Genomic DNA, 115,343 nt, shown 5'->3' with positions numbered 1-115,343 from the left:
AACGCGAGCGCTGGATCTCCGTTTCCGGCGCCACGCGCATCGAGACCGACGGTGCGGCCGCGCGCGAACTCGCAGCACGACTGGCCGACCGCTACTGGGACCTCGACGATCCCACCCGCGCAAAGGATCTCGCGGAGATCCTCGCCGACGACTGGGTGCGGATCGTCATCCGGCCGGACAAGATCCGGCGACTGAGCTTCTGAGCGGGGCCTTCGACTCGGCGACCGCCGGGCCGCGGCTCATCGCAGCTGATCGAGCAACCGCAACCAGACCTCGCTGATGGTCGGGTACGACGGAACCGCATGCCATAGCCGCGAGAGCGGGACCTCGCCGACGATGGCGACCGTCGCCGAATGGACGAGTTCCGCGGTCTGCGGCCCCACGAAGGTCGCCCCGACGAGGATGTCGCGGCTCGCATCGACGACGAGACAGGCGTGACCCGAGTACTCGGGATCGGTCAGGTAGGACCCCGCCACGGAGATGTCCCCGTCGGCGATCCGTACATCGATGCCGGCGTCCTTCGCCTGCTTCGCGGTCAGCCCGACAGATGCGATCTCCGGCCGGGTGAACACCACCTGCGGTACGGCACCGTGGTCGGAGCTCGCGACGTACCGCGGACCGTCGAGGTCCCGGTTCTCGGCACGTGCGGCGATCACGTCCCCCGCCACCCGCGCCTGATACTTACCCATGTGTGTCAACGCATTACGACCGTTGACATCTCCCACCGCGTACAGCCACGGGTGGTCGGCCACCGTCAGATGGTCATCGGCGCGCAGCGGGCCGCCCGCCTCGAGTCCCACCGACTCCAGACCGAGATCCCGCGTCGCGGGCGAGCGTCCCGCCGCCACCAGGATCTCGTCGACGACGAGCTCACCTGCGCCGTCACCGTCGAGCCGGACGGTGGCGGGGCCGCCGTGGATGCGTCCGTAGCCGGTGTCGGCGGCGCCGGGCCGGTCGACCGACTCGATCGTCGTCCCGAACCGGATGTCGACGCCGCGGGCAGTCAGCGAGTCAGCGATCCGCTCTGAGACGAACGACTCCATCTTGGGCAGCAACCGGTCACCGCGGATGGCCATGACGACCTCCGCACCGAGGTCGAGCAACCAGGTCACCGCTTCGCACGCCACGACGCCACCGCCGACGACGAGAATCCGATCCGGCACCTCGACGAGATTCGTCGCGTCGCGGGAGGTCCACGGGTGCGCCTCGGCCAGACCCGGTGTCGGCGGGATCGACGCCGTGCTCCCCGTCGCCACCACGACCGCCTCACGCGCCGTCACCACCGTGTCGCCGACAGTCACCTGCCGCTCACCCGACAACCGCCCATGCCCGCGGATCACCGTCATCCCGGCACCTTCGGCCCATTTCACCTGCCCGGAGTCGTCGTGGGTCGCCCCGGGCCCGTCCCGTCGGTCGTTCACTGTGTCGCGCCACGCCAGGAGGGCGTCGGCGTCCGGACGATCGCCGCTCACCCGTTCACGCGCACCCGCCAGGGCACGGGCTTCCTCGAGCGCGGACCCCGGACCCAACAACGCCTTGCTCGGCATGCATGCCCAGTACGAGCACTCACCCCCCATGAGCTCGTGCTCGATGACGACAGCAGTTCGATCGCTGCCCCGTATCGCATAGTCGGCGACATTCTCGCCCACCGGACCGCCACCGATCACGACGACGTCGAAGGTTGCATCCATGGGTTCAGCGTAGGTCGGATTCGAAACCGGGTAGGTGAGTGCACAGATTGCCTCGAGGCTCCAACCGGCTCGAGGGACATGATCCACTCTCTCGCAGCGTATTTCAGATTGCAGCGGGCGCCGCATCGAGTCCGGGGCAGTCTGATCCGCTCAGCGGCTTACAATGCCCCCGGACTCGTCGTACCCCCCGCTCCCCTAGGACACCCGAAGCTTGCGGAGGACAGCACCTCCCGCTCCCTGAGGAGGCCCGGAGCTTGCGGAGGACAGCACCTCCCGCTCCCTGAGGAGGCCCGGAGCTTGCGGAGGGCCGTCACGAAGGGTCTCCAGCAGCATCGACCAGCGGTTCTCCGATTTCGCCCACGGCGGAGGCGGCTGACGAATGGACGATCCGGTGACAGGATGGAGCGCGTGACTGCATCGAATACCGACCTCAGCTCCGGACTCGACCTCGAGTGGGTCGACGATTCCGTCCGCGTTCAGGACGACCTGTTCGCTCACGTCAACGGCAAGTGGCTCGAGTCGCACGTCATCCCCGACGACCGTTCCGTCGACGGCGCCTTCCACGTGCTGCGCGACAACTCCGAGGAGAACGTGCGCGACATCATCACCGACTGCGCTTCGTCGAACCCGGAAAGCGGTTCCGACGAGCAGAAGATCGGCGACCTGTACGCGTCGTTCATGGACACCGACCACATCGAGGCCCTCGGGATCGGCCCGATCACCGGCGAACTGGAGAAGATCGCGGCCATCGACTCGCTCGAGGCGCTCGCCCGGCGGATCGGACGGTTGCAGCGCCACGGCACCGGTGGCCTGTTCGGTTACTACGTCGACACGGATGCGAAGCAGTCCGACCGATACCTCGTGCACCTGACGCAGTCCGGTCTCGGACTTCCCGACGAGTCCTACTACCGGGAGGACAAGCACGCCGAGACCAGGACGGCGTATGTCGCGCACGTCGAGCGCATGTTCGCGCTCGCCGGCTTCGACGACGCCGCCGCCCGGGCCGCGACGGTCCTCGACCTCGAGACGGCTATCGCCGCTCAGCACTGGGATGTGGTCCGACGCCGCGATGCCGAGCTCACCTACAACCTCATGTCCCTCGACGAGTTGAGCACCACCGCAGACGGTTTCCCGTTTTCGGAGTGGTTCGGCGGCCTGGGCACGAGCGGTGACGCGACCTTCGCCGAGGTCGTCGTCGCGCAGCCGTCGTTCCTGTCGGGCGTCGCCGGCCTCCTCACGGATCGCCCCCTGGACGAGTGGAAGACCTGGCTGACCTGGCGGCTCGTGCATTCGGCCGCGTCGTACCTGTCCGCACCGTTCGTCGACGAGAACTTCGACTTCTACGGCCGCATCCTGACCGGCGCGGAGGCCAACCGCGACCGGTGGAAGCGGGGCGTCGGGTTCGTCGAGGCCGCGATGGGATTCGCGGTCGGCAAACTCTATGTGGCCAAGCACTTCCCGCCCGAGGCCAAGGCACGGATGGACGAGCTGATCGCCAACCTGGTCGAGGCCTACCGCCGCAACATCTCCGACCTGCCGTGGATGACCCCGGAGACCCGGGAGAAGGCGCTGGTCAAGCTCGGCAAGTTCACCCCCAAGATCGGCTATCCGGCCAAGTGGCGCGACTACAGTTCGTTGAGCGTCGATCGCGGCGACCTCATCGGGAACGTCGCCCGGTCCGCGTCGTTCGAGCAGGACCGCGAGTTCGCCAAGATCGGCTCACCGGTCGACCACGACGAATGGTTCATGACGCCGCAGACGGTCAACGCCTACTACAACCCCGGCATGAACGAGATCGTGTTCCCCGCCGCGATCCTGCAGCCACCGTTCTTCGACCCCGACGCCGACGACGCGGTCAACTACGGCGGCATCGGCGCGGTCATCGGTCACGAGATCGGGCACGGATTCGACGATCAGGGCGCGAAGTACGACGGCGACGGCAACCTCGTCGACTGGTGGACCGACACCGACCGGACCGAGTTCTCCTCGCGGACACGCAAACTCATCGACCAGTACGGTGAGTTCACCCCGACCGGACTCGATCCCGAGCACAAGGTCAACGGCGACTTCACCATCGGTGAGAACATCGGTGACCTCGGCGGGTTGTCGATCGGACTCGTCGCGTACCAGATCGCGAACGAGGCGAGCGGGGCCCAACCGCCGATCATCGACGGCCTGACCGGAACACAGCGCGTGTTCTACAGCTGGGCGCAGATCTGGCGGACCAAGACCCGAGATGCCGAAGCCATCCGACGCCTCTCGATCGACCCGCATTCGCCGCCGGAGTTCCGGTGCAACGGCGTCGTCCGCAACATGGACGCGTTCTACGAGGCCTTCGACGTCAAGCCCGGGGACTCGCTGTACCTGGACCCCGCCGAACGCGTGCGGATCTGGTGAACGACGTGCCCGGCGGACCCGATCCGCGCGACGAGGGTCCGCCGGGTACGGCCGCATCACTGGGTCTGGTGCGGGGACGCGAACTCACGGTCGCTCTGCTGCGACCGATCGGAGCCGCCGTCGTCCTGCTCGCCGGATACTTCCTGCTGCCCATCGACAAAGAGAGCGATCTGAACTATCTCGGGCTCGTCGTCGGGGCCGCGTTGCTGATCGCGTTCTGTGTCTGGGAGGTCCGCAAGTTCGCCGGTTCCGACCGGCCCGTCGCGACCGCGATGGAGATGCTGGTGGCGCTGGCCGGGTTCTACATCGTCGCATTCGCGACGACGTATTTCCTGTTCTCCGAATACGATCCCGGCAGTTTCAACGAGTCGCTCACCCGGGTCGACGCGCTGTACTTCTGCCTCACCGTGTTCACCACGACGGGTTTCGGCGACATCGCGCCGGATTCGCAGGGTGCGCGCGTCGCGGTGTCGATCCAGATGGCGAGCACCCTGCTGCTCCTCGGTCTGGGCGTGCGCTTCCTCAACCTGCTGGTGAACCAGCGACGCCAGGCCACCGGACGGTGACCTGGCGTCGCTACTGGCTCAGTCTCAGTAGTCGTCGTCCCCGTAGACGATCATGCCGCGGATGTTGTTGCCCGCCAGCATGTCGTCGTAGGCCTCGTTGATCTGGTCGAGTCGGTAGGTGTTGGTCACCAGGCCGTCGAGGTTGAGCTTGCCGGCCCGATACTCGTTCAGGAGCGCCGGAACCTGGGTGCGGGGGCTCGCACCGCCGAAGATGGCGCCCTGCACGCGCTTCTGCATGAGGGTGAGATCGAAGAGGTTCATCTGGGCGTCCATGGACGCGAAGTTGCCCATGCCCACGACGACGACCTGTCCCGCCTTGCCGGTGAGAGCCAGAGCCGGGGCGATCATCGACCCGTCGATCTCACCCACCGTGAGGATGGTCGTGTTGGCCATCTTGCCCCAGGTGATGTCACCGATCGCCTCGAGCGCCGCCTCCATCGACGGGAACGTGTGTGTCGCACCCAGCTTTTCGGCCATCTGCAACTTGAACGGCACCGGATCGACGGCGATGACGTTGCGCGCACCGGCCGCCGCGGCACCCTGCACCGAGTTGATACCGACACCACCGATGCCCACGACCACCACGGTGTCACCGGCATGCGTGCCGCCGATCTCGACGGCCGAACCCCAGCCGGTCGCCACACCGCAACCGAGCAGCGCAGCCGTCTGGAGGGGGATGTCGTCCTCGATCTTGACCAGCGACGCCTGATTGACCGTGATGTACGGGGCGAAGGTGCCGAGCATGCACATCTGCACCAGTGGCACCCCGTCGTGGGTGTACGCGCGGTTCGTGTCGTCTGCGATGGACAGGCCGGTCAGGAGCCGCGCGCCCTCGTCGCAGATGTTCTGCTGACCGCGTGAGCACGGCTCGCACGTGCCGCACGCGGGGATGAAGGCGGTGACGACGTGGTCACCCTCCTTGAGGCGGGTGACACCCGGGCCCACCTTGGTGACGATGCCGGCGCCCTCGTGTCCGCCGAGCACCGGCATGGGTGCCGGGCTGTCGCCGGTCCGCAGGTGGTGATCCGAGTGACACAGACCCGAGCTGACGAGTTTGACCTGGACTTCGCCCGCGACCGGATCACCGAGCTCGAACTCCTCGATCTTCCACTCTTCGCCCGGATTGCGCAGAACTGCACCTTTGGTCTTCATTCGTGCTCCTCGCTCGTGCTACCCCGAATCGGGGCGTCAGATATCGCCGTCTGCTTATGCGACGTAGATCACATGGTGGTCCACCGATGACACCTTCGCAGGCGTTTCACGCAATCCATGGCACAGGATTGGGGGTGACGTTCCAGCCGAGGATTTCGTGGCGGGCGCGACCGCTGTCCCGGCGGCCGGGAACCGCTGCACAGTCGACGGCGAAAGACGCACAGTCGACGAACGAGGCGCACCGTCGACGACGGGTCCGAAGCGACGACGGCGCCGGACGGTCGGCATCACACCGCAAAGTACCTCGGCGACAACAGAGTTGGCCGATCTCATGTCTGCGGATCGAGGAACGGGTTAGCGTCGGGGTATTCCACTTCCGAAGTGTCTGGCTGGTGATCTCATGACTCTCATCGAACACAAAGCGGAGGGCCGGCAGGACTTCTCGTCATTGCGACAAGGCGGTCTCAACTGGGACTCGTTTCCGTTGCGGCTCTTCGTGAAAGGCAATGCCCGGTTCTGGGACCCGGTCGCCATCGACTTCGCGCAGGACGCTCAGGACTGGGCCGAGCTCACCGACGAGCAGCGGCGGAGTGCCACCTATCTGGTGAGTCAGTTCATCGCCGGCGAGGAGGCGGTCACCCAGGACATCCAGCCGTTCATGAAGGCGATGGCGACCGAGGGACGCTTCGGTGACGAGATGTACCTGTCCCAGTTCTGCTTCGAGGAGGCCAAGCACACCCAGGTGTTCCGGCGATGGATGGACGCCGTCGGCCTCACCGGCGACCTCCAGAACTTCGTCAGCGCGAATCCGTACTACCACCAGCTGTTCTACGAGGAGCTGCCGGCGTCCCTGCACATCCTCGACCACGACCCGTCGCCACGGAACCAGATCCGCGCCAGCGTCACCTACAACCACGTGATCGAGGGCAGCCTGGCACTCACCGGTTACCACGCGTGGCAGAAGGTCTGCACCCAGCACGGGATCTTCCCCGGGATGCAGAAGCTGATCCGGTTCATCGGCGACGACGAGCGCCGGCACATGGCGTGGGGAACCTTCACGTGCCGCCGGCACGTGGCCGCCGATGACTCGCTCTGGGACGCCGTCGGCGAACGCATGAACGAGCTGCTGCCGCTCGCCCTGGGCATGATCGAGTGGGTCAACCAGCAGTTCGAGGTCCAACCCTTCGGCCTCGACAACGACGAGTTCCTGGCCTATGCCGCCGACCGCGCCCAGCGCCGGCTGTCGGCCATCGAGTCCGCCCGGGGCCGCCCGGTCACCGAGATCGACCTCGACTACTCCCCCGAGGTCCTCGAAGACCAGTTCGGCGAGGACGACGCCATCCGCCTGCAGATGTGACAGTCCCTCCGCCCACCGCTGGTCGAGCCCCCCACCGCTGGTTGAGCCGGCACCGAGCGCAGCCGCCGGGCCGAGCAAGCGACGAAGGAGCGCGTCGAGGTCGAGGCGCCGAGTCGAAGCCACAAGGCGACCCGCACGCCGGCCGGACCGTCAGCGCAGATCAAGGTCGATGACGTCCCGGCTGCGGGATTCCACGAGCCGTCGGTCGTGGCTCACCAGCAGCAGCCCTGCCCCGTCGGCGACGAGGTCGTCGAGCAGCGCCGTCACCGAGCGCGTCGCCATGGGGTCCAGCATCGCGGTCGGTTCGTCGCACAGCACGATCCGCGGCCCCTGCACCACGAGCCGCCCGATGCATGCCCGCTGCAACTGGCCGTCGCTCACCTGCGCGGGGTAACGGTCGAGCAGCGAACTGTCGAGACCGACCCGGGTTGCCACCGACTCGATGTCGCAGGTACGTCCGGCAATTGTCGCGGGTTCGGCGACGATCCGGCGCAGTGTCCAGCGCGGATTGGTGACCAGGCGCGGATGCTGGGCCAGCAGACCGACATCCCCGGGCCGCCGGCGGTCCCCGCGCCACTCGACCGTCCCGCCCGCGGGGGCGGTGAGACCCGCGAGGATGCGCAGCAGCGTCGTCTTGCCGCTCCCCGATCGTCCGACGACCCCGGTCACCGCCCCGGGTCCGACGGCGACGTCGAGGCCGTCGAACACGACCGTGTCATCGAAGTGAGCGCTCAACCCCGTACCGACGAGGAGCTCGCCGGTGTTCACGACGCAGCCTCGAAGAATCCGGCGACATAGGCGTCGTCGGAGTCCGCGATCTGATCGAGCCGGCGCTGCTCGACAATCCGCCCCGCACGCATGACGGCCACCGAATCGCACCCGAGCCGCATCGTCTCGACGTCGTGTGTGATGACCAGGACCGCAGCGCCTTCCCGAGCGGCGGAGGCGAGGAGTTCCCAGACGGAGGCGGCGAGCTCCGAGTCGAGCGCCGAGGTCGGCTCGTCGGCGACGATCATGTCCGGGTTTCCGGCCAGCGCCACCGCGATTGCGGCGCGCTGTGCCATACCGCCGGACAGTTCGTGGGGATACGACCGGAGTGCATCGGGGTCGAGGTGTACGCGCCGGCACAACTCGACGGCATCGGACGTGCCGCCCAGGACGCCGATGACCTCGTCGAGCTGGGCGCCGATCGTGCGCACCGGAGTGAAGGATGTCGCGGCGGACTGCGGGACGAACCCGATGCGGTGCCCACGCAACCTGCGCCAGCGCGGGTCGTCGACCAGCGCGTCGTCGCGGAACTGCTCGTCGTCGATCCGCAGACTTCCGCTCGCGGTCGACCCGGGAGGCAGGAGTCCGGTCAGCACGGAGGCGATCATCGATTTTCCGCAACCGGACTCGCCCACGAGCGCGGTCATCGATCCGGCGGGTACCTCGAGGGTCACCGCGTCGAGGACCCGCACCAACGACCGGCGCCAGCGGTCACGGATGGCGATGTCGACGGTGATGTTCTCGACCGCGATACTCATCGCCACACCCCGCCGGCCGGCGGCAGGGTGGCCCTGCGCAGAGTCGACGCCGCGGCCGCGCACGCCAGCGCGGTGACCATCAGTGCGACTCCTGGCACCACCAGCGTCCACCACGCACCGGTCAGGACGTCGCCGCGTGCCTGTCCGAGAAGGGTGCCCAGACTCGCGGCATCGGGTGAGAGGCCGACGCCCAGGAACGACAGGGTCGTCTCATGCCACACCGCGTGCGGCAGCAGCACGGTCATCGCCACCAGCACCTGACCGCTGACGGCCGGGAGGAGGTGCCGGGTGGCCACGAATGTCCGCGACGCCCCGGCAAGCCGCGACGCCTCCACCCATCCGGCAGAGGTGACCTCGAGCAGTTCGGCCCGCACGACGCGAGCCACCGCAGGCCAATGCGTCAACGCGATGGAGGCGATGATCGCGACCGGCTCACCCCGCCACATCGCCGCGATGACCACGCCCACCACGAGGTGCGGAAGTGCGTTGACGCCGTCGACGACCCGCATCACGATCGCGTCGACCCAACCGCCCGCGGTGACCGAACCGATGCCGATCATCAGTCCGAGCGCAGTCGCGAGAACCGCGCAGGCAGCTGCGATCAGCAACGAGATGCGCAGCCCCTCCGCTGTTCTGACCCCGAGGTCGTACCCCGAGTGGTCGGTGCCGAGCAGCGACTCGCCACCGGGAGCCTGGAGGGACCTCGCGAAATCGGCGGTCTGTTCACCGGCGATCAGCGGCCAGCCGACTGCGACGAGGACCATCACCGCGATCACGATCCAGGGGGCGAGGAACCGTAGTCGGAACGCGAACTCGGCGCGGCGGCCCGATGCGGAATGCTGATGCGCCGCCAATGCCGTCATGCGACCATGCCGATCCGTGGGTCCACCCACACCGCGGCCGCATCGGAGAGCGCGGAGCCGAGCAGTACGAGCAGAGCTGATCCCACCGCCAACGCGGCAAGTAACGAGAAATCGAGCGCGACAGCGGAATCCACGAGTGACTGCGCCAGACCCGGCCAGCCGAACACCGTTTCGACGATGGCCGCCCCGGCGATCAATTCCGGCAGGCGAGTGCCGAGGAGTGCCAGCGTCGGCAGCACCGACACCGGAACAACGTGGCCTCGCAGCAGTGCCCAGCCACTGACACCGCGCGCGCGAGCGCCGTTCACGGCGTCGGATGCCGCGGCGTCGACGACCGCGGATCTCATGGTGAGCAGCAACCACGGGATCATCGACAACGTCAGCGCGACGTACGGCAGGACCGCGTGGGTCAGCAGACCGTCGAGCGAATAGTCGTCGCCGGGACGACGGGCGCCCGAGGTGGGCAACCACCCCAGACCTACCGCGAACACGCTGACCAGGACGAGCGACACCACGAAGGGCGGGGTCGCGGCGAGGAGTGCGGCCGTTGCCGTGCACGCGCGATCGAGGATTCCGCCCCGGCGCATCCCGATGACAGCCCCGCCCAGGACAGCGATCACCGCCGCCGACACGAGCGCCGCGAGTGACATCCCGAGCGTGAACGGCCAGCGCTCGGCGATGACGTCGGCGACAGGTTGACCTCGTGTCGACGACCAGCCCAGATCGCCGTGCAGCAGTGCGCCCCACCAGTTCCACCACGCCTGCAGCCAGTGCTGGTCGAGGTCGTAGGCGGCCGTGACCGCGTCGCGCTGAGACTGGGTAGCGGACTGGTAGTTGTCACCGAGATGGGCGGTCAGGGGGTCGAAGGGCGACGCCGCGGCGATGGCGAAGATGCCCAGCGACACCAGGATTGCCGTGGGAACCATCAGCGCGACACGACGCGCCAGCAGCCGGCCGACAGCCCGCACCCGCGAGCGGCGACGCGATGGCCTCTCGCCCAGCGGTTTCCCGGGTGTCTTCGCCACATCCGGGCGTCGGGCTCCGGCCGCTGCGGTTACACCCGTCCCCAGCAGCGCCGCATCCCGTGTGCCTGACCGTGTCATGAGGTTCCGCTCGGGCGGGGCCCACCCGACGGGGTCACCCCTGCTGACGCCACGACGGCATGTTCCACCACGGCCCCCACGAGACGCCGTGCGAGTGCGGTTCGAGAATCGGGGCGTCATGCTGCCAGCCCGCGCTTCGCGATGCGTACGTGTGGTGCAGGAAGGCCAGGAAGACATACGACGGCTGCTGCTCGTAGATCTGCTGGATCCGCTTGTACCGGGCATCGTTCTCGGGGCCGGGCGCACTCTCGCGTGCCTCGTCGAGCAGCGCGTCGAGTCCAGGCGCGGTGAAGTTGCCCGGGTTGGAGTACGGCGAGGAATCGGGCACGCGGGTGTGCAGGGTGTCGTACACCTGGGAGTCGATGCTGTACGGCGTCGCCCCGCCACCGAGCAACACACCGGCGGAGGTCATCTTCGTCTCGATCTCGTCCCACGACGTTCCCCGGGTCAGGACTTCGACCCCGATGGCCTTCATCTGCGCCGCGAACGCCACCGCGAGGTCGCGCCGCAGCGTGTCCTCGGCGTTGTAGAGCAGCGGGAACGACGCACGATCGGCGCCTCGGGCGCGGACGCCGTCGTCGCCGATGCGCCATCCCGCGGCATCGAGGGCCGCCGCAGCCGCGTCGGTGTCGAACGGGAACTGCGCGCCCTGGTCGTAGACCTCCTCACCGTAGACCGACGCGATCGGCGTGCTGGCCGCTTCTCCTTTGCCGATCAGGACGTCGTCGACGACGGCGCGCCGGTCCACACCCAGGTTCATCGCCCGTCGTGCGGCGGGGTCGGCGGTGAACGCGTTGGCGCTGGGCAACGAGACACCGCGCCAGTCAGCGGATTTCACCGCGACGACGTCGATACCGTCGCGGCCGGCCAGGCTCTCGGCCGCTCGGGGTGGCAGATTGGCGCCGTCGATCTCGCCGGTGGTGATGCGCTGTGCCCGTGTGTTGTCATCGGGCACATGGGAATACACCAGGCGTGTCACCGACGGCTGCTCACCCCAGTAGCCCTCACGCGCCACAAGGACGGCCTGATCGGGTTCGAGCGAGTCCAGTACGTAGGCGCCCGTACCGACCGGTGCCGTGTTCAGCGCCCACTCGGCGGCAGGCTTCGCTTCCACCTTCTCCGAGGGCACGATCCCGAGGAGCAGATACGGCGACGGGTCGGCCTCGGTGTTCATCCGCACCGTGACGGCCTGCGGCCCATCTGCTTCGATCGCGACGATCGGGGCGAAATCGGTCGAGATGTCGGACGCGACCTGCGGATCGACGACCGCGCCGTACGTCGCCACGACGTCGGCGGAGTCGAACGCGGTGCCATCGGAGAACGTCACACCCGATCGCAGCGGTACCCGCCAGGTGCGCGGCCCGACTCGTTCGGGCTCCGACTCGGCGAGCGATGCCACGAGATCGGGCACCCGGTCGTCACCGTCGGCCGCCGGGCTCAGCAAACCGTCGTAGATCGGCGAGACGCCGAGTTGTCCATACCCGAGCATGGGGTTGAAGTCGCCGAGGTCCTGACCTTCGCCGAGGACGATCTGATCTGTCGCCGTTGTCCCATCCGACGAGGAACAGCCGGCGAGCGCGGCGGTCGCGATCAGCGCGGCCGCGCCTGCGATGGCGATCCCGCGGATCGTGGACGTCGTTCTCCCAACACCTGTGTGCACAGACATATGTTCTCCCAGACACACGTTTGCCGCCACCCGACAGGGCGGTGAACGATCGGCGTACAACTATTGCTATGTCGCCGGAACCATCAGGAGGCCCGATGACCGATTTCGACGCAAATTCCTGGGCCGCGCGGTTCATGCTGCTCAGCGACCCGAACCGGCTCCGTCTCGTCGCCGAGATGCACGCGCGCCCGGGTTCTACGGTCGCCGAACTGGCCTCCCGCATCGGCGTCACCGAGAACGCCGCGTCGCAGTCGATCCGCAAGCTGCGCGACCAGGGGTGGGTCCGCTCGGAGAAATCCGGACGGGCGGTCCACTACGAGGTCGTCGGCGACGCGATCGTGCACCGCATCCTGCACGACATCATCGGGGTCGGGCATCTGACCTCAGCGGATCGGCCGGATCACGCCCACCCGGTGACAACGGATTAGAACACGTTCTAGTCTGGTCGACGTGGATGTCACCTTCGATGCGACCAAACGGGAACTGACGACCGACCAGGGCACGCTGCGCTATCACGAGGCCGGTGACGCCGACGCGCCGCCGTTGATCCTGTTGCACGGGTCCGGCCCCGGCGTGACCGGCTGGCGCAACTACCGCGGGAACCTCGGACACTTCGCACAGACGCACCATTGTTTCGTTCTCGAGTTCCCCGGCTTCGGCGTCAGCGACGCCGTCGAAGGCCACCCGGTGCTGACCGCCGGCGGTTCGGTCATCCGGTTCATGGACGCGCTCGGCATCGACAAGGCCGCGATGATCGGCAACTCGATGGGCGGCGTCGTCGGCGCCAACCTGGCGATCAAGAAGCCCGAGCGCGTCGAGAAGCTCGTGACCATCGGCGGCGTCGGCCCGAATGTGTTCAGCCCCAGCCCCAGTGAGGGCCTCCGACTCCTGCAGGAGTTCACCGACGCCCCGGACAAGGACAAACTCGTCCGCTGGCTCACCTCGATGGTCTTCGACCGCGCCCTGGTCACCGAGGAACTGATCGCCGAGCGCTGGGAGGCCGCCATCAATCCCGACGCGCAGAAGACGGCGCAGATGATGTACGGCTCGGCCGCATTCGAGATGCAGCAGCAGTTCATGGCCGCGTCCGACAACCCGCCGTACTGGGCGTCGATGCACAAGGTCGCCTGCCCGACGCTGCTGACCTGGGGCCGCGACGACCGCGTCAGCCCACCCGACATGGCGATGGTCCCGATGCGCCTGATCCCCGACGCCGAGCTGCACATCTTCCCGAGGTGCGGGCACTGGGTGATGATCGAGGCCAAGGCTGCGTTCGAGGCGACGGTGGGAGCCTTCCTCGCCCGATGACCGCTTGTGGTCGAGTCGCGCCGCCGGGCGTCGTCACCCCCGCGACCACAACAGGTACCCGACCGCAATGGCGAACACGCCAGGACCCAGACACACCAGGTGATCGCGGGTCACCGCCTCGTCGAGGTCGGCTTCGGAGAATCCGGCACGCACGGCGTGCTCGCGCAGGATGAGGCCGGAACGATCGGTGGGTATCGGGATCACAAACACTTGGACGCGTCCGGCGCCCGAACGGTTCCATCCCCCGCTCCCTACTAATCCGAAAGAACGACCTAACTCCTGTTCCCTGAGGTGCGAGGAGCGAAAGCGACGAGCCACGAAGGGCTCGGTGAGACGAACTGCGACGACCCTTCGTGGCTCGCTTCGCTCGCACCTCAGGGAGCAGGGGTTGCGCTCGCACATCAGACCAGGGATCAACGCTCGTTAATTCCGTTGCGCCCCAGCGCACGACGCTGGCATAGTTCCCGTTCGGCACGAGGACCAGCAGACCGGAGCGGGGTACCGCAAAGTGTTTCTGCGCGTCGGAATCCTCGTCCGCCTTCAGATGGCAAGGGATACATCCCGAGCAGGTTCGAGTCCTGACACGGCACCGCTCCCGGGAGCACGGGCCGGGCCGGTCTTGTGGTCGTCGTCCGAGTCGTCCGCGACTCCGCGGCGAACCCCACCGGCTGGTCCACCCGCGAGCGGTGTCGCCATCCGAACCCACACCCGACCCGACAAGCATTGCGACGCAACGGAAGGAGGATCGCCATGCTGTTCCACAACCGAATCACCGTCCCGCCGGGCCACACCGTGCTGGCCTACCGGGGTACCGCCGTCCAGGCGCTGCCCGCCGGCCGCCACCGTGTGCGCAAGCCTGACGCCACGTTCGACGTCGACCTGCGCGAGCGACTGATCCCCGTCGCGCCGCAGGAGATACTGACCGCCGACTCCATGTCGGTTCGTGTCTCGATGACGTTGCGTGCCTGCGTGATCGACGCGGCGGCCTTCGTCGAGCGGTCTGCCGACCCGATCGGCGCGGTCTACCTGGCCGCGCAGGTCGCGCTGCGCGAGGTCTGCGCCGGCGTGGGTTCGGACGACCTCATCCGTCGCGGCGACACCGTCGACGTCACGCCGATCCGCGCCGCGGCTGCCGAGGTAGCCGGCACCGTCGGTCTGGAGGTTCTCGAGGTCGTCTGTCGCGACGTCATCGTCCCGGCCGAGGTCCGCACCGCGGCCCTCGAGGTGATCACGGCGAAGACCCGCGGTCAGGCCAAGCTCGAGGCGGCACGCGCGGAGACCGCCGCGCTGCGCGCGCTGGCCAACGCGGGCCGGTTGCTCGATGCCCACCCGGCACTGGCCCAGCTGCGCCTCGTCGAGTCGGTGCCGTATGGCGCCCGCGTCGTCCTCAGCGTCGGCGGTGCCGAGGTGGCGACCGAGGACTGAGCCTTCCCGCGGTCCCGTCTCCGTCCCGCTGATCGGATCAGATCAGCGGGATGGAAATGGCCACGCGGGAACGGTTTTGGCACAACAAAGCCCCGGCCGGAACGAATCCGGCCGGGGCCCTTGTTGTCTGCTGGTCACCCAGCGAAATCCCTACTTCGCAGCGAGGTTTTCGTTGGTCAGCTTGGTGACACCCTGCTCGGCCTTCTCGACCAGCGAGGCCGGCGGCTCGAAGTGCTTGCCGTACTTGCCCGCGAGTTCCTTGGCACGCGCGACGAAGCCGGGCACGCCACCCTCGTAACCGTTGATGTACTGGATGACACCACCGGTCCAGGCGGGGAAGCCGATGCCGAAGATAGAACCGATGTTGGCGTCCTCGACCGAGGTGAGCACACCTTCGTCGAAACACTTGACGGTCTCGAGGGACTCGGCGAAGAGCATGCGCTCCTTCATGTCCTCGAGCGGGATCTCCGTGGTGCCCGACTTGAAGTGCTCACGCAGACCCGGCCAGAGCTGGGTGCGCTTGCCGTTCTCGTCGTAGTCGTAGAAGCCCTTGCCGTCCTTCTTGGCGGTGCGGCCGTTCTCGACCATCCAGTCGACGACCGCGTTCGAGCCGTGCTGCGGAAATTCCTTGCCCTCGGCCTTGGCCGCTGCCTCGGTCTCCTTGCGGATCTTCTGCGGCAGGGTCAGGGTCAGCTCGTCCATGAGCTGCAGCGGCGCGGCCGGGTAGCCGGCCTGGGTGCCCGCATGCTCGATGAACGCCGGCTCGACGCCCTCGCCGACGGCCGCGATGGCCTCGTTGACGAAGGTGCCGATGACGCGGCTGGTGAAGAAGCCACGGCTGTCGTTGACGACGATCGGGGTCTTGCGGATCGCCAGCGTGTAGTCGATGACCTTGGCCAGCACGGCATCCGAGGTCTTCTCACCCTTGATGATCTCGACCAGCGGCATCTTGTCGACCGGCGAGAAGAAGTGGATTCCGATGAAGTCCTCGGAACGCTTCACACCCTCGGCGAGGATGGTGATCGGCAGCGTCGAGGTGTTGGAACCCAGGACGGCGTCGGGCTCGACGATGTCCTCGATCTCCTGGAACACCTTGTGCTTGACCTCGACCGACTCGAAGGCGGCCTCGATAACGAGGTCGACGCCCTTGAAGTCGGCGGCATCGACGGTCGGGTGGATACGGGCGAGCAGCGCGTCGCTCTTCTCCTGGGTGGTCTTGCCCTTGGCGAGAGCCTTCTCCTCGAGCTTCTCCGAGTAGCCCTTGCCACGCTTGGCGGCGTCGAGGTCGATGTCCTTGAGGACGACCTCGATGCCGGCCTTCGCCGACACGTAAGCGATTGCCGCGCCCATCATTCCGGCGCCGATGACGCCGACCTTCTTGGCGGTGAACTTGTCGTAACCCTCGGGGCGCGAGCCGCCGCCGTTGATGTGCTGCAGGTCGAAGAAGAACGCCTTGATCATGTTCTGCGCGACCTGGCCGGTGACCAGCGAGACGAAGTAGCGGGTCTCGATGATGTCGGCGGTGTCGACGTCGACGTAGGCGCCCTCGACCGCGGCGGCCAGGATGGCGCGCGGAGCCGGCATGTTGGCGCCCTTGATCTGCTTGCGCAGCAATGCCGGCAGAGCCGGGAGGTTCGCGGCGAACGCCGGGTTGGTGGGGGCACCGCCCGGGATCTTGTAACCCTTGACGTCGAACGGCTGCTGAGCCTCGGGGTTCTCCTTGATCCATGCCTTCGCGGCGGGGATCAGTTCCTCGATGGAGCCGACGACCTCGTTGACCAGGCCGGTCTCCTTGGCCTTGGTCGGGTTGAAGCGCTGGCCCTGGAGCAGAACACCCATGAGGGCGTTCTGGATACCGAGCAGACGGACGGTACGCACGACGCCACCGCCGCCGGGCAGCAGGCCGAGGGTCGCCTCGGGCAGGCCGATCTGAACACCCTTGACGTCCGCGGCGATGCGGTAGTGGGTGTGCAGCGCGATCTCCAGGCCGCCGCCGAGTGCGGCACCGTTGATGGCCGCGACGACCGGCTTGCCCAGGGTCTCGAGACGACGCAGCACCTTCTTCATGGCGTTGGTGGTCTCGGTGATCTGCGTGGCGATCTCCTCCTTGGAGACACCGCTGCGATCGCTCGTCATGTCCTTGAGGTCGCCGCCGGCGAAGAAGGTCTTCTTCGCGGAGGTGAGGACGACACCGGTGATGTCGTCCTTCTCGGCCTCCAGGCGATCGACGGTCGCGGCCATCGACTCCTGGTACAGCGCGTTCATCGTGTTGGCGCCCTGGTTGGGGTCGTCCATGGTCAGGATGACGACGCCATCGGCGTCCTTCTCCCAGTTGATCATGTTGTCACTCATGGTGATTCGCAGAGTTCTTTCTCGTGAAGTGGTCATCGCTGCCCCCTGAGGAGCGAGCGAAGCGACGCGCCCCGCCGCCCCCTGAGGAGCGAGCGAAGCGAGCCTCGAAGGGTCAGAGACGCTCGATGACGGTCGCGACGCCCATGCCGCCACCGATGCAGAGGGTGATCAGGCCGTAGCGGCCGCCGGTGCGCTCGAGCTCGTCGAGGCAGGTGCCGTAGATCATCGCGCCGGTTGCACCGAGCGGGTGACCCATGGCGATCGCGCCACCGTTCACGTTGACCTTCTCGTGCGGGATCTTCAGATCCTTCATCCACTTCATGACGACCGAGGCGAAGGCTTCGTTCAGCTCGAACACGTCGATGTCGTCGACCGTCAGGCCGGCCTTCTTCAGAGCCAGCTCGGTGGCCGGAGTCGGGCCGGTGAGCATGATGGTGGGCTCGCTGCCGATCTCGGCGAAGGACACTACGCGGGCGCGCGGGGTCAGACCGTTGCGCTTGCCCGCCTCCTCGCTGCCGACGAGCACGAGGCCCGAACCGTCGACGATGCCGGAGCTGTTGCCGCCAGTGTGGACGTGGTTGATCTTCTCGACGCTCGGGTACTTCTGCAGTGCCACGTCGTCGAAGCCGGCCATGTCGGCCAGGGCGGCGAAGGCGGCCTTCAGCTTGCCGAGGCTCTCGACGGTGCTGCCGGGACGACGGTGCTCGTCGTGATCGAGGACGGTGACGCCGTTGATGTCCTTGACCGGAACCACGGACTTGGTGAAGTAGCCGCTGTTCCATGCCTTTTCGGCACGAGCCTGCGACTCGGCCGCGTAGGCGTCGACATCCTCGCGCGAGAAGCCCTCGATGGTGGCGATCAGGTCGGCACCGATGCCCTGCGGGACGATGTAGTGGTCGTATGCAGTGGCCGGGTCGGTGAACAGCGCACCGCCGTCGCTACCCATCGGGACGCGCGACATCGACTCGACGCCACCGGCCAGAACCAGGTCGTCGAAGCCGGAGGCGACCTTGGCCGAGGCCAGGTTGACGGCCTCCAGACCCGAGGCGCAGAAGCGGTTGATCTGGGTTCCCGGGACGGTCTCGGGGAGACCGCTGTTGAGGGCGGCGGTGCGCGAGATGACCGCGCCCTGCTCGCCGACCGGGGAGACGACACCGAGGATGACGTCGTTGACGTCGGCCGGATCGAGGCCGCCGTGACGCGACAGGACCTCGTTGATGAGACCGGAGACCAGGTCGACCGGCTTCACGCTGTGCAGCGAACCGCCGCGCTGCTTGCCACGAGGCGTACGGATCGCCTCGTAGATGAATGCTTGATCAGGCACGAAAGTGTTCCTTTCACACGAACCACTGGTTGGTTACCCACCGAGGCTAACGCGGAATAACTAGTTTGGCTATACCCGGTGGTCAAGAGGTCTGGCGTTCTGTCGAATGTGCGCTATGGTCTGTTCACCATGCCTGACCGCAAACCCGCCACCCGCACCAGGGGCGCCGACCGCAAACGACAGCTCGTCGACTCCGCGGCCGCGCTCTTCCTCCAGCGTGGGTATGCGCAGGTCTCGCTGGCCGACATCGCGCGCTCGGCGGGGGTCACCGCGCCGTCGGTGTACCGGCATTTCGACGACAAGCAGTCGCTGCTGGCCGCGGCGGTCCTGGCCGGCGTCGACGATCTCGAGTCCTGCACCGACCGGGCGCTCGCCGACGGCGTCGACGCGAACTCGCTGATCTCGACGGTCTGCGACCTGGCCGTCCAGCGTCCCCAAGCGGCATCGCTGTGGCGATGGACCAGCAACTACCTCACCACCGAACAGAACAAACTGGTGGCAGTCCGCACCCGCGAGGTGATCGGCCACTGGGCGTCGGCGCTCGCCGCCCGGCGCACGGATCTGACCGACCGTGAGGCCGTGCAGTTGGCGTGGGCGGTATTGAGCGTCAGCGGCAGCCTCACCGTGCACCACACCCGCATGTCCGGGGCGCGTGCACGTGACGAGATCGAGAAGCTCATCCGCCGAATTCTCGCCCTGAGCCCCGCTGCGGCACCGCCGTTCGCGACGTCGCCGACGGTCACCTCCGTGCCCGGTTCGCGGCGTGACGAGATCCTCGACGCCGCAGCCGAGTTGTTCGCCGACCGCGGCTACACCGATGTCGGCGTCGACGAGATCGGCGGCGCCGTCGGCATCGCGGGTCCCAGTGTCTACAAACATTTCCCGTCGAAGCTGGCCATCCTCGTCGCCATCGGACAGCGTAGCGGCGCGCGCCTGGAGGCGGGGGTGATGGCGGCCTACGGCGCCACCTCGGACCCCGCGAAATTGCTTGCCTCGCTCGTCGATTCGTATGTCGACGTGATCACCAGCACCCCGGATCTGTCGGTGAGCTTCAACAACTCCCCCGCGCTCGCCGGACAAGCGAGCGCCACCGATCTCGTCGACGTGCAGCGACGTTATGTGGCGCGCTGGGTGGATCTGCTCATGCAAGTCGATCCGGAGATCAAGCGCGATCAAGGCGCGGTCGCCGTGCACGCGGCGCTCTCGATCGTCAACGACGCCGTGCGCATGCGACGCGGCTCGAAGAGTCCGCAGTTCGCCGCGCGGATGGCGTACCTCATGAAGGGCGTGCTCGCGCTCTGATCCGCGCCGACGCGGAGTGCGCTGATTCGTGCCGCGGCTCAGATGAACCGACGCTGTCCACGTTGTTACGTCCGGCACGAGAGAGGGGGCACGATGTCGGTAGCTGTGGATGACGGTTCCGGATCCAAGCGCGCGCAGATTTTGACCGTGGCGACAGAACACTTCGGCACAGTCGGTTACGAACACACGAAGTGGGCATCGATCGCCGACGAGGTCGGCATCGGACAGACCGCGCTCTACCACTATTTCGAGTCGAAGGCACACTGTCTTCTGACCATCATGCGCATCCAGCTCGCCGATTCGATCGAGCGATTCCGAGCAGGGACCGCCGGTATTCCTGACCCGGTTGAAGCCTTCGGCTCAGCAGTTGCGTCATCGCTGCGCGGGGAAACCGTCGACGTGCTGCAGCGACGAATAGTCCAGAACCAGATTGTCATCCTGGGTACTCCTCGCCGGTCGGACGGAGAAGAGGCCGAACGCGTCCGGTCGCGCGAACTGGTCGCCGAGATCGAGAGCAACTGGGCACACCTGATCAAGCGTGGAATGGACGCCGGCGATTTCGTCGACGGGGACGCCATGCTCCAGGCGCGTCTCGTACTGGGCGTCCTGGGGAGTGTGTGGCGCTGGTACCGCCCGGGTGGCCCGTTGTCTCTCAACGACGTGATCCGCACGGTATCGGACGCGACGATGCGGATGCTCTCCGCGCGTTAGACCGACCCTGCCGGACCGGTCTGCCCGCTATGCTGAGCCGACGCCGGAGATGGGACTCGGATCGGATGAACGACGCCTCGGAAGCGCGGGACCGCCCCCGCTACACTCGCGACGAACTGGTCGCCGAACTCGGACTGTCCGCTGATTTCGCCGAGAAAGCTTGGAATGCATTCGGTTTCGTGCGTCAACCGTCCTCGGACAAGGTTTTCTCCGATCGCGACCTCGCCGCGCTCCGGATGTTCGCATCCTCTTCGGCGGCGATGCCGGAGACCAGCCAGATCGCGATGGCCCGGGCAATCGGACAGACGATGTCCCGACTCGCGGAGTGGGAGGCCGACCTGCTGCGTGACATCGTCGACGACCCCGCGGTGCCGTGGGACTTCGACCAGATGAGCCTCGCGCTCGGCCAGATCCAGCAACTCATCTGGCGTCGGCACATGGCGCAGGCGATCGAGCGTCACACCGATCACTCCGACGACGAGGAGATCGACCTGATCGTCGGATTCGCCGACATCGTTGGTTACACAAGCCTTTCCCGGCGTATCGATCTGAATGACCTGGAGTCCCTGCTCGGTTCGTTCGAGGACGACACCTTCGACGTGGTCGTGGATCATGGTGGTCGCGTCATCAAGACGCTCGGCGACGCGGTGATGTTCACCTTCGACGACGCACCCGCCGCCGCGAGTGCCGCGCTCGAGATCCATCAGCTCTCCACGGACGACAGTCTTCCGCCGTTGCGTGTCGGCATGGCGCGCGGCTCCGTCCTCGCCCGGCTCGGAGACGTCTTCGGCGAGCCGGTGAACATCGCCTCACGCCTCGCCGGATCCGCCCGTCCCGGAACCACACTCATCGACGACGCGATCGCCGATCAGCTCGGCGGTGATGACCGCTTCTACCTCAAATCGATACCGACACTGCGCGTTCGGGGGTACAAACACCTCAAGGCCCGTGTCCTCGAAGCACACCACAACGGTCCGCTGAGCGACTGACCCACTGGCGAACCTCATTTCGACCGATGGACTTCGATCGAAGTCCATCGGTCGAGTTGAGGTTCGCCGGTCAGAGCGACTCATGGCTGTGGATGGTGGCGAGCTGTGTGCGCCCTGCCCGACTATCGTCTCCGTCGAACATTTATGGTGGTTCGCGAAGTCAAAGGGGGAATTTTGTCTGACTTGATCGTCGATCCAGCGGCTGTCGGGGCGTCAGCGACGGAGATCTCGAGATGCGCGTCTCGTCTGATGGCGTTGGAACTCACCTCGCATGCCGGACTGGACGGTACGACGGCTACCTTCAGCCAGTTGGCCGGACAGTTCCGCGGGGCTTCGAGCGATATGTCCGCGGTGGCGGCGGGTGCGGACGAACGGATCGCATCCGCGCTGGCCAATGTGTCCGGCACGGTTTCCTCGTTCTCCGAACTGGTGCTCGGTGCCAAAGACACCACCGTCGAGACCGATCAGGCGAGTGCGAGCACGATCAAGGACGCCACGGCGTATCCCGCACGGCAAGGACAGCAGACCGACCACGTGGTCCCGCTCAGCGTTCTGCTGTCGGTCCAATAGGTCGTGCCGCCCAGCTATGACGACGTCATGTCCTGGAACCCCGAGGTCATGACGTCGATCGCGAATGGGATCACTCGACTGCAGGCACATCTGGAGGTCGAGGCACCAAAGGCCGGAGATCCCGTCATCAACCTGACCCGCGCACAGTGGACGGGGGTCGCGCGTGGGCCCGCCGACGATCGCGCGGAGGGGATCACACGATGGATTCGCGGTGTTGCCGACGAGTTCGGTGATCTGGCTTCCGTACTCACGAACGGACAGAGCAACATCCGCGACGCGATGAAGGCTCTCGAGACCCGAACCAGCCTTGCCGACTCCGACGGCTACGTCCTCGACCGCGGAAGCCGCGAGTACACAGTCAACTTCGACGCCGGTCGCGCACCCGAGGGTGCCGAGTACGACGCGGGACGAGCCTACGAACACCACGCCGCGCTGATCGGTCTCGGCACCGCGGCCGATAACGCGGTCACCGCGACCCGAGACGCGATCAATTCCGCACTCGGTGAACTCGGCGGCATGACACCCGCTGCGAACGCGGTCAACCGCGGGATCGTCGATGCGAGTCTCGCGGCCAGTGACGCCGCCGCGGTGCGCAATGGCACGGCAACTCTGGAGCAGCGGGGGCGCTTCCTTCGCGCAATGAACCTGACCCCGGAGCAATTGGAAAAGTTGAAAACCGGGCAGCCCACAGACGTCGATCCTTCAAGACTGGAGTACCTCAAGAACGCGTTGGGGCTCCCTGCAGGAAGCTCGCTTGCGGGGCCCGCGGTCACCACCGCACTTGGCGCCCTCGAACAACGCGGCCAGGATATCCGCTACGCCTACGACACCGATCGCCCCGGCGGACGCCATTCAGCGGGACGCGCGGGATTGACCCCGGATGACCTCTCTCGTCTCAACAAGATCGGCACCAATCTCTATCGCGGTTCCTTGGTCGGAGGCGTGGTGGTCACGGCGTTCGACGAATGGAGCAAGTACGAACGCGGTGAACAGGATGGCGGAGACGCGGTCGCCTCGGGCGTTGGTGCGGTGGGCGGCGGCGTGCTCGGCGGCATGGCCGCGGGGGCAGCTATAGGATCGTTCGCTGGTCCGATTGGCACAGCAGTTGGAGCAGGGATCGGCGCTGCGATCGGCAGTAATCTCGGTTCCAAAACCGGCAAGTGGGTGAAAGGGATTTTCGACTGATGATGGCCAGCAGAAAGGCGGTCAGGGTCGGGCGACCTCGTCATCGATCCAGGCGGCTTCCAACCAACTACTACACCGCGTATGTCACTTCCCGCCTCCAGAACGTGCTGGTATGCCTGCCGGCATCCCTCGCATTTGTTCTCGGTCTGCTCACCGGAGGAGCTCTGTCGTGACAAGAGCAAGCACGTGATCGCTGCAATCGAGTACGCGATCGTGAATCTCGGCAGCACGGCGACGCTTCGCGCTTCGACGCCGGCGCTGGATTTCTCGCCGGCACCGGCCTGGTATGACATGGACACCGAGACCGCTCACGAAGCTAGCGCAAGTCGAGTCCTCCTACGTTCGGAGAGTCCGGTTCCAGAGTTCGTCTCGAACGTGGTGGTCCAATACTTCGACCTGGGCCCCATTGACGTCCTTCGGTTGGACACACTCGATACCACGCTGGACATCGCAGCACTGGAGAACGCTACAGTGCTGAACCACAGTGCGCACCGAGACGGCTATCTCTGTGTGGACGACGGAAACTACACAGCCAAGGGTCGCGAGTTGCGCCTTCGCCGATCGCAGTTGGCCTACCGCGGATCGGATGGGCACTCGATGCTGTCCCTGTTCACCGGTACCGTCCCGATCGCCGATTGGGACCGGGTAATCAGCGAGATCACCGAGATGGAGGACCGTTGGCTGCGGACGACGACAACAACAAGTGGCGGGAACTGAGGACCTACTTCAGTGGGAGGTTCTCGATGTTCGTCACCTACCCGATCCTCTGTTTCATACTTGGATTGGTCCTGGCCTACTTCACCAGCACGTCCTGACCACGGCGCCGAGAGCTACCGGTGAACCTCACGCCGACTCTTCGACTTCGATCGCAGTCCAGCGGTCGAGCCCTGTGTCGGAGTTCGTGTTCGGCGCGACGATGACGCGGCGCGCATCGTCAAGTCGCAGGGAGCAGTATGTAATCGAATCACGACGTCAGAAGCCGAGGTCCCTCGAACAAGTCGACAGATCGGCACCCGCACATGCAGGGAAGACCACGGCCCCGTCACCTCGCAAAGTCGCTTCCGCGTGGGCTCGACTACTGGTTCGGCGGCGTCAGGACCTACACCCGCCACTTCTTGGCGGTCCTGCCATCTGCTTCGATGTTCGGTGTCGGACTGTTCGCTGGCATCAGCATATTCACGTGACAGGCGGCCGAATAGGCGGTCGTCAACCGCGGCGGAACCGTCCGCGCGGCATGACGATCGGTAGCGGCCTCGGATCAAGCGAAAGCTAACTGATGAAAGGACCATCCGCCCGATGAGTCGTCGCTACGAGCGACGGCATAGGCACGCAGAAGGTCGAGAGCCGGCAGAGGCGTTCTCAGCACGCCTTTCACAGTCCGCGTCGGACGCGACCAGCTACCTCATCAACGCTGCGATCTGCCTTCCGTCGGGGATCGTAATCTTTGCCCGTATGTTCTGTGGCCACGCGATAGCCGGTTGAGGGGCCGAGCCCCAACCCGCCAGACCTCAACTCGACCGACAGACCTCGATCGAAGTCTGCCGGTCGAATTGAGGTCTGGCGGTCACAGCGAACCCGGGCCCACGGCGCTGATCCGCACCTCACTCGCCTTGACCACCAGGTAGACGGCGAGGCCCGCGACGAGTCCCAGGTCGGCGACCGCCGGCCAGGTGACCTCCGCTGCGACGATCTGCGCGCCCACCTCCGCCGTCACCACGGCGTGGTCACCCCGGGGCGCGACGTCACGGACGGTCGCGGCCAGCGTCGTACGCGGACTGCCATGCGGCGCTTCGAGATAGACGGCGACGGCGCGCGGCGAGAACGTGGCCGCTGCCCCGGCCCCCGGTGAGGGTCCATCGACCTCGACACCGCCGACGACCCGATTGCCGGAGGCGTCGACGACGGCGTCGCCCGCGTCCATGCGTCCCACGAACAGGTTGAGCCCGGACAGCGACGCCGCGAAACGACTGGTGGGTCGTGCCAGAACCGCACGCGTCGGACCGGATTCGACGACGCGACCGTCCTCGAGGACCAGGATGTCGTCGGCCAACCCGAGAGCGTCCACCGAGTCGTGGGTGACCATGATCGTCGTGCGGTCCCGATCGGCGAGAAGTGTGCGCAACAGCGCCCGCAATCGGCTCGCGACGTCGACGTCCAGGGCCCGAAACGGTTCATCCAGCAGCAGGATTCGGGGCTGCGCCGCCAGCGCTCGGGCGATAGCAACCCGCTGCGACTGGCCGCCGGAGAGCTGGTGCGGTTTACGGTCGGCGAGGTCGGTGACCTCCGTTGCCGTCAGCCAGCGTTCCACTCGTGCCCTGATCTCCGACCTCGAGAGACGCTGCGCCGAGGGCGCGAACGCCACGTTGTCGGCGACCGTCAGATGTGGGAACAGCCGCGCGTCCTGTGACAGTAATGCGATTCCGCGCCGGCTGGGCGGCACGAAGGTCGTCGCGTCACAGAACACCCTGTCGCCGAGCACTATCCGGGACCGATCGTCGCCGCGCACCAGTCCGGCGATCGCGCGCAGCATCGTCGACTTGCCGGCGCCGTTGGGCCCGACGACCGCGGTGGTCGCGCCCGCGGCGAACCGGTGCTCGACCCGCAACGCGGGCACCTCGAGGTCGATGATCACCTCCAGATCCGCGCCGGTCACAAACCACCCCCGACGCGCGAACGGCGGCTGTGCACTCCGACGACCACGATCAGGGATACGACAACCAGGATGAGCGACAACGGGATCGCGGCCTGTGGGTCGTCGATGGCCGACACATAGATCGCAAGTGGCGCGGTCTGGGTCACCCCGGGCGCGTTGCCGGCGAACGTGATCGTCGCACCGAACTCGCCCAGCGCCCGCGCGAACGCGAGCACGAGACCCGCGAACAGAGACGGCAGGACCAACGGGAGCGTGACCCGCCAGAGCGTCCGAGTCGGCCCCGCACCCAGGGTCGCGGCGACCTCCTCGTATCGCGTCCCGACGACGCGCACCGCGCCCTCGACGCTGATCACGAGGAAGGGCAGTGCGACGAAACTCTGCGCCAGTACCACCGCCGTTGTCGTGAAAGCGATGTCGATGCCGGCCGCATGCAGATGTTCACCGACGACCCCGAGCCGGCCGAAGGTGTACAGCAGGGCAAGACCACCGACCACGGGCGGTAAGACCAAGGGCAACAACACGAGTGCGCGGAGCACCCGGATCACCGGACCGTCGTATCGCGCGAACACCAGTGCCATCGGCACCCCGACCATCAGGCAGATGGCGGTGCTGCACGCGGCGGTGATCAGTGACAACCGCAGCGCGTCGAGCGACGAGGGCGACGAGATCTGGTCGACGAAGGTGCCCCACGGCGAACGGAAGAGCAGCGCCAGCGGAGGTAGCACGATCAACACGACGCCGATCAGTGCCAAGCCGTACGTCCAACCGGGCAACCCCGCCGGGTCCCGTCGGGAACGAAGGACCGTGCTCAAGGCGCCCCGAACCCGGCGTCGCGCAGGAAGCGCTGACCGTCCGCGCCCAGGACGAGGTCGACGAACTGCGTGGCGAGTTCGCCATCCCCGGCGCCGGCGAGCGCCGCGATCGGATAGGAGTTGACCACGGCGGCGAATGCCGGATCGGTCACGGTGGCCACCCTGTCGCCGGCTCCGCGCGCGTCGGTCACATACACCACGCCCGCATCCGCTTGGCCGGTCGTCACCTTGGTCAGCACCGCGCTCACCGACTGTTCCTCCGAGGCGGCGTCGATGGTGACACCGGTGTTGCGCTCGACGGTCTCGGTCGCGGCGCCGCACGGTTGAGCCGACTGGCAGATGACCGTCGTGACGTCAGGCTTGTTCAGATCGGAGAATGACCGGATCCCGCGGGGATTGCCCGGCGCCGTGACGATCACGAGTGTGTTGGTGGCGAAGACCGCCGGGTCGACGGCGAGATCACCCAGCTTGCGCATGTTCTTCTCGTCGGCGCTCGCGAACACATCGGCCGGCGCCCCCTGCTGGATCTGGTTGGCCAGCGTCGACGATCCGTCGAACGAGAGTCGTACCGTGACGCCGTCGTGCTGTGCCTCGAACTCATCGGCGATCGCCGTGAACGTCGTCTTCAGCGACGCCGCCGCCGAGATGTCGAGGGTCGAGGCCGCAGACCCGCCGGCATCTGAGCCACCGGACGAGGACCCTGCCACGATCAGCAGTCCGGCCGCGGCGACCGCGACGATGGACCTCCTCATCTGGCCTCCCTGTTGGTCTCGACGATCACCGTCGTCGCCTTGACGACGGCCGTGGCCACGACGCCGGGCCGTAGATCGAGTTCGTGAACTGCGTCCGCACTCATCAACGACGTCACCTCGAACGGACCGCATTGCAGGGTCACCTGAGCCATCACCGCGTCCGTGCGGACATCGGTGACGAGACCGGTGAACCGATTACGCGCCGAGCGTCCGACCGATGCCCAGTCGTCCGGTGCCACCGCGCGCTCGCGGGCCAGCGCGGCGAGCCGTGCGCCATCAACGGTGGCGACCGGTCCGCCATCGGACTGTTCCAAGACGCCGGTGGCCACCCACCGTCGAACCGTGTCGTCACTGACGCCGAGCAGAGTGGCTGCGTCTTTGATCCGAATAGCGGTCACGACGACATCTTATCCGCATATGCGGAGATATCGGTCTCCGGCATCCGCAGGCACGGATCTCAAAAAGGTTGACTTCAACTCAACTTGAAGTCTTACGCTCGGTTTCGGTCCGACCGTCGGATTCGCAGCCCCGCAACCGATGAATTCGGTGCGGGCAGACGGTCTGACTTCGAGTACGAGATCGCCACACCCCGAACATGCCCTGAATTGTTCCCTGACGTCACCCGCGCGCCACGTAATTCGGTCGCGGCTGTCACACCCCCTCTATACCGTGGAGAAACATGAGCTCAGTCACAGTTCCCACCACCGCGCCGGGAGAAGTCGCGACGGCCGATGTCGCCATCGAGGCCATCGACCTCGTAAAACGCTTCGGCGATTTCACGGCGGTCGACGGCGTCAGTTTCACCGTGCCGCGGGGTTCCGTGCTCGGCCTGCTGGGCCCCAACGGCGCCGGCAAGACCACCACTGTCCGAATGATGACCACCCTGTCGCCGCCCACGAGCGGGACAGCCCGCATCGCCGGCTACGACGTCCGGGAACAGCCCGGGATGGTCCGCCAGAACATGGGCCTCACCGGCCAGGCGGCCACGGTCGACGAGATCCTGACCGGCCGCGAGAACCTCCGCATGATCGGCGGTCTGTACGGCATCGGACGCAAGACCCTCGCGCGTCGATCGGAGGAACTCCTCGAGCAGTTCTCCCTCTCAGAGGCCGGTGACAAACAGGTCAAGTCCTATTCCGGCGGAATGCGCCGCCGACTCGACCTCGCGGTCAGCCTGCTGGCCACGCCACCGGTGCTCTTCCTCGACGAGCCGACCACCGGCCTCGACCCGCGCAGCCGTTCCGAACTCTGGGACGTCCTGCGCGATCTGGTCGCCGACGGAACCACGTTGCTGCTCACCACGCAGTATCTGGAGGAGGCCGACCAACTCGCCGACGACATCGTCGTCATCGACAAGGGCACCATCATCGCGCACGGCACGTCACTGCAGCTCAAGGAGCAGGCCGGTTCGGCCAGCCTGGTGCTGACCGTCTCGCACGCCGACGACCTGACGACCGCCGAGTCGCTGTTGCGCAAGAACGGGGCGGAGGTGTTCGTCGACGTGGCGGCCCGCCGGCTCACGACAGCCGCAGCCGGCCTGGGCGACCTGCCCCGCGTCGCCGCCTGGTTCGACGAGAGTGGCATCTCCGTCGACGACTTCGGACTCTCCCGGCCGAGCCTCGACGACGTCTTCCTCTCCCTCACCGGCCACCGCGCCGAGGAGTCGAGCAACACCGACGACACCGACAACACCACCGACGAGGAGCGTTCCTGATGACCACCACGGCACAGACCCACGCTGTGGTCGCGGACAAGCCGCGGATCCACCCCACCACGATCTGGCAACAGGCGTGGATCATGGTGAAGCGCAACATGATCCACACCAAACGGATGCCGGAGATGCTCTCCGACGTGACCATTCAGCCGATCATGTTCGTGCTGCTGTTCGCGTACGTGTTCGGCGCGTCGATCCAGACCGACTCGGCGTCGTACAAGGAGTTCCTGCTCCCGGGCATCATGGGTCAGACGATCGTGTTCACCGCGTTCATCGTGTCCACGGGCATCACCGCCGACCTTGAGAAGGGCATCATCGACCGGTTCCGGTCACTGCCCATCCAACGGTCGTCGGTGTTGATCGGACGCAGTATCGCCAGCCTGCTCCACAGTTCGATCGGCATCGTCGTCATGGCCGTGACCGGCCTGGCCATCGGCTGGCGGATCCGGGGCTCGTTCGGTGAGGCGGTCCTCGCATTCGCGCTGCTCCTGCTCTTCGGCTTCGCGATGATCTGGTTCGGCATCCTCATCGGTTCGTGGCTGCGGACGGTCGAGGCCGTCAACGGCTTCATGTTCTCGGTCCTGTTCCCGATCACGTTCCTGTCGAACGCGTTCGTCCCGACCGAGCCGATGCCCACCTGGCTCCGGACGATCGCCGAATGGAACCCGATGTCGTCACTGGTCCAGGCATTGCGTGTGCTGTGGGGTAACGGCCCGGCATTCGGTCCGGATGCGGCTCTCCCGCTGCAATATCCGGTCCTCGCCACCCTGATCTGGACGGTCGCGCTGACGCTCATCTTCGCGCCGTTCGCGCTGCGCGCCTACAACAAGCGAACCTCGGATTAGACCACCACCCGACCGAGGTTCGTCGACGCGACCCGCTCAGGCAGTCAACGTGATTGCTTGCAGCGGGTCGCTGTATATCGCGTCGAGAGACACCGCGCCGGCGGCCTGCTGCTGCACGGTCGCTCCCGAATGTGACACGCGCACATCCCGTTTGCTCACGATCGAGGTCTTGCGCACGGCCTTCGCGACCGTCGGCAGGCCGGCCGCGTAATCGGTGAACGCCTGTCCGCCGAGGATGATGTGATCGGGATTGAAGATGTCGGCGATCAGCCCGACCGTACGTCCGAGCACCTCCGCCCGCTCTTCGAGCAGACGACGTGCCGTGAGGTCACCGCTGCGGGCCAGGGCGTGGACATCTTCCACATCGGCTACCGAGAGGCCGAGTGCGCGTGCAGCTTCCACGACACCGGTGTCGCTCACCGCGGGCTCCAGGCGCCCCGTCCGGTTCGGGTCGAGCAACGTGGTCGATCCGGTCGGGAAGTGACCGATCACCGGCGGTCCCGCGGTCGGCGTGTGCACGGTCCCGCCGACGCTGAACGCGATGCCGAGCATCTCGCGCGCGTAGAAGTACAGGAAGCTCGACTGCTGGTCGTCGGGGTTGAGCACGAGTTCGGCGGCTGCCATGGCCTCGACGTGGGACGCAACCGACACCGGCAGTCCGACGGCCTCGGCGATCGTCCGGCCGACCTGTGCGCCCTCCCAGCCGAGCCGGGGATGGTCGACGATCCCGCCGTCGGCCACGCGCCCACCGAGCGCGACACCGACCCACAGCACCCGCCGGCCCGTCCAGCGCTCGGCGAAACGCCGTGCGCTGACACCGATGGCGGTGAGTGCTTCTTCCGGTGAATCGGCATGCGGGGTAGGGATCTGGATGGCCCCGACGACGCGATGCAGCAGGTCATGGGTGGTGATCGCGGTGACCTTGTATCCGATGTGGATACCGAGGGTGAGGAACTCGGAGATGTTGACCTCGAAGGGCAACCGCGGCCGCCCGATGGCGCCCGAGGGCGCAAGGTCGGCCCGTTCGCGGATCAATCCCGCCTTCAACAGCGCACTGACCTGGCGATTGACCGTGGAGATGCTGAGCCCGGTGCGCTCGGCCGCATCGTCGCGGAACAGCGGGCCGGACAACCGGGCGGCCCGGAGGACGAGCGCCGCGGGTTTGGTCGACAACTCCAGGCGCGGCGTTGCGACGTGCACCCGCTGGTCCCCCTTCACTGGTCCGCGTCGGTCGGCGACCGGACCCGGGGTCCGAGTCGGCGGTACGGAAGTCAACGGTACGGGCTGGCGCGTGCCCTGAGGAGCACGACGCACCGCGCGGGTGACCGGCTGACGCCGGACAGGAGAGGCGGGGGCGTTGCGCAAAGTACGGGTGGAGAGTTCGGGCAGTGTGGCGGTCATGATCGTCCTCGTCGAAAGACCCCGCGCATCGCGGGGCGGAAGCCGGAAGCTGGTGCTCTGAGAAGAGACTCGAGAAGCGACGCCCCGGGGAGGAGATTGACTCGGCGGGGGTCGGTCAGCGCATTCGACGACTACAACAGAGAACGCGTGCAAGCGGCAGACGACAGCCCAGCGCGGTGGTCACGTAGGTGACCTCCGTGAGCCTGTGGTCGGCACTTGTCATGCGGATCAAGCTAGCAACGCGGCCCCGTACCGGCAAGCCCGTCCCACCCCTGGTCACGGGCACCGACGACCGGTCGCACACGCGTCCACCGGCGAGAATAGGCCCGTGGCGCGACGCGGACAGGGGTTGCACTCAGCCTGATCCGAACTCGTCCGGCGTCCGGTCACTCGACCTGCGAACCGATGGAGAAGCGGACCGTGGTCGGCTTGGCCACTCGGGTCGAGCCTGTCGGTGCACCCCGGTAAATTGTGAGCATGACCACAACCAGCCCCGCGGCTGAGTCCAGCGTCGCGACCGACACCGAGTTTCTCGAGGTCAGCGAGCCGTTCCGCCGCGAGATCATCGCGCACTGCTACCGGATGACGGGGTCCCACCACGACGCCGAGGATCTAGCCCAGGAGACCTTCCTCCGCGCATGGAAGGGCTACGGGAAGTTCGACCATCGGGCGTCCGTGCGCACGTGGTTGCACAAGATCGCTACCAACACGTGTCTGACCGCTCTGCAGAGTTCACAACGACGCCCCCTCCCCTCCGGCCTCGGTGGCGACGCCTTCGACCCGACCGACGACCTGCTGCAGAACCACGAGGTGCCCTGGCTCGAGCCGTATGCCGGCACGGCCGACGAGATCGCGCCCGGCGACGACGCGGACCCCGCGTACGTGGTCGGCGCCCGCGAGTCGGTACGGCTGGCGTTCATCGCGGCACTGCAGCATCTACCCGAACGGCAGCGCGCAGTCCTCGTCCTCCGCGACGTGCTGCAGTGGCGCGCCGCCGAGGTCGCCGACACCATCGGTGTCACCACCGCCACCGTGAACAGTTTGCTGCAGCGGGCCCGCGAGCAGGTCAAGACCGCACACCCGCAGCAGGATTCGGTCGGAGTCGACGCCGCGACGACACTCGACGACGCCGCCAAGCGCGAGCTGCTGGCCCGCTACGTGTCGGCCTTCGAACGCTACGACGTCGACGCGATGGTGGAGCTCTTCACCGACAAGGCGATCTGGGAGATGCCGCCCTTCACCGGCTGGTACCAGGGCGCAGAGAGCATCGGAACCCTCATCCGTTGCAACTGTCCGGCCGAGAAGGCGGGCGATCAGATCATGCTGCCCACGACAGCCAACGGGCAGCCGGCCTACGGGCTGTACATGCGCGAACCGGACGGCGTCCACCGACCGTTCCAGCTCCAGGTGCTCGAGATCGACCCGCAGACAGCCAAGGTCAGCCATGTCGTCGCCTTCTTCAGCGACGACATGGAGAGCGATTTCGCACGCTTCGGTCTGCCGGCGACCCCGTACGACGCACCGGCACGCACGTCGCCGAGCCCCTGGCACTGAGACCGTCCGGTTCGCGCGGCGCCGATCAGTCGTCAGCGGTCTTCGGGATCTGCGAGGGGTCCATCCACACGATCTCCCAGGCATGACCGTCCGGGTCACAGAAACTGCGGCAGTACATGAAGCCCAGGTCCTCGGCTGCGCGGAGTTCCCGGCCGCCGCAACCGAGTGCCGCTTCGGCGAGCCGGTCGGCGTGTGCGCGGCTGTCAGCGGAAATGGCCAGCAACGACTCGCGGCCCTGCAGTGGGTCGGCGACTGCGGTGGCCGCGTAGCCGGCGAATCGTCGTCGCTGCATGAGCACGACCATCGCCGAGTCGTTGATCATCATGCACGCGCTCCCGGCATCGCAGAAGATCTCGTCGAAGTGGAAGCCGAGCGATCCGAAGAACCGACGAGACCGCGCGACGTCTACGACGGGCAGGTTGACGAACAGCATCGGCGTCACGGGCGCACTCCAGACATCTCGGGGTCGCTGATACTGACCGGCCCGACGCCTCGAACTCATCGAAGCCGACATAGGGTGCAGGAATGGGTGTGATCTATCTGGTTCGTCATGGTCAGGCGAACGCATTGGCGTATGGCATCGCCGACGCCACCGACGATCTGAGCAACGGACCCGGCGGTCTCACCACGGCCGGGGCCACACAGGCCGCGCTGTCCGGTGGATTCCTCGCCGGGCAGATCGGCACCTTCACCGCAGCCGCCAGTGGCGACCTCCCGCGCCAGCAGCAGACGCTGAGCGGCGTGCTGGGGGCTTTCGACACCGGTCGACCTCAGCCGCACGTCGACCCGGGGTGGAACGAGTACTCACTGCCCGCACTGGTCGGCGAGGCCACGCCGGAGATGTATCGCGACGGCCGCAGCTACCAGGAACAGCTCGACAAGGGGCTCGCGGCCTGGATAGCGGCCGGCGAGCACGACGCAGCTCCTGGCCTCGACGGCGGCCCCGCCGAGAGCTACCCCCAGTTCAAGGCGCGCGTCTCCGACGCGGCCGCCCGCGCCACCGAGCTCGCCGGGTCGGGTCAGACGGTGCTCGTGGTGTCCTCGGCCGGCACCATCACCCAGTGGATCGCCCAGTTGTGGGGCATCCCCGACGAGACCTGGCCGGCGATGGCCCGCACGATGGTCAACGCGTCGATCAGCAAACTGATCGTCGGACGCAGCGGCGTCTCGGTGGTGTCGTTCAACGAGCACGGTCACCTGTCGGACCGCGACGGCGGGATCGCGACCTTCCGGTGACCCTTCGAGGCTCGCTCCGCTCACACCTCAGGGAGCAGTGCGGCTCAAAACCTACGCCCGGTGCAGGTTCTCGCCGGGTCGGGTGATGACAACGTTCGGAAGCACCGCGTACCGCGACAGCTGGGTGATCGAGTGGGCGATCACCGCGATGTCGTCGGCCGTGATCATCTCGTCGGCAGGAATGCGGTCTTTGAGCCAGTCGGTCATGTCGGTGTTGACGTAGCCCGGTGCGATCGTCGTCGCGCTGACCCCGCTGCGTGACTCCTCGAGATTGAACGTCTCGCACAACGAGATGAGCGCCGCCTTGGTGGCACCGTAGGCGGACAGCTCCGGCTCCGGATAGACGCCGGTGATCGACGCCACGGCAATGACTTTCGCGGCCCCATGGGCCTCTGCGGTGGCGCGCAGGGCGGGCAGCGCGGACTGAAGGAGGATGTAGGGAGCGCGGACATTCACTTCATACAGCCGGTCGAATCGCTTCACCGGGAGGTCGGCGATCGCCCCCTTCGAGCCCATCCCGGCGTTGACGATCAGCGCGTCGAACCGCCCGAATGCCTCCGCATGAGCCGTACCGAGCGCGCTGATGGCGTCGGCGTCGGTCATGTCGGCGGGGACGACCTCCACCCGCCCGGCGCCACGCTCGAGAAGCTCGGCCGCCTTCTTCTCCAACGCTTCTCGACCACGGGCACTGATGGTCAGGTCCCAGCCGTCGGCGGCGAACCGGTCGGCGATGGCCGCACCGATCCCCCTCGACGCCCCGGTCACCAGCGCAGAACGATTGTTGTCCGATTCACTCATTGCCTACCCCCTTCGGTGCGCGCACCGCGCGACTGTGTTCTGTTGACGCCGTTGCTCGATCAGCTGATGTGGCCTAGGCCGTCGGCGATGAACGCCGCCGTCGCCTCGGCAGCCTTTTCGGCGCCGTCGCCCGACGACGCCCCCGAGAGTGCGCGGTAGGTGATCCCCTCGGCGATCACGCCGAGCTTCAGGTTCGCCAACCCCAGGTAGAAGTCCCAGTCACCCAGGTCGACACCCGTTGCGGTCGAATACTTCTGAGCGATCTCGTCGACCGACGCATAACGGTCACTGGTCCAGGCCGCGGAGAAGCCGAGAACCTGGTCGAAGGCGCCGGTGCGGTAGACGCACATCAGCGCGACATCGGTGAGCGGATCTCCGAGGGTCGACATCTCCCAGTCGACGACCGCCGCGATCCGGGCCGGGTCGTCGGCGTCGATGATCGTGTTGTCGACCCGGAAGTCACCGTGCACCACCGACTCTCGCGCCTGCTTCGGAACTCGCGCGGCGAGCGCGTCGACGAGACGCTCGACGTCGGGGAGTTCACGCGTCTTCACGTGCCCCCACTGCCGCGCCCACAGTTTCACCTGGCGGGCGGCGAAACCCGCGGGCCGACCGAACTCGCCAAGCCCGACCTCGCGATAGTCCACCGCGTGCAGGTCGGCCAACGTCTGCACCAAGGCGTCGAGATTGCGGGCGACCTCGTCGTCTGAGTAGGCGTCGAGGTCTTCCGCGGTCCGGACGACGCGGCCGTCCACGAACTCCACCACGGTGCACGGCGCACCAATGACCGAGCCGTCGGCGTCGAAAGCGACGGTCCGCGCAACCGGGACCGACGTCGACTGCAGCGCACTGGTGACCGCCCATTCACGGCCCATGTCGTGAGCCGACGGCGTCAGTCCGCCGGTCGGCGGTCGGCGCGCCACCCACGTGGTCACGCCGTCGGTGACCGTGTAGGTGAGATTGGACTTGCCGCCGCTGATGAGGTCGATGGTCAGCTCACCTGCGGGCTCGACTCCGTTGTCGATCAGCAACCGGCGCAGGCGATCCTGGTCGAGTGCTGCGTCCGTGGCGGTCATCGGGCACCCGCCGATGCCTTCGCCTCGAGCGCCTGCTGGGCCTTCTTCGCACGCCCGACGGCGCGACGGGCGATCGCCCACCGGTGGACCTCGGACGGGCCGTCGTAGATGCGGAACGGCCGGAGTTCCTGCGACAGGCGGGCCAGCGGGAGGTCGGCGGACACACCGAGCCCGCCACACATCTGGATGCTGCGATCGGCGATCCGCGAATACGCCTCGGCAGCAAAGGTCTTCGCGATCGATGTCTCGTCCGACGCGTGGTTGCCCAGATCGAGCTCGTGGCAGGCCTTCAGCAGCAACGCGCGAGTCGCGGCGAGGTCGATCTCGTTGTCGGCGACGAGTTGTTGGATCATGCCCAGATCTCCGAGGCGGCCACCGAATCCCTCACGGCGTGAGACATAGTCGACGGCGACGTCCTGGCAGCGCTTCGCCGAGCCGAGCCAGCGCATCACGTGGGTCATCCGAGCCGGCCCGAGCCGGACCTGGGCGTAGCGATAACCCTCGTTCACCTCGCCGAGGATGTCCTCGTCGGGAACGAAGAGGTCGGTGAAGGTCACCTCGCAGTGACCGCCGATCATCGCCTTGTCGATCGTGTTGATGTGGCGCCCGACAGTCAACCCGGGCGCATCGGCGGGCGCGAGGAACATGGTGGCCCCGCCGCGGTCACCGGGCGCACCCGAGGTCCGCGCCATGATGATGAAGAAGCCCGCACCGTCGGCGCCGGTGATGAAGTGCTTGTCGCCGTTGATCTTCCAGCCGCCGTCCACACGGACGGCCTCCGTGCGCAGCGCGTTGGGATCCGAACCGGCGCCCGGAGCCGGTTCGGTCATCGCGAACGCCGAACGGACATCTCCGGCGGCCAGCGGGGCGAGGTACTTCTGCCGCTGATCCTCGCTCGCGATGTGCGCGAGCATGTGCACATTGCCCTCGTCTGGCGCGCCGATGTGCAGCGCGATCGGACCGAACGTGGAATACCCGGCCGCCTCGAACACCGGCGCGCGGTCGCACATGTTGAGACCGAGTCCGCCGTACTCGACCGGGGCATGCGGGCCGAAGACCCCTGCCTCCTTGGCCTTGGCGTTCATCTCGCGACGGATGTCGTCACCACCGGCCGCCGTGATGTCACCGGCCGCCTCGTCCTCGATGGGCAGGACGTAATCGCGGACGAAGGCCTCGGTCTTCGCGACGACGTCGAGCACGTCGTCGTCGTGCCGCAGGTCTATGGGCATGGTGACTCCTTAACGCATGAGCAGGGTGGGGATCCCCGAACACCGACCGATCGATCGCTCGGCGTTGCATACCTTGCCAGGCGATACCCGCCGGGTCAAGCGGCCCAGCAGACGGCGCCCTGCGCGACGGCCGTCAGGGTGTGCGATACCCGACCAGCGCGCGGGCCATCTGGAGATTGCGCGCGATGAGTTCGTCCGGACCCAGCAGACCGTCGAGCTTGAACCAGGTGGACACCCCGACGCACATGGTGGCCACGGCACGCGCCGCATCTTTCGGGTACTCGGTGGTGAACTCACCCGTTTCGACGCCCGCGAAGACGATCACGTCGACCATCCGCTGCTGGCGGTCCCGGTGTCCGATGTAGGTGGGCCGGTAGTTGTCGTCGAGGCTGCGGATCTCGGTGGAACCGACGAACGCCTGCTCGCGGCGATACATGTGGAACCGCAGAAGCGACTCGACGACGGCGTCGAACTGCCGAATCGGCTCGGGACCTGCCTCGACGATCGCGGCCTCCGAGCGTGCCAGGAGGTCGGTCATCGTGCGTTCGAGGAGCCCCTGCAGCAACGACTGCTTCGACGGGTAGTGGTGATAGAGCCCTGGCACCGACAAATTGGCCCGCGCGGCGATCTCCCGGACCGAGGTCCCGTGGTAGCCCTGTTCGGCGAACGCCGCCAGCGCCGCCGCCAACGGGACCGGCAGTTCGGGCTCGCCGTAATCCCGCCAGCCGCCCAGTGGCCGCGTCGCCGGACGGATGTCTGCTTCGCCGGTTCCGCCACTCATGCCATCAAACATATCCCGACATGCGGACCTACTCCGCATCGCCGGTGCGACGCGAGAGACTCTTCTCGAGCATCTCGGCGGGTGAGACGAGCAGCGCGATGCTCAGATCCACCACGTCGGCCTTGCCGAGTTCGACCTCACCCTCGAGCCACGCCGCGAGCAACCGGCTGAGTCCGCCGACCTGGTAGTGCGCAACGCCGACCGCTGCCGCCGGCCCGACGTGGACGTCGAGAATGGCCGACGTGCTCTGCAGGGTGAGGCCGGCGAACAACGTCGTCGACTCCATGCGCTTGGCCGCGATGACCGGACTCAGAAGCGCCTGCGAGAACAGCAGCCTGCCTTTGCGGCGGTCCGCGTCGATGACGTCGACGATCGCCGACACCGCACCGGCGACCTTCGCACGCATGCTGGCCCCCTCGGAGAAGGCTGCCAGACTGGCTTGCGCGATCTCTTCGATGACCTCGTCGTACATGACGCCGACCAGCTGATCGACGGATTCGAAGCTCTCGTAGAAGTACCGGGCGGTGAGTCCGGCCTGCCGGCACACGCCGCGCACGGTCACCGCGCCCACGTCATCGGCGCCGAGCAGATCCAGTCCTGCATCGATGAGGGCGGATCGACGCCGCGCGACCCGGGTGTCGCCGCCCTCGCCGCCATAGGCCCGAAGCGTGCCGGCCGCGTCGGAGTCCGCACCGGAACGGCTGTCCGGGGTCGATGGTGCTCGTCCCATGATTCCTATCTTGACACCCCGGTAAGTTAGGTGTGTCATAAAACGGGAAACAGACGTTTCCAGAATTCGAGCAGGAGGGGTGTTCGATGGCAACGGAGCCTATCACCAGTGGAAGTTCGGCACTGTCAGCACAACCGGTGACGGATGTGACCGCCGAAGTGCAGGAGTTTCTCACCGCGGAGCGCCCCGACACCGAGTTCCTCCCCTCCTCCGCCCGTATGTCCCGCGCAGAGCTCGATGCACTCCCCACCAGCGACCTCGACCCGCTCGGCATCGGTGTGATCGCGGGCGCGGCGAACGTGATCATGCAGCTCAGCCTCCCCGCGGTCGGTTACGGCGTGTACGAGAGCCGCGTCGACTCGGGAAACCTGTTCAAGCATCCGATGAAGCGCGGCCGCACCACGTTGAGCTACCTCGCCGTCGCCGGACTCGGTAGCGCCAAAGACCGGAAGGCCTACCGCAAGGCCATCGGCAAGGCCCATGCGCAGGTCCGTTCGACCGCCAACAGCCCGGTGAAGTACAACGCCTTTGATCCGAAGCTGCAGTTGTGGGTCGCCGCGTGTCTGTACCGAGGCACCGAGGACGTCCATCGCATCTTCGGCGGGGTCACCGAGGTGACCGACGAGCGCTATCAGGCCGGCGCCGTTCTGGGCACGACGCTGCAGGTCCCCCGCGAGATGTGGCCCGCCACCCGCGAGGACTTCGAGACCTACTGGAACGACACGGTCGAGACGCTCGAGATCGACGACACCATCCGCGAGTACCTGATGTCGATCGCGCGCGCCGAGTTCCTCGGCCCGGTGATCTCGCGGCTCTTCGGCTGGCATTTCGAGATCATGGCCATCGGCTTCCTGCCGGAGAACTTCCGCCGCAAGATGCGCGTCCAGCTCTCGCCGTGGCAGGAGCTGTACTTCGACAAGCACAACGCGGTCCTGCGCGCGATCATCACGCGGGCCCCGCGGTGGGTGCGCGGCTTTCCGTTCAACGTCCTGCTCGCCGACGTCCGGTGGCGCATGCGCACCGGGCGGCCGCTGGTCTGACCCTTCGCGACGCACCCTCCGCAAGCTTCGGGCGCTGCTCAGGGAGCAGTGGGTCTCTCTCTCGAACAGACGCCAGACGGCCTACATCCGGCGCAGCGCCTCGCGGTCGAGGTCGGCGACGTCGGTGTGCCCGGACAGTCCGAGGGTGAGGTCGAGTTCGGCGATGATGTCGGCGACCGCGTCGCGGGCACCGTCGGCTCCCGCGAGCGCCAGGCCGTACATGTGCGGTCGTCCGATGCAGGCGGCGTCGGCCCCGAGGGCGAGCGCCTTGAACACGTCGGAACCGGTGTAGATCCCGGAGTCGACGAGGACCTTGATGCGACCGTCGACGACCGGCGCGATGGCGTCGAGGGCGTCGATCGTGCTGATCGCGCCGTCGACCTGCCGACCGCCGTGGTTGGAGACGATGATGCCGTCCACCCCGGCGTCCACGGCACGACGCGCATCGTCGGGGTGCAGCACGCCCTTCAGCACGATCGGAAGAGCGGTGCGGGCGCGCAGGCCGGCAAGATCGTCCCAGTTCAGCGACGGTCGCGAGTAGATGTCGAGGAAGGTCTGCACCGCGGCACGCGGTTGCGGCGACCGCAGGTTCTGCAGGAACCGGCCCGGGGCGTTGCGGGTGATGGAGAAGAGGGTGGCGATCGCGCCGAGGGAGATCTCCGGACGTTCGTCAGCAGCGCCACGTAGCCGTTCGGCGACGATGTCGACGAACCTGCGGTCGGACGTGTACTGGGCGATGCCCTCACCCTGCGCGAACGGCAGCGAACCCAGGTTCAGGTCCTGCGGCCGCCACCCGAGCATCGTCGTGTCCAGGGTGACGACGACGGCCTCGGCGCGGATGGCCGCCGCGCGCTCCAGGAGGCTGTCGACGAGGTCGTCGTCGGTGGACCAGTACAGCTGGAACCAGCGCGGCGCCCCGGCGCTCGTGTCGTCCATCGCGGCCGCGACGTCCTCCATCGAGACGCTCGCCTGATTCGACAAGATGTAGGGGACACCGAGTTCCGCGGCCGCACGCCCGATGAGGGCGTCGGCGTCGGGCGCGGCGAGCGAACCGGCGCCGACCGGCGCGAACAGCACCGGCGCCGTGATGCGGCGACCGAACAATTCGACCTCGAGGTTGCGCTGCGAGACATCCCGCAGGATGCGCGGCACGATCGCCCAGCGGTCGAGTGCCGCGCGGTTGGCGGCCATGGTGCGTCCCTCACCGGCACCACCGCCGATGTACGCCCACGCACGCGCCGACATCGCACGTCTCGCACGTCGCTCGAGCTCGGCGAAATCCGTTGGTACACGCGGCTTTCGCCGGTGCACCCCGGCGGTGTAGATGTCGTTCTGCCGTGCACGCCCATATCCCGCGGTCATGGGTGGTGATGGTAGTGCCGCCATCGGGGCGTCCGGCCGGTATTGCCGGGGCGCGCCGCTCAGCGTGTGGCGACGGCAGTGGCGCCCGCCGCGGCGACGGTCACGGCCGCGACCGACGGCCACGCGCCGATCTTCTTCGCCAGCGGGTGCGAGCCGCCGAACGCCGCCAGGTAACCGGCCAGCAGACCGCCCGCGACCGCGGGGCCCTTCGTCGACGCCCACCGGCGAGTGCACCAGGCGCCGGCTGCGCCGAGCACCACACCACCGAGTTCGCGTCGCCCGCTGTAGCGCGCGACCGCGAAACCACCGACGAGACCGACTGCCACCACGGGCACCGTTGCATCCACAGCCATGCGACTCAGGCTACGTCTGGGTTCCCGAAACCGTTCACAGCCACCTGCCAGCCGATCTCCAGGCTGACGGTGGCGGAGGCGTCGACTCTGGACAGGAATCATCTGAGGAGGACCCATGACCGCAGTACTGGACAAACCACCGGCGCCGTCGCCGTCCGATCCCGCCGCCCCGGCGCACCGACGACGCGTCGCCGCCCGGCCATGGTGGGGACGGCTCGGCCTCGTCGGACTCCTGGCCGTCACCGCGGTGCTCTACCTGTGGAACCTGTCCGCAAGCGGGTACGCCAACACCTTCTACGCCGCTGCGGCGCAGGCCGGATCACAGAGTTGGAAGGCCTGGTTCTTCGGTGCACTCGACGCATCGAACTTCATCACCGTCGACAAGCCGCCGGCCTCACTGTGGGTGAGCGGACTCAGCGTCCGCATCTTCGGGATGAACTCGTGGGCCGTTCTGGCGCCCCAGGCGCTGATGGGCGTGGCCGCGGTCGGGCTCCTGTACGCGACGATGCGTCGGACGATCCGCGACCCCCAACTGGGTGCCGCGGCCGGCCTGATCGCCGGCGCCGTGCTGGCCTTCACCCCGGCGGCCGCGTTGATGTTCCGTTTCAACAACCCGGACGCACTGCTGGTGTTGCTGATGGTCGCCGCGGCGTACGCGCTGACCCGGGCTGTCGCCACCAACTCGGGTCGGTGGCTCGCCCTGGTCGGCGTCGCCCTGGGATTCGCCTTTCTCACCAAGATGCTGCAGGGCCTGCTGATCCTGCCGTTCTTCGGGCTCGCCTACCTGCTGTTCGCGAAGACCGGGTGGCGCAAACGAATCGCCCACCTCATCGGTGCGACCGCCGCATTGCTCGTCTCCGCGTTGTGGTTCCCGATGGTCACGATGCTCGTGCCGGAATCGGCACGTCCTTATATCGGTGGTTCGACGGACAACACGTTCATGGACCTCGTCCTCGGCTACAACGGCGTCGGCCGCATCAGTGGTGCCTCCGGCGGCGGCGGAGGAGGCGGCGGTCAGGCCGGCGGGTCCTTCGGCGGGTCCACCGGGCTGGACCGACTCTTCGGTTCCGAGATGGGCAACGAGATCTCCTGGTTGCTTCCGACCGCACTCATCGCGCTGTTCTTCGCCGGCTACCTGGTGGTGTGCAGCTTCCCGGTCTTCCGCTTCGAACACCGTCTGGCACGCACGGAATCCGCAGCCGTGCTCTCGTGGGGCGGCTGGCTGCTGGTCACCGGCATGATCTTCTCCTTCATGAGCGGGACGATCCACCCGTACTACACGGTGGCACTGGCGCCGGCGATCGGCGCAGTCATCGGACTCGGCGGCGTGCTCGCTTGGCGTCGACGCAACCGCTGGGCGGCCAGGATCGCCCTGGCGGCGATGGTCGGTGCAGCCGCGGCGTGGTCGATTGTCCTGTTGAACCGCAACGACTTCGGCCCGACCTGGTGTCGTTGGCTGATCGGCGTGGTCGCCTCGATCTCGGTGGTGGCCCTCCTCATCGGTGCTGCACGCGGGTGGCGACGTGCGGTTGCCGCGGCACTCATCGCGGGTTCGCTCGCCGGATTCGGCGGGACGGCAGCGTTCTCGATCGCAACCGCGGCGACCCCCCACAACGGCTCGATCCCGACCGCGGTGTCGACCTCGATCGATGGCGGCGGAATGGGCGGCCCCGGCGGTGGCATGGGCAGTGGCCCCGGGGGTCGGGCGGACGGCGGACAGCCCGGTGCCCAGCCGGCCGGCGCCCGCCCGGGCCAACAGGGAAACCCGCCCTCCGCCATGCAGGGCGGCAGCGGAATGACGGGCGGCCCGGGTGGCGACACCGCGTCGAACGCCGAACTCGTTGCCGCGCTGAGGGCAACCACGACAACGTGGGCGGCCGCGACCAACGGGTCGCAATCCGCCGCCGAGATCGAGATCGCCACTGGCACCTCCGTCATGGCGATCGGTGGATGGAGCGGGGACCCGGCCCCCACGCTCGAGCAGTTCATCGCCTACGTCAAGGACGGCAAGATCGCCTATTACCTCGGCAACGACGGCGGCGGTCCGGGCGGCAACTCGGAGATCGCCGAGTGGGTCGCCGCCAACTACACGGCCACAACCATCGGAGGAACGACGGTCTACCAGCTCTTCTGACGTCTCGACACGGTCCTGCCCGTTCCCGACCTTCGGGGGCGGGCAGGACACATGGGCAACCGATCGACGGTGGTTCGGCGTTTCCTGTGCGGCAAACCCCAGGCGCGACGCCGCGGCGTGGCCGACGCCCACATGTCGCCGTCACCCATCCGCTCGCAATCGCGGCTCCGAAGACGGGGTAACCGACCGCTCCCCCGGACTTTCGAAGGGCTCCGTCATGACACCGACCGCCGAGATGACCGACTCGTCGGCGCCGCCTGCACAGTCGGCATCCCCGGCTCCCGATCTGCACCCGATCACCGCCTCGACGACGGATCTCGAACTCGTCGAAGAGGTGCTGGCGGCGCACTTTCGTCGCCACGCCACCACCTTGCAGCAGGTCGGCGGGGAATTGACGCCGGCGATCGATGTCCTCTCGGCGCGGATCGGCGGAGGTAAACGCCTGCGCGCGTCGTTCTGCCTCTGGGGCGCCCGAGGCGCCGCCGGTGGTCGGAGCGTCGCGGGCATCGTCGAGATGGCGGCCGCCATCGAACTGTTCCATCTCGCCGCCCTCGTGCACGACGACGTGATGGACGACAGCGACGTCCGGCGCGGCCTGCCCACCGTGCATCGGCACTTCGCCGACGATCATCTGTGCGGCCGACGCCGTGGGGACGCCGAGCGCCATGGCACCGCCGTCGCGATCCTCGTCGGCGACATGTGCCTGTCCTGGTCCGACGACCTCGCCGCTGCCGCGGTGGACGACGTGTCCGCGGACATCCGACGCGCGGTCCGCGACACCTGGTCGGTGATGCGCGACGAGGCCTACGCGGGCCAGTACCTGGACATGCTGAGTCAGACCGAGGACACCACCGACGCCGATCGCACGGCACGGGTCCTGCGCTACAAGAGTGCGCGGTACACGATCGGTCAGCCGCTGCGTCTGGGCGGCACGCTCGCGGGTGCCCCGTCGGCGCTTCTCGAGGCATACGATCGGATCGGCATCACCGCCGGCGAGGCCTTCCAGCTCCGCGACGACATCCTGGGCGTCTTCGGCGACGAGAAGGTCACCGGCAAACCCGCCATCGACGACCTACGGGAAGGCAAGCGCACGATGCTCATCGCGGCGGCCGAGGAATCGGCGGGACGGATGGAGCGCCGCGTGCTCGCCGACGGTCTTGGCAATCCGGACCTCGACGCCGACGGTGCCGCGCGGATGCGTGAGGTCCTGTACTCCACCGGCGCCGTCGAACGAGTGGAACAGCGTATCGCCGACCTGCACGCGGAAGCGCTCGGCATCGTCGACGCCGCTCCGATGGACCCGGCGAGCCGGCACGCACTGACCGCCCTCATCGAACGTTGCGTGTGGCGGCGCGCATGACCGCTCCCGCCGGGCCGACGGTCGAACTCCGCGTCTGGGGTGTCGACCGCGTGCTACCGGCGCTCGGCCGGATGTCGTCGGGTCGACGGGTGCTGCGCCGTACTCCCGGTCTGCGTTTCGCCAAACTGCTGGGCACCGGCACCGCACGCACGTTCACCCTCGAGAGCGCCGACCTGAGACACTGGGCCGCGTTGACGGTATGGCACGACGCCGACGCTGCTTCGGCCGCAAGCGATTCCGTCGTGTTCCGCCGATGGCGAGAGTCCAGCACGGAGGAACTCCGGATCACCATGCGACCACTCCGGTCGAAGGGCCGTTGGTCGCGCGTCGACCCGTTCGAGACGGTGCGATCGTCGACCGACCACGACGCGTCCGGACCGGATTGGGCGGGCCCGGTCGCCGCGTTGACCCGGGCACGCCTCCGGCCCACGAAGATGGCATCGTTCTGGCGTGCCGTCCCGCCGGTGGCGACCGAACTCGCCGGGGCACAGGGCAATCGATTGGCCCTCGGCGTCGGCGAACTCCCGCTCGGGGTGCAGGGCACGTTCTCGATCTGGAATTCGGCGCAGGACCTCACCGGCTTCGCCTACCGCTCCCCCGCACATCTGTCGGCGGTTCGGCGGACCGCACCGTCGCGCTGGTATGCCGAGGAATTGTTCGCCCGTTTCGCCGTCACCGAGGTCGTCGGCACATATGAGGGGAGACCGGCGTGAGTCTCCTGGACGGCTCCACTTCGCACCGATCGGACCAATCGTCGCGATCGCGGCGTACCGACGGCACCGCGCCCTGGAACCGCGGCCTGGTCACCCTGGCGTGGATCCTGCTGGCGGCGACGATCGGCGTCCAGATCGCGTTTCCGCTGACCGGTGGCGGCACCCTGCCGCTGACCGTCGCGAGCGTGCTGCTCCTGGCGTCGGCCTCGCTCGTCCACGTTGCCGCAACCCGCGGCGCCGCCGCCGCGGTCGCCCTCGCGGTGGTGGCCGGTGGTGGCGGGCTGATCGCCGAATCCGTCGGTGTGAGCACCGGGTTCCCGTTCGGCACATACGAGTACACCGACGGGCTGGGACTGAAGGTCCTCGGCGTCCCGGTCCTGGTCCCGCTGGCCTGGATCATGATGTCGTGGCCCGCGCTGGTCGTGACCCGACGACTCGTCCGTGCGATGGGCATCGCCGGACGGTGGGTTGGGCCCGCCACCGCCGTCGTGGGTGCTTATGCACTCACGGCGTGGGATGTGTTCCTCGATCCGCAGATGGTCGACCAGGGCAACTGGGTGTGGCGGTACCCGACGCCGTCGCTGCCCGGGGTCGCCGACATCCCGCTGACGAATTTCGCGGGCTGGCTGCTGGTCTCGTTTCTCATCGTCGGCATGCTCGACCTCCTCATCCGCCGCGACGATCCCGACGCGACCGGGTCTTCCGGGATGGACGCCGTGCCCGTCACCGCGTACCTGTGGACCTACTTCTCCTCGGTGATGGCGCACGCGGTGTTCTTCGGCCGTCCGTCCGTCGCCCTCACAGGGGGTCTCCTCATGGGTGTCATCGCCATCCCGCTGCTCGTCGTCGAGATCAGGGGTCGCCGTGCGGGTGTCTGACCTGCTGCGGCCGCTGGTCGCGACGGGAACCGCTATGTCGCTGGCGTCGCTGGCCCTGACCCTCGACAACGCCCGCCGGGTCCGTCGGCCCGGTCTCGCCGACATCCCGGCGCCGGAACCACTGTCGGTTCTCATCCCGATGCGCGACGAGGCGCACAACGCCGAACGCTGCCTACTGGCCGTCCTCGAGGCGGCGGATCGCTGGCCAGGACCGGCCCGGATCCACGTGCTCGACGACGGCTCGGCGGATGGAACCGACGCCGTGCTCGCCCGCCTGGCCTCGATGGACGACCGGGTTCGTGTCCACCCCGGCTCGGCGCCTCCTCCCGGGTGGCTCGGAAAGACCTGGGCCTGCGCCCAACTCGCGGAGAAGGCGTTCCCCGGCGGGGTCCACGTCTTCCTCGACGCCGACGTCGTGGTCGAGCCCCACGCGTTCACCTCATCGTTCGCCTTGCTCCGCAACGCCGGACTCGATCTGGTGAGCCCGTACCCCCGGCAGGTCGCGGTCGGCGCGGGCGAGCGACTGGTGCAACCGCTGCTGCAGTGGTCCTGGCTGAGCACCCTGCCCCTCGGTCTCGCCGAGCGCTCACCGCGCGAATCTCTCACCGCCGCAAACGGTCAGTTCCTGGTCGTCGATGCCGCGATGTACCGTCGTGCCGGCGGTCACGAGGCGGTGCACGACGTGGTCCTCGAGGACATCGCCCTGTTGCGCGCCGTCAAGGCGGCCGGCGGTCGCGGCGTCGTGGCCGAGGGAAGCGACGTCGCCACCTGCCGTATGTACCGCGGCTGGGACGAGGTCCGCGCGGGTTACCGCAAGTCGCTGTGGTCGGCCTTCGGGTCTCCGGGCGGGACGCTGGGCGTCACCGGTCTGCTGTGCCTGATGTACGTACTCCCCGCGGCAGCAGCACTGTTCGGCTCCCGGACGGGTCTCGTCGGATACCTGGCCGGGGTGGCCTCACGGGTGGTGTCCGCACGCTGCACCGGCGGACGCGGATGGCCGGACGCCTTCGCCCATCCGCTCTCCATCCTCGTCTTCACCGGTCTCGCAGTCGATTCGACGCTGGCCCGACAGCGCGGCGACCTGCACTGGAAGGGACGCCCCATCGAGGTCCGTCGATGACGCGGGTCGTGGTGATCGGCGCGGGCGTCGGCGGACTCTCCGTCGCGATGCGCCTCGCCGCGACCGGTCACGATGTCACCGTTCTCGAGCAATTCGACGATGTCGGCGGCAAACTCGGGGTCATCGAGCACGACGGGTTCATCTTCGACACCGGGCCGTCGCTCGTCACGATGCCGCACGTCTTCGAAGAACTCTTCGACGCCACGGGCGCGTCGATCCACGACCACCTGACCCTCGAACGGCTCCCCGTCGCCGCGCGCTACCGCTTCCCGGACGGCACCGAACTGGACATGCCCGGAACGCTCGACGACATCCCCGCTGCCCTCGACGCCGCACTGGGGCGTGGGCGAGGCGCTCAGTGGTCATCGTTTCTGGAACGCGCACAACGTGTCTGGGACGTCACGCACGAACCCTTCCTGGAATCGCCGATGAGCATCCGCACGATGATCGGCGGGATCGCCACGCCGACGGATGTGCGGACTGTCGCGCCATGGAGAACGCTGCGTGGACTCGGCGAGGATTACCTCGACGACCCGCGCCTGCGGATGCTGCTGGACCGCTACGCGACCTACACCGGTTCCGACCCGCGCCGCGCGCCGGCGGCGCTCGCGTCCGTGCCGTGGTCCGAGCAGGCATTCGGATCATGGTATGTACGAGGCGGATTGGGCCGCATCGCCACCGCGATGCACGACCGTCTCATCGAACTCGGCGGGCGGGTCGAGCTCGGTGTCGAGGTCGACCGGATCTCCGTGGACCACACCGGTCGGGCCGATGGCGTGGTGCTGTCCGACGGAAGCCGGCGCCCAGCCGATCTGGTCGTCGCGAACGCCGACGCCCAGCAGGTCTACGACCGTCTCGTACCGCGTCGCGCCGCGCGTCGGCCCGCGGCGCTGCTGCGACGGACGACGCCGTCGCTGTCCGGGTTCGTCCTCCTCCTCGCCCTCGACCATCCGCCCGCTGCGCCGCACCACCAGGTGCTGTTCGCCGAGGACTACGACGAGGAGTTCGACGCGGTCTTCGGATTCCGCGGCTCACCGCGTCCGGTCGCTCGACCGACCGTGTACATCTCGGCTCCCGCCGATCCCGAGATCGTGCCCGCCCCGAGAACCGGCGCGTGGTTCGTGCTGGTGAACGCACCCCGCCACGACCCCGAGCACGGCGTCGACTGGGACGCCAAGGGCTTGGCGGACTCTTACGCCGACCAGATTCTCGAGGTGATGGCCGATCGTGGACTCGACGTGACCGGCCACGTGCGCCACCGTCTGATCGTCTCGCCCGCCGACCTCGAACGTCGGACCAGGACACCGGGCGGCTCCATCTACGGGTCGTCGTCGAATGGACCCCGCTCGGCGTTCCTCCGGCCGTCGAACACCTCCCCGGTGCCGGGCCTCTACCTCGTCGGCGGATCGTCGCATCCCGGCGGCGGTCTGCCGCTCGTGGTCATGTCGGCGAAGATCGTGGCGGAGCTGATCGGTCCGGCCGTGAGTCACTGACCGATGGGCCTTGCTCATCGGAGCCTTTAGCGCGGATCGATACGGAACACGGCGCATCGGCCCGCCGCGGCAGCAAAGGCTTCCGGGGTCACGTCGTCGACGACTCCCGCGTCCTTCATCATCTTCGGGCCGTCGGTGCCCGCCAGCTCCGGCCAGGCGCGTAGCACCGGAACGGCCTGATCGGCCGAGAGTTCGACGAGGCGGACATCGCTCATCTCCCCTCCCACCGACAGCTGGGCACGTCCCTCGGCCGCACGGACGTTGCGTGCCCAGTCCGCCCCGGGAAATCCCTCGAGCAGGTAGCGCTCGCCCGTACGGTGATCGAGCACCTGCCTCAACCATCGCCACGATGCGATCAGCGAGTCGTGGGACCTCGAAGCGTCAGATCAGACCCGGTCGCGATAGCTGTACGCATGTCCACCCAGCGACGCCGTCACGACCGCCACCGGAACACGGGAGGCCTGGAGGTTCCGGCGCTCTTCGGGGGTCAGGTGCTGACGAGACCACGTCCATCGCGGGCCGCGCCACCACGCATTCGTCCGTGCCTTCTCCATGTCACCGGTACCTTTCGCGCCGCTCGCTGTGAGCCCTGTCACGCGACCGTACCCGGATGATCTGCGTTCCAAACCTTCCGGCGCAGGTCAGCGTGTCGCGACCGGCATCGGCCCCACCGACCGGTCGCCGCGGAGCTTCTTCCGGATGAGTTCGGCGCTGATCAGGCACATCGGCAGGCCGATGCCGGGACGCGTGCTCGACCCGGCGTAGAAGAGGCCGTCGACCTTGCGTGACCGGTTCGTCGAGCGCAGAAACGCGCTCTGCCGCAGCGTGTGCGCCGGGCCGAGGGCTCCGCCGCACCACGAGTTGACCGAGTCGACGAAGTCCGCGGGGCCGATGGTGCGGCGGACGACGACACGATCGGCGAGGTCGGGAACACCTGCCCACTGTCCGATCATCGCAATGGCCCGGTCGGTCACCTTCTCGATGTCGGGGTCGCCGCCGCCGTCCACGCCGCCGCGGCCGAGACCCGGGTCGGGCGGGACGGGCACCAGGATGAAGAGGTTCTCCGAGTCCGACGGCGCGACCGACGGGTCGGTGGCCGACGGCTTGCACACATAGAGCGACGCCGGGTCCGGTACGCGCGTGGGACTCTCGAAGATGGCGTCGAAGTTGGTCTTCCAGTCCTCGGTGAAGAACAGGGAGTGATGCGCCAACTCGGGAATCTCACCGCGTACGCCGAGGAGTGCGAGCACCGCCCCCGGGCCGGAGGTGGCGCGGTCCCAGTACCGTTCGGGGAAGGTCTGGAGTTCCCGGGGCAGCAACCGAGTCTCGAGATGGTGCAGATCGGTGGCACCGATCACGATGTCCGCGACCAGTTCTCGCGGTGTGCCGTCGGCTCCTTCGACGCGGACGCCGGCCACCTCGGCGCGACGACGCGACGGCGTGGACCGCTTCCCAGCGCGTTCCCGCGTGAGGATGGCGGTCGCGGCCGTGCCGGTGGAGATGCGTACGCCCCGTTCCCGCGCAACCCGCTCCAGCGCGTCGACCAGGGTGGTGAAGCCGCCGTTGGGGTACCGCACACCGTCGGCGAGGTCGAGCCAGCTCATCAGGTGATACATCGCAGGGGTGCGCTCGGGCGAGGAACCGAGGAACACCGCCGGATACCCGAGGACCTGGCGGAGCCGGCGGTCGGTGAAGCGGGCCGCGATGTAGGACTGCAGCGAGGTCGTCAGCAGCGTGACAAGCGTTTTCGCGTGCCGCAACACCGGCAGGCCGAGGAAGGCACGTGGCGAGTCGAAGCTGGTGTACAGGAACCGTTCCACGGCAAGGTCATACGCTTGCCTGCCGGTGCGCAGATAGTCGTCGAGTGCGGCTCCCGCGCCGGGCTCGATCTCGTCGAAGAGCGCACGGTTCCGGTCCTGGTCACCGAACACGTCGATCGGCTTCTCGTCGGACCCGTTGTCGTCGAAGAACACTCGGTAACCGGGGTCGAGGCGGACGAGATCGAGCTGCTCGGCGGTCGACGTCCCGAGCATCTCGAAGAAATGGTCGAACACCTCCGGCATCAACCACCACGACGGACCGGTGTCGAAGCGGAACCCGTCGCGATCCCAGGTACCGGCCCGACCACCGAGGTCGTCGTTCTTCTCCACGAGTTCGACGTCGTGCCCGTCGTGGGCGAGGAGGGCGGCGGTGGCCAGGCCGGCGACTCCGCCACCGATGACGACGACGCGTCGGGACTCGCTCATACGTTGCTCTTCCTTCTGTTCAGACCGGCGGCGTCGGCACGTGCGGGTCGCGGCATACCGCGGCGGGCGACGGCGGCCGCCGCGATCTTCGCCTTCCCGGCGTTCGGGACGCGGACGCGGGTACGGCGGGCCTCGGTGGCCGACGACTCGCGAAGGCGGGCCGTCAGCTCGGCGAACAGGTCGTGCGCGGTGCACACCGCGACGCGGCTGCTCGCCGGCAGGTGCGGGATGGCGGCCGCAGCGGCGGTCAGGTCGAGGTCGATGTCGTCCAGCCAGAGCGACCAGGCGGAGTCCGCCGGATCGTCGGGATCGAGGCCGACCAGGTAGCGCCGCCCCAGCCCGTCGCTGTCCTCGCCGAAGTCGCGGAGGAAGTTGATCTTCTGGAAGGCCGCGCCCAGCCGTTGGGCGCCGGGTGCGAGGTGGTCGTACTGGGCGGCGGATTTCGGCTCGTCGGCGAGGAACGCCCGCAGGCACATCAGACCGACCACCTCGGCCGAGCCGTAGATGTAGGTGGCCAGCGACTCGAAGTCGTGCTGGACCTGGGTCAGATCGCTGCGCATCGAGTCGAAGAACGGGCCGACCAGATCAAGATCGATGCCGACCCGGCGGGCGGTCTGCGCGAAGGCGTGGACGATGAGGTTGCTGCTCGACCCGGTGACGAGCGCGACGCTGGTCTGCTCCTCGAGCTGGTCGAGTTCATTGCTGCGGTCAACGAGCCCCTGCTCCGGGCGCGGGGCGTCGACGATCTCGTCGGCCACCCGCACGAGCGCGTAGATGTTCTGGACGTCGCGCCGAATCCGCGGCGTGAGCAGACGCGAAGCGAGTCCGAACGAACTCGAGTACGACCTGATCACCATCGCCGCACAGGCTTCCGCGACCTCGTCGTATCGCCGGTGCGGTGGGATCACCTGAGTGTGACCGGGAATGTGCATCATCCGACCGCTCCTCGACCTGGTGACTGAACGCCAATTGCCTGACGTCATGAATTCGACGCCCGGGACATCACCGGATGGGTGTCGTAGACCGAACCGGGGTCGTCGGTCGGCAGCTGCCGCACCTGCTCGACGAACCACGGACTGACCGCCCACGGGGTGTTCGCGACGAGCGACCACACGTCGGCGACGTCGGCCCAGGCGTGCTCGGCGACCTCATCGGGATCCGGTCGAAGTGTTCCCAGCGGACGTGCGACGAACACCGGGCAGATCTCGTTCTCCACGATGCCGCTCGCGTCGACCGCCCGGTACCGGAAGTCCGGCAGGATGCAGCGGACATCGGCCACCTCGATACCGAGCTCGCGCCGGGCATACCGGTGCACGGCGTCGACGACGTCCTCGCCGGGGCGCGGATGACCGCAGAACGAGTTGGTCCACACCCCGGGCCAGCTGCGCTTGGACAACGCCCGGCGTGTCATGAGGATGCGGCCGTCGACGACGAGATGGCACGAAAAGGCGAAGTGCAGCGGGGTGTCCGGTCCGTGCACCCCCTCGCGGTCGGCGGTGCCGCACGGGCGGCCGTCGGCGTCGGCGAGAACCACCGAGTCGTTCGTCATCGACATTTCCTCATCGCATCGAGATCGGGCGAGCTGCTCTTCGCACCATTGTTCGTCACCGGAGCGCGAACCGGATGGGAGCCGCCCGCGACGAGAACTCATCCGAGCCGTCGGGTCTGCCTCCGCACCGCGATCCCCAACTGGACCGTCCCGATCAACGCCAGTGCCGCGCCGATTGCCGCGATGAATAGAGCCAGGCCGGACGCGACGGCTGAGCTCAGTCCCGAGCACCACCACGAACCCGCACTCACAGTGGCGACGACCGCCAGTATCACCCGCGACGGCCGCTCCCACACGGTGACCGTCCCTGGCCCCTTCATGCCCACCGCCTGGGCCGTGGCGCGGGTGATCTCGAGGATGAGGGTGAGCACCGCGATCGTCGCGCCGAGCCATGGCGGTGCACCCACGACCACCACGATGCCGACGAGCATCACGTCCGAGAACCGGTCCGCCACCGAGTCGTTGATACGCCCCCACCGCGAGGCCGTTCCGGTCTGGGCCGCGATGGCACCATCGATCCCGTCGAGGAGCGCCGCCAGGACGATGACGAGTGCGGCGAGCAGCGGCCACCAGTCGCCGAGAATGGTCAGGCACAGCGCGATCGCGGTGGCGATGACTCCGAGAGCTGTCACGGTGTTCGGCGTGAGGCCCAGTCGGGCCAACGGTCGCGCGCAGGCGTGGCTGACGAGCACCCAGTTCCGGACCCAGAAACTCGCGCGCGGATCGAGCCCTCCGTGGAGCTTCGACCACGAGTCGAGTGCCTCGTCCCGGGCGCTCGTCGTCCGCTCCGCACCCGACGCCGCCGTGAGGCTCCGGCCCGCTCGCTCAGGCTCCGCGGACACGTCCCCTCCTCTGCTTCTCGATCGCCTGCCCGAACGCCCATCCGATGATGACGATGACGTGCGCGACGTACAGCCACAAACCGACCGCGACCACCCCGCCGATCACCCGGAGACCCCCGTACGGGATCCCGACATCGATCGGCAGGGACAGGAACAGCAGGAAGCCCTGGGTGAATCCGGCGATGAACGACGCGGTGCCGAGAGCGCTGGCCGCCGCCACCCCGAGTGATGGCTCACCGGGCGTCACCTTCCAGTACACCCAGGTCAGGGCCACCGTGACCAGCATCCACACGACGATGAACTCGACCACGATCCGGACCACGAGGTCGCCGAAACCACCCGTTCCGCCTCCCTCGGGCGCAAACGTCGTGAGTGTGCCCGCGACGCCGACGACCACATACGCCAGTGGCGGCACGACGACCACCAATCCCAGCACCCAGATCCGAGACCGCCATCCCGTGAACCGGTCCTCGCGCGGATACAACGTCATACACGCGCGGCGAAGACCCTCGCCGTAGAACGACGCCGGGAACAGCAACACCAGTGCGCCCATCAGCGTCAGTCCGGTACCGACCGCGACGGCCTCGTCGAACACGCCACGGCCGCCCATGGCCGGTGGGATGAGGACGCGCAGCTCCGCCAGGGACTCCTCGGCGGACGGGCCGCGGAGCCAGGTCGTCGACCAGATCCCCAGCAGCGCCCACGGCACGACGGCGATCGCCGCGAAGTAGGTGAGGGTGGCAGCAGCCGCGGCGAGGTCGCCGCGGCCCAGTACATGGCGCACATCGGTCACCAACGCACGCACGTCGAACGTCGTCGTCTGCTCGCGGATCGTGGTGTCGCGAGTCACCGTCGGGGCCGATCGGCGCGGTGTCACCCCTCCGGGATACCCGAAACACCCCACTCGCGCCGCAGCAGTGTCCGATCTGAGTCCTCGGTGACTCCAGCGTGATCACACTGTCGCCTCCACCGCTGTCCTGCACCCGTCCGGCTGCCGGGGGAACCCGGGTGACGACACCGGTCACCGACGAGCGCCCCGCACATGCTCGGAATGCGTGTCAGATCGACGCGAACAGCGCGATCGCCATCCCCAGCATGATGACCGCGACCACCGCGTCGAGCATCTTCCACGCCCGCGGACTCGCGAAGAATCCGGACAGTCTCCGAGCTCCGCCGCCGAGCGCGGTGAACCAGAGGACACTCGCGATGCAGGCACCGAAGGCGAACGCCCACTTGCCGTTTCCGTGGCCGTTGGCGATGGCACCCATGGTGATGACCGTGTCGAGGTAGACGTGCGGGTTGAGCCAGGTCAGAGCCAGGGCCGTACCCACCGCCACCCAGCGGCCGGTGGACTCGGCCCCGATCTCGTCAGCGGCTGCGATGGCCTCGTCACTGCGCACACAGCGTCTGGCGGCCATGACGCCCAACGCCCCGACATACAGTCCGCCGGCCGCTTTCGCGAACGTCACCACCTCCGGGTGCGCGGCGACGAGCGCGCCGAGGCCGGCCACCCCTGCCACGATGAGTACGACGTCGGAGAGGGCGCAGACCGCCACGATCTGACCGGTGTGCCTGCGGGCGACGCCCTGACGCAGCACGAAAACGTTCTGGGGTCCGATGGCGATGATCAGACCGGCGCCGGTGAGAAGCCCGGCAAGTGTCGGTACGAGGTAGGCGGTCACCGGGACGACGCTAGGGCGACACGCCCCGGTCAGTACAGCGAAACTTTTTCACGAATAAACAGTTGAACTTCAGATTGTGGACGCATCGTCGCCCAGTCCGATGCCGCGTAGAACCGCGCACAAGGCCTCGATGTAGTCGGTGACGTCCACGTCGCCGACCAGGCCCTGCTGAACGACCACCCCCTGCATCGCCGAGACCATCACCTGCGCGAGCACCGCAGGCTCCGCGGGCAATTCGTGGCCCGCGGCCCGCCAGGCCGTCAGCACGCGTTCGAAGACGCCCCGCAGCCCACGGATGATGTCGCGCACGGTCTCGCGCAGCTCCGGGTTGTTGGCGGCCTCACCCCATACCGTCAGGACCATCCGGAAGCCGTCGGTCATCGGCGCGATCTCCAGCAGGACCCGTTCGGCCAGCGCGCGTACAACCGCCTCAGGCGACGGGGGTTGCTCTACCGGGTCGTCGAAGCTGCTGATCCCCGACTCGTAGGCGGCGAAGATCGACCGCGCAACGGCGGCGATCAGTTCTTCTTTCGACGAGTAGTACGAGTAGACGGCACCCGCACTGAGCCCGGATTCCCGGATCACGTCAGACATCGACGCACGGTGGAACCCCTTGTCGACGAAGCATCGGCGAGCGGCGGCGAGGATCTGCCGGCTTCTTTCGAGCTTGCGTTCGTCGCTGATCTTGGGCATGCCGACAGTCTAAAACGAATATTCGTTCTTGATTCCTCGCGGCCCTCCGCGCATACTCAGAAAAACGAAGATTCGTTCTTTTTAGGAGTGGTCATGAGCACTGAACTGCACTCGACAGATTCGCGCGATCGGGCGCCCGTTGCGACCGCGGAGGCCGACGGTGCGCCCCCGACCGGGCGGGCACCCAGTTGGCGCCTCGTGGCGGTGATGGCGCTGCTGATCCCGACGTTCGTGATCGCGATCGCCGCGACGTTCGTGTCACTGGCCGTCGATCCCGAGCCGCATCAAGCCCCACTGGGTCTCGTCGCACCGCCGCCCGCGGCACAGGCGATCGAGACGGCGCTCGCCGACCGGGCCGGTGAAGACGCCTTCGCCGTCGAACGATTCGCCGACACCGAGGACGCGCGTGCCGCCATCGAACGGCGCGACCTGGTCGGCGCGATCGCGGTCGGGCCCGGCGGGGTCACGGTGCTGACCGCGGAGGCGGGTTCGCCGGTGCTGGCGCAGGTCGTCGCCGGGGTCGGGAACGGCATCGCCACCGCCCAGCGTGTACCGGTCGCCGTCGAATCCGTGGTCCCCACTCCCGAGACTGATACACGCGGAACGGGTTTCGCCGCCGGACTGTTGCCGTTGCTGATCGCCGGCATGGCACTCGGCGGAGCCGCCGCGATCGGGCTGCGCGGCCCAGTCGCCATGCAGGCGACACTGGCGGTCCTGGGGCCGCTCGTGGCCGGGTTCGGTTTCGCGGCGACGTGGTCATGGTTGGGCGTCATCGACGGCGGTATCGGCCCCGTCGGACTCGCCGCAGCCCTGATGATCGGAGCGATCACCTGGTTCACGGTTGGTGCGGGCAGCCTGCTCGGACCCGCCGGGGTCGGGGTGTCCGCGCTGGTGATGGTGCTGATCTCCAACCCGCTGTCGGGGCTGGCATCGTCGCCGTACCTGTTGCCCGCGCCGTGGGGAACGATCGGCCAGTGGTTGCCGCCCGGCGCCGGCGGCACGCTGCTCCGTTCGGTCGCGTATTTCCCGGCGGCGAGCATCACCGGACAGGTCGCCGTTCTCCTCGGGTGGATTGCCGTCGGCGCCGCGCTCCTCGCACTCGGCATGGTGCGCGGACGGCGGGCCGACTCCGCGGGCGACACCGTCCCCGCCTGATCCGGCCGGCGGTGGTGTGTCTCGACTGTCCGGCGGGACACACCACTAACCTCGGCTCGTGGACATCAGTCAGGAAGGCCTGCGCACGCTGGCCGCGGTCCTGCGCGAGGGCACCTTCGACGCCGCGGCCACCGCCCTGCACATCACCCCGTCGGCGGTGAGCCAGCGGATCAAGGCGCTGGAGTCCGCTGCCGGGCGGGTACTCCTCCGGCGGACCAAGCCGGCGACGGCCACACCCGATGGCGAGGTGCTGGTGCGGTTGGCCAAGCAGTGGGAACTACTGCTCGCCGAGACCCGCGCCGAGTTCGTGGGCGCGCCCGACGACGACGATCTGCCGCTGGTCGAACGTCCCCGTGTCCATCTCCCGGTCGCGACGAATGCCGACTCGCTCGCGACCTGGTTACTGCCCGTGCTCGCGCGATTCCACCGGGAGCACGCAGTGGCGGTCGAGGTCTTCCGAGACGACGAAACCCGCAGCAGCACCCTGCTCCGCACCGGCGACGTGCTCGCCGCGGTGACCTCGGAACCACTGGCGATCCGCGGGTGCGCACTGCAGTCGCTCGGCACGATGCGCTATCTGCCGGTCGCCACACCGGAATTCATCGACACATGGCTACCCGACGGGCCCGATGCCGATGCACTGGCCCGGGCCCCGATGGTGCAGTTCGACCGCAACGATCACATCCAGCGGAACATCTCGGCCGCCCTCGCCGGCCGGCCCGTCGACCCGCCCGCGGTCTACATCCCGGCGTCGACCGAATACCACCGCGCCGTCGCGCTCGGCATCGGCTGGGGCGCCGTCCCGGTCGTCCAGATCGCGGACGCCCTCGACACCGGTCGCGTCCGCCTCATCGCCGACCACCACATCGACGTCCCGCTGTACTGGCAGCACTGGAAGCTGAGTTCGCCTCTGCTGCAGACACTCACGACGAGCGTCGTCGACGGCGCCGCGCGGGTTCTCCAGCACTGATCGCGCTCGACTCGTCGCCGTCCACGACGGGCAGACCCAGCTATGGACGAATCGGACGTTGTCACACGCCTGAGGTCGACGGTGTTCCCGCGACCGCCGGGCTGTCGTCGACCGTGCGCCGGCCCCGAACGACAGCGACGCCCAGCACGCCCACAGCGACCACGAGGCAGGCGATCACGTAGGGGAGACTCCCGATCGGTGTGTTGTCGGCGGTGATTCCGTCCTCGGCGTCAAGGTAGGCGGGCAACGCGGCGCACCACAGTACGAGGTGCACCCCGAGGAACAGGACCGGGAACACGACGAGGAAGGGCCGAGCGCTGCGAGCGTCGTCGACGCCCAGCGTCGGGTCGCTGCGCATGCGTCGCCATTGCACGTACAGAAGTGTCAGTCCGATCCCCCACACCAGGGCCATCTCCACCCAGTACACGACGGTCTGCGCGTCGTGATTCGCGTTCTCGTCACGGCCGAACAGCGCCGTCGGAATGGACAGGAGTGGCATGCTGACAACGGCCACAACACCGGACACGACGACGCGCCATGACAACGACCATCCGCGCGGGGCGCGTCCTCGGGAGGTGGGGATCTGGACCAAGCGCACCGCGACGTAGACGAGCACGGCGAACGAGACGGTCGCGAAAAGCCAGACGCTCCCCCACGGCACCGCGGCCAGTGTGGGCTCCGCGGCGGGATTGCCGAGCTCGTCGGGGGCGACGCCCTGGGCTCGGAGCTGGGCGAGGGTGTCGCGATAGTACGGCGCGTCGACGTTCCACGCCCACCACTTGAGCTGCGGGCCGAGCTGGTCGAAGATCTCGTAGAAGGTCTGGAACACCAGGGCCAGAACGAGCGAGCCGCGCAGCGCCGAGCGCTTCGACCCGTCGAAGAAGCCCCACGCCCGCACGAGCTCGTAGGCGACCTGGCTCACGGCCGGATAGAACGCAACAATGTACAACGGCAGCCGGTCGTACATGAACATGACCGTGAACACGTTGTGGGAGAACATGAATCCCATCGCTTCTTCGGCGTGGAACCAGTTCGGGAAGTACAGCGGCGGCTCGATCACGAACAGGTAGACCAACGATCCGATCCACACCGTCAGGTTGGTGGGGTCGCCGTCGCGACGCAGTCGGCGGATCGCGTGGATCAGCGCGAGGACGGCACCGAGGATGATCGTGACCTCGAGGACCGGTTGCGTCCAGTGCTCGAGGTCGGCCGGATTCCGGATCGTGACAATCGGATTCGCGCCCTCGCACTCGAACCCCAGGTAGCCGGTGATGATCGACGGGACGTCACCCGGCGTGCAGACCGCCATCGTCTTCGCCTCCTGCAATGGCTGCGCCGAGCCGCCGAGCCCACTCCGCTACGTCACGTCGTGCCCTGTGAATGATGTGTCACCGTAGTATGTGCTCCAGGTCACGTCAACGGACCGCAGCGGAGTCGACCAACTTCGGATTCGACTCGTCGACAAGGGGGTTCTCGATCTCGTCGCGCCACATGCCGGCCGCGAAGTAGAACGCCCACGCGATCGGCACCGGGAGCAACCCGGCCAGCACGAACGTGGCGGTCAGGCCGATCGCCGACGAGACCGGGGCGGCGATCGCCATCGACACCGGCATCAGCGCGACCGATACGAAGAAGTCGAGACTGGCGATGCGACCCAACAGTGCCGGCGGCACCCGACGCTGTAAGAGCGTTCCCCACAGCACCATCGGGCCGTCGAAGAGGATGCCCATGATCACACCGGCGGCGACGAACATCCACGTCGAATCGGCGAGACCCATCAGCACCAGCGGCAGGCTGGAGAACGCCCACAGCGAGAACATGACGGTGAGGTACCGGCGCGGCATCGGGATCGAGGCGAATACCAGTGACGCCGCGGCCGCGCCGAGTCCGAATCCAGCGAGCACCCAGGCGTGCTGGGTCGCGTCGCCGTCGATGCGCTCACGTAATGCGAACGGGACGAGCACCTCTATGGGGCCGAGCGTCGCCAATACCAAAACGCAGGCGAAGAGCAGCGTCCCCCACAGCCACGGGGTCCGGGCCATGTAGACGAACCCCTCGGCCAGGTCGCCGACGATCCGGCGGGCACCCGCACCCTCGACGACCTCCGGCGCGTCCTCGCCCGTCTCGCCGAACCGACGCGCGGTGACCGGGGCCATCCCGAGATAACAGACCCCCGACAGGATGGCCGCGATCGCCGCCATCAGCACCGCGGGTCCCGGCGCCCAGGCACCGATGACCGCGCCGGCGACCATCGGCCCGACCGCCTGGAAGACGACCGGGCGGAAGAAGCCCTCGATCCCGTTGGCCGCCTGCAGCTCCGACGGCGCGACGACACCGGGCAGCAACGCCGAGTAGGCGGGGTAGTACATCCCGGTGGTGATGCCGCCCAGAAGGGACGCCACCACCACGTGCCAGAGCTGCAGTACGCCCGCGATCGACGCCAGACCGATCGCACCGAACGCGATCATCTTCGCGACCTCGAGTCCGATCATGATGTGGCGCTGCGAAATACGGTCGGCGAGCACACCACCGGCCAACGTGGAGAACAGCATTCCCACCGCGGCCACGCCGGTGGCCAGCGACACCTGGCCCGGACCGCCGCCGAGCGCGATGATCTGCCAGATCACCGCGATCGTCCACACGCCGTCGGCGAACATGGCGAGGATCAGTCCGGACGCGAGCAGCCGGTACTGTCGACGCGCGAACGGCAGCAGCGCGCGGGGCAGTCGGGAGTCGGCGGCGGAAGTCACCCTTCGAGCTTGCCCGAACCCGTGGGCGTGGTGCCAACCCTTTTCGGACCGCCGTTGCCCGGCGGTGCGGGTCAGCTCGCCTTGCGCGAGGACTTCTTGGCGGGCGCCTTCTTGGCCGTGGACTTGCTCCCGGACTCGCCGGACCCCGAGGAGGTCTTCTTCGCCGTCGACTTGGAAGCGGTCTTCTTGGCCGGCGCCTTCTTCGCGGCCGTCTTCGCCGCAGCCTTCTTGGCCGGTGCCTTCTTGGCCGCGGTGTCCTTCGAGTCCGAATCCTTCGAATCGGATCCCCCGCGGTCCTTCACCGACGCGCGCAGCGCGGCGAGGAGATCGGCGACGTCGGAGTCCTCGGTGTCCTTGTCTTCGTCGTCGGATTCGGGGAACGCCTCGCCACCCTCGGACTTCGCCTCGATGAGCTTCGTCAGCTCGTTCTGATAGGTGTCCTCGAACTCGGAGGGGTCGTAGTCCGATGCCATCGACTCGATCAGCGAGGCCGCCATCTGCAGTTCCTGATCGCGGATCTCGGTGTCGTCGTCGAGGAAGCCGAAGTCGGGTTTGCGGACCTCGTCGGGCCACAGCAGCGTCTGCAGCGTCATCACCCCGTCGACGACGCGCAGCGCGGCCACGCGTGTCCGGTTGCGCAGAGTGAAGGAGGCGATCGCGAGCCGGTCCGTCTCCTCCAGCGCCTTGGCCAGCAGGACGTAGGCCTTCGGCGACTTCGACGACGGTTCGAGGTAGTAAGGCTTGTCGAAGTAGATCGGATCGACCTGCTCGGCGGGTACGAACTCCAGGATCGAGATCTCGGGACTCTTCTGCACCGGCAGCGTGGCGAGGTCTTCTTTGGTGAGGATCACGGTCTCGCCGGACTCGGATTCGTAGGCGTTGGCGATGTCGCCGTAGTCGACTTCGGTGTCGGTGCCCTCGCGCACGCGGCGATAGCGGATGCGGGTTCCGTCCGACGAGTCGACCTGATACGACTTCCGGTCGTGACTCTCGGTCGCGGAATAGACCTTGACCGGCACGTTGACCAGGCCAAAGCTGAGGTCGCCCTTCCAGATCGAGCGCATGGGGGCCATTCTGCCAGGGATCCGGGCCGGATGGCGGCAAGCTGCACGACGTTCTGACCGGCGTTGTGGACAATAGGAGCATGGCAGGCGGCGAGACACTGGAGGTCGACGGTCGGCGGATCTCGATCACCAATCTCTCGAAGGTGCTCTATCCGGCGACGGGGACGCGGAAGTTCGAGGTCATCGACTACTACTCGCGGATCGCCGATGTCCTCCTCCCCCACGTACGCAACCGCCTCATCACCCGTAAGCGGTGGCCCAACGGCGTCGAGTCGACCCCGTTCTTCGAGAAGAACGTTCCCGAGAGCGCACCTGACTGGATCCGACGCCACGGCATCCAGCACAGCGAGCGGGTCATCAACTATGCGATGGCCGACGATCGCGCCACGCTGGTCTGGCTCGCGCAGATGGCCGTGCTCGAGATCCACACGCCGCAGTGGCGGCTTCCCATGGGGCCCGACGGCGCGCCGATGGCCAACCGCATCGTCTTCGACCTCGATCCCGGGCCACGGGTGCCGCTGCACCGGACCGCGGAGGTGGCGTGCGAGATCCGCAACTGGCTCGGCGGGGCGACGACGTACCCGGTGACCAGCGGCGGCAAGGGCATCCACCTCTACGCGCGGCTCCCGAAGCCCGTGACGTCGGATGCGGCGCGCAAGGTGGCTCAGGAGGTCGCCAACGAGTTCGCCCGTCAGCACAGCGATTTCATCACCGCCAAGATGTCCAAATCGCTGCGCGACGACAAGGTCTTCATCGACTGGAGCCAGAACACCGCCGCCAAGACCACTCTCGCGCCGTACTCGATGCGCGGACGCGAGCAGCCGTGGGTGGCCGCGCCGCGCACCTGGGAGGAGATGGAGGACCCCGGACTCTCCCAACTGCTCTACACCGAGGTGCTGGACCGCGTCGAGGAGTTCGGCGATCTCCTCGACGGCCTGGACGACCCCTACGACGACGAGCCGGAGGTCGTCGTCGAGCCCGCGGCGGGACAGGTCATCAACCTGAAGGAGTACCGGCGCAAGCGCGACCAGTCGAAGACACCCGAACCCTTCGGCGATGAAGCGCATCGACAGCGCATCGAAGCCGAGAGCTCTGCTGCAGAACCTGATTCCTCGGACACGCAGACCGAGAGGGCACCGATCTTCGTGATCCAGGAGCACCACGCCCGACGGTTGCACTACGACTTCCGGCTGGAACACGACGGGGTCCTGGTGTCGTGGGCCGTACCGAAGAACCTGCCCACCGACCCCGACCAGAACCGGCTCGCGGTGCAGACCGAGGACCACCCGATGGATTACGCCGACTTCGAGGGCGACATCCCGGCGGGCGAATACGGCGGCGGTCACGTGTCCATCTGGGACAGGGGCACATTCGAGCTCGAGAAGTGGCGGGACAAGGAGGTCATCGTCCGCCTCCACGGCGAGCGCGTGCAGGGACGGTACGCCTTGATCCGGACCGGTGAGAAGAACTGGCTTGCCCACCTGATGAGCGACGAACCGCGTCCGATCGTCCCCGACAGCCTCACCGACCCGCGCCCGATGCTCGCGACCGACGAGTCGATCGACGGACTCAACGGTCGAGACTGGGCGTTCGAGGGCAAATGGGACGGATATCGGCTCCTCATCCGTTCGGTCGGCGGCGAGTTCCGGCTCACCTCCCGATCGGGTATCGACATGACCGCCGACTTCCCCGAACTCACCGGCCTCGCAGACGATCTCGGCCTCATGGACGTGGTGCTCGACGGCGAGGTCGTCGCGATCGACTCGTCGGGCCGCACCAATTTCACGCTGCTGACCTCACGTCGGCACACCGACGAGCCGTATTCGTTGCGGCTACACCTGTTCGACATCCTGTTCCTGAACGGTTCGTCGTTGTTGCGCAAGCCATGGTCGGTTCGGCGCGAACTCCTCGAGGAGCTGGCGCCCGCGTTCCGCAACTCCGCCTTCGTCGAAGTGCCGCCGCTGCTTCCGGGCCCGGGATCGGCCGCCGTCGAGTACAGCCGTGAACACAATCTCGAAGGCGTTGTCGCCAAGCGCCGCAACTCGGTGTATCAGCAGGGACGCCGGTCGACGACCTGGCTGAAACACAAGAACTGGAGCGACATCGAGGTCGTGGTCGGCGGATATCGGCCGGGCCGCGGCAACCGCGCGCACACCATCGGTTCCCTGCTCATCGGTTTGCCCGAGGAGACCGGACTCCGCTACGTCGGTCGCGTGGGAACCGGCTTCACCGACGCACAGTTGCGTTCGCTTGCAGAGGAACTCGGACCGTTGGAGATCTCGCGGTCGCCCTTCCTGGACAAACTCGACCGGCCCGTCGAGTCCAGCGCGGTGTGGGTCCTGCCGAAGATCGTCGGCGAGGTCCGGTTCATGGACTGGACGACGGCCGGGCATCTGCGGCATCCCAGCTGGCGGGGGATCCGGAGGGACAAACTGCCCGGTGATCTGTGACCCGGGGCGTGAACCGAGCAGAGGAGCGTGGACATGACGGGTGAGACGATCACCATCTCGGCGGCCGACGGAGAGACCGAAGCCTATGTGGCGCGGCCCGATTCATCCGGGACGTCACCGGGAGTCCTGTTCCTCACCGATGTGATCGGCCTACGACCTCGCATCGAGGCCATGGCCGACCGCATTGCGTCCTGGGGTTACGTCGTGCTGGTGCCGCACCTGTTCCACCGGTACGGGTCCGCGGCCGAGTGGGCGCCCACCGAGGATCTGCTGCTGCCCGAGGCGCGGACCGCATTCTTCCGATCCGCGATGCCGCGGGCACGGACCCTCACGCCCGAGGCGGTACGTCCCGATCTCGTCGCCTACCTCGACGCGCTGCAATCGCTCCCGGGCGTCACACCCGGACGTGTCGGTGTCACGGGCTACTGCATGGGCGGCCGGCTCGCGCTGAACATCGCCGCCGCCCGGCCCGACGACGTCGCCGCGGTCGGCATGTTCCACACCGGCGGCCTGGTGACCGACGACCGCGACAGTCCGCACCTGCATCTCGTCGGCATCGACGCGTTCGTCCTCGCCATCCACGCCGACAAGGATTCATCACTGCCCGCGACGGCGGTCGCGCAGTTCGAGCACGCCCTGACCGGTGGGGGCGTGGCGCACTCGGCGACCGTCTATCCCGGTGCGCCGCACGGGTATACGATGTCCGATCTGGCAGCGTATCACCACGAGGCCTGCGAACATCACTTCGATGAGCTCAAGGCTCTCTTCCGGCGGACGTTGTCGGGGTGAGGTGGGTCCGCTCCGACTGACGCTCACGACGCGGGTGACGACTCCGGTGCGCCGATCGGCCGTCCCTGACGCAGCGGGAGTTCCTTCCAGGTGACCGTTCCGATGATCGCGAGCAGCGCGACGATCGACACCGCCAAGAACACCCGGTCCATCGAGTCGGCGAACCCCTCCTTGATGGGTTGGGCCAGTTCGGCCGGCAGCCTCTCGATGACCGAGGTGTCACTCATGACACTGTCCGACGATCCGGTTGCAACACCGGGATTCTGAGCGGCCGCGATGAGCGAGTGCCCGAATGCGCTGACCTGCGGGTCGCTGCTCTGCGAGGCCTCTACGACCGCGGCCCGGTATTCGGGTTGGGCTGCCGCCGCGACCATCTCGTCCTTGATGTTCGGCCCCATGACGGAGAACAACAGCGAGAAGAAGACCGCGACACCGAGCGTTCCACCGATCTGACGGAAGAAGGTGGCGGTGCCGGTGGAAAGTCCCATGTCCTTGGGCGGCAGGATGTTCTGCATCGCCAGGGTGATCGGCTGCATCAGATTGCCGAGCCCGAAGCCGAGGAGCGCGGCCATCAGCATGACCAGGTAGAGCGGTGTCTCGGTGCCCACCAGGTGCAGCAGGAAAGTGCCCGCGGTGATCAGCACGGCGCCGATGATCGTGAAGATCTTGTAGCGTCCGGTGCGCGAGATCAGCTGGCCCGACAGGATCGAACCGGCCATCAGACCGAGCACCATCGGCAACATCTGGAGGCCGGCGATCATGGGGCTCGATCCGCGGAGGACCTGGAAATACTGCGGCAGCATCGAGATCCCGCCGAACATGACGGCGCCGATGATGACCGAGATGATGATGCCCTGGCTGAACACCCGGTTGGTGAACACGCGCAACGGGATGAGAGCGTCGTCGCCCATGCGGTGCTCGATCCAGATGAACGCGGCGATGCCGGCGACGCCGATCCCGTAGCAGAGGAACGACAGTCCGGAGGTCCATCCCCACTGGCGCCCCTGTTCGGCGACGATGAGCAGCGGAGCCACGGCGACGGCGAGTGCCGTCGCCCCCCAGTAGTCGGTGCGCCCGCCGACGCCCTTCTGCTGGTCGTAGTTGAGCACCTTGTAGACCACGAACAGCGCGACGAGTCCGATCGGCACGTTGACCAGGAACACCCAACGCCAACCGGACACCCAGAGGATCGTCTCCTGGCCGGCGAACAGACCGCCGAGGACCGGTCCGAGGACGCTGGAGGTGCCGAATACGGCGAGGAAGTAGCCCTGGTATTTGGCGCGTTCCCGCGGCGGGACGATGTCGCCGATGGTCGTCAGTGCGAGCGTCATCAAGCCGCCCGCGCCGAGCCCCTGGAAGGCGCGGAACGCGGCGAGTTGATACATCGACGACGCGATCGTGCACAGCAGCGAACCGACGATGAAGATCGAGATCGCCAGCAGGAAGAACGGTTTCCGGCCGTGGAGATCGGACAGCTTGCCGTACAAGGGGGTCACGATCGTCGCGGTGACGAGGTAGGCCGTGGTCACCCAGGCCTGCAGGTCATACCCTTGCAGATCGTCGGCGATGGTCCGGATCGCCGTCGACACGATGGTCTGGTCGAGGGCGGCGAGGAACATGCCCAGCATGAGTCCGGCCAGGATGGTCAGGATCTGGCGATGGGTCAGTCCGGCGCCGGCGACCTCCTCGTCGTGGTTCACCGTGTCGGCGGCCGAAGAGTCTGTCACTGTCGTCCTTTCGGGTCATTCGCATCTGTGTCCGGGCTGCGGTCCGGGCACGCCGGGTGCAGGGCTGCGTCGGCGGCATCGACGAACCGCCCGAGAAGTGTCACGAGGGTGTGGAGTTCGTCGTCGGTCCAGTCGGCCATGACATCGGCCATGGCGGCGCGACGCATCTCGCGCATGGCCACGACGCGATCCCGTCCGGCGGCGGTGATGACGAGCATGGTGGCGCGCCCGTCGTCCGGGTCCGCCTCGCGGCGGATCAGGCCGTGCTCCACGAGCTGAGCCACGTGCCGACTCACCGTCGACGGGTCGGCATTCATCGTCTCGGCGAGGTCGCGCGATCGCATCGACCGTCGCGCGAGCGGGAAGAGCGCCTTGAACGCCGCGGCCTCGAACTCGCCCTCACGCGTACGGAACGTCGTGTGGACCGCCCGTTCGCGGATGCGGACGAAGCGCAGAAGGGTCTCGAAGAGGTCGTCGATCGCGTGTTGATCGAGCACTGTCCTCACCGCCTACCCGAGAAGTTTTACTTGCTCTTTGCAATTAGTTGCAGAGCGCAACTAACACCGCTCGCCAGTGTGCGCGCGAACTCGGGAGAATGCAAACAGCGCCGAAGTCTTGCATCGACGGAGACAAAAGACGGTCGCCGACCTGCCAGGTCGGGGGTTGGCAGGTCGGCGACTCATCGTCGATGTCGCTCGCCGGCCGCTGTGCGTTACAGGGGAGCCGGCACCCGAGCGGGCTGAACCACACCGACGTCATGGGAGTGCGTTGCGCCTCGCGGCCCTGAGGCGATGCGTCGTCGGACCCTGCCTGCGGTTAGCCTCGTGGGAGCCAGGAACCGTGACAGGAGCTCTTCGTGTTCGTTGTCGCCCACATCAGCGACCTGCATTTCAACGGGACGCGGTTCAATCGGGCCCGTATCCAGTCGACGTTGAGCTATATCAACGCCCGCGCCGCCGGGATCGACGTCCTGCTGGTCACCGGTGACATCGCCGATGAAGGTGCCGCGAGCGAGTACCGCGAGGCGTACGGGGTGCTCGAGAGTCCGCTGCCGATGCTCATCACCGCCGGCAACCACGATGTCCGGGAACCGTTCAGCGCGGCCCTGATCGGCACCGAGACCTCTGGTCCGATCAATCACGCGCGGACGGTGCGCGGGCGCGACGGCTCCGACGTCCTCTTCCTGATGTGCGACAGCTCGATGCCCGGACGCAACGACGGTCGTCTCGACGACGCGACCATCTCCTGGCTGTCGGACCGGCTCACCGCGACGTCCGTGGCGACACCGGTGTTCATCGCCTTTCACCATCCGCCGGTCGACCTGCTGATGCCGTTCATGGACTCGATCCGCCAGCGCGACGAGGGCCGCCTCGCCGCCCTGGTGGATCAGCACCCGAACATCGTCGCGTTCCTGTGTGGACACGCCCACACCCCGGCGGTGACCACGTTCGCCGACCGCCCGCTGTGCATCGCACCGGGTGTGTCGTCGACACTGAACCTGCCGTTCGAAGGCCGGGAGGTCGTCAACCGCGGTCAGCCGCCGGGGATCGCGTTCCATCTCTACGACGACGAGCGGTTCGTCACCCACTTCCGATCGGTGATGTTCTGACATTCAGGACGGTGCCGGCAATCGGCCGTTGCGCTTCGGCGCTCGGCATCGAAAGGCAGGCGAGCTACATCGTCGGCGACACGGCACACTCGGTACCGCCCCCGGCGGGGCGACGACGACGCGTCATCTGACGAACCCGCGCAGCAGGTCGGCCATCGCCTCCGGCTGGTCTTCCGGGATGAGAGTCCACGAATCGTCGACGACGACCTTGGATGCGTCCGGGAAGAGCTCGACGAGGCGGTCCGCATGCTCCAGGGGCATCATCCGGTCTTCGATTGCCCAGACCACGAGCACCGGGCGATCGAACCGCCGCATCATGTCCGACAGTTCGAGCAGCCTCCGGCGGGAGGGCGCGCCTGTGGCGAATTTGACCAGATCCCTTCTGATCGATGCGTTTTCGACAGCGGGGCGGAACCACTCGTCGAACAGCGAGTCCGGGATCCCCGACTTCGTCAGCGCGCCATACGCCCGCGTGCTGTGCCGGAAGAATCGAGTGCCCAGCATCCGGGTGAGAATCCACCCGCCGCCGGGCACTCGGCACAACAGCGCCGCGGGACGCGCCGGCTCGGGAGGATAGTTGTCGAAAGCCGTGCACGATGCCAACACCAATCTCCCAACGCGTTTGTCCCGGCCTTGGGAGATCACGAACTGACCACCGCCCCAGTCGTTCAGGACGAGCGTCACGTCATCGAGGTCGAGGGCATCGAGGAAGTCGGCAAGGATCGATGCCACACCCGTCTCAGTGAGGTCCGCGTCGGCGTGCATCGGCTCCGTGTGCGCCCCCATCGGGAGCGTCGGTGTGATGCAACGAAATTCGGGAAGCAGCGGGATCACCTTGCGCCACTGCCGCCCGTCCATCAGCAACCCGTGGCCGAGTACCAGGATCGGCCCGGGACCGCCGGTGTCTTCGTAGGAGATGGAGCCGGCCGGCACGTCGACTGTGGGCACGTCGCCTCCTAGATAGATCGTTCTACTTAGAAGCAAGATAGGCTGGCATCGGCACGATGCGCAAGGGATGGAGACGTCATGGCAGATTCCGCTACTCGCGACCGGATCCTGGAGGCAGCCGCAGAGCTGTACCGGCGGCAGGGCATGCCGGCCACCGGCATCAAACAGATCTCGGCGGCGGCTGAAGCGCCCTACGGTTCGATCTACCATCACTTCCCCGGCGGCAAGGAAGCGATCAGCGTCGAGGTCATCCGACGCGAAGGGTTGCGCTACGGCGCGTTCGTCGGCGCCCAGCTGGAGACGACCGACCCCCTGACCGGCATCCCGACGCTGTTCGAGAACGCCGGAAAACTGTTGGAGTCGCAGGACTACAGCGAGGCCTGCTCCATCGAGACCATCGCACTGGAGGTCGCGAGTACCAACGAGCGTCTCAGGCTGGAATCGGCCGAGGTTTTCGAGAGCTGGTTGACCGGCCTCGCAACGTGGTTCGGACAACTCGAGATCACCGAGCCGGAGCGTCGTCGGCTGGCGTTGATCACGCTGACCGCGCTGGAAGGTGCGTTCGTGTTGTGCCGCACCCTGCGCTCCATCGAACCGATCGTCGTTGCCGGCCACGGCGTGCAGGCGGCCGTGCAGGCGGCCGTCGGCTCGTAGCAACAGACCGTCGACACCGGCGCCTCAGCCCACACTCGTCCACGGACGGCGCCTTTCCGACCGGCGTTCACGGTCGCGCGGCTGCCGCCTCGACGACCGGTGCGATGCTCTGCTGGGTGACCTCGTAGACCCGCGCGGTGGCGATGTCGAAGTACAGACCGACGATGCGTAGCCGCGCTTCTGCTGCGGCGCGCCCGACGAGCGGGTGCCGCGCCAGGGTCTCGATCTGCTTGGCCACGTTCACGACGGCCAGCTGGTCGACCTCGGCCAGTCCCAGCTCGGCCGCGGCGCGCCCGGCGGGGTGTCCGTGCCGAAAGGCCACCCGGCTGGGGATCGCGTGCTTGAGCCATCGCTGGATCGGCGTGCTCTCGGATCCGGCCGGGAGGTCGGATACATCGACCTGTTCGCTGTCGAGCAGCGCATGCATGGCCCCGCACGACGAGTGGCCGCAGACCACGATCGACGACACACCCAACTCGCCGATGGCGAATTCGAGTGCGGCCTCCACGGATACGTCGTCGTCGCTGTCGGTCGGTATCAGATTGCCCACGTTGCGCACCGTGAAGAGGTCCCCCGGGCCGCTCGCCGTGATGATGTTCGGCATCAATCGCGAATCGGCACACGTCACGAAGAACGAGTCGGGATCCTGAGACTCGGTGACATCGGCGAGCATGGCGCGGAGGGCGTCGGCGTGCTCGTTCTCGTACTCGTCGACGCCGCCGAGAACCGATCTGAGTGCGGCCGGGCGGTCCGGGGACGCGGACGCCTGCGACCCGGTTCGGTTACGCCACGGCGTCAGACCGGCGAATCCGGACGTGTGGCGCCGCGGTGGCCGTCGAGGGGCGTCGACGAGCCGAGCGCGACCCTTCTCCACCAGGAGGACCGTGCCGCCGCCGGCCTCGTGCGCCCAACGGAAGTCCTCGAGCATCTCCATCGCCGCGTGATCGAGGAAGTCGGTGTCGAGTTCCAGTGTCAGGTGCGCCTCGTCCGGCACCTGCGACAACGCCTTGTTCAGTTTCGGCAGCGACAGGAAGCTCAGTGAGCCGCGAACACGTACGGTCCACTGACGCTTGTCGTCGGTACTGCCTGCCTGCGAGGTGATCTCGGCGCGAACCACCCGCCATACGACGAGTCCGATCGCCACTGCCAGACCGATCGCGACGCCTTCGAGCAGGTTGAGGAAGACGACCGCGAGCACCGTGATGACGTACACCCACAGGTCGCCCGTCCGCAGCGCGATCTTCATGTGCGCCAGCTTGACCAGCTGGATACCGATGACCACTAGCAGGCCGGCCAGCGCGGCCATGGGGATCTGCTCGACGAGACCAGTGAGCAGTGCCGCGAAGACGAGCACCCACACGCCGTGCATCACCGCCGAGGCCGACGTTCGCGCCCCGGAGTTGACGTTGGTGGTGCTGCGCACGATCACTCCGGTGACGGGCAACCCGCCGAGCATCCCGGAGGTGATGTTCGCACTGCCCTGACCGAGCAGCTCCCGGTTGAGATCGCTGCGTGGGCCGGTGTGCATCTTGTCCACCGCGACCGCTGACAGCAGGGACTCGACACTCGCGATCAGGGCGACCGTCAACACTCCGAGAAGCACTGCGCCCCAACTGCTGTCCGGTAGTTCCGGAAGCGTAATCGCTTCGAAGAAGTTGCCGTCGATACTGATCCGTTCGACGTCCAGGCCGAAGACGATGGTCAGTGCCGTCGCCCCGACGATACCGACGAGCGGTCCCGGCACCTTGCGCACCGCCGAGGGCATCAGTGGCCAGATGAGGAGAAGCGCGATCACGGTGCCTCCCACGAGCGCGTCCGACGTCTCGATGTCGGCGATCCCGGCCGGCAGCGACGTCACGTTCTCCCATGCACTGCTGGCCGAGCTGCCGCCGAGGAGCACGTGAATCTGCTGCAACGCGATCGTGATGCCGATCCCGGCGAGCATCGCGTGGACGACCACGGGAGCGATGGCCAGCGCGGCACCTGCGACCCGGCTCAGGCCGAACAGGATCTGCAACGCACCCGCACCGACGGTGATGAAACATGTAACGCGCCAACCGAAATTGGCGACCATGTCGGCGACCACCACGGTCAGGCCCGCGGCCGGTCCTGAAACCTGGAGTGCGCTACCGCCTATCAGACCGGCGACGATCCCGCCGACGACCGCGGCGATGAGACCGGCGAGCACGGGGGCATCCGATGCGATCGCGATGCCCAATGACAATGGCAGGGCCACAAGGAAAACGACGAGAGATGCCGGTAGGTCGTACCGCACCACCTCGCGAATTCGGGGGCCCCGACTCCCCTTTGTTCGCATATGTCCGAACTTACCGACGGTTTGTTGACTCCAGATGAACTCTGCCATCGGGAAGCTGTGAAACCGCAGGGCAGCAGCGCAACACTGTGATTCACTTCACCGGACTCGGCCGCCCGGTGCGAGGAGATCGGCCCGTCAGGCCGACGATCCCGCCTTCAGGAGCTCTTGGAGGATCCGGCCGCCGATTTCCGGGATCAATCCGGGGCCGGTCTCGGGTAGGTTCTGCGGCAGGAGCCCGGGCTCATGGGTAGCCGGGATACGCGCGGTCCGGGTGGCCTCCACACGTATGCCGGTCTGCTGCGCCTTGGCCAGCGGTGTCCGGTACTTCTCCAGGTCCGTCGCGGTGGTGAGTGTCCCGACGACGCGCAGACCCATGGCACCGAAGTCTGCCGCCCCGCGCCGGATGTGGTTGGGCGACGTGACGAGAACGATGTCCCGGATTCCCTGTGCGCGCAGGATCTCGGCGGTGTTCTGTGCATTGGCGACCGTCGACCCGGACTTGTCCTCGACGAGGATCCGGTCCGCACTGACACCGTTGTCCACGAGCCAGGTCCGCATCGCGGCTGCTTCGGTGATGCCCTTCTTCGGCACCCCTCCGGTGACGACGATCGGTGTGTTGGTGGTCAGTTCCGCCTGTGCCTTCGCCGCGGAGACGCGATTGACGAGCTCCGGCGCCATCTTTCCGTTCGCGTTCAAGCCGTACCCGAGCACGACGATCGCCGGGCGTCCCGACACCGCCTTGGGAGTGGTGTCGGGGACGATCTGCGCGGCGGTCGCGACGCCCGAGATGATGTTGCGGGCCGTTGTCGCCAGGGACGGATTCATCATCGACAACCGGTTCAGGGCCGAGCGTCCTGCGACGACGTCGTCGACCTGGTCCGACCAGATCGCCTGGAGTGCAAGCGCGTCGGTATCGGCCGGCGCCACCGCAAGGACTTGCTGGAGGAGTTCGAGTCCGCCCGCGACGTCACCTCCGGCGAACTTCGACTGCGCGCTGTTGTACAGGCCGGCCGGGTCGATCGCGGAGGCCGTCGTCACAACCGAGGCGTCCGGTCCGGGCAACGTCCCGACCGCCACCCCGCCGAGGGCGGCGACCGCGATCGTCGCTGCCGCCGCCAGTTTCCTGCGCTTCACTCTGGTCACACCAGTCACTCGCGTAACGGTACGAGAGATGCACAACGACCCCGCACCCGTCCGATCCCAGATCAGTAACGGGTGCGGGGCCGGGCAGCGGCGACGCTCAGCGCTTCAGGCCGGCCACCTTCAGCAACTCAGGGCGGCGCAGGACCAGCCCGATCCACATCAGCACGCCGGTGTAGACCGCGAACAAGACCGTGTCGAACAGCGGTGCCTCGATTCGCATGTTGGCGGTGACCGCGCCTCCGAGGTAAGCCGTGATCCCCAGGGCGCCGAGGACTGCGGTGCGCGGGATTGCGAACACGACGAGACAGACCAGCAGGACGATACCCATGACAAGCGCCTGGTCGATCGGGAAACCGAGTTTCGCCATGGAATCGACCACCTCCTGCGGACGCGTCAGCTTGATCACGATGTCGAAGACCAAGAAGGCGCCGATCAGCACACTGATGACGATTCCCGTTGTGCGACGCCAGTTCCTGCGGACGGGTTGCGGATCGGCGGCGGCCGTGGCCGCCGGGTCGGCGGTGCCTGCGGTGACGGTGTTGCGGCTCATGATGTTCTCCTGGCGAGTGATGCGAGTGTGTTGTGCAGGGATAGACACCCGTACTCGCCAGAACTCATCGCCGAACCGGCCCGGAGCCGTCTATCTCGACGACGATCGACGACTACGCCGCCGACCTGGCTGGGTCGGCGCGATAGGACCTGCTTTCCTTCCACTCCCAGACGGCGTAGAGCACCTCGGTGGTGTAACCGAGGTCCATCCGACCCCCACCGATCGGGACCGTCGCGTCGATACCTATCGCAGGGTTCGGTTGCCACCCACTCGGTTTCGACGTCAGCGGCGCCACCTCGATCTCGGCGCCGTCCGGGCGTTGAAACGTGAACCGCTGCAACCCATGCGCGATGATCGCAAACTCGCCCCGATGCAACGCCCGATGACACGACCCACACAACAAGATCAGATTGTCCGGATCCGTCCGCCCACCCGCCGACCAGAACACCACATGATGGGCATGCAGATGACGCGTCCGCCCACACCCCGGCACCTGACAACACCGATCCCGCACGAACAACGCCCGCACCAACGCCTTGTTCGGCGCCCGCTTCCGACGCCCCACCCCCAACAACGCCAACTTCCCCGGCCGCCCGGGAACCCTACGGCTCACCACCTCCCGAGTCGACGCACCACACCGTGCTTCGGCCACCTCAGCCTCCGACAACGCCGGACCATCATCGAGATGAGCCGACTCCACCCCCTCACCGGCATGAATCAGGATCTCCGCACCTGGCGCAAGATCGGGCATCGCGATCCCGTCATGCACCATGTCGGCCATCGCCACCACCGCCGGCGCCACATTCGACGGCACCTGCCGCCACAGATCCCGACGCCGAGACGGAACCACCTCCGAATCCTCAGGTGCCGAACCGGCTTCAGTGTTCCGCGGAACACTCTCCACAGTGGGCAGATCCGGGTCATCGCAGGTCCGGGTGCGTTCATACTCCGCCCGCACCGACCCAGCAAGGAACCGCGCACCATCCAACGGACTCAACCGCAACGACACCGACAACGACCCGTCATCGTTCCACTTCCACCGACCGGTCGACTCCACCGGCGGCCGGCTTTCCTCCTCGACGCCACGGTCGCGATCGATCTGGCCCATCGCCCGCACCGCCCGATCCAACTGACTCGCCGTCGCCGACAACGCCAGATTCACCAACTCCGCCTCACGCTCCGGTGTAGCCACCCGTGTCAACGCGCGGACCTTCGAATACGACAACCGACCCTCGCGAAACGCCGTGCGGATCACCGGCAATTCTCGTATCGCCTTGGCGACCCTCAACTGCTCATGCGCCGTTCGCGGTGCAATGCCGGCCTTCCACGACAACCAGTGCGCTAGCGAATGAATCCCCGGCCCCCGCCACGACTCCCGCTCATCCAGTTCCGCCACCAGGTCAAGGAAGTTCGCTGTCAGCGCCGTGATCTGAGCGGCGTAACCCAGCACCCGCGCCTCGAGCACCTCATCCGACAATAAGACCGGATCCGCATCATCGAACATCGACGACGCATCTCCACCGGAACGAAAAGCACTGACCCCCAACGCAACCCCCTGAACCGAGCGAGAAGTACAGGAACAAGGTATCGCCCGGCACCGACAGTCTTTCGGGGCTCAACCCGAGGTCACGAGTGTTCCGCGGAACACTCTCGAGTTGCCCGTTGACCGCGCCGCCTGCCGTCGCGCCCAGCACCTACCCGCCCCCGTTTCGGACCACCGATCACTAACGCGCGACGAGCCTCACGAGCGGATACTCGCGTGACGACTTCTTCTGGTACTTGGCGTATCGGGGTTGCGCCTCGACAACCCGCTTCCACGCCGTGCTGCGTTCGTCCGCGCCGAGGACGACCGGCGTCACCGGCACCGGGGCCTCCCCGTGTCGCTCGACCGACACGCCATCGGGATGGGCGGTCAGGTTGGCGAACCAGTCCGGATTCCGCTTGCCGCCGCCCGATGCGACGACCAGCCAGTCGTCGCCGTCGGGGAACCAGCTGAGTGGTGTCTCGCGCGCGAGACCTGAGCGTCGACCGGTCGTGCGCAGGATGAGCATCTCCATCCCCCACATCGATTCGGACTTCTTGCGGATGCGGGCGACGGTGCGCTCGTTGGTCCTTCGCTGGTACCAGAGCGACAGGGACCGAAGTGACAGAGACATGCTTTCCTCCGTTGAGATCAGGCGATGCACCGACAGTACGGTGATGGCGCAGCCGGCGGCTTCTCGATTCCTGACCGGTCCTCATCTCGACGAGAGTCACCGGATGAGTCCGGCAGCTACTCCTTCCAGGATCTGTTCGAGAATCGACTCCGAGGTGGCGAAGTTGATCCGCACATACTCCGCACTCGATTCACCGAATCCGCGGCCGCCGTCGACGAGAACGCGACCGCGGCGACGGATCGTGTCCACCGGATCGTCGAGCCCATACGCCGAAACGTCCACCCAGCTCAGGTATGTGGCTTCGGGAAGGTGATGCACGGCCTCGGGAACTTCGCCGACAAGAAATTCGTGTACCCGCCTCCGGTTACGATCCAGCACACGGATGAGGTCGGAGTGCCAGTCCGATGCCTTCTCCCACGCCGCGACATGCCCGACCACCCCCGGCACCGACACCGTCCCGTAGAGATCCGGCGGCTCCGCATCGCGGCGGCCTAAGAGCTCCGACGACCCGTAGTGGACGACTGCGCAGCGCAACCCGGCCAGATTGAATGCCTTGCCCGCCGAGGTGATCGTCACCGTTCGTGCCGCCACCTCATCGCCGAGCGATCCGAAGGGAATGTGGCCGTGCGGGTGATACACGAGGTCTGCGTGGATCTCGTCACTGATGACCAGGAGGTCGAACCTCTCCGCCAGCTCCGCGATTCGGGTCAGTTCCGCCCGGGAGTGCACCCGACCGGTGGGGTTGTGCGGATTCACGAGAACGAGCGCCTTCGGCCGTCGACGCTCGAGCGCCCGCTCGAACTCGTCGAAGTCCAGACACCATCCCGACGACGTTCGGCGAAAAGGCACGTCGACAGTCTGCAGTCCCATCCTCGCCAGCGTCGCGAGGAAGGGAGGATAGTTCGGAGTCTGGATCGCCACCGCGTCGCCCGGACCGGTACTCAGCCTGAGGAGCAACTGCAATGCCTGGATGAGGTCGGTCTGCTCGCGCACCCGCGCGGGGTCGACGACCCATCCGTATCGGTCGGCCATTCGCCGGGCGAACGCTTTACGGAGTGGTGTCCCACCCAGCCAGTCGGGGTATCCGAGATCCCCCTTCTCGATCGACTCGACGAGCGCGTCGCGAATCGGCGGTGCGATGGGGAAGTCCATGTCGGCGACCCATGCCGGAATAGTCCCGTCGGCGCGCGCACGAGACCATTTGACGCCCGGCCGCCGGCTGAGTCGAGTGACTTCGAGGTCATCGAAACCTGGATGCGCCGAACGAGTCCGGCTGCTCATGGGCATGGCCGATCACCGCCGTCCTGCGGCCGGGGCCGTCAGCGCGTCGCGAGACAGTTCGATCTGCCCGTGATGCTGAGCGAGTTCCTCCAGCACGTGCAGCAGCACACCGATCGGCGACAGTGGACGAGCCGGACCCTCGTAGTCGCTCGGCGGGGTGTTCCGCAGCGGCGCATCAGGATCGAAGCCTGCAAGGTCACCGTTCAGTCGGTCCTCCAGTGCGGCGATCCGCCGTCGGAGGTCGTCGATCGATCCGCTTGCCGTGAACTCGGCCGTTCGGTTGCGATCACTGGGTCGGCCGGCGATGAGGTGCCCGATCCAGTACTCGGCGACCTCGGTGCAGTGGAATGCGATGGCCCACGGCGGGTTCGCCCCGGAGAGGGGCGGTGCCTGATTGGCCTGGTCGTCGCCGATCTCGCCGAGCGCGTCGAGCATCCCCGCGAAGGCGCGATGCACGAAGTACAGGTATTCCTCGGTGTTCATCTGATGACTTTCTGTGGTTCGTGTGGTGAGGATCAGTCGATCTGCTCGAGTACGGCGTTCTTCGTCTCGGGCAGCATGGTCAGGACGACGCCCGCGCCGATGGCGAAAAGCACCGCACTGGTCGTGAATACGAGTCCGGTTCCGCCGAAGCCGAGCAGTGCCGGGACGGCGAGCGGACCGAACACGGAGCCGAGGCGACCCATTGCCGTGGCTGATCCGACGCCGGTGCCTCGGCTGTTGGTGGCGAACAGCTCCGGCGTGTAGGCGAAAATGGAGGAGAACATGCCGAAGAAGAAGAACTGCAGGAAGGAGCCGGCAACGATGAGCTCGACGGTGCCCGAGCTCTGGCCGTAGAAGAAGGCGGCGATTCCAGAACCTACGGTGTATCCCGCCAGGCAGTATCGACGCCCGAGACGCTCGATGAGATAGGCGGCGGACAGGAACCCGGGAATCCCCCAGAGCGCCATGGCCAGAACGAATCCGATGCTCTTCGCGACATCCAGACCGCTGTCGGTGAGGAGCTTACCGATCCACGTGGTCAACCCGTAGTAACCGGTCATCAGGCAGAACCACACCGCCCACACGGTCAAGGTGCGTGCTCGGTTGCGGACGTCGAGAAGCGCTCGCAACCCGCCACGCGCCGTGCCGGGTCCGGCGTCCGGAATCGGCGTGTAGTCGGGAAGTGGTTCGGCCGTGGCCTTCTGCACCCGCTGCTCGAAGGCGCTGAGCGTTCGTTCGGCGTCCGCCTCATGACCCCTGGCGATCTGCCACCGCGGTGACTCAGGCAAGTTCCTGCGGACGATCAACGCGATCACGGCGAGCCCGGCCTGCATGAGAAAGAAGCCCCGCCAACCGAATTGCGAGGCGACCAGGAGATAGGAGAGCGCGCCGGCAGAGATGAATCCGAGCGGCCACGCCCCCTCCAGCAGGGCCGCATACCGGCCGCGTTTCGACGACGGCATGAACTCGGCGAGAATTGCTGCAGCGACCGGGAATTCAGCACCCATACCGATTCCCAACACGAACCGGAAGGCCAGCATCGATTCGTACGACCAAGCGAAGGAGAGGCCGACGCTGGCGAGCCCCCAGATCACGATGCTGCACTTGAAGACACGCAGGCGACCGAACCGGTCGGCCAGCGCTCCTGCGCCGATGGCACCGAAGAACATCCCGGCGAAACTCGCACTCCCCAGTACGCCGGTCTGCGCCGGGCTGAGATCGAAGTGGTCGCTGATGGGTGAGAGCAAGAAGGTCATCGCCCCCAGGTCGATGGAATCAAAGAACCACGCAGTTGCGATGACCAGGAACAGGTTTCGCTGCACGGGCGACCAGGGCAGTCGCTCCAGACGACCGGCGACTTCGGCTGGGGTGAGGGTCGTGGGCGCGGTCGTCGAGGCCGCGAGTGGTGGTTTCGTCAATGGAGTTCGATCTCTCTCGACAGAAGGAGACGGCGCAGCGGCGCACCGTAGATGACTTCCCGGGACTCCGTCACCGGCTTAACCGGTTACGGATTGCACCGAGTGTGTACCTTCGATTCGTCACCTGTCAAGGGGGTTACTCAAATTCGGATACGCGGCACTACCAGGTATTTCCGTCGTTTCAGAGCCGTCATGACGCCGTAACACGGCTGCGCGGCCACCCGCGCCCGACGACCGTCCGGGCGCAGGATCGTGCGGACCCGGCACCGGCGATGATCGACCGAGTAACGGGAGAACTTCCTCGCGGAGAGGATTCAGGTGGAGAGTTCCTTGTGGCGGCGTCGATAATCCGCCGCCTTCTTGCGATTGCCGCATTCAGCCATGCCACACCACCGCCGTGAGCCGCCGCGCGACACGTCCACGAACAACCGGGTGCAGTCAGGGTTCGAGCACTCGCGCATCTTGGCGAGGTCGGCGGACGCGAGCAACTCGATGGCGTCCCGCGCGAGCAGACTCAATCCATTACGAGTCGTCCCTGTCACTTTCGCCATTCCGTCGATGTCCAGCGTGACAGTGGGCAGAGGCGTGGCGGCAGCAGAATTGAGCACGGCAGCGGACTCGGGATCGAAGTTCCTCCTGCCGACGGACGTGTCGTCGCCGGAGCCGAGGCAACCGACCACCACGTCGTAGATCGCCTCACGAACCCGTCGGGCGTACTCGATGTCCACGGTGTCCGGATCGTCCACCAGGTCGAAGAGTCCCGCTTCGGAGAACCACCGGGACAGGTCACCGGAGTCGCCGAGGAGTTCGGTACGTATGGTTCGACGCCACAGCATCGTACCCGCGAAATCGAGGCTCGACCGCCCGCTGACGAACACAAAACCCGACACATAACCATCTTGACAGGTGACGGTGCTCGATTCAACGTATCGAGGTGTTTCCCCGCCGAGAAACAGCCGAGGCCCCGGCAACCAGAACGGTTGCCGGGGCCTCGGTTGGTCACGAAAACGCTAGAGCGCCTTGAGTTCCTCGATGACGCTGTCGACGCTCTTCTTGGCGTCGCCGAAGAGCATGCTGGTGCCGTCGGCGAAGAACAGCGGGTTCTCGATACCGGCGTAACCCGAACTCATCGACCGCTTGAGCACGATGGTCGATCGCGCCTCGTCGACGTTGAGGATCGGCATGCCGTGGATCGGGCTACTCGGATCATTGCGCGCCGCGGGGTTGGTGACGTCGTTGGCGCCGATGACGATGGCGACGTCGGTCCGGCTGAACTCGCCGTTGATGTCGTCCATCTCCTTCATCGAGTCGTACTCGACGTCGGCCTCGGCCAGCAGCACGTTCATGTGCCCGGGCATGCGACCGGCGACCGGGTGGATCGCGTACTTGACCTCGACACCCTTGGCCTCCAACAGCTTCGCCATCTCCTTGACCGCATGCTGGGCCTGCGCCACGGCCAGACCGTAACCGGGGACGACGATGACCTGGTTGGCATATGCCATCTGGATCGCGGCGTCGGCAGCCGAGGTCGCCTTGACGGTGCCGCCGGCCGCACCCGGACCGCCCGCGGCAGCAGCATCGCCACCACCGAACGAACCGAACACGATCGCGGGGATCGACCGGTTCATCGCCTTGGCCATGAGGTTGGTCAGGATCGAACCCGACGCGCCGACGATCATCCCGGCCACGATCAGCGCCGTGTTGTCCAGCGCGATACCCGCGGCCGCAGCCGACAGACCGGTCATCGCATTGAGCAGCGAGATGACGACCGGCATGTCCGCACCACCGATGGGGAACACCACGAACAGACCCATCACGCCCGCGGCGACCAGGACTCCGACCATCCACCAGACGCTCGCGCCACCACCGTTGGAGGCGTTGACACCGAGATAGATCGCCAGCCCCAGCGCCACGATCAGCAGCACGATGTTGGCGGCCTGGAACAGCTTCGCGTTGGAGACGAAGGTCTTCTCCAGCCCCTTGGGCATGATCTCCTGCAGCTTCGCGAACGCCACCAGCGAACCCCAGAACGAGACCGACCCGATGATTGCGGCGATCAGCGAACCGATCACCAGCGGCGACGCCGGTTCGACGTTGTGGAACGACGAGAACCCGGAGGTCTCGATGAACTCGGCCCACGCGATGAGCGCGACGGTGCCGCCGCCGACGCCGTTGAACAGCGCCACCAGCTGCGGCATGGCCGTCATCTTGGTCTTGAGTGCGGGCGGAATTCCCAGCGCCACACCGAGAATCAGACCGACGGCGATGAGCACCCAGTTGATCGTCGGTACGCCCTCGGTCGAGTGCCCGTCGGAGCCGACAGCTCCTTCGTTCCACACGTAAAGCAACGTTGCGGCGACGGCCAGACCCATACCGACCGCGGCGATCCAGTTGCCACGCACCGCGGTCTTCGGTCCGGTCAGACCCATCAGACCGTAGATGAACAGGGAGAACGAGACGATGTAGAGCGCGGTCACCAGGTAGCCGACGCCCTCACTCGGGGTATGCGCACCCGCCGCGAGTACCAGCTGTGACACAGAAGTCTCTGGGGAGCCGTTCACTTGGCCACCTCTTTCTTACCCTTGAACATGCCCAGCATCCGGTCGGTGACCGCGAAGCCACCGATGACGTTGAGCGTGCCGAACACCAGCGCGACGAACGCGATGATGCGCACACCCCACCCGGCGTCGGCGGGCAACTTGCCCAGCACGACCAGTGCACCGAGCACGACGATGCCGTGAATGGCGTTGGTGCCCGACATCAACGGAGTGTGCAGGGTGTTGGGGACCTTGGAGATGACGGCGAAACCGACGAACCCGGCGAGCACCAGGATCGCGAGATTCGCGAGAAGACCGGCATACATCAGGCAGACACCTCCTGCTCGGTACGGGTGACACACGCAGCCGCGACGACCTCGTCGTCGAAATCCGGTGTGATGGAGCCGTTGTCGTCGAGCATCAGCTCGATCAGCGCCAGCAGGTTCTTCGAGTACAGCTCGCTGGCGTGCTCCGGCATCGTGGCCGGCAGGTTCAGCGGAGCGGCGATGGTGACGTCGTGTTTCACGACGGTCTGACCCGGCTCGGTCAGCTCGCAATTACCGCCGGTCTCACCGGCGAGGTCGACGACGACACTGCCCGGCTTCATACCCTCGACCGCGGCCGCGGTCACCAGACGCGGAGCCGGACGACCCGGCACCAGCGCAGTGGTGATCACCACGTCGAAACCCTTGATCGCGTCTTCGAGAGCCTGCTGCTGCTGCGCGCGCTCGTCGTCGGTGAGCTCACGGGCGTACCCGCCCTCACCGGCGGCGTCGATGCCCAGATCGAGCCACTGCGCGCCGACCGAACGGACCTGCTCGGCGACCTCGGGACGCACGTCGTAACCGGTGGTCCGCGCACCCAGACGCTTGGCCGTGGCCAAGGCCTGCAGCCCGGCCACACCGACACCCAGGACCAGCACCGTCGCCGGCTTCACCGTGCCGGCCGCCGTGGTCAGCATCGGGAAGAACCGCGTCGACACATCCGCGGCCACCACGACCGACTTGTAACCTGCGACATTCGCCTGCGAACTCAGCGCGTCCATCACCTGGGCGCGCGAGATACGCGGAATGGCTTCCACCGCGTACGCCTCCACGCCTGCTTCCCGCAACGTGGCGATCTGATTGTCGGCGTTGCGCGGCGCGAGAAAGCCGATCAGCTTCTGCCCGCTCCGCAGCTTCGCGATCTCCGCATCCGACGGCGGCGACACCCTCAGGACCACATCGGACCCATATGGATCGCCGATCGTCGCACCGGCCTCGGTGTACGCCTCGTCGGGGATCAGGGCGCCGAGACCGGCCCCCGACTCCACCACGACGGGCACACCCTTGCCCACCAGCGCGGCGACGACCTTCGGGACCAGCGCCACCCGGCGCTCTCCCTCGGCCGTCTCGCGCACGACACCCACTGTCATCTATCTCACCTGTCTGGTCCGGCGCCATCGAGCAGCGCCGCGGTTCGGCGCCAGGACTCGGCGCGTCTTGTCAACGAGGTGACCCGCTTCCAGATCGTGCAGCTCCGCCATGTGTGGGCGCAGCGGACGACCTGACGCAGGTCACGAGGTGCTCGGATGGGACAGGATGGCTGTCACCCGGCTCACATAAAGGTGCGATGAACATAACATGCGCTCTCAGCGACAGCTCAGGTGAGTCAGATACCTCACTCAACCCTTGACGCTGCGGTTTTCGCTATTTCTGGACAGGTGTCTGTACAGATGTCGTCCCGCTGGCCTGCCGAGTCTTTCCGGGCTTGGGCTCCGCGTCGCCCTAGACGATGGTGTAGGTGCGGTCGTCGAGTCCGCTCGCGCCGTCGGGTGCCGGTGCCTGATAGCGCTCGATCTGCGGCTTGCCCTGCTTGTCGATCGCCCGGCACTCGAGGGTGTGGTTGCCCTTGGTCGCCTGCCAGGCGAACCGCCACTGCCGCCACGTGTCGATGCTGTACTCCGTCGTCAGCTCCGCGGGTTGCCATGGCCCCTGGTCGACGCGCACCTCGACGCGCTCGACGCCCGTGTGCTGGGCCCATGCGGTGCCGGCCACGACGACCTCCCCGGCCGGATGCTCGGTGCCATCGGCCGGACGGTCGAAGCGCGACGCCATCTTGATCGGGCCGAGCGCCGACCACCCGCGTGTCGTCCAGTAGGCCTTGGCCTCGGAGAACCGCGTGATCTCCCAGTCGATGACCCATTTGGTCGCCGAGACGTACCCGTACAGCCCCGGCACCACCTGCCGGACCGGGTATCCGTGCTCGAGGGGAAGCGGCGAGCCGTTCATCCCGACGGCGAGAAGCGCGTCGCGCCCATCGGTCACCGCCGAAATCGGTGTGCCGCAGGTCCATCCGTCCACACTCGTGGACAGCAACATGTCCGACCCGGGCCTGACCCCGGCAAGATCGAGGACCTCGCGCATCGGCACCCCCAGCCACTTGGCGTTGCCGACGAGGTCGCCACCGACCTCGTTCGACACGCAGGCGAGCGTCACGATCCGCTCGGTCATCGGCATGGCGAGCAGGTCGTCCCAGGACAGGGTCACCTCGCGGTCGACGTCCCCGTGAATCCGCAGTCGCCACTCGTCGGTCGTGAGCGTCGGAACCTGCAACGCGGTGTCGATGCGGTAGAAGTCGGCGTTGCTGGTCATGAAAGGGGTTGCACCCGAGAGCTCGAGCTGCGCACCGGCCGGGATCGGCGGCGCCTGGCTCGCCGCACGCGGCAACAGCACTCGGGCGCGGTCGGCGACGACGCCCGCAGTGTCGGCGAGCACTCGCCGGGCCACGACACCGACGACGACCGCGGCGGCCGCGATACCGCCGGCGGTGAGCACGAAGCGGCGCGAGAAACCCGACCGCACAGCCGATGTGGGCTCGTCGCCCGCGGCGTCGGGATCCGCCTCGGGGGACTCCGCCCCCTTGGGACGTAGCTGCGCGATGAGGACGCGCAGCACAACGATCCCGACGACGCCGGCGATGATCGACGGCAGTGCGTGCGTCCAACCGGCATCGGGACGGTTGAGTGCGGCCAGCATCCCGACCAACCCGAAGGCTCCGATGATCACCGAGCCGAGCGGAGGTCGTCGTCGTTCGAGGTATCCGCACGCCGCCGCGAGCACCGCGATGATGATGCCCATCCCGATGAACAAGGCGAGCTTGTCGGCAACGCCGAACGTCTCGATGGCCCACTTGCGTACGGCCTCGGGCGAATGGTCGACGACCGACGAGCCGACTGCGAAGTACGGGGAGGCGTCGGGCGAGATCGGGACGGCGGCCAGTTCGCCCGCGGCGAGGGCCGCGCCGACGGCGACCACGCCGGCCAGCGCGGGAGCCGGCGAGGATGCGTGACGCGTGGTGATCGAGGCCATATCCCTTGGTACCGGAGAACCCTGTGAATATGCCGTGCGCCGGATGGTCCGAGACCGTGCGGTGACCACCGACGGCACCCCGTCGACGAATCGTTATCAAGACTAGAACAGGTTCTAGTTTGTCCGCTAATCTGAGCGGTATGGCTACCAGCACCGAGATCCCCGAGACCGTCGCACTTGATTCGGTGAGTGAGTTCTCCGACGAGGTCGACGTCGTCGTGATCGGATTCGGCATCGCCGGCGGATGCGCCGCCGCCGAGGCCGCTGCCAACGGCGCGCGTGTGCTGTTGCTCGAGCGCGCCGCCGCGCCCGGCGGCACCACCTCGCTCTCCGGTGGATTCTTCTACCTCGGCGGCGGGACCGCAGTACAGCAGGCCACGGGCCAGGACGACTCCGTCGAAGAGATGGAGAAGTACCTCACCGCCGTGTCGATCGAACCCGAGGCCGACAAGATCCACGCCTACTGCGTCGACAGCGTCGACCACTTCAACTGGCTCGAAGGACTCGGCTTCACCTTCGAGCGCAGCTTCTATCCGGAGAAGGCCGTGATCCAGCCCGGTACCGAGGGACTGATGTTCACCGGCAACGAGAAGGTCTGGCCGTTCAAGAACCAGGCCGTCCCCGCGCCACGCGGGCACAAGGTCCCGGTACCCGGGGAGACCGGGGGCGCGAAGCTGGTCATCGATCTGCTCGTCACCCGTCTCAACGAGCTGGGTGCCGAGGTCCGGTATGAGACCGGCGCCCGCCAGTTGGTCGTCGACGAGCAGGGTGCGGTCGTCGGCGTGACGTGGAAGACGCCCGACGCCGAGGGCGTCATCCGCGCGGACTCGGTGATCATCGCCGCCGGCGGTTTCGTGATGAACCCCGACATGGTCGCCGAACACACCCCGCATCTCGCCGAGAAGCCGTTCGTGCTCGGCAACACCTACGACGACGGCCTCGGCCTGCGCATGGGCCGATCGGTCGGCGCCGCACTGAAATACATGGACAAGGCGTTCATCACCGCGCCGATCTACCCGCCCGCAAGCATGGTCATGGGCGTCATCGTGAACAAATTCGGCGAGCGGTTCGTCACCGAGGACTCCTACCATGCGCGGACATCGGGATTCGTTCTCGAGCAACCTGATTCGGTGGCTTACCTCATCGTCAACGAGTCGCACATGAACGAGAAGCAGAACTACCTGGTCCCGTTGATCGACGGCTGGGAGACCATCGAGGAGATGGAGCGGGACCTCGGCATCCCCGAGGGCAAGCTGCAGGCGACCATGGCCCGCTACAACGAGAACGCAGCGAAGAAGGAAGACCCCGACTTCCACAAGGCACCCGAGTTCCTCGAGCCCCAGGACACCGGACCGTGGGCGGCATACGACCTGTCGCTCGGCAAGGCCATGTACGCCGGGTTCACCATGGGCGGTATGGCGACGTCGTTGGACGGCGAGGTGCTCGACGAGTCGGGCACCGTCATCCGCGGGCTCTACGCCGCCGGGGCCAGTGCCACCAACATCGCGCAGGACTGCAAGGGATACTGCAGCGGAACGCAATTGGGCGAGGGCTCCTACTTCGGCCGGCGCGCCGGGCGGCACGCGGCCGCACGGGTCGCCACCAGCGCCTGACGGTCGGGCACCCGATCGAAAACCGCCCGCCGGCGAACCATAGACGACGAGGAGTCGTCGGCGTAGCCGGCGAGGGCGGTTTCCTATCAGCGCCGCGGCGTGAACCCGCGGAGTCGCAGGCTGTTGCCGACGACGAACACCGACGAGAGCGCCATGGCCGCGCCGGCGATCATGGGATTCAGCATCCCGGCGGCGGCGAGAGGAATGGCCGCGACGTTGTACCCGAAGGCCCAGAACAGGTTTCCCTTGATGGTGCCGAGGGTTCGACGCGCCAGAGCAATGGCATCGGCCACCGCGCGCAGGTCACCGCTCACGATCGTCAGATCGCTGGCGGCCATCGCGACGTCGGTGCCGGTACCCATCGCGAGGCCGAGATCCGCCTGCGCAAGCGCCGCGGCGTCGTTGATCCCGTCCCCGACCATCGCCACCACGTGGCCCTGCTCCTGCAGTTCGGCGATCACCTCGAGCTTCCGCTTCGGACTGACCCCGGCGGTGACGTCGTCGATTCCGACACTCGAGGCCACGGCCCGGGCGGCGCCCTCATTGTCGCCGGTGAGCAACATCGGAATCAGACCCAGTCGCCGGAACTCGGCGATCGCCGCGGCCGACGAGGGTTTGACCCGGTCCGCCACCACGAGAACCGCGACGGGAACAGGTTGTCGGGCAGGCTCTTCGGAGGAATCCTCGGCGATCAGGACGACGACCGCGGTTGCGCCGTCGGATTCCGCGACGACCACCGCATCGTCGAGCGGCGGTGGCAGGGACGCGTCGATCGTGTTCGGCGACACCACTGTCACGAACCGGTCGCCGACGATCCCGGCGACACCGGCGCCCTGCGTGGACACGAAATCACGGACGCGGGAGTCGATGTGGTCGCGTCCCGCGTCGACGATGGCCGCCGCGATCGGGTGTTCCGATCCCGACTCCACCGATGCCGCCCAGCCCAGGACCTGTTCGCGCGCATAGCCGTCGGCCACGGTGATCCCGGACAGCGACATCTCACCCGTCGTCACGGTGCCGGTCTTGTCCAGCACGATCGTGTCGACGCGTCGCGTCGATTCCAACACCTCCGGGCCCTTCAGCAGGATGCCCAGCTGTGCCCCTCGCCCGGTACCGACCATCAGGGCCGTCGGAGTGGCGAGTCCGAGCGCGCACGGGCACGCGATGATGAGGACCGCGACGGCGGCGGTGAACGCGAAGGTCACATCGCCACCGGCGAAGTCGGTCGTGGACGCCACGCCGAGCCAGAAGCCCAGGGTCGCAAGCGAGATCGCGATCACGATCGGGACGAACACCGACGAGATCCGGTCGGCCAGTCGCTGGACGTCGGCCTTGCCCTCTTGCGCCGCCGTCACCATGCGGGCCATCTGGGCGAGCGCGGTGTCGGAACCGACAGCGGTCGCACGCACGACGAGCAGACCGCTGGTGTTGACGGTCGCGCCGACCACCGAGTCGCCGGAGGTGACCTCGACCGGTACGGATTCGCCGGACACCATCGACGCGTCGACCGCCGACGCACCGTCGACGACGACTCCGTCGGTGGCGATCTTCTCACCGGGCCGGACCACGAACTCGTCGCCGACCGCCAACTGCGCGATGGGGATTCGGGACTCGGCACCGTCGGACCGTCGGACGACGACGTCCTTGGCCCCGAGGTCCATCAGCGCGGCGAGTGCGTCACCGGCCCGCCGCTTGGCGCGCTTCTCGAAATAGCGGCCGGCCAGTAGGAAGGTCGTGACGCCGGCCGCGGCCTCGAGGTAGATGTGCGACGATCCGTCGGTCCGCTGGGGCAGCAGGTCGAATCCGTGGGTGAGCCCGGGCGTGCCCGCGGTGCCGAGGAACAGCGCGTACAGCGACCATCCGAACGCCGCGAGGGTGCCGACGGACACGAGGGTGTCCATCGTCGTGGCGCCGTGGCGCAGGTTGATCCACGCTGCGCGGTGGAACGGGTAGGCCCCCCACACGACGACCGGCGCGGCGAGCGTCAGGGACAACCACTGCCAGTACGTGAACTGGAGCGCCGGGATCATCGCGAGCGCGATCACCGGCACCGAGAGGATCGCGGAGACGATCAGGCGCTGCCGGAGACCGTCCAATTCGGGATCGCCGGACCCCGCTCCCGGGTGTTCCGGAGCGTAGGCCGACGAATCGGGCACGATCGGCGATGCGTCGTAGCCGGCCGCGCGGACCACCTCGACGAGGTCGCCGGGCGCCAGACCCGCAGGTACCTCGACGTGGGCACGTTCGGTCGCGTAGTTCACCGACGCGGTCACACCGTCGATCTTGTTGAGCTTGCGCTCGATGCGGTTGGCGCAGGACGCGCAGGTCATGCCGGTGATGTCGAGGTCGACCAGTTGTCCGGTACTCGCGGTCATGGGTGACCACCTTCATGCGGGTCGGATGTCGGTTCGCCGGTGACGACGCCGTGTGACGGTGCGTGGTGAGTCACCGGCTCCACGTCGGGGCCCCACGCACGCCCGACGCCGAACGCGATCACGAAGACCGCGATCAGCGCGACGACGTAGGCCAGGGGCCCGGTGGCAACGGATCTCATGGTCAAACCAGTGCGTAGCCGGCTTCGGTGACGGCGGCCGCGACCTCGTCTCGACCGAGTTCACGGTCGGCCGCGACCCGCACCGAGCCGTCGTCGACGGTGACCTCGACACTGGTCACGCCCGGCAGCGCCTCGATCTCCTCGCGAACGGACGCGGCACAGTGGCCGCAGGTCATGCCGGTGACGGTGTAGGTGCTGGTGGTGCTCATGCGGATACTCCTCGGATCGTCGAAGTCAACGGGGATGGATCAGGAAGGACGGTCAGGACTTGACCAGGCGGGTGATCGCGGCCATGGCCTCGTCGACCTTGGCCTTGCCGGCCTCGTCGCTCTCCTGCGCGGCATGCACGACGCAGTGAGCCATGTGCTCTTCGAGGAGCCCGAGGCTGACCGCTTGCAGCGCCTTGGTCATCGCCGACACCTGCGTCAGGATGTCGATGCAGTAGGTGTCTTCCTCCACCATCCGCTGCAGACCGCGCGCCTGACCTTCGATGCGCTTCAGGCGGCGCAGATAGTCATCCTTCCGGCCGATGTAGCCGTGCTGGTGCTCGTCCATGATTCTCCCGTCCGGATACCCCTCAAGGGTATGCCCGACCAGGTATACCACCGCCGAACCCGAAACGGTACCCCCCTACCGTATGCGGAACGAACCCGTTGTGCTCGGAGCAGCCCAACTACTGCTCTCTGAGAACCAGCGGTCTCGTGGCTTTTCGGATACCCCTACGAGCGGAGTGCTGCGGCCAGTTTGGCCAGGGCGGCGGCGACCTCGTCGAGTGCGTCCCCGATGGCGGCAACACGCGCCGCGTCGAATCCCGGAGCGGTGGGGTCGGGCACGGGCACGGCCGGGACGTTCCGCGGCGCGATGCCCGTCGTCTCCGAATCGGGGACACGGACGGACGGGCCGATGCCGGCCTGTCCGTCGAACGATCTGCCGGGGTCCGGCGCCGGCGAGTAGGCGACGTCGTAGCCGTCGGTCCGGTGGCGTCGGCCGTGGTAGTCCTCGGCGGCCAGCGGCTCGGCATTGGTCGACCGGCGTCCGCCGCGGTACTCACCCGGTTCGGGCTCGGCCGCCGGGGGTTGCGTCGGCAGGGCAGCCGGGTGCGAGTCGGGCAGGCGGTGCGAACCCATCCGTGACGAACCCATCTGCGGCGGCTGACGCAAAGGGTCGACGGCGTGATCAGGCGCGACCGTCTGCGGGTTGGAAGCGCTCGCGCCGGTCATCACCGACGGTGCGTGGCCGTTGCTGCGCGCATAGAAGTGCGGGCCGCCGTGCCCGGCGAAGAACACGCATCCGGCGCCCTCTGGGGACGGGACCGGGCACGGATTGCGTTCGATGAGCGACTGCGCGCGGTCGTCGAAGTCGTTCCATTCGAGCCACAGCCGGCGGTCGTGCCGCGGGTGGGTGCTCGCGTCGGTGGCGTGATTGCCCCGGTGGCCGATCGCCAGACGGCATTGCAGCAACCAATCGGAGTCACCCGACAGCCCCAGCGCCGCGCGTTCGGTCGGCCGGCACACCACCGTCGACCAACAGCCTTCGCCGTTCATACGGACTCCCCTTCATGCCTTGCATCGCCGCGAGATCTTCGCGCGACCACACCCGTGTGGCGCGCACGGTCGTCTTCTCGTACCCGTCGGCTTCCTGCCGCCCGGTGGCAAGCCCCCCGGCATGCGCTTCTGCGGTGGCCCTCCCCCGGTGGCCACGGTGTGGTGAAGATCCCGCGGGTCAGTGTACGAAGCGGGCCGGTCCGGTGCCACCCTCTTGGCCCCGCGCGTCCGAACCGAGGAACGCGAGGATCCTCGCGTTCACCTCGTCCGGCTGGTCGAGGTGCAGGAAATGGCCCGCCCCGGCGACGACCGCGGCCGCACTGCCCGCCGGCAACACCTCGCGGACCGCGTCCGCAAGACGCGACTGCATGCACCCGTCGTCTGCACCATGCAAATACAATGTGGGAGAACGCGATTCGCCCAGCCAGTCGTTCCGCAACGCGGCGTACCGAGGATGGGTCCGCGGCCGCCGAAGTGCGCGGTAGTACCCGAGCGCGGCTGTCCGATGGGCACGTGTGGGCAGCGCCGCGAGCGCGTGGTCGACGTCCAGTCGGTGGTCGGGCCGGACAGGGGTCGCCACCGAATCGAGCCGCCAGCGGCGCCATAGGAGCGGGATGAGGCGGTCGAGAGTCCGTTCGGGCAACCACGGCAGCTGATTGAACGCGATGTACCAGCTCATCACCGCCTGACGCGCGAGCGTCTTGACGCCGTCGACCCCACTTCCGATCGAGCGCCGGACCGCCGGAACCGGCGGGACCGACATCGAGACCACCCGCGCGTAGGGATTGTCTTCGCGGTGCGCCACCGCGTTCGCCGTCATCGCGCCCCAGTCGTGCCCGATCAGGACGGCATCGGCGCCGGCTCCGACCGCGCGATGAACCGCCAGCGCATCGTAGGCCAGCGCCGCAACGTGAAAGTCGTTGTCCTCCGGTATCTCCGACGGTGCGTAACCGCGTGTGAACGGGGCGACCACGCGGTACCCGGCACCGGCGAGTTCGGGCCCGAGATGCCGCCACGTCCATGCCGAGTCGGGAAATCCGTGCAGGCACACGGCCACCGGACCGGCCGCGGGACCCCACGCGAGCGCATGCAGGGTGATGTGTCCGAGCTCGAGGGTGATTCGTTCCGGGCCCCCGGGAACAGGGGCGCGGGAATCGGGGCCGTCGCGATCGGGGCCGCCCTGGGGCCCCGAACCGTCTGCTGAGATCTGGGTCATCGGGGTCAATCTATCTCCGACAGCACCCCGGAGGCGTCGACTTGACCGGTCCGCTCAGCCGGGCAGGCCCACGGGACGGGCCTCCCGCAGTTCGCCGTCGACGATCCGGAACACCCGCGACTCCGCCACGTCGGCGGTCAACGGGTAATCCGTGCGGACATGCGCTCCGCGGGATTCGGTACGCGCGGCAGCGGCGGCGACGACCGCGGACGCGGTGAGCGTGAGTGCCGCGTCCTCGATGTCGCGTACCGAGTCGGCCGTCCGACGCGGCGCGGCGGCGAGCGTCGCGGCGACTTCGGCGAGACCGGCAGCCGACCGTCGTAGCGCGACATGACGCGTCATCATGTTCTGGAGCTGTTCGCGGTCCAGGACGGGGACCGGCTGCTCGGCCTTCAGTTCGGCGCGTTCGGGGACCGGGATCTCGCGACGCGCGACTGCCACGGCGGCCGCGCGACGGCCCATCACCAGGCCTTCCAGCAGGCTGTTCGATGCCAGCCGATTGGCGCCGTGCAGCCCGGTCCGCGCGACTTCGCCGGCCGCGAGCAACCCGTCGACCGCGGTGCGGGACGACTCGTCGGTCACGACCCCGCCGCACAGATAGTGCGCGCCGGGGACGACCGGGATCCGTCCGGACGCGGGGTCGAGGCCGGCAGCGCGGACACCGGCGGTCACCGTCGGGAAGCGTGTCTCGAAGTCGCCGACGTCGGCGATGTCGAGATACACGCACGGGTGCCCGGTGAGCTCGATCGCGGTCTGCACCGCGTCGGCCACCACGTCGCGGGGAGCGAGATCGCCCATCGGGTGGACGCCCGCGGTGACCGACCGGCCGTCGACGTCGATGAGCCGTCCGCCCTCGCCGCGCACCGCCTCGCTGATGAGGGTCCGCCGACCCCGCGCGCCCGCGGTGTAGAGCATCGTCGGGTGGAACTGGATGAACTCGAGATCGGCCACCTGCGCCCCGGCGCGCAGTGCCAGCGCGATGCCGTCGCAGGTGGCGCCCGCCGGATTCGTGGTGGCGGCGTAGAGGTGCCCCGCCCCGCCGGTCGCGAGGAGCACGGTCGGGGCGAGGACCGACGTGGGACGGCCGTCGCGCAGGCACGCGACACCGACTGCCCGGCCGTCGTCGAGGTGGATCGCGGTGGCGATCGTGTCGTCGAGGAACCGGATCGGCGGCACGTCTCCGCCGGCGGTCTGCCGGACGGCCTCGTGCAACGCGCGCTGGATCGCGGCCCCGGTCGCGTCGCCGCCGGCGTGGATGATGCGCCGGCGGGTGTGGCCGCCCTCACGGGTGCGCAGGAGCAGGCCGTCGGCGTCCCGGTCGAATTCGGCACCCCAGCCGATCAGGGCCGACACCGAGTCCCAGCCGTCGGCGAGGATGAGGCCCGACGCCGCGGCATCGGTGAGACCGGCACCGGCGGCGACCGTGTCGGCGAGGTGTCGGTCCACGGAATCGGCGTTGTCCGAGCTTCCCGTCTCCGCGCCGGGCATCACGACCGCGACACCACCCTGCGCGTAGAACGTGGACGTGGGTTGCTCCGCATTCGTCACGTCCCAGCCCGGCCCCTTGTTGAGCACGACGACCCGGAGCCCCTCGTGGGCGGCCCACAGCGCCGCCGTCAGTCCGGCGATTCCGGCACCCACCACCACGAGGTCGGCGCGGACCGTCTCCGCGGTCCCGGTCAGTCCGCGAGTGAACCCGCTCATGTCAACCGCCTCTCGCCGCGGCTCAGGGTGCCGCCGGCCCTCCGGGCAACACCCCGGATGTGTTTTCGATTCCCAGTCGAAAACCCTACCCTGCGAGTGCGCCACCCGAAATGCTCGGCGGGCCGCCGGCTCCGATGTTTGATCGGCTCCGGCCCCGATGTTTGAGCGCCTCCGGCAAGGGCAAACCCGGTCAGCATGAAAACCCTCTGGTTCGACCCCGCAGGTGAGGCAGCCCCCGAGTACCTGCCCGATGTCCGCCCGGAGACGATGCCCATCGACGTCGTCGACAGATTCGACCAGGTCATCGTCGGAGGTGGCATGACCGGTCTGACGACCGGCCTGCTGCTGGCGCGCGCGGGCCAGTCGGTCGCGGTCCTCGAAGCCCGGCACATGGGCGCCGCGGCGACCGGCCACACCACCGGCAAGCTCTCGCTGCTCCAGGGCACTCGACTGTCGTCGATCGCGAGCCGCCACGGCCACTCGGCCGTACAGGACTACGTCGACGCCAACCGCGAGGGACAGGCCTGGTTGCGTCACTATCTCGAACACCGCGGCCTGCAGGTCGACGAACGTGCGGCCCTCACCTTCGCCGCCACCGCGTCCGGCGCGAAGTCGGTGGAGAAGGAGTTCGAAGCCTGCCGCGCGCATGACCTGCCCGTCGAACACGTCGACTGCCCCGAGCTGCCCTTCGACGTCCGCACTGCCATTCGCCTCGACGGTCAGGCCCAGATCGACCCGATGGTCGTGCTCCGTGCCCTGACCGACGACCTGCGCGCACACGGCGGCCACTTCTACGAGGGCGTCCGTGTGCAGGGCCTCCGCCACGGCTCACCGAACGTCCTCTCGACCGACGCCGGTGACGTCCGTGCCGACTCGGTGGTCATCGCCACCGGACAGCCCTTCCTCGACCGCGGCGGCTACTTCGCCCGGGTCCATCCCCAGCGGTCCTACGCCGCGGCGTTCACCGTCGACGGGGACATCCCCGGCGAGATGTACCTCGGCTCCGACAACCCGTCGGTCTCTCTGCGGACGGTCTCCCGGCCGGGCTACGACCGCGAACTGCTCATGGTCGGTGGCTTCGGACACGAGGTGGGCCGGACGAAGTCCGAGCGACAGCATGTCCTCGACCTGATCAGCTGGAGCCAGAAGCACTTCCCCTCGGCACAGATGGTCGCGCGGTGGTCGGCCCAGGACTACACGACGATCGACGAATTGCCTTATGTCGGACCGATTCTGCCGGGCGTCGACTCGGTGCAGGTGGCGACCGGCTTCGCGAAGTGGGGTCTGACCAACGGCGTCGCCGCGGCGCTCGCGATGACGGGACGCATCCTCGGTTCCGAACCACAGTGGTCGACGACCCTGCGCCCGTGGCGCACGACCGAGATCAGCCGCCCCGGCTCGCTGGCCTCGGCGGTGTCGGCCAACGCGCAGGTCGCGGGATACATGGCCGCCGGTTACCTGTCGCTGCTGAAGCCGACCGACGGCGCACCCGAGGAAGGCGATGGCAGCGTCGGGCGTTCCGGCGTGAAGCCCGAGGGCGTGTGCACCGTGCAGGGTCAGACGCGGTCCGTCGCGCCGCTGTGCACGCACCTCTACGGCGTGCTGCGATGGAACGATGCCGAACAGTCCTGGGACTGCCCGCTGCACGGTTCGCGATTCAGCCACACCGGCGAGGTCCTCGAAGGTCCGGCCACCCGGAACCTGGCCTCGCACAACGACTGAGCGGGACACAGCGGACCGTCGTCGGGCCCGACGACGGTTCGCCTTGTCAGGTCCGGACGACGGCCGGCGCCGAACCGGCAAGCGCGGCCTCGCCCAGCATGCGTCGGAACACCGGACCGGTCAGCGTCGCGATCGGGCGCTGCACCGCTCCGGCCAGGACGCGGACACCGACGTCGAGTGCTCGCGCGTCGAGGCCGACCGGAATGCGGTCCCGGCCGCTCAGGACCCCGTGCAGGATCGCCGCTGCCGCGGCATCCGGCCGCGTACCGGGCAGGCGACGGTTGAACCCCCGCGTCACGAAGTCCCGCACCCCGGGCGTCACGTACAACGCGCGGGCGGCGATCTCGGTGTGCACGACGCCGGGATGAACACTGTGCACCCGGACGTCGGACCCTTGGGCACGAAGCTGTAGCTGGATGGTCTCGGAGTAGCCGCGCGCGGCGAACTTCGAGGCGGAGTACGCGGACTGCGTGGGGCAACCGAGGAATCCGAAGGCGCTGGAGGTGTTCACGATCGACCCGCCGCCGGCCGCCTGCAGATGCGGGAGGAAGGCCACGGTGCCGTTCACGACGCCGCCGAGGTTCACGGCCATGATCCGCCGCGCGTGATCGTCGTCCTCCTCGAGAACGCCCGCCACCATCGTGATCCCGGCATTGTTGAACACCATGGCCGGCGGGCCGGACCGACCGATGACGGCGTCGGCATATGCGGTCATCGCATCGGCGTCGGACACATCGACCTCGTCGAGATGCACCCGGGCACCGTCGTCGCACAACCGCACCGTTTCCTGCGCGGCCGGAAGGTCGACATCGCTCAGGAACACCTCGACACCCGCACGATCGAATCGCCGCGCGAGTGCCCGGCCCATCCCCGCCCCGGCACCGGTGATCACCACCGGCCGCCCGGCGCAGCGACCGGACTTCAGACCAGTTCGTCACCCGTGCGGACTACCCGCTTGCCCCGGCGCTACACATCGCACAGAATCGCCGGGCACGGATGCGCCTCGTCCCGCGCGTTCACCTCCCGCGCGCATCGTCGGCGTTTACGGTCGGGGACCGCGGGTAACCCGCGCACCGGACAGCGTGGCGTACCGGCCCGGAGCACATCGGCCGGGTGAGATCGATACGGACGAGGGGAGTCGACCGTTGAGTGTGTCGGATGCAGTGGTCGTCGGGGCCGGCCACAACGGGCTCATCGCCGCGATCCGGCTCGCCGATGCGGGCTGGGATGTCACGCTCCTCGAAGCGCAGCCCGAGGTCGGCGGCGCAGTCCGGAGCGCCGAGATCACCCCCGGGTACGTCACCGACCTGTTCAGCGCCTTCTATCCGCTCGCGGTGGCGTCGCCGGTCTTCGCCGACCTCGACCTCGCCGATCACGGTCTGGAGTGGAGCCGCGCACCGCTGGCCTTCGGCCACCCCGCTGGGCCCGACGACGTCAACGCGCCGGTCGTCTTCCCCGATGCCGCCGACACCGCCGCGCACCTGGCCACCTTCGACGAGCGTGACCGGCGCGCCTGGCTCGACCTGGTCGAGCAGTGGCAGCAACTCCGGCCCGCGATCCTCGACACCCTGTTCGGTCCGTTCCCCCCGGTCCGCGCGCTGTTGTCGCTCCTCCGCTCGCTCGGCACGGCAGACGCCCTGCGCCTGGCCCGGTTCCTCATCCTGCCGGCCGATCAGATGGTGCGTGAACTGTTCCACAGCGAGAAATCCGGTCTGCTCATCATCGGCAACTCCCTGCACGCCGACATCCCGCTCCACGCACCCGGCAGCGGATTGATGGGGTACCTGCTGACCATGCTCGGCCAGGACACCGGGTATCCCGTACCCGTGGGCGGGGCGAGCGCACTGCCCGCGGCCCTTCGACGCCGCGCCGAGAGCGCCGGGGTGACCGTCGTCTGCGACACCCGCGTCACCCGGATTGACGTCCAGGGCGGGCGGGCCACCGGGGTGGTGGACAGCACCGGCCGCCGATGGCCGGCGAAGCGCGCCGTGCTCGCCGACGTGGCAGCGCCCACGCTCTACACCGAGCTGCTGTCGGCCGACGACGTGCCCGCGCGCGTCCTCGACGACCTGAGGGCCTTCGCCTGGGACACCCCGGTGGTCAAGGTGAACTACGCCCTGCGTGAGAAGATCCCTTGGCGCAGTAGCAATCTCAGCGGAGCCGGCACCATCCACCTCGGCGCCGACGCGCGCAACATCGCCTACGGGACCGCCGACATCGAAACCGGCCGTGTCCCGGAGCATCCGTTCCTGCTCTTCGGCCAGATGACCACCGCGGACCCGGGCCGGTCCCCCGCGGGCACCGAAAGCGCCTGGTCCTACAGCCATCTCCCGCGCGGAGTGACCGACGACGAGGCGGCCCAGCTGCTGGCCCGCAGGATGGACGCCGTCCTCGAAGCCCACGCGCCCGGTGTCTCCGACCTCATCGTGGGACGGCACGTCCAGACCCCACACGACCTGCAGGCCGCCGACGCCAATCTCGTCCATGGGACGGTCAACGGCGGTACGGCACAACTGTTCCAGCAGTTGATCTTCCGCCCGACGCCGAACATGGGCGGTGCGTCGACGCCGGTGGATCGCCTCTACCTGGCGGGGGCGGGAGCGCACCCCGGTGGCGGGGTCCACGGCGCCTGTGGCAACAATGCCGCGCGCGCCGCCCTCGCCTCGGACGGGTTCCGCGGATTCCCGCGAAGAGTATTCGACCGCAACATCATCCGACGACTGACCAAGACCGACAACCACCACTGAACGGAGCAGCGGAGCATGAACCGAGTCGAACGTCATACGAGTGCCACACCGGCGCAGGTCTGGTCGGTGCTGTCCAACGGCTGGCTGTACGCCTCGTGGGTCGTCGGGGCCTCCCGCATCCGCAACGTCGACCACACGTGGCCGCAACCCGGATCGAAGATCTATCACTCGGCGGGGGTGTGGCCGGCCCTGCTCAACGACGAGACGGAATCCGTCGAGTCGAAGGCCGGGCTTCTCGAATTGTCGGCCGCCGGGTGGCCTTTCGGTCGCGCACGGATCCGCATGAGGATCGAGAAGGACGGTGACGGTTCCCTCATCGGCATGGAGGAATTCGTGGAGACCCCGCCGCTGAGATGGATTCCGCCGACCATCCAGGAAACCGTCATGTCACCGCGCCTCAACGAATGCCTGAAACGGCTGGCGATGCTCGCCGAGAACCACGCGGGCTGAGAGGGTTGCAACCGGGTCGGTGCGGGTACGCCCTGTGGCATGACCACAGCACTCGCCATCAACTGCACCCTCAAACCCTCTCCTGCTGAATCGAGCAGTGAGCTCATCGCCCGACACATCCTGGACGCACTCGCCGAGCAGGGCGTGACCGGGGACATCGTCCGGGCGGTGGATTTCGACATCCGGCCGGGAGTCGAACGAGACATGGGCGACGGTGACGAGTGGCCCGCGCTCTTCGAACGGGTTGCGGCCGCCGACATCCTGGTGATCGCGACCCCGACGTGGCTGGGCCACATGTCCAGCGTCACCCAGCGTGTTCTCGAACGTCTCGATGCCGAGATCTCCGAGACCGACGACGCCGGCCGCCCCGGCATGCTGGGCAAGGTGGCGATGTGCGGTGTCGTCGGCAACGAGGACGGCGCCCACAAGATCATCGCCGACGTCTTCGGTGCGCTCAACGACATCGGGTTCACGATCCCCGGACAGGGCAACACCTACTGGAACGACGAGGCCATGGGCGGCCGAGACTACAAGGACCTCGATTCGGTTCCCGACCCCGTCGACTCCGCCACCCATGCCGCCGCCCGAAACGCGGCACACCTCGCCCGACTGCTGTCGCAGAACAGCTTTCCGCCCTACGAATGATCGGTGATCGACCGGCACGCCTTCTATGGTCGCCGCCTTCGTGTCGCTGGTCAGCAGCAGTCGAGCCTGTCGGCCTCGGAGATTCTCACTCGGCCCGCAAACCAGCAACCGAGACGGATCAGCTTCGGCATCGACGACGCTCCCCCTCGTATTGCTGACAATCGCAGCGTTTCGCCATTGGCGACTACATTCATTGCACGGCAAAACTTTTCGTCGATAGTGGATTTTTGTGACTAAGCCGCAGGATCAGTCGTAGCACATCAGCAGAGCGACCTACCGGACGTGACAGCCGTCAGAGCTCGTAACGTGTGGACGTCAGCACGAGTCCACCCCAACGAACGTTCGCGTCAGTCAGTCCGGGTGTCTAAGGTCAGCTAGTGGGAACGAGTAGGCTGCGCGGGATTGTGGTCGTGGTCGTGACCTTTGTGGTCGTGATGACGTTGGGTGCCACTGCGCTGTTCATCTGGCGGGCGCGGGAACCTGCTTCGTGGCCGCCCCCTGACCTTGGCAGTGTCCCGTCTCTGGTGTGGTCTGTTCATGCAGAGCATGTGCCGGGCCACGATGGCGAAGCGTTGCTGGCTTTGCCTGACACACTGGATGCCTACTACGGCTATGTATCGGTCCTGGACGCGCCCACTGTGATTGTGGGCGCTCTCGGCCGTCTTGCATCCGGCAGCGATGTAGATGAAGGCAGGCGAGTCGAGTCGGTGACGCTCGTCGGATTTCATCGTGTCGACGGATCGGTGCAATGGGAGCGCTCCATCGGCCGCGTCCGGCAATGTTCCGACAGTGTCGAGTCCGGCGTGATCGCCTGTTGGAACGACGATCGCGTGTTGTTCGTGGATACTGTCGACGGTCGCCTTCTGTCGGAGCTCAGCCCCAAGATGGCCAACGTCGATGTGGTGATGGCGGGCGACCGCGCCTACGTCACCGGCATCAAGTCCCAGGGTGGCCGGCACCACCTCGTGGTGTCCGCGGGGCCGCCATCCGCGCCGGGATCAACGTACACGCGTTCAGTGCCGGTGGCTGGGCCACTGTCGGGGATCGTCGACGTACTGCCATCGGGAGAAGTCGTCGTTGTGACAAACCTCGAGGATGCCGCCATGTACCGCTTCTCTGTGCACGACTTCGATTCCGGTCGAGCGGGTTTCAGTCTCGACTCGACTCATCTGCTCGTCGTAGGTGATGGACTGTTCCTCAACAGCCCGGTCATGGTCGACGGCGGCAGTCGACAGCAAATCCTCGACGAGCAGGGAACGGTGGTCTCCACGGCCGCAGTGCCTGCCTACACACATTCCGGGATGGCCGAGGCCACCAGCGAGCAACCGCCGGTACTGATGGCCGACGGCGCCTACGACCCCGAAACCGGGCGCCTGCTGTGGCGCGACCCGCTGCTACTGCGTCGCGACAACAGCGGCGCTGTTCAAGCCATGGCTGGTCGAACGGTGATCGTGGCAGCTCAAGAGACCGGCGATCTCATCGGGTTCGATTCCGCGACGGGCGAGCAGCGCTGGCGAACACGATGGAAAGACGCCTACTGGGTGTACGGCGGAATGACCGACGGGCGGCACTACGTCTTCAGCGACTACACCGGATTCCACGCACTACGCATCACCGACGGTGCCGTTGTTTGGTCTAAGCCTCTGCCCGAAGGCGCCGATCCCCGTCGAACCACGATCCTCAACGCCGGCGGCAACATTCTCATCACCGCAAACGCCACCATCTCGATGTGGCGTGGACAAGCACTCTCGCCGTAAACGCCCCGCATCTCTACAGTGCGAGTTGCGGGTACTTCTGTAGCGCTGCCGCGAGGTCGTCGCCTTGCAGCACCCCCTCTGTCATCTGTTCCCAGTCGAGGCGTGCTGCATGGACGGCGTGAAAGATCGAGTGGCTGAGCCAGTTGCTGTCACCGCGGCCGCGGACAGCGAACTCGACGTCGTACAGACTCTGTCCAGGTCTGCGCCGTCGGCGTGAGGCCGAGTGTTGTTCGTCGTGCTGCCCGTTTCGTGCCGACGTCAGTCCGATACGGCCTGGCTGGTAGCGACCGACACACGCAACGATGGGTGCCACTACGTCGTACAGTGCGGCAGCGAAGCGTTCGGCCTCATCGCGGGTGGCAAAGATCTGGTACTCGAACTCGATCACCATCGACTCATCGAACGGCTCGTAGTCGTCTTCTGGGACCACCCAGTCGTCGTCCGTCATGTACCTGAGAATCGCACTTCGCGGCCCACCGGGTGTCGTGATTTCGCGTGACCCTCATGTTTTCGGTTCATGCCAGGCCGGCCGATTGCACCGGGCGCCTGCGTCGCATCGATTCCGCGAACGGCGCCCGCACCGACGGGATACCGGTGTGCCGGCCGCCGATGCGCGGTGAGAGAACCGGCGATGTAGACCACGCCCGTCATGCGTGGCAGGCGCCGAACTGATCTTCCGGGTTATCCCCACAGCGGCTTTCTGGGCCGACCTCGACGCGCGCCCGGAATCTACCGGACGACCTTGATCGTCTCCAGCGCATCGTCGGCGGCATCGGGGAGGTTCATGCCGGCGTTCTTGCCGGTGCGCAGGTACTCGACCACCGCCCCGTTGAGGACCTCGCCCGGTACCACGACGGGGATGCCGGGCGGATAGGGCGTGATCTGCTCGGCCGCGATCCGGCCGGGGGCCTCGTCGAGGGGCACGGCCTCAGTGTCGCCGAAGAACGCGTCCCGGGGCAGCATGCGGCTCTCCAGTTGCAGCTCGTCCGGGTCGGGTTGCTCGATCTTCGGCGGCGTCTCGAACGACCCTGCGGCGCTGGACAACTTACGCAGGGCATCGAGCAGACGCGCGGCGGTGTCCTCGTCGTCGGCGTGCGACAGGGTGGCCAGGATGCGACGGTGATCGCTCAAACCGACGTCGACGCGACAGTTCTCGCGCAGCCAGTCGGCGCACTGGTAGCCACTGGCGCCGAGTTCGTCGACGTCGATGAGCACCTGCATCTCGTCCAAGTCGTGGCTCGCCTCCTCGTGGAGTAGCTCGTCATGCATCACGTTCAGACCCGGGATCTCGTCGACGCTGCGTCGGACAGACCGCGCCAGTTCGAGTGCCCGGCCGAGGACTTCCCGGCCGGATTCGACCATGTACCGACGCCAGCCGTCCAGTGCCGAGTAGACGAGCACATTGGGGCTGGTGGTCATCAGGAGGTCGGCGCACTGCGACAAGCGCGAACGATCCACCAGGTCGCCCTGTACGTGGAACACCGAACCCTGCTCGAAACCGGCCCCCATCTTGTGGACGCTGACCACGCAGACATCGGCGCCGGCATCCATTGCCCAGGTGGGCAGCTCGTCGTGAAACGGCAGATGCGCGCCCCAGGCCTCGTCGACGATCAGCGGCTTGCCGAACTCGTGGCAGACGTCGGCGATGGCCCGGATGTCGGCGCAGGTGCCGTACGGCGTGGGACTGACCAGCAGGAAGCCCGAGGCCTGCGGGTCGGTCTCCCACGCCTTGCGGACCTCCTCCGGCGACGGCGGGTGGGTCAGGTGGAACGTCTCGTCCCAGCGCGGACGGACCCAGCGCGGCCGCAGTCCCGAGAAGATCAGTCCCGCGACGATCGACTTGTGGGCATCCCGGGTGATGAGCAGTTCGCCGTTCTCCCCACCGGCGACGGCCATCATCGCCGCCTTCACCGACAACGAACTGCCGCAGGTGGAGAAGAACGCCATCTCGGCGCCGACCGCCTCGGCCATCAGATCCTCGGCGTCGGAGAGGTAGCCGCCCGTCATGCGCCGGTCGTCGAGGCCACCCGACGACAACACATCCGAGGCGAACGCGTCCGCACCGATCGCCGACCGGGTCCGCTCGTCCACCCCGCGGCCCTGGCGGTGGCCCGGCGGCGTGAACCCGTATCGTTCGTCGCGGTGGTACGCCTCGAGGGCGTCCAGGAGCGGTGCGCGGGACTGGTCCATGATGCGATGCCTCCCTGTTGATCCGGTTGTCCGATGTCGTACGGCTCAGCCTTTCTCACCGTCCGCGAGATGACCCGCGTCCTCAGAGGCCTGGCGGCGCAACCGCTCTCGGTATCCATAGGTGGCCCGCAGGACGTCGTCGTAGCTGTCGGCACTGGAACCGAGGGCGCCGGCGAAGATCCCCATCGAGGTCGCCAGCCACGCAAGGTACACGTAATTGCGCAGCCCCACCGGATATCCGAGCTGCGAGGCGAGGAAGTTCTTCTCGATGACGATGAGCGCAGCCGCCAGTGTCGCCAGGAACAACCCGGCGTACAAGACCACCGCACTGAACACGACGGTGCACACCGTCGCCATGTTGTAGAGGCGCGCACGCGGTTTCGCGGTGACCGTCACCCGTTCCCACAGGCGATTGTTGACGATGAGCCACAGCGAGGCGAGCACCAACGACAGCAGGGTGATGGCGGCGAGACGCCACGCACTCAGCGCATTGGCCATCGACCAGATCGTGGAGAAGAAGATGCCGAACGACGCCGCTGCGGCGGCTGCGGCGGTCATGCCGGTGAGGGTCGGGATCAGCCGCCACGGCCGATTTCCCCGCACCATTCCGGCCATCAACTTCAGACGACGCGAATAACCCTCGGCGCATACGTATTCGGTGTCGCCGTCACCGATGACGACGATGCCGCGCTGCCGCTCGAACTCGCGCATGGACCCCTCCCCGGTCACCGCCTCGGCGATGGTCGAGATCAAGGTTCGCAGCGCTCGCCGGGGAGCGGGTCCGAGAGCTGGGAGCGAGACGACGGCGGCGTTGCGTTCGCGGTCGAGTTCGGCCAGCACCACAAGGTTTCGTGGGCTGCGATCGTTGCCGTCGGCGTCCCGCGGCTTGTACAGCCGCGGCATCTCGGTGACGAACACGATTACCTCGTCGGCCGAGTCATCCGTGCCCCAGACGGTCTCCAGATCACCGCGCGGCGTCATCTGCAGTGTGGTATCCCTCGTGACGGTGTGTCCGCGGTACTCCAGTGACAGCTCGTCGGCGATCTGCTCGAAGCGGTCCTCACCGCGCTCGATCAGAGCGGCCGGAAGCCCGTGTTCGGCGACGATCCGCAGCGCTACGGCGCGCCGCGGATCGTCGTTCTCGGTGGTCATGTGCGTCTCTGCCGTCATGATCAGGCGGGGCCTCAGTCCGGCGGCTCGGACTCCCCCGCCGCAGGAGAGTCCGGGTTGTCCTCGTCGTCGCGGGCGGTGGCGGCGGAGGGATCCACCTGCTCGTCCGTGTCGGGTTCGTCGACGGTCCGCTCCTCGAGTTCGTCGACCTTGCGTCGAGCATCATCCGGCGTCGCCTCGGGCGTGCCGGTTTCGGCTGGTTCCATGGGCAATTCCTCAGACATCAGATTCATCGATCCTTCGGTCGGTGTCTCGCGATGGAGCCTCTGTCGCATGTCCGGTTTCCCGGTGACGGCATGACGTAAACGCGATCACGCCCCGGTCGCGAGATGTGGATCGGCCACCGGCTTGGACTCGGCCGAACCGCGTTGACGTAGAACAACCGACAAGACGACGATCGCCGCCACCGCGATGAACTCGCTCTGCCAGTTCTGCATCGACTCGAACCAGAACTGCGAGGTGGCCAGGTACTGCCACACCGAGACCGCGCTCTCGCCGTGCTGTTGTTGCTCGTCGCTGTAGGCGCGCGCACCGCCCACGGCGTGCAGCGCGAACGAGGCGAAGAAAAGTGCGAAAAACGCGATGGTGAGCGAGTTCTGGTAAACGAACAGCACCGGCCCGCCGCGTCGCACCGGCCACGGTGCTGCGCGCATGTCGTCGGCGGCACGCGGGTCCGCGTCCTGCGGGGCAGGACCGTCGACGGGCTTCGATTCCGACGAACCCTTCTGATAGAGGAACGCGGTCAGCACCACGTACATCCCCATCTGCAGGAATTCCGATTCCCAGTTCTCGAAGGTCGCTTCGACGAACTCGCCCGTCGTCAGGTATCGCAGCACCGAGATCGGTGGCGAGCCGTGCGAGGCCTGCTCCGCGTTGTAGACGTGCCACCCCGAGACAATCATGCCGAGCAGGAACACGAGAAACAGACCGAAACACACGAGGAACAAACCGTTGTCGCGCAACAGCTCACGGCCTCGCCGGAGACCGCCCTCCCGTGTGGCCACCAGCACTCACCCCGTCTCAGTCGTCGGCGGACATCCTCGGCGCATAGCGAAGGACCGCTCCGATCCCGTCGCGCGGGGCAACGCGCTCGTCGATCCGGACCAGATCGGCGCCGGTGAGAACCGCCGCCACCGGCAGGGCCTCGTCGGCACGCAGCGTGCGTTCCGGGGCCAGGCCCAGCTCAGAGAGGTTCTCCGCCGTCGGCGCGATCGTGGCGAGGCCCCCCGCGGCGTCTCCGCCGTCGAAGACCGTCGCATCGCCGAGGTCGCCGATGATCAGCGTCTCGACCTCGCCGTTACGCAACGCCCCGCACACGGCCGTCAGTCCTTCGACCGCGAGGGCCGGGCGATGCCCGAGTCCTGCCTGCAGACTCTCCGCCGCGTCGGCCATCGTGCGATTCTGGCGCAGTTCGAGTTCGGTGGTCACCGCCTTGCGGACGTCGTCGTCGGCGATGCCGCTGTCCCGGGCGCCGAGTTGGAGGTCGACCAGTCGCTCGGCGAGCCGCTCGGGAGCCGTTGAACGCAGATCCGACATCGACGAGAGCTCACCGATCACGAACACGAGCTCGGGGTTGTCCGAGTCGACGATCGCGGTCAGCCGGTCGGCGATCTGACGAATGTTCTTGCGGTTCTGCTCGTCGCTGCGCTGCTGCGGGTCCCCGTACCCAGGCGATTCCGCACCGGCGGCGTGGTGGATCGGATAGCCTTCTCCCTCAACGCTTTCGCGCATCAACGAGGATCCGCCGGCTTCGAAGAGCTCGATGTCGGCGCCGGCGTGATCGACCGCGGCGATCACATGTCTCGGGGCACTCGTGCCGTGTTCGACCAGCGGAACCAGGTACGGCACCGGCGAATACCGTGCCACGGATGTGACCGGTGGCCGGATGAGATGGTCGTCGAGGAGGACGCCGTCGGGACCGGCGATCACCGCACGGCCACTGGGCCCGACGGCCGGCGTCCCGTCGAGCAGGACGTTGCCGATCGACTCGGCCACCGCCGCGTCGGCCCCCGCCGACTCGAGCTCCTCGCGCAGGGCTCGCCACCGCAGCTCCATAGTGTGAGCGGCGTCCTCGGTGTTGTGGGAGTCGTCGATGTAGATGGTGGCGAACGGACCGGTTGCAGTTGCCAGCTCGCGGAATCGGGTCGAAATCATGCGCGGCCTCCTTGCCTGTCGTCGGGGCACGTCGACTCTCTCGACGGGTGCCCACCGGATTCAGGCCGCAAACATGACGGCACACCCCTACAGCGTCGAGGTGTCGATCACGAAGCGGTAGCGCACATCCGATGCCACGACGCGGTCGTAGGCCTCGTTGATCCGGTCGGCGGAGATCACCTCGATCTCGGCGCCAATGCCGTGCTCGGCGCAGAAGTCGAGCATCTCCTGGGTCTGCGCGATGCCGCCGATCATCGAACCCGCGAAACTCCGCCGCTTGCCGATCAGCGCGCCGGCCGGGACCTCGATCGGGTGTTCGGGGAGACCGAGTTCCACGAGTGTGCCGTCGAGGGCGAGCATGCCCAGGTACTTGCCGATCGGAAGATTCGCCGACACGGTGTTCAGGATCAGGTCGAAGGTGCTGCGCAGTTCCCGGAAGGTCTGCGGATCGCTGGTCGCGTGATAGTGGTCGGCGCCGAGCCGCAGGCCGTCCTCCATCTTCTTCAGCGACTGCGAAAGCACCGTGACCTCGGCGCCCAGCGCGTGCGCGATCTTCACGCCGACGTGGCCGAGCCCGCCGAGTCCGACGATGGCGACCTTCTTGCCCGGTCCCGCACCCCAGTGCCGCAACGGCGAGTAGAGGGTGATGCCGGCACACAACAACGGTGCGGCCTCGTCGAGTGCGATGCCGTCGGGAATCCGCAGGACGTAGTTCTCGTCGACGACGATCGAGGTGCTGTAACCGCCGTGCGTCGGCGACCCGTCGCGTCCGACGGCGTTGTAGGTACCCACATTGCCCCGCTCGCAGTACTGCTCCTCGCCGAGCCGGCACGGTTCGCACTCACGGCACGAGTCGACGAAACAGCCCACGCCTACCCGATCACCGACGGCGTACCGGGTGACGCCCTCGCCGACGGCCGCGACCGTCCCGGCGATCTCGTGGCCGGGCACCACCGGGAACCTCGTCCCGCCCCACTCGTCGCGCGCCGTGTGGATGTCGGAATGACAGATGCCGGCGAACGCGATGTCGATCGACACGTCGTTCGGACCGAGATCGCGCCGTTCGATGGTGGTCGGTTCGAGCGGGCGATCGGCTGCCGGCGCGATGTAGGCGTTGACCGTGGTGGGCATGCAGAACTCCTCGGTGTGATGCGGGGTCGGGTGAAGCAGGGTCTGGCGAACTCCGGGCCCCACCGCTCCCTGAGGAGGCCCGGAGCTTGCGGACGGCCCCCACCGCTCCCTGAGGAGGCCCGGAGCTTGCGGAGGGCCGTCACGAAGGGTCTCGCGACGAACCCCACCGGGCACACCCCGTGAACGGAAGAGGCCCGAGCGAGACCAACGGACTGACACGAACAGATGCGGGCCGATGCATGTGTCCGATGTGGCCAGTGTGCCCGCCGACCCCGCCGCATCGCCATAACAGCACGTCGCAGGGCCGCGTAGGCGATCCGCCGTCGCCCTATGGCACTGGATTCGCCGCCGAAGATCGTTACAATGACCGACGGTGACGATCAACAGCTCAGTCGACGACGGTCAGCGCACGCAGTTGCACCCGGTGTCCCCGATCGCCGAGCTCACGCGATTCGGGACGACCACCGCTCACGCGGCTGCGGGCGTCGGACGCTTCGTCCTCCACACGGCAGGCGACGCCCTACGGGGTCGCCCACCCGGCGCCGCCCGCGTAGCGCACGAGATCCGGACCACGTTCGAACACCTGGGTCCGACCTATGTGAAGCTCGGCCAGCTCATCGCCTCGAGTCCCGGCGTCTTCTCCGAGTCGATGTCCACCGAGTTCGAATCACTCCTGGACCGCGTGAAACCCGCCGACCCCGCACTCATGCGTGCACAGTTCATCGCCGAACTGGGCCGGGCACCCGAGGAAGTCTTCGCCACCTTCGATCCGGTGCCCATCGCGTCGGCGTCGATCGCCCAGGTGCACACCGCGACCCTGCACGGCGGCGAGGAGGTGGTGGTCAAGATCCAGCGCCCGGGCATCGCCGACCGCCTGGCCCCGGACGTCGCGATCCTCGAGCGCCTGGCCGGCCTTGCCGAGATCTCCGAGTACGGGCGCATGCTCAGCGCGCGGCACGTGGTCGAGGACTTCGCGGCCGGCCTCGACGCCGAACTGGACTTCCGCATCGAGGCCGACACCATGCGCGAGTGGTTCGCCTGCCTGCAACCGGGCCCGTACGGCGACCGAGTCCGCGTGCCGCACGTCTACGACGACTTCACGACGCAGCGCGTGCTGACCATGGAACGAATCCACGCCATCCGCATCGACGACGTCGCGGCCGTACGCGCCGCAGGCCACGACGGAGTCGCGCTGTGCCGCAACCTTCTGCTGTCCCTGCTGGACTCGGCATTCCACGGCGGTTTGTTCCATGGGGACCTGCACGCCGGGAACGTCCTCGTCGACGACGCGGGCAAGCTGGTCCTCCTCGACTTCGGCATCGTCGGGCGATTCACCCCGCGCACCCGGCGCATACTCCGCCAGCTCGTCGTCGACCTCGTGGTCCGCGGGGACTACGAGTCCGCCGGCCGGGCGATCTTCCTCCTCGGCGCCGTCCACAAGCCGGGTTCGACGTCGCAGGGCGCGGAGGACATCAAGAAGGTGACGACTCCGCTGTCGACCACCGACCTCGGTTCGATGTCCTACACCGACCTCGGGCGGCAACTCGCCGCCGTCGCCAAGGCCCACGACGCACGGCTCCCGCGTGAACTCGTCCTCGTGGGTAAGCAGTTGCTGTACGTCGAGAAGTACACGAAACTGCTGGCGCCCCGGTGGAAGGCCATGTCCGACAAGGAGATCTACGGCTACATGGCCGGCATCCTGAAGGAGGCCGAACGCGATCGTCGAGCCGCCCAGGGCTGACTCCCCGCCGCGAATCCCGGCATGTCGGACCGACTGTGGCCAACTGTGGCAAACGCGACAGTTAGGGTGGGAGCGATTAGCTGATTCCAGGAGTCACACATGAGACGTTTTGTGCCGGCAGTGCTGGCCTTCTTCGGCGCTGCGTGTATCGCGGCGGCCATCGCCATACCGCTCTACCTCGTGCCGCAGTTGAAGGTGGTTCCGCTCGATCTGGACATCACCTCTGACGCGACCACGGTGGCGGCGGACGGTTCGACTGGAGAGCGCTTCCCGGCGGTGATCTTCGACCGCTGCTCGGTGTCCGAGGATCGTGCCCGCACTCTCGAGGCGCATCTCACCCAGCAGCGACGCTCGATCATCATCGAACCGTCGGACAGCCGCCAGGCGAGCCTGCAGTCGGCGCAGACCGTGCGCATCGACCGCCTGCGCGACGCCGAGGGAACCGAGACCGAACCCAGCTTCGCGGCTGCGGGCGAGACCCGCACCTGTGAGGACGGTCTGCTGACCGCGACCATCGACCGCGTGTCGGTGAACCGCAAGACCTCGGCACCCAACGGGGCGGTCAGCTCGCTGCAGCTCGAGGCGGTCCCCGAGGGCGGCAACGTCAATGACGTGTCGGTCGCCATCGACAACCGCACCGGATACCAGTACAAGTTCGGTTTCGACGTGCAGCAGCGCGACTACCCGTACTACGACCTCAACACCCGCCAGGACTGCGCGGCGAAGTTCGAGGGCGAGGAGACCATCGACGGGATCAACACGTATCACTTCGTGTGTGACGTCCCGGAGACCGATCTCTCCAACCTCCCCAACGCGCAGGGTGAAGCAGCTCTGGGCACGATGCTGACGATGCCTGCCCGCTGGTGGGGCATCACCGGGCGCGGAGTGCGGGCGAACGACCCGATCACGATGCACCGGTACGCCGCCGCGACCCGCCACGTGTGGGTCGAGCCGGAGACCGGGACCATCGTCGACGGTCGTGAGGACCAGCACCAGTACTTCAAGTCGCCCGACCAGAGCGACGCCACCCCGGAAGCGGTGCGCGAGTTCCGGATGGACGCCCTGAAGGGCACCTTCAAGTGGACCGACGACACCGTCTCCAACCAGGCGAGCAAGGCCAGCGGCTACGTCGACCAGCTGAAGGTCGGCGGCTTCTGGGTGCCGATCATCCTCGGCATCGTCGGGGTGATCCTGTTGATCGCCGCCGCGCTGCTGCTCTTCCGCGGACGCCGCGACGACAACCGGGTCGATGACACCCCGGCGCCGACGACACCGCCCGCCGACGAGCGCGACACCACGCTGATCAATCGCGACGCACCGCCGGCCGGTGCAGCACCCGCGAGCGCCAACCCGTGGGAGCGGCCGACCGAGCAGATCCCCAAGGTCGGTGACACGCCGCCGCCCGACGACTCGGCCACGCGCACCTTCCGCAAGCAGCCGCCGCCCGAATAGGCAGCGACGCAACGACCACCGCGGGCGCATCCGGTACCACCGGATGCGCCCGCGGTGTTGTGTTTGTGGTTAAGGGGCGGTGACACACTCCTCCGTAGGCCGGCCCACCCAAGTGACCTCGACGGACGCGCGGGCACGCTACGCGTGCACGAGCTGCTCGGCCAGCAGGGGTTGCGCGCGGCAGAGTGTCTTCCGCTCCCTGAGGAGCGCCCGGAGCTTGCGGAGGGCGCGGCCAACCCCGCTCCCTGAGGAGCGCCCAGAGCTCGCGGAGGGCGCGGCCAGCCCCGCTCCCTGAGGAGCGCCCAGAGCTTGCGGAGGGCGCGGCCAACCCCGCTCCCTGAGGAGCGCCCGGAGCTTGCGGAGGGCGCGGCCAACCCCGCTCCCTGAGGAGCGCCCGGAGCTTGCGGAGGGCGCGTCACGAAGGGTCGGCGACCGAGGTTGCGAAGACCCTTCGTGACGCTCGCAAGCTCGCTCCTCAGGGAGCAAGGGGTGACGCTCGCAAGCTCGCTCCTCAGGGAGCAAGGGGTGACGCTCGCAAGCTCGCTCCTCAGGGAGCAGAGGTCGGGCTCGCAAGCTCGCTCCTCAGGGAGCAGGGGGGGTGAAGCTCGCTCCTCAGGGAGCAGGGGGTGACGCTCGCAAGCTCGCTCCTCAGGGAGCAGGGGGGTCCGCACGACAAGGGCCGGTGACCCGAAGGTCACCGGCCCTTGGCAGAGGGTCTGACTCAGAAGAAGGCGGGGCGGAAGGTCTTGGCCCACGACTCCTTGAAGGTGCTCTGCCAGTAGTCCCACCAGTGCGCACCGTCCGGGGTGATCCGGGTGGTGAGCTTGACGCCCGGGACGAGCGCGAGGCGGCCGATGTAGAGCTGGCTGGAGGTCGACGCGGCGACCTCGAGCGGGATCATCTGCGCGAACTTGACGGGGTCGAAGTTGGCGCTGGCCGGGTTGACCGACGAGTCGTACTTGCTGCCGACACCGCTACCGGACGAGACGTAGACGTTCTTGCCCGCCAGGTTGCCCGCGCTCAGGAACGGGTCGTTCTGGAACCAGGTGCCCGCGGGGTAGAAGCCCCACATGTTGAACGGGTTGCCGCCGACCTCCGCGACCGAGGCCATGATGCCCTGGGTGAAGCCCGGCATGGTGACCGTCGGGTAGCCGCTGTAGGACGCGACCGCCTTGTAGAAGTTCGGGTGGCGCGATGCGAGGTTCAGCGCCGAGGTGCCCGACATCGAGAGTCCGGCGATGCCGTTGCGACGGCTGTCGCTGCCGTGGCGCGCAGCCATGTACCGCGGCAGTTCGCGGGTCAGGAACGTCTCCCACTTGTTGACACCCAGCTTGGGATCGGGGGTCTGCCAGTCGGTGTAGAAGCTGCCTGCGCCACCGAACGGGATGGCGACGTTGGTGCCCTTGCCGGCCATGTAGCGGGCGACGTCGGTGTTGATCAGCCAGCCGCTGTTGTTGTTCGGGGCACGGAGTCCGTCGAGCAGGTACAGCGTCGGCTTGGGTCCGCCGCCGGCCGAGACGATGCACACGGGCACGGTCCGGTTCATGGCGTTCGAGCGGACGTACTCGACATTGCAACCGTTGGCCGCGGAGGCCTCCGGCGGAGCTGCGACCAGCGTCGCACCCGACACGGCCACGAGAGCCACGAGTCCGGCGACGAGGCGCTTACGGGCGCGTGTCAGCATTCGTCAGTTTTCCTTTGGATCACCACGGCCGGAGCCGGCCGCTTGCGGGTCTTGCCTACCGGGTACTACTGCGGGCTTGCATACGGAGTCGTACGTAGGGGGATTGTATTGGTCCCCCCGGGCAGCGGTACCCGTCGTGCTGAAGTGTAACGGCACGATAACGCCTCGGCAAAGGCGAGAGCGAGTCCTGTGATGACATCTTTTGGTGGTGCACGTCACAGCACTCGCCGTTGAACAGCTCATTTCGTACATAGGCGGCGCATGTGGCGAATTCTTCATCTGTTCGGGCCACACATCCTCGATCTTCCCGTTACCGGTTTGCCCGGGCAACGGTGACCGTCCGATTCTCCGGTGACGGGCCGGGCGCCCGGGCCGGCCGAGGCCATCGACGTCAAGTCCGCTCGGCCCGCTCCCCGAACAACTAGGGTCGGGACGTGCACATGGACGAGTATCTGTCCGCGGACGCGACCACCCTGGCCGGTCACGTGGCCTCCGGCGAGGTGACCGCCGCCGAACTCCTCGACCTCGCACGAGCCCGCGCAGACGCGGTCAATCCGTCGCTCAACGCCATCGTGATCCGCATGGACGCCGAAGCCGACGCCCGCGTCCGCAGTGACCTCACCGGGCCTTTCGCCGGCGTCCCGTTCCTCATCAAGGACCTCGCGCAGGACTACCGCGGGTATCCGACGACCCGCGGCTCGCGCGCCCTCGCCACGCACATCGCCCGTGAACACTCCTTTGGCGTGCGCCGGTTCCTCGACGCCGGCCTCGTCGTCTTCGGGAAGACGAACACCCCCGAGTTCGGCGCGAAGGCCATCACCGAACCCACCCTCTGGGGACCGGCGCGCAACCCCTGGGACCTCGACGTGACGCCCGGGGGATCATCGGGCGGCAGTGCGGCCGCGGTGGCCGCCGGGATCGTGCCGGCGGCCGGGGCGAGCGACGGCGGCGGTTCCATTCGCATCCCGGCCGCGTGTACCGGGTTGTTCGGGCTCAAGAGCTCGCGTGGCCTGATGCCGTTCGGTCCGCAGACCGGTGAACCGCTGTTCGGGATGGGCGTCGAAGGTGTGGTGACCCGGACCGTCCGCGATGCCGCCGCACTGTACGACGCCCTGATCGGACCGACGCCGTCGTCGACCTACCCGGCGCCGCTGCACACCGAGACCTACAGCGCCCGGATCGCGACCCCGCCCCGGTTGCTGCGGATCGGGTACACCACGACCTCTGCGATCAACGCGAATCCGCACCCGGAGGCCGTCGCCGCGGTCGAGCACGCGGCGTCGACCCTGACCGATCTGGGCCACCAGGTCGAGGAGGTCGATCCGCCGCACGACGACGCCGCCCTCGCCCGCGACTTCCTCGACATCTGGTTCGCCAAGTGCGCCGCCCAGGTCGACGAGGTCCGACGCCTCACCGGCGCTCCCGACTCCCACTTCGAGGCCGACACCCTGACGCTGGCGGAACTGGGCCGGGCCGCCGGCGTCGTCCCGCTGTTCACCGCGCTCGACCACATCAACGACCACGTCCTGGCCCTCGACCGCTTCCATCAGACCCACGACCTGCTGCTGACGCCCACCCTCGCGGTACCGCCGCCGCGGGTCGGGTCGATGACCACGCCGCCGGTCCTGCAGCGGGCATCGCGGGTGGCCGCCCGCGCGCGGTCCGGCCGTGCGATCTCCCGCTTGGGGATCGTCGACAAGCTCATCTACGAGAGCCTCGGCTGGGTGCCGTACACGCAGCTCGCCAACCTTACGGGCCGGCCGGCGATGAGCGTGCCGCTGCACTGGACCGATGCCGGCCTCCCGCTCGGCGTGCAGTTCGTCGGCCGAATCGGCGCCGACGGCGATCTCCTCGCCCTCGCTGCGGGCCTCGAAGCCGCCGCGCCGTGGTTCCACCGGTACGCCGACATCGCGCTGTAGTACGGGGCTAATCTCGTCTGCGAATGCACATGTCCCGGGACCGGCCCGGTCATTTTGGCGGTGTGA

106 protein-coding genes (1 of these 106 running past the window's edge) are annotated in these 115,343 nt (G+C 67.5%); 39 read left to right on the top strand and 67 right to left on the bottom strand.

Annotation, left to right across the window (positions count from 1 at the left end; genetic code table 11):
- Nucleotides 1-203 carry the final stretch of a pyridoxamine 5'-phosphate oxidase family protein gene (locus Q9R39_RS10800; RefSeq protein ID WP_211539466.1) on the top strand. The gene continues 244 nt to the left of window position 1, outside the view, so 203 of the gene's 447 nt are visible here — the last part of the coding sequence; its start codon lies off the left edge, out of view; it ends in the stop codon at nt 201-203.
- A gap of 36 nt (nt 204-239) precedes the next feature.
- Here the strand turns inward: Q9R39_RS10800 and Q9R39_RS10795 are convergent, their stop codons facing one another.
- A complete protein-coding gene (locus Q9R39_RS10795) occupies nt 240-1,691 on the bottom strand; it encodes an NAD(P)/FAD-dependent oxidoreductase (RefSeq protein WP_211539465.1) in 1,452 nt (483 codons plus the stop codon).
- Between the two features lie 399 nt (nt 1,692-2,090).
- Between Q9R39_RS10795 and Q9R39_RS10790 the strand changes: the two genes are divergently transcribed.
- Nucleotides 2,091-4,088, top strand: coding sequence for a M13 family metallopeptidase (locus tag Q9R39_RS10790; protein ID WP_058252253.1), 1,998 nt, complete (start codon nt 2,091-2,093; stop codon nt 4,086-4,088).
- Entirely contained in the window at nt 4,085-4,654 is a 570-nt protein-coding gene (locus Q9R39_RS10785) for a potassium channel family protein (protein ID WP_058252254.1), read from the top strand. The genes Q9R39_RS10790 and Q9R39_RS10785 overlap by 4 nt, the downstream gene beginning before the upstream one ends.
- Before the next feature lie 24 nt (nt 4,655-4,678).
- Here the strand turns inward: Q9R39_RS10785 and Q9R39_RS10780 are convergent, their stop codons facing one another.
- The gene (locus Q9R39_RS10780) at nt 4,679-5,806 is read right to left on the bottom strand and encodes an NDMA-dependent alcohol dehydrogenase (protein ID WP_058252255.1); all 1,128 of its coding nucleotides are present in this window, start codon (nt 5,804-5,806) and stop codon (nt 4,679-4,681) included.
- A gap of 400 nt (nt 5,807-6,206) precedes the next feature.
- On the opposite strand from Q9R39_RS10780, the gene Q9R39_RS10775 reads away from it, so the two are divergent.
- Nucleotides 6,207-7,163, top strand: coding sequence for a R2-like ligand-binding oxidase (locus Q9R39_RS10775; protein ID WP_058252256.1), 957 nt, complete (start codon nt 6,207-6,209; stop codon nt 7,161-7,163).
- A 150-nt stretch (nt 7,164-7,313) separates the two neighbouring features.
- Here Q9R39_RS10775 and Q9R39_RS10770 read toward each other — a convergent pair whose 3' ends face one another.
- The 5 genes from Q9R39_RS10770 to Q9R39_RS10750 all read right to left on the bottom strand — a co-directional run bounded on the left by Q9R39_RS10770 (nt 7,314) and on the right by Q9R39_RS10750 (nt 12,321).
- Nucleotides 7,314-7,931: an ABC transporter ATP-binding protein gene (locus tag Q9R39_RS10770; RefSeq protein ID WP_058252257.1), complete on the bottom strand. Its 618-nt coding sequence runs from the start codon at nt 7,929-7,931 to the stop codon at nt 7,314-7,316.
- On the bottom strand, nt 7,928-8,689 hold the full coding sequence (locus tag Q9R39_RS10765) for an ATP-binding cassette domain-containing protein (RefSeq protein WP_058252318.1): 762 nt from the start codon (nt 8,687-8,689) through the stop codon (nt 7,928-7,930). Before Q9R39_RS10765 ends, Q9R39_RS10770 begins: the two co-directional genes overlap by 4 nt.
- A complete protein-coding gene (locus Q9R39_RS10760; protein WP_058252258.1) occupies nt 8,686-9,552 on the bottom strand; it encodes an ABC transporter permease in 867 nt (288 codons plus the stop codon). Before Q9R39_RS10760 ends, Q9R39_RS10765 begins: the two co-directional genes overlap by 4 nt.
- Nucleotides 9,549-10,622 (bottom strand): ABC transporter permease, encoded by a 1,074-nt coding sequence (locus Q9R39_RS10755; RefSeq protein ID WP_396275659.1) that lies wholly within the window; start codon nt 10,620-10,622, stop codon nt 9,549-9,551. Before Q9R39_RS10755 ends, Q9R39_RS10760 begins: the two co-directional genes overlap by 4 nt.
- A gap of 67 nt (nt 10,623-10,689) precedes the next feature.
- Nucleotides 10,690-12,321 (bottom strand): ABC transporter substrate-binding protein, encoded by a 1,632-nt coding sequence (locus tag Q9R39_RS10750; RefSeq protein ID WP_211539461.1) that lies wholly within the window; start codon nt 12,319-12,321, stop codon nt 10,690-10,692.
- Nucleotides 12,322-12,416: 95 nt separating this feature from the next.
- On the opposite strand from Q9R39_RS10750, the gene Q9R39_RS10745 reads away from it, so the two are divergent.
- A complete protein-coding gene (locus Q9R39_RS10745) occupies nt 12,417-12,749 on the top strand; it encodes a helix-turn-helix transcriptional regulator (RefSeq protein WP_211539460.1) in 333 nt (110 codons plus the stop codon).
- 22 nt (nt 12,750-12,771) lie between these two features.
- Nucleotides 12,772-13,629: an alpha/beta fold hydrolase gene (locus tag Q9R39_RS10740; RefSeq protein ID WP_311277462.1), complete on the top strand. Its 858-nt coding sequence runs from the start codon at nt 12,772-12,774 to the stop codon at nt 13,627-13,629.
- Nucleotides 13,630-13,662: 33 nt separating this feature from the next.
- Here the strand turns inward: Q9R39_RS10740 and Q9R39_RS10735 are convergent, their stop codons facing one another.
- Nucleotides 13,663-13,833 carry a hypothetical protein gene (locus tag Q9R39_RS10735; RefSeq protein WP_165629180.1) on the bottom strand — a complete coding sequence of 57 codons (171 nt, stop codon included), beginning with the start codon at nt 13,831-13,833 and terminating at the stop codon, nt 13,663-13,665.
- A 546-nt stretch (nt 13,834-14,379) separates the two neighbouring features.
- Here Q9R39_RS10735 and Q9R39_RS10730 point away from each other — a divergent pair.
- The gene (locus tag Q9R39_RS10730; RefSeq protein WP_058252262.1) at nt 14,380-15,054 is read left to right on the top strand and encodes a slipin family protein; all 675 of its coding nucleotides are present in this window, start codon (nt 14,380-14,382) and stop codon (nt 15,052-15,054) included.
- Nucleotides 15,055-15,204: 150 nt separating this feature from the next.
- Here Q9R39_RS10730 and Q9R39_RS10725 read toward each other — a convergent pair whose 3' ends face one another.
- Both Q9R39_RS10725 and Q9R39_RS10720 read right to left on the bottom strand, forming a co-directional pair.
- The gene (locus tag Q9R39_RS10725) at nt 15,205-17,406 is read right to left on the bottom strand and encodes a 3-hydroxyacyl-CoA dehydrogenase NAD-binding domain-containing protein (RefSeq protein WP_058252263.1); all 2,202 of its coding nucleotides are present in this window, start codon (nt 17,404-17,406) and stop codon (nt 15,205-15,207) included.
- 112 nt (nt 17,407-17,518) lie between these two features.
- Nucleotides 17,519-18,730, bottom strand: coding sequence for an acetyl-CoA C-acetyltransferase (locus tag Q9R39_RS10720; protein WP_058252264.1), 1,212 nt, complete (start codon nt 18,728-18,730; stop codon nt 17,519-17,521).
- A gap of 129 nt (nt 18,731-18,859) precedes the next feature.
- Between Q9R39_RS10720 and Q9R39_RS10715 the strand changes: the two genes are divergently transcribed.
- From Q9R39_RS10715 to Q9R39_RS10690, 6 genes are all read left to right on the top strand, one after another.
- Entirely contained in the window at nt 18,860-20,032 is a 1,173-nt protein-coding gene (locus tag Q9R39_RS10715; protein ID WP_078113304.1) for a TetR/AcrR family transcriptional regulator, read from the top strand.
- Nucleotides 20,033-20,125: 93 nt separating this feature from the next.
- Nucleotides 20,126-20,743 (top strand): TetR/AcrR family transcriptional regulator, encoded by a 618-nt coding sequence (locus Q9R39_RS10710; protein ID WP_058252265.1) that lies wholly within the window; start codon nt 20,126-20,128, stop codon nt 20,741-20,743.
- Nucleotides 20,744-20,808: 65 nt separating this feature from the next.
- Nucleotides 20,809-21,732, top strand: a complete 924-nt coding sequence (locus Q9R39_RS10705) for an adenylate/guanylate cyclase domain-containing protein (protein WP_311277461.1) — start codon at nt 20,809-20,811, stop codon at nt 21,730-21,732.
- Between the two features lie 105 nt (nt 21,733-21,837).
- Entirely contained in the window at nt 21,838-22,302 is a 465-nt protein-coding gene (locus Q9R39_RS10700) for a hypothetical protein (protein ID WP_307848070.1), read from the top strand.
- 48 nt (nt 22,303-22,350) lie between these two features.
- Nucleotides 22,351-23,487 (top strand): hypothetical protein, encoded by a 1,137-nt coding sequence (locus tag Q9R39_RS10695; protein WP_242697033.1) that lies wholly within the window; start codon nt 22,351-22,353, stop codon nt 23,485-23,487.
- 186 nt (nt 23,488-23,673) lie between these two features.
- Complete coding sequence (locus tag Q9R39_RS10690) at nt 23,674-24,204, top strand: hypothetical protein (protein ID WP_058252322.1); 531 nt, start codon at nt 23,674-23,676, stop codon at nt 24,202-24,204.
- 847 nt (nt 24,205-25,051) lie between these two features.
- Here the strand turns inward: Q9R39_RS10690 and Q9R39_RS10685 are convergent.
- From Q9R39_RS10685 to Q9R39_RS10670, 4 genes are read right to left on the bottom strand one after another with little or no spacing between them, the layout of a single operon-like run.
- Nucleotides 25,052-26,140 (bottom strand): ATP-binding cassette domain-containing protein, encoded by a 1,089-nt coding sequence (locus Q9R39_RS10685; protein ID WP_311277460.1) that lies wholly within the window; start codon nt 26,138-26,140, stop codon nt 25,052-25,054.
- Nucleotides 26,137-26,952 carry an ABC transporter permease gene (locus Q9R39_RS10680; RefSeq protein WP_082652945.1) on the bottom strand — a complete coding sequence of 272 codons (816 nt, stop codon included), beginning with the start codon at nt 26,950-26,952 and terminating at the stop codon, nt 26,137-26,139. Before Q9R39_RS10680 ends, Q9R39_RS10685 begins: the two co-directional genes overlap by 4 nt.
- Nucleotides 26,949-27,704, bottom strand: a complete 756-nt coding sequence (modA, locus tag Q9R39_RS10675; protein WP_058252270.1) for a molybdate ABC transporter substrate-binding protein — start codon at nt 27,702-27,704, stop codon at nt 26,949-26,951. The genes Q9R39_RS10680 and modA overlap by 4 nt, the downstream gene beginning before the upstream one ends.
- A complete protein-coding gene (locus Q9R39_RS10670) occupies nt 27,701-28,102 on the bottom strand; it encodes a molybdopterin-binding protein (RefSeq protein WP_058252271.1) in 402 nt (133 codons plus the stop codon). The genes modA and Q9R39_RS10670 overlap by 4 nt, the downstream gene beginning before the upstream one ends.
- 281 nt (nt 28,103-28,383) lie before the next feature.
- Between Q9R39_RS10670 and Q9R39_RS10665 the strand changes: the two genes are divergently transcribed.
- On the top strand, nt 28,384-29,418 hold the full coding sequence (locus Q9R39_RS10665; RefSeq protein ID WP_058252272.1) for an ATP-binding cassette domain-containing protein: 1,035 nt from the start codon (nt 28,384-28,386) through the stop codon (nt 29,416-29,418).
- Nucleotides 29,418-30,263, top strand: coding sequence for an ABC transporter permease (locus Q9R39_RS10660; RefSeq protein WP_058252273.1), 846 nt, complete (start codon nt 29,418-29,420; stop codon nt 30,261-30,263). Before Q9R39_RS10665 ends, Q9R39_RS10660 begins: the two co-directional genes overlap by 1 nt.
- A gap of 36 nt (nt 30,264-30,299) precedes the next feature.
- Here Q9R39_RS10660 and Q9R39_RS10655 read toward each other — a convergent pair whose 3' ends face one another.
- A complete protein-coding gene (locus tag Q9R39_RS10655) occupies nt 30,300-31,463 on the bottom strand; it encodes an ROK family protein (RefSeq protein WP_058252323.1) in 1,164 nt (387 codons plus the stop codon).
- A gap of 678 nt (nt 31,464-32,141) precedes the next feature.
- Here Q9R39_RS10655 and Q9R39_RS10650 point away from each other — a divergent pair.
- Nucleotides 32,142-33,218 carry a sigma-70 family RNA polymerase sigma factor gene (locus Q9R39_RS10650; protein WP_058252274.1) on the top strand — a complete coding sequence of 359 codons (1,077 nt, stop codon included), beginning with the start codon at nt 32,142-32,144 and terminating at the stop codon, nt 33,216-33,218.
- A gap of 25 nt (nt 33,219-33,243) precedes the next feature.
- Here Q9R39_RS10650 and Q9R39_RS10645 read toward each other — a convergent pair whose 3' ends face one another.
- Complete coding sequence (locus Q9R39_RS10645) at nt 33,244-33,660, bottom strand: VOC family protein (RefSeq protein WP_058252275.1); 417 nt, start codon at nt 33,658-33,660, stop codon at nt 33,244-33,246.
- Between the two features lie 83 nt (nt 33,661-33,743).
- Between Q9R39_RS10645 and Q9R39_RS10640 the strand changes: the two genes are divergently transcribed.
- Nucleotides 33,744-34,454 (top strand): histidine phosphatase family protein, encoded by a 711-nt coding sequence (locus Q9R39_RS10640; protein ID WP_058252276.1) that lies wholly within the window; start codon nt 33,744-33,746, stop codon nt 34,452-34,454.
- 51 nt (nt 34,455-34,505) lie between these two features.
- Here Q9R39_RS10640 and Q9R39_RS10635 read toward each other — a convergent pair whose 3' ends face one another.
- The 5 genes from Q9R39_RS10635 to Q9R39_RS10615 form a co-directional block, all read right to left on the bottom strand.
- The gene (locus Q9R39_RS10635; RefSeq protein ID WP_058252277.1) at nt 34,506-35,252 is read right to left on the bottom strand and encodes an SDR family oxidoreductase; all 747 of its coding nucleotides are present in this window, start codon (nt 35,250-35,252) and stop codon (nt 34,506-34,508) included.
- Between the two features lie 59 nt (nt 35,253-35,311).
- Nucleotides 35,312-36,328, bottom strand: coding sequence for a phosphotransferase family protein (locus Q9R39_RS10630; protein WP_058252278.1), 1,017 nt, complete (start codon nt 36,326-36,328; stop codon nt 35,312-35,314).
- A complete protein-coding gene (locus tag Q9R39_RS10625) occupies nt 36,325-37,557 on the bottom strand; it encodes an acyl-CoA dehydrogenase family protein (protein ID WP_058252279.1) in 1,233 nt (410 codons plus the stop codon). The genes Q9R39_RS10630 and Q9R39_RS10625 overlap by 4 nt, the downstream gene beginning before the upstream one ends.
- 133 nt (nt 37,558-37,690) lie before the next feature.
- Nucleotides 37,691-38,338 (bottom strand): TetR/AcrR family transcriptional regulator, encoded by a 648-nt coding sequence (locus Q9R39_RS10620; RefSeq protein WP_171011686.1) that lies wholly within the window; start codon nt 38,336-38,338, stop codon nt 37,691-37,693.
- Nucleotides 38,339-38,366: 28 nt separating this feature from the next.
- Nucleotides 38,367-39,068 (bottom strand): TetR/AcrR family transcriptional regulator, encoded by a 702-nt coding sequence (locus tag Q9R39_RS10615; protein ID WP_058252281.1) that lies wholly within the window; start codon nt 39,066-39,068, stop codon nt 38,367-38,369.
- 86 nt (nt 39,069-39,154) lie between these two features.
- On the opposite strand from Q9R39_RS10615, the gene Q9R39_RS10610 reads away from it, so the two are divergent.
- Nucleotides 39,155-40,108, top strand: coding sequence for an oxygenase MpaB family protein (locus tag Q9R39_RS10610; RefSeq protein ID WP_058252282.1), 954 nt, complete (start codon nt 39,155-39,157; stop codon nt 40,106-40,108).
- A gap of 81 nt (nt 40,109-40,189) precedes the next feature.
- Here the strand turns inward: Q9R39_RS10610 and Q9R39_RS10605 are convergent, their stop codons facing one another.
- Both Q9R39_RS10605 and Q9R39_RS10600 read right to left on the bottom strand, forming a co-directional pair.
- A complete protein-coding gene (locus Q9R39_RS10605; RefSeq protein WP_058252283.1) occupies nt 40,190-41,470 on the bottom strand; it encodes an alpha-hydroxy-acid oxidizing protein in 1,281 nt (426 codons plus the stop codon).
- 59 nt (nt 41,471-41,529) lie between these two features.
- Nucleotides 41,530-41,823: a hypothetical protein gene (locus Q9R39_RS10600; protein WP_171011687.1), complete on the bottom strand. Its 294-nt coding sequence runs from the start codon at nt 41,821-41,823 to the stop codon at nt 41,530-41,532.
- Nucleotides 41,824-41,938: 115 nt separating this feature from the next.
- Here Q9R39_RS10600 and Q9R39_RS10595 point away from each other — a divergent pair, with 115 nt between their 5' ends.
- From Q9R39_RS10595 to Q9R39_RS10570, 6 genes are all read left to right on the top strand, one after another.
- Nucleotides 41,939-43,957, top strand: a complete 2,019-nt coding sequence (locus tag Q9R39_RS10595; protein WP_058252284.1) for a glycosyltransferase family 39 protein — start codon at nt 41,939-41,941, stop codon at nt 43,955-43,957.
- A 217-nt stretch (nt 43,958-44,174) separates the two neighbouring features.
- Entirely contained in the window at nt 44,175-45,317 is a 1,143-nt protein-coding gene (locus Q9R39_RS10590; RefSeq protein ID WP_058252285.1) for a polyprenyl synthetase family protein, read from the top strand.
- Complete coding sequence (locus tag Q9R39_RS10585) at nt 45,314-46,030, top strand: monooxygenase (protein ID WP_078113307.1); 717 nt, start codon at nt 45,314-45,316, stop codon at nt 46,028-46,030. The genes Q9R39_RS10590 and Q9R39_RS10585 overlap by 4 nt, the downstream gene beginning before the upstream one ends.
- Nucleotides 46,027-46,908, top strand: coding sequence for a carotenoid biosynthesis protein (locus Q9R39_RS10580; protein WP_058252286.1), 882 nt, complete (start codon nt 46,027-46,029; stop codon nt 46,906-46,908). Before Q9R39_RS10585 ends, Q9R39_RS10580 begins: the two co-directional genes overlap by 4 nt.
- On the top strand, nt 46,895-48,028 hold the full coding sequence (locus tag Q9R39_RS10575; RefSeq protein ID WP_058252287.1) for a glycosyltransferase family 2 protein: 1,134 nt from the start codon (nt 46,895-46,897) through the stop codon (nt 48,026-48,028). The genes Q9R39_RS10580 and Q9R39_RS10575 overlap by 14 nt, the downstream gene beginning before the upstream one ends.
- Nucleotides 48,025-49,521 carry an NAD(P)/FAD-dependent oxidoreductase gene (locus tag Q9R39_RS10570; protein ID WP_058252288.1) on the top strand — a complete coding sequence of 499 codons (1,497 nt, stop codon included), beginning with the start codon at nt 48,025-48,027 and terminating at the stop codon, nt 49,519-49,521. The genes Q9R39_RS10575 and Q9R39_RS10570 overlap by 4 nt, the downstream gene beginning before the upstream one ends.
- 26 nt (nt 49,522-49,547) lie before the next feature.
- On the opposite strand, the gene Q9R39_RS10565 is transcribed toward Q9R39_RS10570, so the two are convergent.
- The 9 genes from Q9R39_RS10565 to Q9R39_RS10525 all read right to left on the bottom strand — a co-directional run bounded on the left by Q9R39_RS10565 (nt 49,548) and on the right by Q9R39_RS10525 (nt 56,533).
- Entirely contained in the window at nt 49,548-49,850 is a 303-nt protein-coding gene (locus tag Q9R39_RS10565) for a hypothetical protein (protein ID WP_231742446.1), read from the bottom strand.
- Between the two features lie 57 nt (nt 49,851-49,907).
- The gene (locus tag Q9R39_RS10560) at nt 49,908-50,075 is read right to left on the bottom strand and encodes a hypothetical protein (protein ID WP_156422435.1); all 168 of its coding nucleotides are present in this window, start codon (nt 50,073-50,075) and stop codon (nt 49,908-49,910) included.
- 87 nt (nt 50,076-50,162) lie between these two features.
- Nucleotides 50,163-51,767 (bottom strand): phytoene desaturase family protein, encoded by a 1,605-nt coding sequence (gene crtI, locus Q9R39_RS10555; RefSeq protein WP_058252289.1) that lies wholly within the window; start codon nt 51,765-51,767, stop codon nt 50,163-50,165.
- Nucleotides 51,764-52,702, bottom strand: coding sequence for a squalene/phytoene synthase family protein (locus Q9R39_RS10550; protein WP_311277458.1), 939 nt, complete (start codon nt 52,700-52,702; stop codon nt 51,764-51,766). The genes crtI and Q9R39_RS10550 overlap by 4 nt, the downstream gene beginning before the upstream one ends.
- Before the next feature lie 44 nt (nt 52,703-52,746).
- The gene (idi, locus tag Q9R39_RS10545; protein ID WP_058252326.1) at nt 52,747-53,316 is read right to left on the bottom strand and encodes an isopentenyl-diphosphate Delta-isomerase; all 570 of its coding nucleotides are present in this window, start codon (nt 53,314-53,316) and stop codon (nt 52,747-52,749) included.
- Between the two features lie 98 nt (nt 53,317-53,414).
- Nucleotides 53,415-54,158, bottom strand: a complete 744-nt coding sequence (locus tag Q9R39_RS10540) for a CDP-alcohol phosphatidyltransferase family protein (protein ID WP_058252291.1) — start codon at nt 54,156-54,158, stop codon at nt 53,415-53,417.
- Nucleotides 54,142-55,035 (bottom strand): YhjD/YihY/BrkB family envelope integrity protein, encoded by an 894-nt coding sequence (locus tag Q9R39_RS10535; protein ID WP_396275655.1) that lies wholly within the window; start codon nt 55,033-55,035, stop codon nt 54,142-54,144. The genes Q9R39_RS10540 and Q9R39_RS10535 overlap by 17 nt, the downstream gene beginning before the upstream one ends.
- Nucleotides 55,036-55,216: 181 nt before the next feature.
- The gene (locus Q9R39_RS10530) at nt 55,217-55,840 is read right to left on the bottom strand and encodes a LysE/ArgO family amino acid transporter (RefSeq protein WP_058252293.1); all 624 of its coding nucleotides are present in this window, start codon (nt 55,838-55,840) and stop codon (nt 55,217-55,219) included.
- A 69-nt stretch (nt 55,841-55,909) separates the two neighbouring features.
- A complete protein-coding gene (locus Q9R39_RS10525) occupies nt 55,910-56,533 on the bottom strand; it encodes a TetR/AcrR family transcriptional regulator (protein WP_058252294.1) in 624 nt (207 codons plus the stop codon).
- Between the two features lie 93 nt (nt 56,534-56,626).
- Here Q9R39_RS10525 and Q9R39_RS10520 point away from each other — a divergent pair, with 93 nt between their 5' ends.
- On the top strand, nt 56,627-57,688 hold the full coding sequence (locus tag Q9R39_RS10520; protein ID WP_058252327.1) for an ABC transporter permease: 1,062 nt from the start codon (nt 56,627-56,629) through the stop codon (nt 57,686-57,688).
- A gap of 58 nt (nt 57,689-57,746) precedes the next feature.
- Entirely contained in the window at nt 57,747-58,658 is a 912-nt protein-coding gene (locus tag Q9R39_RS10515; RefSeq protein WP_058252295.1) for a LysR family transcriptional regulator ArgP, read from the top strand.
- 61 nt (nt 58,659-58,719) lie between these two features.
- Here Q9R39_RS10515 and Q9R39_RS10510 read toward each other — a convergent pair whose 3' ends face one another.
- The 3 genes from Q9R39_RS10510 to Q9R39_RS10500 all read right to left on the bottom strand — a co-directional run bounded on the left by Q9R39_RS10510 (nt 58,720) and on the right by Q9R39_RS10500 (nt 62,481).
- Nucleotides 58,720-59,967, bottom strand: a complete 1,248-nt coding sequence (locus Q9R39_RS10510) for a hypothetical protein (protein ID WP_078113287.1) — start codon at nt 59,965-59,967, stop codon at nt 58,720-58,722.
- Between the two features lie 106 nt (nt 59,968-60,073).
- Nucleotides 60,074-61,408, bottom strand: a complete 1,335-nt coding sequence (locus Q9R39_RS10505) for an MFS transporter (protein WP_058252297.1) — start codon at nt 61,406-61,408, stop codon at nt 60,074-60,076.
- A 71-nt stretch (nt 61,409-61,479) separates the two neighbouring features.
- Nucleotides 61,480-62,481, bottom strand: a complete 1,002-nt coding sequence (locus Q9R39_RS10500) for a Ku protein (RefSeq protein WP_058252298.1) — start codon at nt 62,479-62,481, stop codon at nt 61,480-61,482.
- A 71-nt stretch (nt 62,482-62,552) separates the two neighbouring features.
- Here Q9R39_RS10500 and Q9R39_RS10495 point away from each other — a divergent pair, with 71 nt between their 5' ends.
- Complete coding sequence (locus tag Q9R39_RS10495) at nt 62,553-64,922, top strand: ATP-dependent DNA ligase (RefSeq protein ID WP_058252299.1); 2,370 nt, start codon at nt 62,553-62,555, stop codon at nt 64,920-64,922.
- Nucleotides 64,923-64,955: 33 nt separating this feature from the next.
- Complete coding sequence (locus Q9R39_RS10490; RefSeq protein ID WP_058252300.1) at nt 64,956-65,711, top strand: dienelactone hydrolase family protein; 756 nt, start codon at nt 64,956-64,958, stop codon at nt 65,709-65,711.
- A 23-nt stretch (nt 65,712-65,734) separates the two neighbouring features.
- Here the strand turns inward: Q9R39_RS10490 and Q9R39_RS10485 are convergent, their stop codons facing one another.
- Together Q9R39_RS10485 and Q9R39_RS10480 are read right to left on the bottom strand one after the other, a co-directional pair.
- Entirely contained in the window at nt 65,735-67,438 is a 1,704-nt protein-coding gene (locus Q9R39_RS10485; RefSeq protein WP_058252301.1) for an MDR family MFS transporter, read from the bottom strand.
- Nucleotides 67,435-67,935, bottom strand: a complete 501-nt coding sequence (locus tag Q9R39_RS10480) for a MarR family winged helix-turn-helix transcriptional regulator (protein WP_058252302.1) — start codon at nt 67,933-67,935, stop codon at nt 67,435-67,437. Before Q9R39_RS10480 ends, Q9R39_RS10485 begins: the two co-directional genes overlap by 4 nt.
- A gap of 359 nt (nt 67,936-68,294) precedes the next feature.
- Between Q9R39_RS10480 and Q9R39_RS10475 the strand changes: the two genes are divergently transcribed.
- Nucleotides 68,295-69,047, top strand: a complete 753-nt coding sequence (locus Q9R39_RS10475) for a metallophosphoesterase (RefSeq protein WP_058252303.1) — start codon at nt 68,295-68,297, stop codon at nt 69,045-69,047.
- A 123-nt stretch (nt 69,048-69,170) separates the two neighbouring features.
- Here Q9R39_RS10475 and Q9R39_RS10470 read toward each other — a convergent pair whose 3' ends face one another.
- Nucleotides 69,171-69,995, bottom strand: coding sequence for an alpha/beta fold hydrolase (locus Q9R39_RS10470; protein ID WP_058252304.1), 825 nt, complete (start codon nt 69,993-69,995; stop codon nt 69,171-69,173).
- A gap of 78 nt (nt 69,996-70,073) precedes the next feature.
- Here Q9R39_RS10470 and Q9R39_RS10465 point away from each other — a divergent pair, with 78 nt between their 5' ends.
- A complete protein-coding gene (locus tag Q9R39_RS10465; protein WP_058252305.1) occupies nt 70,074-70,649 on the top strand; it encodes a TetR/AcrR family transcriptional regulator in 576 nt (191 codons plus the stop codon).
- 67 nt (nt 70,650-70,716) lie between these two features.
- Here the strand turns inward: Q9R39_RS10465 and Q9R39_RS10460 are convergent, their stop codons facing one another.
- From Q9R39_RS10460 to Q9R39_RS10400, 13 genes are all read right to left on the bottom strand, one after another.
- The gene (locus tag Q9R39_RS10460) at nt 70,717-72,966 is read right to left on the bottom strand and encodes a bifunctional SulP family inorganic anion transporter/carbonic anhydrase (RefSeq protein WP_078113292.1); all 2,250 of its coding nucleotides are present in this window, start codon (nt 72,964-72,966) and stop codon (nt 70,717-70,719) included.
- Nucleotides 72,967-73,101: 135 nt separating this feature from the next.
- The gene (locus tag Q9R39_RS10455) at nt 73,102-74,109 is read right to left on the bottom strand and encodes a YdcF family protein (protein ID WP_058252307.1); all 1,008 of its coding nucleotides are present in this window, start codon (nt 74,107-74,109) and stop codon (nt 73,102-73,104) included.
- A 97-nt stretch (nt 74,110-74,206) separates the two neighbouring features.
- The gene (locus Q9R39_RS10450) at nt 74,207-74,659 is read right to left on the bottom strand and encodes a DoxX family protein (RefSeq protein WP_311277457.1); all 453 of its coding nucleotides are present in this window, start codon (nt 74,657-74,659) and stop codon (nt 74,207-74,209) included.
- A 112-nt stretch (nt 74,660-74,771) separates the two neighbouring features.
- A complete protein-coding gene (locus tag Q9R39_RS10445) occupies nt 74,772-76,163 on the bottom strand; it encodes an HNH endonuclease (RefSeq protein ID WP_311277456.1) in 1,392 nt (463 codons plus the stop codon).
- Between the two features lie 220 nt (nt 76,164-76,383).
- Nucleotides 76,384-76,815: a nitroreductase family deazaflavin-dependent oxidoreductase gene (locus Q9R39_RS10440; protein WP_311277455.1), complete on the bottom strand. Its 432-nt coding sequence runs from the start codon at nt 76,813-76,815 to the stop codon at nt 76,384-76,386.
- A gap of 96 nt (nt 76,816-76,911) precedes the next feature.
- Nucleotides 76,912-78,102, bottom strand: coding sequence for an aminotransferase class I/II-fold pyridoxal phosphate-dependent enzyme (locus Q9R39_RS10435; protein ID WP_311277454.1), 1,191 nt, complete (start codon nt 78,100-78,102; stop codon nt 76,912-76,914).
- Nucleotides 78,103-78,108: 6 nt separating this feature from the next.
- Complete coding sequence (locus Q9R39_RS10430; RefSeq protein WP_311277453.1) at nt 78,109-78,579, bottom strand: DinB family protein; 471 nt, start codon at nt 78,577-78,579, stop codon at nt 78,109-78,111.
- 32 nt (nt 78,580-78,611) lie between these two features.
- Nucleotides 78,612-79,997, bottom strand: coding sequence for an MFS transporter (locus tag Q9R39_RS10425; protein ID WP_311277452.1), 1,386 nt, complete (start codon nt 79,995-79,997; stop codon nt 78,612-78,614).
- Between the two features lie 314 nt (nt 79,998-80,311).
- Nucleotides 80,312-80,887, bottom strand: coding sequence for an ABATE domain-containing protein (locus Q9R39_RS10420; RefSeq protein ID WP_058253808.1), 576 nt, complete (start codon nt 80,885-80,887; stop codon nt 80,312-80,314).
- 120 nt (nt 80,888-81,007) lie between these two features.
- Nucleotides 81,008-82,534, bottom strand: coding sequence for an NAD(P)(+) transhydrogenase (Re/Si-specific) subunit beta (locus Q9R39_RS10415; protein ID WP_058253807.1), 1,527 nt, complete (start codon nt 82,532-82,534; stop codon nt 81,008-81,010).
- A gap of 20 nt (nt 82,535-82,554) precedes the next feature.
- A complete protein-coding gene (locus Q9R39_RS10410; RefSeq protein WP_058253806.1) occupies nt 82,555-82,860 on the bottom strand; it encodes an NAD(P) transhydrogenase subunit alpha in 306 nt (101 codons plus the stop codon).
- Nucleotides 82,860-83,948, bottom strand: a complete 1,089-nt coding sequence (locus tag Q9R39_RS10405; protein WP_058253805.1) for a Re/Si-specific NAD(P)(+) transhydrogenase subunit alpha — start codon at nt 83,946-83,948, stop codon at nt 82,860-82,862. The genes Q9R39_RS10410 and Q9R39_RS10405 overlap by 1 nt, the downstream gene beginning before the upstream one ends.
- 352 nt (nt 83,949-84,300) lie before the next feature.
- Entirely contained in the window at nt 84,301-85,884 is a 1,584-nt protein-coding gene (locus tag Q9R39_RS10400; protein ID WP_078112610.1) for a molybdopterin-dependent oxidoreductase, read from the bottom strand.
- A 140-nt stretch (nt 85,885-86,024) separates the two neighbouring features.
- Here Q9R39_RS10400 and Q9R39_RS10395 point away from each other — a divergent pair, with 140 nt between their 5' ends.
- Nucleotides 86,025-87,497, top strand: coding sequence for an FAD-binding protein (locus Q9R39_RS10395; protein ID WP_058253803.1), 1,473 nt, complete (start codon nt 86,025-86,027; stop codon nt 87,495-87,497).
- An 86-nt stretch (nt 87,498-87,583) separates the two neighbouring features.
- Here the strand turns inward: Q9R39_RS10395 and Q9R39_RS10390 are convergent, their stop codons facing one another.
- From Q9R39_RS10390 to nadB, 7 genes are all read right to left on the bottom strand, one after another.
- Complete coding sequence (locus tag Q9R39_RS10390; protein WP_311277451.1) at nt 87,584-89,872, bottom strand: heavy metal translocating P-type ATPase; 2,289 nt, start codon at nt 89,870-89,872, stop codon at nt 87,584-87,586.
- Complete coding sequence (locus Q9R39_RS10385) at nt 89,869-90,051, bottom strand: hypothetical protein (RefSeq protein WP_311277450.1); 183 nt, start codon at nt 90,049-90,051, stop codon at nt 89,869-89,871. Before Q9R39_RS10385 ends, Q9R39_RS10390 begins: the two co-directional genes overlap by 4 nt.
- Before the next feature lie 2 nt (nt 90,052-90,053).
- Complete coding sequence (locus Q9R39_RS10380; RefSeq protein ID WP_010843166.1) at nt 90,054-90,260, bottom strand: heavy-metal-associated domain-containing protein; 207 nt, start codon at nt 90,258-90,260, stop codon at nt 90,054-90,056.
- Nucleotides 90,261-90,312: 52 nt separating this feature from the next.
- Complete coding sequence (locus tag Q9R39_RS10375; RefSeq protein ID WP_004020389.1) at nt 90,313-90,606, bottom strand: metal-sensitive transcriptional regulator; 294 nt, start codon at nt 90,604-90,606, stop codon at nt 90,313-90,315.
- Nucleotides 90,607-90,770: 164 nt separating this feature from the next.
- Nucleotides 90,771-91,595, bottom strand: coding sequence for a hypothetical protein (locus tag Q9R39_RS10370; RefSeq protein ID WP_311277449.1), 825 nt, complete (start codon nt 91,593-91,595; stop codon nt 90,771-90,773).
- 178 nt (nt 91,596-91,773) lie between these two features.
- Entirely contained in the window at nt 91,774-92,811 is a 1,038-nt protein-coding gene (locus tag Q9R39_RS10365; RefSeq protein WP_311277448.1) for an alpha/beta hydrolase, read from the bottom strand.
- 54 nt (nt 92,812-92,865) lie between these two features.
- Nucleotides 92,866-94,515, bottom strand: coding sequence for an L-aspartate oxidase (gene nadB, locus Q9R39_RS10360; RefSeq protein WP_311277447.1), 1,650 nt, complete (start codon nt 94,513-94,515; stop codon nt 92,866-92,868).
- A gap of 195 nt (nt 94,516-94,710) precedes the next feature.
- Between nadB and Q9R39_RS10355 the strand changes: the two genes are divergently transcribed.
- Entirely contained in the window at nt 94,711-96,237 is a 1,527-nt protein-coding gene (locus Q9R39_RS10355; protein ID WP_078112606.1) for an FAD-dependent oxidoreductase, read from the top strand.
- Between the two features lie 46 nt (nt 96,238-96,283).
- On the opposite strand, the gene Q9R39_RS10350 is transcribed toward Q9R39_RS10355, so the two are convergent.
- Nucleotides 96,284-97,132, bottom strand: a complete 849-nt coding sequence (locus tag Q9R39_RS10350; protein WP_078112605.1) for an SDR family oxidoreductase — start codon at nt 97,130-97,132, stop codon at nt 96,284-96,286.
- 250 nt (nt 97,133-97,382) lie between these two features.
- Here Q9R39_RS10350 and Q9R39_RS10345 point away from each other — a divergent pair, with 250 nt between their 5' ends.
- The 4 genes from Q9R39_RS10345 to Q9R39_RS10330 all read left to right on the top strand — a co-directional run bounded on the left by Q9R39_RS10345 (nt 97,383) and on the right by Q9R39_RS10330 (nt 101,836).
- A complete protein-coding gene (locus tag Q9R39_RS10345; protein WP_078112604.1) occupies nt 97,383-98,984 on the top strand; it encodes an NAD(P)/FAD-dependent oxidoreductase in 1,602 nt (533 codons plus the stop codon).
- Nucleotides 98,985-98,999: 15 nt separating this feature from the next.
- Nucleotides 99,000-99,434 (top strand): SRPBCC family protein, encoded by a 435-nt coding sequence (locus Q9R39_RS10340; RefSeq protein ID WP_078112603.1) that lies wholly within the window; start codon nt 99,000-99,002, stop codon nt 99,432-99,434.
- Between the two features lie 39 nt (nt 99,435-99,473).
- Complete coding sequence (locus Q9R39_RS10335; protein WP_058253793.1) at nt 99,474-100,079, top strand: flavodoxin family protein; 606 nt, start codon at nt 99,474-99,476, stop codon at nt 100,077-100,079.
- 416 nt (nt 100,080-100,495) lie between these two features.
- On the top strand, nt 100,496-101,836 hold the full coding sequence (locus tag Q9R39_RS10330; protein ID WP_159371643.1) for a PQQ-binding-like beta-propeller repeat protein: 1,341 nt from the start codon (nt 100,496-100,498) through the stop codon (nt 101,834-101,836).
- Between the two features lie 13 nt (nt 101,837-101,849).
- Here the strand turns inward: Q9R39_RS10330 and Q9R39_RS10325 are convergent, their stop codons facing one another.
- The 7 genes from Q9R39_RS10325 to Q9R39_RS10295 all read right to left on the bottom strand — a co-directional run bounded on the left by Q9R39_RS10325 (nt 101,850) and on the right by Q9R39_RS10295 (nt 108,481).
- Nucleotides 101,850-102,284 (bottom strand): hypothetical protein, encoded by a 435-nt coding sequence (locus Q9R39_RS10325; protein ID WP_078112601.1) that lies wholly within the window; start codon nt 102,282-102,284, stop codon nt 101,850-101,852.
- 281 nt (nt 102,285-102,565) lie between these two features.
- Nucleotides 102,566-104,026 (bottom strand): aminotransferase class I/II-fold pyridoxal phosphate-dependent enzyme, encoded by a 1,461-nt coding sequence (locus tag Q9R39_RS10320; protein ID WP_078112600.1) that lies wholly within the window; start codon nt 104,024-104,026, stop codon nt 102,566-102,568.
- 45 nt (nt 104,027-104,071) lie between these two features.
- Nucleotides 104,072-105,178 carry a hypothetical protein gene (locus Q9R39_RS10315; RefSeq protein ID WP_139363007.1) on the bottom strand — a complete coding sequence of 369 codons (1,107 nt, stop codon included), beginning with the start codon at nt 105,176-105,178 and terminating at the stop codon, nt 104,072-104,074.
- Nucleotides 105,179-105,210: 32 nt separating this feature from the next.
- On the bottom strand, nt 105,211-105,420 hold the full coding sequence (locus tag Q9R39_RS10310) for a hypothetical protein (protein WP_058253814.1): 210 nt from the start codon (nt 105,418-105,420) through the stop codon (nt 105,211-105,213).
- Nucleotides 105,421-105,507: 87 nt separating this feature from the next.
- Entirely contained in the window at nt 105,508-106,200 is a 693-nt protein-coding gene (locus Q9R39_RS10305; RefSeq protein ID WP_058253813.1) for a DUF6766 family protein, read from the bottom strand.
- Nucleotides 106,201-106,216: 16 nt separating this feature from the next.
- The gene (locus Q9R39_RS10300) at nt 106,217-107,350 is read right to left on the bottom strand and encodes a hypothetical protein (RefSeq protein WP_058253792.1); all 1,134 of its coding nucleotides are present in this window, start codon (nt 107,348-107,350) and stop codon (nt 106,217-106,219) included.
- Between the two features lie 87 nt (nt 107,351-107,437).
- The gene (locus Q9R39_RS10295) at nt 107,438-108,481 is read right to left on the bottom strand and encodes an NAD(P)-dependent alcohol dehydrogenase (RefSeq protein WP_058253791.1); all 1,044 of its coding nucleotides are present in this window, start codon (nt 108,479-108,481) and stop codon (nt 107,438-107,440) included.
- Between the two features lie 373 nt (nt 108,482-108,854).
- On the opposite strand from Q9R39_RS10295, the gene Q9R39_RS10290 reads away from it, so the two are divergent.
- Nucleotides 108,855-110,222 carry an AarF/ABC1/UbiB kinase family protein gene (locus tag Q9R39_RS10290; RefSeq protein ID WP_058253790.1) on the top strand — a complete coding sequence of 456 codons (1,368 nt, stop codon included), beginning with the start codon at nt 108,855-108,857 and terminating at the stop codon, nt 110,220-110,222.
- A gap of 99 nt (nt 110,223-110,321) precedes the next feature.
- A complete protein-coding gene (locus tag Q9R39_RS10285; RefSeq protein WP_058253789.1) occupies nt 110,322-111,674 on the top strand; it encodes a DUF3068 domain-containing protein in 1,353 nt (450 codons plus the stop codon).
- A 721-nt stretch (nt 111,675-112,395) separates the two neighbouring features.
- On the opposite strand, the gene Q9R39_RS10280 is transcribed toward Q9R39_RS10285, so the two are convergent.
- Nucleotides 112,396-113,358 carry an alpha/beta hydrolase family protein gene (locus tag Q9R39_RS10280; protein WP_058253788.1) on the bottom strand — a complete coding sequence of 321 codons (963 nt, stop codon included), beginning with the start codon at nt 113,356-113,358 and terminating at the stop codon, nt 112,396-112,398.
- Between the two features lie 440 nt (nt 113,359-113,798).
- Between Q9R39_RS10280 and Q9R39_RS10275 the strand changes: the two genes are divergently transcribed.
- Entirely contained in the window at nt 113,799-115,277 is a 1,479-nt protein-coding gene (locus Q9R39_RS10275; protein WP_311277516.1) for an amidase, read from the top strand.
- Nucleotides 115,278-115,343 lie beyond the last annotated feature (66 nt).

Source organism: Gordonia sp. AC31 (genome assembly GCF_031844505.1).
GTDB lineage: Bacteria > Actinomycetota > Actinomycetes > Mycobacteriales > Mycobacteriaceae > Gordonia > Gordonia hongkongensis.
This window is presented reverse-complemented; position numbering and strand designations above follow the sequence as displayed.

Coding starts and splice junctions, on each gene's coding strand:
- nadB (WP_311277447.1), bottom strand. CDS start 94,515: ATGAGCGGGTTCACTCGCGGACTGACCGGGACCGCGGAGACGGTCCGC.
- Q9R39_RS10320 (WP_078112600.1), bottom strand. CDS start 104,026: ATGGACCAGTCCCGCGCACCGCTCCTGGACGCCCTCGAGGCGTACCAC.
- Q9R39_RS10605 (WP_058252283.1), bottom strand. CDS start 41,470: ATGACCGCGGGATATGGGCGTGCACGGCAGAACGACATCTACACCGCC.
- Q9R39_RS10510 (WP_078113287.1), bottom strand. CDS start 59,967: ATGGCGGTCTGCACGCCGGGTGACGTCCCGTCGATCATCACCGGCTAC.
- Q9R39_RS10550 (WP_311277458.1), bottom strand. CDS start 52,702: ATGATGCACATTCCCGGTCACACTCAGGTGATCCCACCGCACCGGCGA.
- Q9R39_RS10765 (WP_058252318.1), bottom strand. CDS start 8,689: ATGAGTATCGCGGTCGAGAACATCACCGTCGACATCGCCATCCGTGAC.
- Q9R39_RS10400 (WP_078112610.1), bottom strand. CDS start 85,884: ATGGCCTCGATCACCACGCGTCACGCATCCTCGCCGGCTCCCGCGCTG.
- Q9R39_RS10465 (WP_058252305.1), top strand. CDS start 70,074: ATGGCAGATTCCGCTACTCGCGACCGGATCCTGGAGGCAGCCGCAGAG.
- Q9R39_RS10365 (WP_311277448.1), bottom strand. CDS start 92,811: ATGACCCAGATCTCAGCAGACGGTTCGGGGCCCCAGGGCGGCCCCGAT.
- Q9R39_RS10600 (WP_171011687.1), bottom strand. CDS start 41,823: ATGGCTGTGGATGCAACGGTGCCCGTGGTGGCAGTCGGTCTCGTCGGT.
- Q9R39_RS10780 (WP_058252255.1), bottom strand. CDS start 5,806: ATGAAGACCAAAGGTGCAGTTCTGCGCAATCCGGGCGAAGAGTGGAAG.
- Q9R39_RS10640 (WP_058252276.1), top strand. CDS start 33,744: ATGGGTGTGATCTATCTGGTTCGTCATGGTCAGGCGAACGCATTGGCG.
- Q9R39_RS10315 (WP_139363007.1), bottom strand. CDS start 105,178: ATGACCACCGAGAACGACGATCCGCGGCGCGCCGTAGCGCTGCGGATC.
- Q9R39_RS10380 (WP_010843166.1), bottom strand. CDS start 90,260: ATGAGCACCACCAGCACCTACACCGTCACCGGCATGACCTGCGGCCAC.
- Q9R39_RS10525 (WP_058252294.1), bottom strand. CDS start 56,533: ATGCCCAAGATCAGCGACGAACGCAAGCTCGAAAGAAGCCGGCAGATC.
- Q9R39_RS10280 (WP_058253788.1), bottom strand. CDS start 113,358: ATGCTGACACGCGCCCGTAAGCGCCTCGTCGCCGGACTCGTGGCTCTC.
- Q9R39_RS10610 (WP_058252282.1), top strand. CDS start 39,155: ATGGCAACGGAGCCTATCACCAGTGGAAGTTCGGCACTGTCAGCACAA.
- Q9R39_RS10370 (WP_311277449.1), bottom strand. CDS start 91,595: ATGAACGGCGAAGGCTGTTGGTCGACGGTGGTGTGCCGGCCGACCGAA.
- Q9R39_RS10705 (WP_311277461.1), top strand. CDS start 20,809: ATGAACGACGCCTCGGAAGCGCGGGACCGCCCCCGCTACACTCGCGAC.
- Q9R39_RS10385 (WP_311277450.1), bottom strand. CDS start 90,051: ATGAGATCCGTTGCCACCGGGCCCCTGGCCTACGTCGTCGCGCTGATC.
- Q9R39_RS10300 (WP_058253792.1), bottom strand. CDS start 107,350: ATGATTTCGACCCGATTCCGCGAGCTGGCAACTGCAACCGGTCCGTTC.
- Q9R39_RS10490 (WP_058252300.1), top strand. CDS start 64,956: ATGACGGGTGAGACGATCACCATCTCGGCGGCCGACGGAGAGACCGAA.
- Q9R39_RS10635 (WP_058252277.1), bottom strand. CDS start 35,252: ATGAGTGAATCGGACAACAATCGTTCTGCGCTGGTGACCGGGGCGTCG.
- Q9R39_RS10710 (WP_058252265.1), top strand. CDS start 20,126: ATGTCGGTAGCTGTGGATGACGGTTCCGGATCCAAGCGCGCGCAGATT.
- Q9R39_RS10285 (WP_058253789.1), top strand. CDS start 110,322: ATGAGACGTTTTGTGCCGGCAGTGCTGGCCTTCTTCGGCGCTGCGTGT.
- Q9R39_RS10585 (WP_078113307.1), top strand. CDS start 45,314: ATGACCGCTCCCGCCGGGCCGACGGTCGAACTCCGCGTCTGGGGTGTC.
- Q9R39_RS10715 (WP_078113304.1), top strand. CDS start 18,860: ATGCCTGACCGCAAACCCGCCACCCGCACCAGGGGCGCCGACCGCAAA.
- Q9R39_RS10725 (WP_058252263.1), bottom strand. CDS start 17,406: ATGAGTGACAACATGATCAACTGGGAGAAGGACGCCGATGGCGTCGTC.
- Q9R39_RS10390 (WP_311277451.1), bottom strand. CDS start 89,872: ATGACCGCGAGTACCGGACAACTGGTCGACCTCGACATCACCGGCATG.
- Q9R39_RS10650 (WP_058252274.1), top strand. CDS start 32,142: ATGACCACAACCAGCCCCGCGGCTGAGTCCAGCGTCGCGACCGACACC.
- Q9R39_RS10630 (WP_058252278.1), bottom strand. CDS start 36,328: ATGACCGCCACGGACGCAGCACTCGACCAGGATCGCCTGCGCCGGTTG.
- Q9R39_RS10595 (WP_058252284.1), top strand. CDS start 41,939: ATGACCGCAGTACTGGACAAACCACCGGCGCCGTCGCCGTCCGATCCC.
- Q9R39_RS10325 (WP_078112601.1), bottom strand. CDS start 102,284: ATGACGGACGACGACTGGGTGGTCCCAGAAGACGACTACGAGCCGTTC.
- crtI (WP_058252289.1), bottom strand. CDS start 51,767: ATGAGCGAGTCCCGACGCGTCGTCGTCATCGGTGGCGGAGTCGCCGGC.
- Q9R39_RS10760 (WP_058252258.1), bottom strand. CDS start 9,552: ATGACGGCATTGGCGGCGCATCAGCATTCCGCATCGGGCCGCCGCGCC.
- Q9R39_RS10355 (WP_078112606.1), top strand. CDS start 94,711: ATGAAAACCCTCTGGTTCGACCCCGCAGGTGAGGCAGCCCCCGAGTAC.
- Q9R39_RS10495 (WP_058252299.1), top strand. CDS start 62,553: ATGGCAGGCGGCGAGACACTGGAGGTCGACGGTCGGCGGATCTCGATC.
- Q9R39_RS10405 (WP_058253805.1), bottom strand. CDS start 83,948: ATGACAGTGGGTGTCGTGCGCGAGACGGCCGAGGGAGAGCGCCGGGTG.
- Q9R39_RS10450 (WP_311277457.1), bottom strand. CDS start 74,659: ATGAGCCGCAACACCGTCACCGCAGGCACCGCCGACCCGGCGGCCACG.
- Q9R39_RS10520 (WP_058252327.1), top strand. CDS start 56,627: ATGAGCACTGAACTGCACTCGACAGATTCGCGCGATCGGGCGCCCGTT.
- Q9R39_RS10460 (WP_078113292.1), bottom strand. CDS start 72,966: ATGCGAACAAAGGGGAGTCGGGGCCCCCGAATTCGCGAGGTGGTGCGG.
- Q9R39_RS10275 (WP_311277516.1), top strand. CDS start 113,799: ATGGACGAGTATCTGTCCGCGGACGCGACCACCCTGGCCGGTCACGTG.
- Q9R39_RS10375 (WP_004020389.1), bottom strand. CDS start 90,606: ATGGACGAGCACCAGCACGGCTACATCGGCCGGAAGGATGACTATCTG.
- Q9R39_RS10500 (WP_058252298.1), bottom strand. CDS start 62,481: ATGGCCCCCATGCGCTCGATCTGGAAGGGCGACCTCAGCTTTGGCCTG.
- Q9R39_RS10410 (WP_058253806.1), bottom strand. CDS start 82,860: ATGTATGCCGGTCTTCTCGCGAATCTCGCGATCCTGGTGCTCGCCGGG.
- Q9R39_RS10750 (WP_211539461.1), bottom strand. CDS start 12,321: ATGTCTGTGCACACAGGTGTTGGGAGAACGACGTCCACGATCCGCGGG.
- Q9R39_RS10625 (WP_058252279.1), bottom strand. CDS start 37,557: ATGCCCATAGACCTGCGGCACGACGACGACGTGCTCGACGTCGTCGCG.
- Q9R39_RS10570 (WP_058252288.1), top strand. CDS start 48,025: ATGACGCGGGTCGTGGTGATCGGCGCGGGCGTCGGCGGACTCTCCGTC.
- Q9R39_RS10435 (WP_311277454.1), bottom strand. CDS start 78,102: ATGCCCATGAGCAGCCGGACTCGTTCGGCGCATCCAGGTTTCGATGAC.
- Q9R39_RS10620 (WP_171011686.1), bottom strand. CDS start 38,338: ATGAGTGGCGGAACCGGCGAAGCAGACATCCGTCCGGCGACGCGGCCA.
- Q9R39_RS10335 (WP_058253793.1), top strand. CDS start 99,474: ATGACCACAGCACTCGCCATCAACTGCACCCTCAAACCCTCTCCTGCT.
- Q9R39_RS10560 (WP_156422435.1), bottom strand. CDS start 50,075: ATGGAGAAGGCACGGACGAATGCGTGGTGGCGCGGCCCGCGATGGACG.
- Q9R39_RS10440 (WP_311277455.1), bottom strand. CDS start 76,815: ATGTCTCTGTCACTTCGGTCCCTGTCGCTCTGGTACCAGCGAAGGACC.
- Q9R39_RS10790 (WP_058252253.1), top strand. CDS start 2,091: ATGGAGCGCGTGACTGCATCGAATACCGACCTCAGCTCCGGACTCGAC.
- Q9R39_RS10395 (WP_058253803.1), top strand. CDS start 86,025: ATGGCTACCAGCACCGAGATCCCCGAGACCGTCGCACTTGATTCGGTG.
- Q9R39_RS10795 (WP_211539465.1), bottom strand. CDS start 1,691: ATGGATGCAACCTTCGACGTCGTCGTGATCGGTGGCGGTCCGGTGGGC.
- Q9R39_RS10430 (WP_311277453.1), bottom strand. CDS start 78,579: ATGAACACCGAGGAATACCTGTACTTCGTGCATCGCGCCTTCGCGGGG.
- Q9R39_RS10590 (WP_058252285.1), top strand. CDS start 44,175: ATGACACCGACCGCCGAGATGACCGACTCGTCGGCGCCGCCTGCACAG.
- Q9R39_RS10295 (WP_058253791.1), bottom strand. CDS start 108,481: ATGCCCACCACGGTCAACGCCTACATCGCGCCGGCAGCCGATCGCCCG.
- Q9R39_RS10310 (WP_058253814.1), bottom strand. CDS start 105,420: ATGTCTGAGGAATTGCCCATGGAACCAGCCGAAACCGGCACGCCCGAG.
- Q9R39_RS10730 (WP_058252262.1), top strand. CDS start 14,380: ATGCTGTTCCACAACCGAATCACCGTCCCGCCGGGCCACACCGTGCTG.
- Q9R39_RS10695 (WP_242697033.1), top strand. CDS start 22,351: ATGACGTCGATCGCGAATGGGATCACTCGACTGCAGGCACATCTGGAG.
- Q9R39_RS10445 (WP_311277456.1), bottom strand. CDS start 76,163: ATGTTCGATGATGCGGATCCGGTCTTATTGTCGGATGAGGTGCTCGAG.
- modA (WP_058252270.1), bottom strand. CDS start 27,704: ATGAGGAGGTCCATCGTCGCGGTCGCCGCGGCCGGACTGCTGATCGTG.
- Q9R39_RS10745 (WP_211539460.1), top strand. CDS start 12,417: ATGACCGATTTCGACGCAAATTCCTGGGCCGCGCGGTTCATGCTGCTC.
- idi (WP_058252326.1), bottom strand. CDS start 53,316: ATGACGAACGACTCGGTGGTTCTCGCCGACGCCGACGGCCGCCCGTGC.
- Q9R39_RS10775 (WP_058252256.1), top strand. CDS start 6,207: ATGACTCTCATCGAACACAAAGCGGAGGGCCGGCAGGACTTCTCGTCA.
- Q9R39_RS10340 (WP_078112603.1), top strand. CDS start 99,000: ATGAACCGAGTCGAACGTCATACGAGTGCCACACCGGCGCAGGTCTGG.
- Q9R39_RS10665 (WP_058252272.1), top strand. CDS start 28,384: ATGAGCTCAGTCACAGTTCCCACCACCGCGCCGGGAGAAGTCGCGACG.
- Q9R39_RS10660 (WP_058252273.1), top strand. CDS start 29,418: ATGACCACCACGGCACAGACCCACGCTGTGGTCGCGGACAAGCCGCGG.
- Q9R39_RS10615 (WP_058252281.1), bottom strand. CDS start 39,068: ATGGGACGAGCACCATCGACCCCGGACAGCCGTTCCGGTGCGGACTCC.